The 113,042-nt window shown below is 68.5% G+C and carries 110 protein-coding genes, 4 tRNA genes and 4 pseudogenes (2 of these 118 cut by a window edge); 67 read left to right on the top strand and 51 right to left on the bottom strand.

Annotation, left to right across the window (positions count from 1 at the left end; translation table 11 throughout):
• Positions 1-812 carry the 5' portion of a bifunctional copper resistance protein CopD/cytochrome c oxidase assembly protein gene (locus IEY60_RS25075; protein WP_229740151.1) on the bottom strand. Its footprint begins 1,165 nt before the window's first position, so the window shows 812 of its 1,977 coding nt (coding positions 1-812); its start codon is at positions 810-812; the stop codon falls past the left edge of the window.
• Positions 813-1,037: 225 nt separating this feature from the next.
• Here IEY60_RS25075 and IEY60_RS25070 point away from each other — a divergent pair.
• Positions 1,038-1,111 (top strand) — tRNA-Arg (locus tag IEY60_RS25070).
• A gap of 94 nt (positions 1,112-1,205) precedes the next feature.
• Here the strand turns inward: IEY60_RS25070 and IEY60_RS25065 are convergent.
• Complete coding sequence (locus IEY60_RS25065; protein WP_189032923.1) at positions 1,206-1,385, bottom strand: hypothetical protein; 180 nt, start codon at positions 1,383-1,385, stop codon at positions 1,206-1,208.
• A 246-nt stretch (positions 1,386-1,631) separates the two neighbouring features.
• On the opposite strand from IEY60_RS25065, the gene IEY60_RS25060 reads away from it, so the two are divergent.
• The 4 genes from IEY60_RS25060 (at position 1,632) to IEY60_RS25045 (ending at position 5,760) form a co-directional block, all read left to right on the top strand.
• Positions 1,632-3,002 carry an ATP-binding protein gene (locus tag IEY60_RS25060; RefSeq protein WP_189032921.1) on the top strand — a complete coding sequence of 457 codons (1,371 nt, stop codon included), beginning with the start codon at positions 1,632-1,634 and terminating at the stop codon, positions 3,000-3,002.
• 61 nt (positions 3,003-3,063) lie between these two features.
• The gene (locus tag IEY60_RS25055) at positions 3,064-3,939 is read left to right on the top strand and encodes an ABC transporter permease (RefSeq protein WP_229740102.1); all 876 of its coding nucleotides are present in this window, start codon (positions 3,064-3,066) and stop codon (positions 3,937-3,939) included.
• Positions 3,932-4,765 carry an ABC transporter permease gene (locus IEY60_RS25050; protein WP_189032919.1) on the top strand — a complete coding sequence of 278 codons (834 nt, stop codon included), beginning with the start codon at positions 3,932-3,934 and terminating at the stop codon, positions 4,763-4,765. Before IEY60_RS25055 ends, IEY60_RS25050 begins: the two co-directional genes overlap by 8 nt.
• A 2-nt stretch (positions 4,766-4,767) precedes the next feature.
• A complete protein-coding gene (locus tag IEY60_RS25045) occupies positions 4,768-5,760 on the top strand; it encodes an ABC transporter ATP-binding protein (protein ID WP_189032917.1) in 993 nt (330 codons plus the stop codon).
• A gap of 1 nt (position 5,761) precedes the next feature.
• On the opposite strand, the gene IEY60_RS25040 is transcribed toward IEY60_RS25045, so the two are convergent.
• Positions 5,762-6,082, bottom strand: a complete 321-nt coding sequence (locus tag IEY60_RS25040; RefSeq protein WP_189032915.1) for a hypothetical protein — start codon at positions 6,080-6,082, stop codon at positions 5,762-5,764.
• A 356-nt stretch (positions 6,083-6,438) separates the two neighbouring features.
• Between IEY60_RS25040 and IEY60_RS25035 the strand changes: the two genes are divergently transcribed.
• Positions 6,439-6,969: a DUF4254 domain-containing protein gene (locus IEY60_RS25035; protein WP_229740101.1), complete on the top strand. Its 531-nt coding sequence runs from the start codon at positions 6,439-6,441 to the stop codon at positions 6,967-6,969.
• 3 nt (positions 6,970-6,972) lie between these two features.
• Here IEY60_RS25035 and IEY60_RS35950 read toward each other — a convergent pair whose 3' ends face one another.
• The 3 genes from IEY60_RS35950 to IEY60_RS25020 are packed head-to-tail and all read right to left on the bottom strand — an operon-like array spanning position 6,973 to position 9,562.
• Positions 6,973-7,287: a hypothetical protein gene (locus tag IEY60_RS35950; protein ID WP_229740100.1), complete on the bottom strand. Its 315-nt coding sequence runs from the start codon at positions 7,285-7,287 to the stop codon at positions 6,973-6,975.
• Positions 7,288-8,436: a fatty acid desaturase family protein gene (locus tag IEY60_RS25025; protein ID WP_189032913.1), complete on the bottom strand. Its 1,149-nt coding sequence runs from the start codon at positions 8,434-8,436 to the stop codon at positions 7,288-7,290.
• Between the two features lie 34 nt (positions 8,437-8,470).
• Positions 8,471-9,562, bottom strand: a complete 1,092-nt coding sequence (locus IEY60_RS25020) for a ferredoxin reductase (RefSeq protein ID WP_189032910.1) — start codon at positions 9,560-9,562, stop codon at positions 8,471-8,473.
• Positions 9,563-9,705: 143 nt separating this feature from the next.
• Here IEY60_RS25020 and IEY60_RS25015 point away from each other — a divergent pair, with 143 nt between their 5' ends.
• On the top strand, positions 9,706-10,353 hold the full coding sequence (locus IEY60_RS25015; RefSeq protein WP_189032908.1) for a TetR family transcriptional regulator: 648 nt from the start codon (positions 9,706-9,708) through the stop codon (positions 10,351-10,353).
• A gap of 125 nt (positions 10,354-10,478) precedes the next feature.
• On the opposite strand, the gene IEY60_RS25010 is transcribed toward IEY60_RS25015, so the two are convergent.
• Entirely contained in the window at positions 10,479-11,807 is a 1,329-nt protein-coding gene (locus tag IEY60_RS25010) for an MFS transporter (protein ID WP_189032906.1), read from the bottom strand.
• Between the two features lie 115 nt (positions 11,808-11,922).
• Here IEY60_RS25010 and IEY60_RS25005 point away from each other — a divergent pair, with 115 nt between their 5' ends.
• Together IEY60_RS25005 and IEY60_RS25000 are read left to right on the top strand one after the other, a co-directional pair.
• Complete coding sequence (locus tag IEY60_RS25005) at positions 11,923-12,477, top strand: PadR family transcriptional regulator (protein WP_189032904.1); 555 nt, start codon at positions 11,923-11,925, stop codon at positions 12,475-12,477.
• A complete protein-coding gene (locus tag IEY60_RS25000; RefSeq protein WP_189032902.1) occupies positions 12,474-14,504 on the top strand; it encodes an NADPH-dependent 2,4-dienoyl-CoA reductase in 2,031 nt (676 codons plus the stop codon). Before IEY60_RS25005 ends, IEY60_RS25000 begins: the two co-directional genes overlap by 4 nt.
• A 96-nt stretch (positions 14,505-14,600) precedes the next feature.
• On the opposite strand, the gene IEY60_RS24995 is transcribed toward IEY60_RS25000, so the two are convergent.
• Together IEY60_RS24995 and IEY60_RS24990 are read right to left on the bottom strand one after the other, a co-directional pair.
• Positions 14,601-15,728: a phosphotransferase enzyme family protein gene (locus tag IEY60_RS24995; protein ID WP_189032899.1), complete on the bottom strand. Its 1,128-nt coding sequence runs from the start codon at positions 15,726-15,728 to the stop codon at positions 14,601-14,603.
• Positions 15,721-15,960 (bottom strand): hypothetical protein, encoded by a 240-nt coding sequence (locus tag IEY60_RS24990; RefSeq protein WP_189032897.1) that lies wholly within the window; start codon positions 15,958-15,960, stop codon positions 15,721-15,723. The genes IEY60_RS24995 and IEY60_RS24990 overlap by 8 nt, the downstream gene beginning before the upstream one ends.
• A 128-nt stretch (positions 15,961-16,088) precedes the next feature.
• On the opposite strand from IEY60_RS24990, the gene cmrA reads away from it, so the two are divergent.
• The 3 genes from cmrA (at position 16,089) to IEY60_RS24975 (ending at position 18,801) form a co-directional block, all read left to right on the top strand.
• A complete protein-coding gene (cmrA, locus tag IEY60_RS24985; protein WP_189032895.1) occupies positions 16,089-16,892 on the top strand; it encodes a mycolate reductase in 804 nt (267 codons plus the stop codon).
• A gap of 153 nt (positions 16,893-17,045) precedes the next feature.
• Entirely contained in the window at positions 17,046-18,335 is a 1,290-nt protein-coding gene (locus IEY60_RS24980) for a diaminopimelate decarboxylase family protein (protein WP_189032893.1), read from the top strand.
• A gap of 175 nt (positions 18,336-18,510) precedes the next feature.
• Positions 18,511-18,801, top strand: a complete 291-nt coding sequence (locus IEY60_RS24975) for a hypothetical protein (protein ID WP_189032891.1) — start codon at positions 18,511-18,513, stop codon at positions 18,799-18,801.
• A gap of 11 nt (positions 18,802-18,812) precedes the next feature.
• Here IEY60_RS24975 and IEY60_RS24970 read toward each other — a convergent pair whose 3' ends face one another.
• Entirely contained in the window at positions 18,813-20,471 is a 1,659-nt protein-coding gene (locus IEY60_RS24970) for a helicase HerA-like domain-containing protein (protein WP_189032888.1), read from the bottom strand.
• Between the two features lie 101 nt (positions 20,472-20,572).
• Here IEY60_RS24970 and orn point away from each other — a divergent pair, with 101 nt between their 5' ends.
• The 3 genes from orn (at position 20,573) to IEY60_RS24955 (ending at position 22,108) form a co-directional block, all read left to right on the top strand.
• Positions 20,573-21,211, top strand: coding sequence for an oligoribonuclease (gene orn, locus IEY60_RS24965; protein ID WP_189032886.1), 639 nt, complete (start codon positions 20,573-20,575; stop codon positions 21,209-21,211).
• Between the two features lie 55 nt (positions 21,212-21,266).
• Positions 21,267-21,339: transfer RNA gene (locus IEY60_RS24960), tRNA-His, on the top strand.
• 127 nt (positions 21,340-21,466) lie between these two features.
• Positions 21,467-22,108 (top strand): FAD-binding oxidoreductase, encoded by a 642-nt coding sequence (locus IEY60_RS24955; protein WP_229740098.1) that lies wholly within the window; start codon positions 21,467-21,469, stop codon positions 22,106-22,108.
• 206 nt (positions 22,109-22,314) lie between these two features.
• On the opposite strand, the gene IEY60_RS24950 is transcribed toward IEY60_RS24955, so the two are convergent.
• On the bottom strand, positions 22,315-22,839 hold the full coding sequence (locus tag IEY60_RS24950; protein ID WP_189032884.1) for a CGNR zinc finger domain-containing protein: 525 nt from the start codon (positions 22,837-22,839) through the stop codon (positions 22,315-22,317).
• A 25-nt stretch (positions 22,840-22,864) separates the two neighbouring features.
• On the opposite strand from IEY60_RS24950, the gene IEY60_RS24945 reads away from it, so the two are divergent.
• Together IEY60_RS24945 and IEY60_RS24940 are read left to right on the top strand one after the other, a co-directional pair.
• Positions 22,865-23,041 (top strand): hypothetical protein, encoded by a 177-nt coding sequence (locus IEY60_RS24945; RefSeq protein WP_189032882.1) that lies wholly within the window; start codon positions 22,865-22,867, stop codon positions 23,039-23,041.
• A gap of 109 nt (positions 23,042-23,150) precedes the next feature.
• On the top strand, positions 23,151-23,504 hold the full coding sequence (locus tag IEY60_RS24940) for a hypothetical protein (RefSeq protein WP_189032880.1): 354 nt from the start codon (positions 23,151-23,153) through the stop codon (positions 23,502-23,504).
• A 73-nt stretch (positions 23,505-23,577) separates the two neighbouring features.
• Here the strand turns inward: IEY60_RS24940 and IEY60_RS24935 are convergent, their stop codons facing one another.
• On the bottom strand, positions 23,578-24,786 hold the full coding sequence (locus tag IEY60_RS24935) for a L,D-transpeptidase (RefSeq protein WP_189032878.1): 1,209 nt from the start codon (positions 24,784-24,786) through the stop codon (positions 23,578-23,580).
• A gap of 354 nt (positions 24,787-25,140) precedes the next feature.
• On the opposite strand from IEY60_RS24935, the gene IEY60_RS24930 reads away from it, so the two are divergent.
• The 3 genes from IEY60_RS24930 to IEY60_RS24920 all read left to right on the top strand — a co-directional run bounded on the left by IEY60_RS24930 (position 25,141) and on the right by IEY60_RS24920 (position 26,883).
• Positions 25,141-25,213, top strand: a tRNA-Lys gene (locus IEY60_RS24930).
• A gap of 615 nt (positions 25,214-25,828) precedes the next feature.
• Positions 25,829-26,464 (top strand): transglycosylase SLT domain-containing protein, encoded by a 636-nt coding sequence (locus IEY60_RS24925; RefSeq protein ID WP_189032876.1) that lies wholly within the window; start codon positions 25,829-25,831, stop codon positions 26,462-26,464.
• 74 nt (positions 26,465-26,538) lie between these two features.
• Entirely contained in the window at positions 26,539-26,883 is a 345-nt protein-coding gene (locus tag IEY60_RS24920) for a hypothetical protein (RefSeq protein ID WP_189032874.1), read from the top strand.
• A 21-nt stretch (positions 26,884-26,904) separates the two neighbouring features.
• Here IEY60_RS24920 and IEY60_RS24915 read toward each other — a convergent pair whose 3' ends face one another.
• Entirely contained in the window at positions 26,905-27,525 is a 621-nt protein-coding gene (locus tag IEY60_RS24915) for a LysE/ArgO family amino acid transporter (RefSeq protein ID WP_229740097.1), read from the bottom strand.
• A gap of 72 nt (positions 27,526-27,597) precedes the next feature.
• On the opposite strand from IEY60_RS24915, the gene IEY60_RS24910 reads away from it, so the two are divergent.
• Complete coding sequence (locus IEY60_RS24910) at positions 27,598-28,491, top strand: LysR family transcriptional regulator ArgP (RefSeq protein WP_189032872.1); 894 nt, start codon at positions 27,598-27,600, stop codon at positions 28,489-28,491.
• 30 nt (positions 28,492-28,521) lie between these two features.
• Here the strand turns inward: IEY60_RS24910 and IEY60_RS24905 are convergent, their stop codons facing one another.
• A complete protein-coding gene (locus tag IEY60_RS24905) occupies positions 28,522-29,502 on the bottom strand; it encodes a GlxA family transcriptional regulator (protein ID WP_189032870.1) in 981 nt (326 codons plus the stop codon).
• A gap of 51 nt (positions 29,503-29,553) precedes the next feature.
• Between IEY60_RS24905 and IEY60_RS24900 the strand changes: the two genes are divergently transcribed.
• Positions 29,554-29,949 (top strand): cupin domain-containing protein, encoded by a 396-nt coding sequence (locus tag IEY60_RS24900; RefSeq protein WP_189032868.1) that lies wholly within the window; start codon positions 29,554-29,556, stop codon positions 29,947-29,949.
• 45 nt (positions 29,950-29,994) lie between these two features.
• On the opposite strand, the gene IEY60_RS24895 is transcribed toward IEY60_RS24900, so the two are convergent.
• Complete coding sequence (locus IEY60_RS24895; RefSeq protein ID WP_229740096.1) at positions 29,995-30,588, bottom strand: hypothetical protein; 594 nt, start codon at positions 30,586-30,588, stop codon at positions 29,995-29,997.
• Between the two features lie 249 nt (positions 30,589-30,837).
• On the bottom strand, positions 30,838-31,302 hold the full coding sequence (locus IEY60_RS24890; RefSeq protein ID WP_229740095.1) for a MarR family winged helix-turn-helix transcriptional regulator: 465 nt from the start codon (positions 31,300-31,302) through the stop codon (positions 30,838-30,840).
• 73 nt (positions 31,303-31,375) lie between these two features.
• On the opposite strand from IEY60_RS24890, the gene IEY60_RS24885 reads away from it, so the two are divergent.
• Together IEY60_RS24885 and IEY60_RS24880 are read left to right on the top strand one after the other, a co-directional pair.
• A complete protein-coding gene (locus IEY60_RS24885) occupies positions 31,376-32,353 on the top strand; it encodes a pirin family protein (protein ID WP_189032862.1) in 978 nt (325 codons plus the stop codon).
• A 135-nt stretch (positions 32,354-32,488) separates the two neighbouring features.
• A complete protein-coding gene (locus tag IEY60_RS24880) occupies positions 32,489-32,785 on the top strand; it encodes an excalibur calcium-binding domain-containing protein (RefSeq protein WP_189032860.1) in 297 nt (98 codons plus the stop codon).
• Between the two features lie 70 nt (positions 32,786-32,855).
• On the opposite strand, the gene IEY60_RS24875 is transcribed toward IEY60_RS24880, so the two are convergent.
• On the bottom strand, positions 32,856-33,089 hold the full coding sequence (locus tag IEY60_RS24875; RefSeq protein WP_373291758.1) for a DUF3618 domain-containing protein: 234 nt from the start codon (positions 33,087-33,089) through the stop codon (positions 32,856-32,858).
• A gap of 71 nt (positions 33,090-33,160) precedes the next feature.
• On the opposite strand from IEY60_RS24875, the gene bcp reads away from it, so the two are divergent.
• Positions 33,161-33,634 (top strand): thioredoxin-dependent thiol peroxidase, encoded by a 474-nt coding sequence (gene bcp / locus IEY60_RS24870; RefSeq protein ID WP_189032858.1) that lies wholly within the window; start codon positions 33,161-33,163, stop codon positions 33,632-33,634.
• Between the two features lie 4 nt (positions 33,635-33,638).
• Here the strand turns inward: bcp and IEY60_RS24865 are convergent, their stop codons facing one another.
• Positions 33,639-34,361 (bottom strand): TetR/AcrR family transcriptional regulator, encoded by a 723-nt coding sequence (locus tag IEY60_RS24865; protein ID WP_189032856.1) that lies wholly within the window; start codon positions 34,359-34,361, stop codon positions 33,639-33,641.
• Positions 34,362-34,477: 116 nt separating this feature from the next.
• On the opposite strand from IEY60_RS24865, the gene IEY60_RS24860 reads away from it, so the two are divergent.
• The gene (locus tag IEY60_RS24860) at positions 34,478-35,434 is read left to right on the top strand and encodes an ATP-binding cassette domain-containing protein (protein ID WP_189032854.1); all 957 of its coding nucleotides are present in this window, start codon (positions 34,478-34,480) and stop codon (positions 35,432-35,434) included.
• Between the two features lie 24 nt (positions 35,435-35,458).
• Positions 35,459-36,247, top strand: a complete 789-nt coding sequence (locus tag IEY60_RS24855; protein ID WP_189032852.1) for an ABC transporter permease — start codon at positions 35,459-35,461, stop codon at positions 36,245-36,247.
• Between the two features lie 74 nt (positions 36,248-36,321).
• Here IEY60_RS24855 and IEY60_RS24850 read toward each other — a convergent pair whose 3' ends face one another.
• Positions 36,322-37,557 (bottom strand): hypothetical protein, encoded by a 1,236-nt coding sequence (locus IEY60_RS24850; RefSeq protein ID WP_189032850.1) that lies wholly within the window; start codon positions 37,555-37,557, stop codon positions 36,322-36,324.
• 286 nt (positions 37,558-37,843) lie between these two features.
• On the opposite strand from IEY60_RS24850, the gene IEY60_RS24845 reads away from it, so the two are divergent.
• Positions 37,844-38,461 carry a TetR/AcrR family transcriptional regulator gene (locus IEY60_RS24845; RefSeq protein WP_229740149.1) on the top strand — a complete coding sequence of 206 codons (618 nt, stop codon included), beginning with the start codon at positions 37,844-37,846 and terminating at the stop codon, positions 38,459-38,461.
• Positions 38,462-38,474: 13 nt separating this feature from the next.
• Here IEY60_RS24845 and acpS read toward each other — a convergent pair whose 3' ends face one another.
• Positions 38,475-38,912 carry a holo-ACP synthase AcpS gene (acpS, locus tag IEY60_RS24840; protein WP_189032848.1) on the bottom strand — a complete coding sequence of 146 codons (438 nt, stop codon included), beginning with the start codon at positions 38,910-38,912 and terminating at the stop codon, positions 38,475-38,477.
• A gap of 11 nt (positions 38,913-38,923) precedes the next feature.
• Positions 38,924-48,259, bottom strand: a complete 9,336-nt coding sequence (locus IEY60_RS24835) for a type I polyketide synthase (RefSeq protein WP_189032846.1) — start codon at positions 48,257-48,259, stop codon at positions 38,924-38,926.
• Positions 48,260-48,631: 372 nt separating this feature from the next.
• Here IEY60_RS24835 and IEY60_RS24830 point away from each other — a divergent pair.
• From IEY60_RS24830 to IEY60_RS24820, 3 genes are all read left to right on the top strand, one after another.
• Positions 48,632-48,713, top strand: a tRNA-Leu gene (locus tag IEY60_RS24830).
• 172 nt (positions 48,714-48,885) lie between these two features.
• A complete protein-coding gene (locus IEY60_RS24825) occupies positions 48,886-49,317 on the top strand; it encodes an AbrB/MazE/SpoVT family DNA-binding domain-containing protein (RefSeq protein WP_189032844.1) in 432 nt (143 codons plus the stop codon).
• 71 nt (positions 49,318-49,388) lie between these two features.
• On the top strand, positions 49,389-50,150 hold the full coding sequence (locus tag IEY60_RS24820; protein WP_189032842.1) for a tyrosine-type recombinase/integrase: 762 nt from the start codon (positions 49,389-49,391) through the stop codon (positions 50,148-50,150).
• A 132-nt stretch (positions 50,151-50,282) separates the two neighbouring features.
• Here the strand turns inward: IEY60_RS24820 and IEY60_RS24815 are convergent, their stop codons facing one another.
• The 4 genes from IEY60_RS24815 to IEY60_RS24800 all read right to left on the bottom strand — a co-directional run bounded on the left by IEY60_RS24815 (position 50,283) and on the right by IEY60_RS24800 (position 54,295).
• Complete coding sequence (locus tag IEY60_RS24815) at positions 50,283-50,693, bottom strand: DUF4189 domain-containing protein (RefSeq protein ID WP_189032839.1); 411 nt, start codon at positions 50,691-50,693, stop codon at positions 50,283-50,285.
• A 128-nt stretch (positions 50,694-50,821) separates the two neighbouring features.
• Positions 50,822-51,352 carry a class IV adenylate cyclase gene (locus IEY60_RS24810; RefSeq protein ID WP_189032837.1) on the bottom strand — a complete coding sequence of 177 codons (531 nt, stop codon included), beginning with the start codon at positions 51,350-51,352 and terminating at the stop codon, positions 50,822-50,824.
• Between the two features lie 363 nt (positions 51,353-51,715).
• Positions 51,716-52,960, bottom strand: coding sequence for an MFS transporter (locus IEY60_RS24805; protein WP_189032827.1), 1,245 nt, complete (start codon positions 52,958-52,960; stop codon positions 51,716-51,718).
• Between the two features lie 6 nt (positions 52,961-52,966).
• Positions 52,967-54,295: an FAD-dependent oxidoreductase gene (locus tag IEY60_RS24800; protein WP_189032825.1), complete on the bottom strand. Its 1,329-nt coding sequence runs from the start codon at positions 54,293-54,295 to the stop codon at positions 52,967-52,969.
• Positions 54,296-54,396: 101 nt separating this feature from the next.
• Here IEY60_RS24800 and IEY60_RS24795 point away from each other — a divergent pair, with 101 nt between their 5' ends.
• The 5 genes from IEY60_RS24795 (at position 54,397) to IEY60_RS24775 (ending at position 57,593) form a co-directional block, all read left to right on the top strand.
• Positions 54,397-55,308, top strand: coding sequence for a helix-turn-helix domain-containing GNAT family N-acetyltransferase (locus IEY60_RS24795; RefSeq protein ID WP_189032823.1), 912 nt, complete (start codon positions 54,397-54,399; stop codon positions 55,306-55,308).
• 68 nt (positions 55,309-55,376) lie between these two features.
• Positions 55,377-55,754 (top strand): ArsR/SmtB family transcription factor, encoded by a 378-nt coding sequence (locus IEY60_RS24790; RefSeq protein ID WP_189032821.1) that lies wholly within the window; start codon positions 55,377-55,379, stop codon positions 55,752-55,754.
• A complete protein-coding gene (locus IEY60_RS24785) occupies positions 55,751-56,479 on the top strand; it encodes an aquaporin (RefSeq protein ID WP_189032819.1) in 729 nt (242 codons plus the stop codon). The genes IEY60_RS24790 and IEY60_RS24785 overlap by 4 nt, the downstream gene beginning before the upstream one ends.
• Positions 56,480-56,505: 26 nt before the next feature.
• The gene (locus tag IEY60_RS24780) at positions 56,506-57,177 is read left to right on the top strand and encodes an arsenate reductase ArsC (RefSeq protein WP_189032817.1); all 672 of its coding nucleotides are present in this window, start codon (positions 56,506-56,508) and stop codon (positions 57,175-57,177) included.
• Positions 57,178-57,188: 11 nt separating this feature from the next.
• The gene (locus tag IEY60_RS24775; protein WP_189032815.1) at positions 57,189-57,593 is read left to right on the top strand and encodes an arsenate reductase ArsC; all 405 of its coding nucleotides are present in this window, start codon (positions 57,189-57,191) and stop codon (positions 57,591-57,593) included.
• Between the two features lie 313 nt (positions 57,594-57,906).
• Here IEY60_RS24775 and IEY60_RS24770 read toward each other — a convergent pair.
• From IEY60_RS24770 to IEY60_RS24755, 3 genes and pseudogenes are all read right to left on the bottom strand, one after another.
• Positions 57,907-58,431: pseudogene (locus tag IEY60_RS24770) on the bottom strand (ImmA/IrrE family metallo-endopeptidase).
• A gap of 303 nt (positions 58,432-58,734) precedes the next feature.
• A complete protein-coding gene (locus IEY60_RS24760; RefSeq protein WP_189032801.1) occupies positions 58,735-59,271 on the bottom strand; it encodes a hypothetical protein in 537 nt (178 codons plus the stop codon).
• Positions 59,272-59,469: 198 nt separating this feature from the next.
• Positions 59,470-60,612, bottom strand: a complete 1,143-nt coding sequence (locus IEY60_RS24755) for an epoxide hydrolase family protein (protein ID WP_189032799.1) — start codon at positions 60,610-60,612, stop codon at positions 59,470-59,472.
• A 63-nt stretch (positions 60,613-60,675) separates the two neighbouring features.
• On the opposite strand from IEY60_RS24755, the gene IEY60_RS24750 reads away from it, so the two are divergent.
• Positions 60,676-61,638: a helix-turn-helix transcriptional regulator gene (locus IEY60_RS24750; protein WP_189033266.1), complete on the top strand. Its 963-nt coding sequence runs from the start codon at positions 60,676-60,678 to the stop codon at positions 61,636-61,638.
• Positions 61,639-62,058: 420 nt separating this feature from the next.
• On the opposite strand, the gene IEY60_RS24745 is transcribed toward IEY60_RS24750, so the two are convergent.
• Both IEY60_RS24745 and IEY60_RS24740 read right to left on the bottom strand, forming a co-directional pair.
• A complete protein-coding gene (locus tag IEY60_RS24745; protein WP_189032797.1) occupies positions 62,059-64,440 on the bottom strand; it encodes a glycoside hydrolase family 3 protein in 2,382 nt (793 codons plus the stop codon).
• The gene (locus IEY60_RS24740; RefSeq protein ID WP_189032795.1) at positions 64,437-65,288 is read right to left on the bottom strand and encodes an alpha/beta fold hydrolase; all 852 of its coding nucleotides are present in this window, start codon (positions 65,286-65,288) and stop codon (positions 64,437-64,439) included. Before IEY60_RS24740 ends, IEY60_RS24745 begins: the two co-directional genes overlap by 4 nt.
• 134 nt (positions 65,289-65,422) lie before the next feature.
• Between IEY60_RS24740 and IEY60_RS24735 the strand changes: the two genes are divergently transcribed.
• A complete protein-coding gene (locus IEY60_RS24735; RefSeq protein WP_189032793.1) occupies positions 65,423-66,025 on the top strand; it encodes a TetR/AcrR family transcriptional regulator in 603 nt (200 codons plus the stop codon).
• A 76-nt stretch (positions 66,026-66,101) separates the two neighbouring features.
• Here IEY60_RS24735 and IEY60_RS24730 read toward each other — a convergent pair whose 3' ends face one another.
• The 7 genes from IEY60_RS24730 to IEY60_RS24700 all read right to left on the bottom strand — a co-directional run bounded on the left by IEY60_RS24730 (position 66,102) and on the right by IEY60_RS24700 (position 73,917).
• A complete protein-coding gene (locus IEY60_RS24730) occupies positions 66,102-66,938 on the bottom strand; it encodes an SMP-30/gluconolactonase/LRE family protein (RefSeq protein WP_189032791.1) in 837 nt (278 codons plus the stop codon).
• A complete protein-coding gene (locus IEY60_RS24725) occupies positions 66,935-69,184 on the bottom strand; it encodes an acyl-CoA dehydrogenase family protein (RefSeq protein WP_189032789.1) in 2,250 nt (749 codons plus the stop codon). The genes IEY60_RS24730 and IEY60_RS24725 overlap by 4 nt, the downstream gene beginning before the upstream one ends.
• A gap of 30 nt (positions 69,185-69,214) precedes the next feature.
• Positions 69,215-70,027 (bottom strand): enoyl-CoA hydratase/isomerase family protein, encoded by an 813-nt coding sequence (locus IEY60_RS24720; RefSeq protein ID WP_189032787.1) that lies wholly within the window; start codon positions 70,025-70,027, stop codon positions 69,215-69,217.
• Positions 70,024-71,037 (bottom strand): TIGR03617 family F420-dependent LLM class oxidoreductase, encoded by a 1,014-nt coding sequence (locus IEY60_RS24715; RefSeq protein ID WP_189032785.1) that lies wholly within the window; start codon positions 71,035-71,037, stop codon positions 70,024-70,026. Before IEY60_RS24715 ends, IEY60_RS24720 begins: the two co-directional genes overlap by 4 nt.
• A 97-nt stretch (positions 71,038-71,134) precedes the next feature.
• Positions 71,135-71,719 carry a TetR/AcrR family transcriptional regulator gene (locus IEY60_RS24710; protein WP_229740092.1) on the bottom strand — a complete coding sequence of 195 codons (585 nt, stop codon included), beginning with the start codon at positions 71,717-71,719 and terminating at the stop codon, positions 71,135-71,137.
• Positions 71,720-71,773: 54 nt separating this feature from the next.
• Positions 71,774-72,802, bottom strand: coding sequence for a phosphotransferase family protein (locus IEY60_RS24705; protein WP_229740091.1), 1,029 nt, complete (start codon positions 72,800-72,802; stop codon positions 71,774-71,776).
• A complete protein-coding gene (locus IEY60_RS24700) occupies positions 72,802-73,917 on the bottom strand; it encodes an Rv3169 family protein (protein ID WP_189032780.1) in 1,116 nt (371 codons plus the stop codon). Before IEY60_RS24700 ends, IEY60_RS24705 begins: the two co-directional genes overlap by 1 nt.
• A gap of 125 nt (positions 73,918-74,042) precedes the next feature.
• Between IEY60_RS24700 and IEY60_RS24695 the strand changes: the two genes are divergently transcribed.
• From IEY60_RS24695 to IEY60_RS24685, 3 genes are read left to right on the top strand one after another with little or no spacing between them, the layout of a single operon-like run.
• The gene (locus IEY60_RS24695; RefSeq protein WP_189032778.1) at positions 74,043-74,651 is read left to right on the top strand and encodes a TetR/AcrR family transcriptional regulator; all 609 of its coding nucleotides are present in this window, start codon (positions 74,043-74,045) and stop codon (positions 74,649-74,651) included.
• Positions 74,648-76,198 (top strand): LVIVD repeat-containing protein, encoded by a 1,551-nt coding sequence (locus IEY60_RS24690; protein ID WP_189032776.1) that lies wholly within the window; start codon positions 74,648-74,650, stop codon positions 76,196-76,198. Before IEY60_RS24695 ends, IEY60_RS24690 begins: the two co-directional genes overlap by 4 nt.
• Positions 76,195-76,812 carry a DUF305 domain-containing protein gene (locus IEY60_RS24685; RefSeq protein WP_189032774.1) on the top strand — a complete coding sequence of 206 codons (618 nt, stop codon included), beginning with the start codon at positions 76,195-76,197 and terminating at the stop codon, positions 76,810-76,812. Before IEY60_RS24690 ends, IEY60_RS24685 begins: the two co-directional genes overlap by 4 nt.
• A 72-nt stretch (positions 76,813-76,884) precedes the next feature.
• Here IEY60_RS24685 and IEY60_RS24680 read toward each other — a convergent pair whose 3' ends face one another.
• The gene (locus IEY60_RS24680; RefSeq protein WP_189032772.1) at positions 76,885-78,129 is read right to left on the bottom strand and encodes a helix-turn-helix domain-containing protein; all 1,245 of its coding nucleotides are present in this window, start codon (positions 78,127-78,129) and stop codon (positions 76,885-76,887) included.
• Positions 78,130-78,354: 225 nt separating this feature from the next.
• On the opposite strand from IEY60_RS24680, the gene IEY60_RS24675 reads away from it, so the two are divergent.
• The 5 genes from IEY60_RS24675 to IEY60_RS24655 all read left to right on the top strand — a co-directional run bounded on the left by IEY60_RS24675 (position 78,355) and on the right by IEY60_RS24655 (position 84,530).
• Positions 78,355-79,368 (top strand): poly(ethylene terephthalate) hydrolase family protein, encoded by a 1,014-nt coding sequence (locus IEY60_RS24675; protein WP_189032769.1) that lies wholly within the window; start codon positions 78,355-78,357, stop codon positions 79,366-79,368.
• A 21-nt stretch (positions 79,369-79,389) separates the two neighbouring features.
• Positions 79,390-81,774 carry a beta-glucosidase family protein gene (locus IEY60_RS24670; RefSeq protein WP_189032767.1) on the top strand — a complete coding sequence of 795 codons (2,385 nt, stop codon included), beginning with the start codon at positions 79,390-79,392 and terminating at the stop codon, positions 81,772-81,774.
• A gap of 42 nt (positions 81,775-81,816) precedes the next feature.
• Positions 81,817-83,427, top strand: a complete 1,611-nt coding sequence (locus IEY60_RS24665) for an MFS transporter (RefSeq protein WP_189032765.1) — start codon at positions 81,817-81,819, stop codon at positions 83,425-83,427.
• Positions 83,428-83,787: 360 nt separating this feature from the next.
• Positions 83,788-84,396, top strand: a complete 609-nt coding sequence (locus tag IEY60_RS24660; protein WP_229740090.1) for a lipase family protein — start codon at positions 83,788-83,790, stop codon at positions 84,394-84,396.
• The gene (locus tag IEY60_RS24655) at positions 84,393-84,530 is read left to right on the top strand and encodes a hypothetical protein (protein WP_189032763.1); all 138 of its coding nucleotides are present in this window, start codon (positions 84,393-84,395) and stop codon (positions 84,528-84,530) included. Before IEY60_RS24660 ends, IEY60_RS24655 begins: the two co-directional genes overlap by 4 nt.
• A gap of 1 nt (position 84,531) precedes the next feature.
• Here IEY60_RS24655 and IEY60_RS24650 read toward each other — a convergent pair whose 3' ends face one another.
• Together IEY60_RS24650 and IEY60_RS24645 are read right to left on the bottom strand one after the other, a co-directional pair.
• Positions 84,532-86,688, bottom strand: coding sequence for an elongation factor G-like protein EF-G2 (locus IEY60_RS24650; RefSeq protein ID WP_189032762.1), 2,157 nt, complete (start codon positions 86,686-86,688; stop codon positions 84,532-84,534).
• A gap of 195 nt (positions 86,689-86,883) precedes the next feature.
• Complete coding sequence (locus tag IEY60_RS24645) at positions 86,884-87,636, bottom strand: siderophore-interacting protein (protein ID WP_189032760.1); 753 nt, start codon at positions 87,634-87,636, stop codon at positions 86,884-86,886.
• Between the two features lie 88 nt (positions 87,637-87,724).
• On the opposite strand from IEY60_RS24645, the gene IEY60_RS24640 reads away from it, so the two are divergent.
• The 3 genes from IEY60_RS24640 to IEY60_RS24630 all read left to right on the top strand — a co-directional run bounded on the left by IEY60_RS24640 (position 87,725) and on the right by IEY60_RS24630 (position 89,401).
• Positions 87,725-88,060 (top strand): TfoX/Sxy family protein, encoded by a 336-nt coding sequence (locus IEY60_RS24640; protein ID WP_189032758.1) that lies wholly within the window; start codon positions 87,725-87,727, stop codon positions 88,058-88,060.
• A gap of 188 nt (positions 88,061-88,248) precedes the next feature.
• Positions 88,249-88,830 (top strand): MarR family winged helix-turn-helix transcriptional regulator, encoded by a 582-nt coding sequence (locus IEY60_RS24635; RefSeq protein ID WP_189032756.1) that lies wholly within the window; start codon positions 88,249-88,251, stop codon positions 88,828-88,830.
• Between the two features lie 166 nt (positions 88,831-88,996).
• A complete protein-coding gene (locus IEY60_RS24630) occupies positions 88,997-89,401 on the top strand; it encodes a hypothetical protein (RefSeq protein ID WP_189032754.1) in 405 nt (134 codons plus the stop codon).
• A 206-nt stretch (positions 89,402-89,607) separates the two neighbouring features.
• Here IEY60_RS24630 and IEY60_RS24625 read toward each other — a convergent pair whose 3' ends face one another.
• Positions 89,608-90,546, bottom strand: a complete 939-nt coding sequence (locus IEY60_RS24625; protein WP_189032752.1) for an SDR family oxidoreductase — start codon at positions 90,544-90,546, stop codon at positions 89,608-89,610.
• 141 nt (positions 90,547-90,687) lie between these two features.
• Between IEY60_RS24625 and IEY60_RS24620 the strand changes: the two genes are divergently transcribed.
• Together IEY60_RS24620 and IEY60_RS35945 are read left to right on the top strand one after the other, a co-directional pair.
• Positions 90,688-91,527 (top strand): helix-turn-helix transcriptional regulator, encoded by an 840-nt coding sequence (locus IEY60_RS24620; protein WP_189032750.1) that lies wholly within the window; start codon positions 90,688-90,690, stop codon positions 91,525-91,527.
• 123 nt (positions 91,528-91,650) lie between these two features.
• A pseudogene (locus IEY60_RS35945) lies at positions 91,651-92,769 on the top strand (serine hydrolase domain-containing protein).
• Positions 92,770-92,782: 13 nt separating this feature from the next.
• On the opposite strand, the gene IEY60_RS24605 reads toward IEY60_RS35945, so the two are convergent.
• The 4 genes from IEY60_RS24605 to IEY60_RS24590 form a co-directional block, all read right to left on the bottom strand.
• Positions 92,783-93,841: a fused (3R)-hydroxyacyl-ACP dehydratase subunits HadA/HadB gene (locus IEY60_RS24605; protein WP_189032744.1), complete on the bottom strand. Its 1,059-nt coding sequence runs from the start codon at positions 93,839-93,841 to the stop codon at positions 92,783-92,785.
• 84 nt (positions 93,842-93,925) lie between these two features.
• Complete coding sequence (locus tag IEY60_RS24600) at positions 93,926-94,765, bottom strand: DUF1206 domain-containing protein (RefSeq protein WP_189032742.1); 840 nt, start codon at positions 94,763-94,765, stop codon at positions 93,926-93,928.
• Positions 94,766-94,788: 23 nt separating this feature from the next.
• Positions 94,789-94,962 carry a CsbD family protein gene (locus tag IEY60_RS24595; RefSeq protein WP_189032740.1) on the bottom strand — a complete coding sequence of 58 codons (174 nt, stop codon included), beginning with the start codon at positions 94,960-94,962 and terminating at the stop codon, positions 94,789-94,791.
• A gap of 77 nt (positions 94,963-95,039) precedes the next feature.
• Positions 95,040-96,059, bottom strand: a complete 1,020-nt coding sequence (locus IEY60_RS24590) for a crotonase/enoyl-CoA hydratase family protein (protein WP_189032738.1) — start codon at positions 96,057-96,059, stop codon at positions 95,040-95,042.
• A 121-nt stretch (positions 96,060-96,180) separates the two neighbouring features.
• Between IEY60_RS24590 and IEY60_RS24585 the strand changes: the two genes are divergently transcribed.
• The 4 genes from IEY60_RS24585 (at position 96,181) to IEY60_RS24570 (ending at position 99,113) form a co-directional block, all read left to right on the top strand.
• Positions 96,181-96,789, top strand: coding sequence for a TetR/AcrR family transcriptional regulator (locus tag IEY60_RS24585; RefSeq protein WP_189032736.1), 609 nt, complete (start codon positions 96,181-96,183; stop codon positions 96,787-96,789).
• A gap of 33 nt (positions 96,790-96,822) precedes the next feature.
• A complete protein-coding gene (locus IEY60_RS24580; protein WP_189032734.1) occupies positions 96,823-97,392 on the top strand; it encodes a TetR/AcrR family transcriptional regulator in 570 nt (189 codons plus the stop codon).
• A 73-nt stretch (positions 97,393-97,465) separates the two neighbouring features.
• Positions 97,466-98,488: a medium chain dehydrogenase/reductase family protein gene (locus IEY60_RS24575; RefSeq protein WP_189032732.1), complete on the top strand. Its 1,023-nt coding sequence runs from the start codon at positions 97,466-97,468 to the stop codon at positions 98,486-98,488.
• Positions 98,489-98,516: 28 nt separating this feature from the next.
• On the top strand, positions 98,517-99,113 hold the full coding sequence (locus tag IEY60_RS24570) for an ABC transporter permease (protein ID WP_189032729.1): 597 nt from the start codon (positions 98,517-98,519) through the stop codon (positions 99,111-99,113).
• Between the two features lie 46 nt (positions 99,114-99,159).
• Here IEY60_RS24570 and IEY60_RS24565 read toward each other — a convergent pair whose 3' ends face one another.
• Positions 99,160-99,318, bottom strand: coding sequence for a hypothetical protein (locus IEY60_RS24565; RefSeq protein WP_189032727.1), 159 nt, complete (start codon positions 99,316-99,318; stop codon positions 99,160-99,162).
• A gap of 57 nt (positions 99,319-99,375) precedes the next feature.
• Positions 99,376-100,287 (bottom strand): DUF5994 family protein, encoded by a 912-nt coding sequence (locus IEY60_RS24560; protein ID WP_189032725.1) that lies wholly within the window; start codon positions 100,285-100,287, stop codon positions 99,376-99,378.
• A 143-nt stretch (positions 100,288-100,430) separates the two neighbouring features.
• On the opposite strand from IEY60_RS24560, the gene IEY60_RS24555 reads away from it, so the two are divergent.
• The 7 genes and pseudogenes from IEY60_RS24555 (at position 100,431) to IEY60_RS24530 (ending at position 105,114) form a co-directional block, all read left to right on the top strand.
• Positions 100,431-101,123, top strand: coding sequence for a TetR/AcrR family transcriptional regulator C-terminal domain-containing protein (locus IEY60_RS24555; protein ID WP_189032723.1), 693 nt, complete (start codon positions 100,431-100,433; stop codon positions 101,121-101,123).
• Positions 101,124-101,238: 115 nt separating this feature from the next.
• On the top strand, positions 101,239-102,441 hold the full coding sequence (locus tag IEY60_RS24550) for a fatty acid desaturase family protein (protein ID WP_189032721.1): 1,203 nt from the start codon (positions 101,239-101,241) through the stop codon (positions 102,439-102,441).
• 27 nt (positions 102,442-102,468) lie between these two features.
• Positions 102,469-103,320, top strand: a complete 852-nt coding sequence (locus IEY60_RS24545) for an SDR family NAD(P)-dependent oxidoreductase (RefSeq protein ID WP_189032719.1) — start codon at positions 102,469-102,471, stop codon at positions 103,318-103,320.
• Between the two features lie 250 nt (positions 103,321-103,570).
• Positions 103,571-103,663, top strand: a pseudogene (locus IEY60_RS36410) (aquaporin family protein); the annotation flags it as partial.
• A 192-nt stretch (positions 103,664-103,855) separates the two neighbouring features.
• Entirely contained in the window at positions 103,856-104,158 is a 303-nt protein-coding gene (locus tag IEY60_RS36405; RefSeq protein WP_308426133.1) for an aquaporin, read from the top strand.
• Positions 104,159-104,171: 13 nt separating this feature from the next.
• Positions 104,172-104,390, top strand: a pseudogene (locus IEY60_RS24535) (arsenate reductase/protein-tyrosine-phosphatase family protein); the annotation flags it as partial.
• A 55-nt stretch (positions 104,391-104,445) separates the two neighbouring features.
• Positions 104,446-105,114, top strand: coding sequence for a PAS and ANTAR domain-containing protein (locus IEY60_RS24530; RefSeq protein ID WP_229740089.1), 669 nt, complete (start codon positions 104,446-104,448; stop codon positions 105,112-105,114).
• Positions 105,115-105,141: 27 nt separating this feature from the next.
• Here IEY60_RS24530 and IEY60_RS24525 read toward each other — a convergent pair whose 3' ends face one another.
• Positions 105,142-105,315: a CsbD family protein gene (locus tag IEY60_RS24525; RefSeq protein WP_189032715.1), complete on the bottom strand. Its 174-nt coding sequence runs from the start codon at positions 105,313-105,315 to the stop codon at positions 105,142-105,144.
• Between the two features lie 102 nt (positions 105,316-105,417).
• Complete coding sequence (locus tag IEY60_RS24520) at positions 105,418-106,881, bottom strand: aminotransferase class I/II-fold pyridoxal phosphate-dependent enzyme (protein ID WP_189032713.1); 1,464 nt, start codon at positions 106,879-106,881, stop codon at positions 105,418-105,420.
• 109 nt (positions 106,882-106,990) lie between these two features.
• Here IEY60_RS24520 and IEY60_RS24515 point away from each other — a divergent pair, with 109 nt between their 5' ends.
• Positions 106,991-107,497, top strand: coding sequence for a DUF6328 family protein (locus IEY60_RS24515; protein WP_189032711.1), 507 nt, complete (start codon positions 106,991-106,993; stop codon positions 107,495-107,497).
• Between the two features lie 6 nt (positions 107,498-107,503).
• On the opposite strand, the gene IEY60_RS24510 is transcribed toward IEY60_RS24515, so the two are convergent.
• Positions 107,504-109,639 carry a catalase gene (locus IEY60_RS24510; protein ID WP_189032709.1) on the bottom strand — a complete coding sequence of 712 codons (2,136 nt, stop codon included), beginning with the start codon at positions 109,637-109,639 and terminating at the stop codon, positions 107,504-107,506.
• A gap of 316 nt (positions 109,640-109,955) precedes the next feature.
• Between IEY60_RS24510 and IEY60_RS24505 the strand changes: the two genes are divergently transcribed.
• The 4 genes from IEY60_RS24505 (at position 109,956) to IEY60_RS24490 (ending at position 112,345) form a co-directional block, all read left to right on the top strand.
• Complete coding sequence (locus IEY60_RS24505) at positions 109,956-110,393, top strand: anti-sigma factor (RefSeq protein ID WP_189032707.1); 438 nt, start codon at positions 109,956-109,958, stop codon at positions 110,391-110,393.
• Positions 110,394-110,486: 93 nt separating this feature from the next.
• Entirely contained in the window at positions 110,487-111,323 is an 837-nt protein-coding gene (locus IEY60_RS24500; RefSeq protein WP_189032705.1) for an RNA polymerase sigma factor SigF, read from the top strand.
• A 72-nt stretch (positions 111,324-111,395) separates the two neighbouring features.
• Positions 111,396-111,812: an STAS domain-containing protein gene (locus tag IEY60_RS24495; protein WP_189032703.1), complete on the top strand. Its 417-nt coding sequence runs from the start codon at positions 111,396-111,398 to the stop codon at positions 111,810-111,812.
• A 95-nt stretch (positions 111,813-111,907) separates the two neighbouring features.
• Entirely contained in the window at positions 111,908-112,345 is a 438-nt protein-coding gene (locus IEY60_RS24490) for an ATP-binding protein (protein WP_189032701.1), read from the top strand.
• Here the strand turns inward: IEY60_RS24490 and IEY60_RS24485 are convergent.
• Positions 112,311-113,042, bottom strand: partial view of an iron-containing redox enzyme family protein gene (locus IEY60_RS24485; protein ID WP_189032699.1) — the 3' portion only. 288 nt of this gene lie beyond the right edge of the window; only the last 732 of its 1,020 coding nucleotides appear in the window; the start codon falls outside the window, past its right edge; the stop codon is at positions 112,311-112,313. The two genes, IEY60_RS24490 and IEY60_RS24485, sit on opposite strands and share 35 nt — an antisense overlap.

Here is a 113,042-nt window from a genome sequence, read left to right as displayed (position 1 = left end):
GCCTTGGCGAGCACCAGCTTGCCGTAGGTGGTGCTGAACAGGTCCGACGCGGGCAGCCGCACCCAGGCGTTGATCACGCCGCTGAGGCCGATGACGACGAAGGAAATGGTCGCGGCGAGCGAGAACCGCCGCGCTGCCACATCGATACCGGGACCGCCACGCAGGGCGTAGGCCAGCACCGCGACCAGGCCACCGACCCACACCGACGCCGACACCATGTGCAGGATCAACGAATTGGTCGCCACATCGTGGGCGCCACCCGAGGACGAATGCCCGGTCAGCGCCAGCGGCATCATGGTGATCAGCGAGCCGGCCAGCAGCAGCGGCGTCCAGCCCCAGCGCAGCGCCAACCGGCAGCCGATGGCGACGATCAGCGCCAACAGCGTCGTCGTCCGCCACGCGCCCGCCACCTCGACCTGCGCGATCACCGGCCACAGCTTCTCCGGCCGCCAGATGTCACCGGCCGGCTGACCGGTCGTGTCCGACACCGTCAGCGGTACCAGCAGCGCCGCGCACGCGGCCCAGACCAGCGCGGCGCCCGAGGCCCGGCGCACCGCGCGGTAGCCGCCCGCCTCGAGCAGTCCGCTGTCGCGCGGGGGCAGCAGGAACGCGGCGAACAGCAGCGAGCCGACGGTCACCGCGGCGGCCAGATCGGCCACCGCACGCAGCGCGGGCAAGCCATATGTTGTCAACGGCCCCGGATCGGGTATACCCAGCAGACTCAAGGCTTGCGCCGCAGACAACCCGACCACGACGGCCGCTACGAAGGCGGCCATCGCACCCGCGACGACACTCAGCACCCGGAAGGACATGGCGTTCCCTGTCGGCGCCGCCCGACCCGCTTCCACCGGTGGCGCGCCGACCTCGGCGGGTCCAGCGAAGGGGTCCTGCGATAACGACATGACAACGAGGGTAGTTCGGCGTGCCCGGAGCCGCCCCGATGGGGCGTCGCTCCCGACCCCGGATCTCGATCTGGTCGGTCGCTATACTTTTCGCGCTGGACACCGGGGCCGAGTTCGGCCAAGGTGGATGCCACTGCCTCCGTAGCTCAGTTGGATAGAGCAAGGGCCTTCTAATCCCTAGGTCGCAGGTTCGATTCCTGCCGGGGGCGCACATCGGCCCTGACCTGCGTCAATGTCAGGTCAGGGCCGTTCTGGTCTCGCCGCCCCGGTTTGCCGGGGCGACGTGTCTGCGTATTCGCTACCTCAGCGCGAGTAGTCCCGGAACGTCATGATGCCGCCGACCAGGACGATCATCACTGTGAGGATGTAGACCGTGACGCGGAACCAGGTCGGCCCGTAGTAGCTGACCGCCATCGACGCACCGAGCGCCGCGAGAATCAGTACCACCCCGTAGAAGGGTGTGCGTTGCTCCCTGTCAACCATTCCACCAGTGTCCGCCGTCGGTGCCACGGGTGGCAATGCCCGGCGACCGGGGGTGCGATGCCGTCGACACGCCCGGGTACGGGTACCCTTCCCCCTCATGTGGATCATTCTCGCCATTTCCGTGGTCAGCTCCGTGATCATTGCGATCCTGTTCGCCACCGGATTCCCGGAGCACTGACGACATTCCGGTAGCTGCCGCATAGCTATCAGGCCCCCGATACCGGGGTCAGGTGAGAAGATCACCGGGTGCCGACCAATAGCCAGCCCAGTGCGCGGTCCGACGACGGCCGCTCGTTCGTTGTCGCCGATGCCACCGGCAGTGCGCTCGTCGCCGGTTCACTGGCCGTGATCGTCGCGGCCGATCGCCGTCAGCTCGTCCTCGTCGAGGAACGCTCGGAGACCTCACCGGTCCGTCTGCGCGGCCGGATGATCGGCGAACTGGTCGACAACGGCATCGACGTGCGCGTCGGCTACCCGTTCACCGACGGCGCCGTCGAGCTGGTCGACGCGGAAACCGTCCGCACGCTGCACGAGACGACCGGCGCCCTGCTCGACGTCGGGGTGAACCTCACGCCGCCCGGCGGACCGGCCCGGCTGCTGCCCAAGCGGTTCAATCGGCACACCTTCTGGTGTGGCCAGAGCGGTTCCGGCAAGACCTACGCACTCGGTGTCGTGCTCGAGCAGGTGATCGCGCACACCGCGCTGCCCGTGGTGATCTTCGACCCCAATTCCGATTTCGTCCGGCTCGGCGAGATCGCCTCCGACGCGAGCGGCCCCACCGCCGACGCATTGCGGGCCCGCGACATCCGGGTGCTGCGCCCGCACTCCGGGCAGCCGTTGCGGGCCAGGTTCACCACACTGCCGCTGTCCTCCAAAGCCGCGATCCTGCAGATCGATCCGATCGCCGACCGGGAGGAGTTCAACGAGCTGCTCCATCTCGCCGACCAGCTCGCCGCCGCCGAACTCGACGACGCCCTGCGCGACCTGCGCGGCTCGGAGTCCGCGGCGCAGCGGCGCCTCGCCATGCGGATCGAGAACCTGGGTCTGGCCGACTGGGAGGTGTGGGCGCGCCAGGATCGGGCGGTGACCGAGGTCGTCGACGAGCGACCCGATGCCACCGTCCTCGACCTGGGTGGATTCTCCACGGCCGCACAGCAACTCGTCGTCGCGCTGGCCCTGCTCGACGACCTGTGGGCGCGGCGCGAGGAACGGCGTCCCGTCCTGCTCGTCATCGACGAGGCACACAACCTGGCCTCGCCGCGGCTGGAATCGCCGATCGCCGTCGCGGTGCGCGAACGGCTGATCCAGATCGCCGCCGAGGGCCGCAAATTCGGCCTCTGGCTGCTGCTTTCGACGCAGCGGCCGTCGAAGGTGCACCCCGGCATCATCTCCCAGTGCGACAACCTCACCCTGATGAAGATGACCTCGCCCGTCGACCTGGCCGAACTCGGCACCTATTTCGGCTACGCGCCGTCGGCGCTGCTCGACCGCTCCCCCTGGTTCCGTCAGGGCGAGGCCCTGTTCGCCGGTGGTTTCGTTCCCGCGCCCGCCCTGGTGAAGGTGAAGACGCGGATCACCCCGGAGGGCGGCAGCGACGTCGGGGTGCCGCTGCGCTGAGCAGTCGCGATAGTGCCGTTTTCGTCCGGATCACGGTGGGGCGGCCTAGAGTTGACTGATTGTGCGGGGCGATGCGGAGGGGGACGGCCGACTAGCCATCGCGGTGGGCCGCTGGTCGTTCCGCCGTCGCAGGCCGAGCGCTGTCGGGGTGTACTGGAAGCTGGCGCGGGCCGGGTTCAAACGGCAGGCGCAGTACAAGCTGGCGATGTTCGCCGGGCTGTTCACCAACTGTGTGTTCGGTTTCGTCCGCGCGGCGGTGATGGTGGCCGCGGTCCGCGCGGCGGGCGATTTCGGCGGCTACGACGAGGGAACCATCGGCGCCTACGTGTGGCTCTCGCAGGCGCTGCTCGGCGCGACGCAGTTCATGGGTCCGCCGATCGACCTGGTCGAGCGGATCAAGTCCGGTGACGTCGCCATCGATTTCCTGCGCCCGGTCGACGTCCAGCTCGGCTATCTGGCCACCGACATGGGCAGGGCCGCCTGCACTTTCCTGCCGCGCGGCGTGCCGAGCATCGTCATCGGCGCCGCGACCTTCGGCCTGTCGATGCCGACGACGCCGGTGGCCTACCTACTCGGCCTGATCAGCGTGCTGCTTGCGGTGGCGCTGTCGTTCCTGTGCCTGTTCGCGGTGGCGCTGATCGGGTTCTGGGTGGTGGAGATACGCGGAATCCGGGTGCTGTACCAGATCGTCGGCACCTTCCTCGCAGGTCTTTTCGTCCCGGTGCACATGTTTCCCGACTGGCTGCGGACCATTGCCATGGCAACCCCGTTTCCCTCCATCCTGCAAGCCCCGATCGATACGCTGTCGGGGCGGGTAGCCGGCGTGGAGGCCTTGATAACCGTTGCGGCACAGGGCTTCTGGGTTCTGGTGATCGGGCTGCTCGGCAGAGTGCTGCTGCGAGCGGGACAACGCAGGCTGGAGGTACAGGGTGGCTGAACCGGATTCCGCGCGCATCGTGTCCGGGACCTGGTTCACCCCCTATCTCGCAGTATTGCGTTCGCGTGTGAAAGCACAGCAGGTGTACCGGCTCTCGTTCGCCACCGAGGTGTTCAGCGCCTTCCTCATCGGTCTGGTCGAGTTCGCCGAGGTGTGGGTGATCTTCCACAATGTCGGCACGCTCGGCGGCCTCGACACCAATGCCGCGCTGTTGCTGTTCGGGTTGTCCAACACCTCGTTCGCGCTGGCCCAGGTGCTGGTGGGGCACCTGGACTCGCTGCCGGCGATGATCAGAATGGGCACACTCGACGCCTACCATCTGCGCCCGCAACCGCTGCTGCTTCAGCTGATCACCAGCGACATCTCGTTGCGCAGGCTCGCACGCGCCGCCGTCGCGGTGATCGTGCTCGCCGTGGGGTTGTGGCGCAACGAAATCGACTGGGGCATCGCCCCGGTTACCTTGATCGTGATCACCCTGCTGAGTGGAATCGCGCTGTTCTGTGGCCTTTTCGTATGCGCGGCCGGACTACAGTTCTTTCTGATCGACGGTGCCGAGCTCACCAACAGCTTCACCTACGGCGGTTCGTTCGCCGCGATGCAGCCTGCCTCGGTGTTCCCCGCGCCGCTGAAGCTGTTGTTCGGGTTCGCGATTCCCGTCGCGTTCACCGCCTACGTGCCGACGATAGCGCTGCTCGGTCTCCCGGGACCGCCGCTGTTGCCCGCGTGGTCGGCCTGGTTGACACCGGTCGCGGCGGCGTGGGTGTGGTTGCTGGCGTTCGCAGCGTGGCGGATAGGTACGAGGCACTATCAGGGAGGAGGGGGATAACGATGGACGAGAACAACGCGTCCGAACCGATCATCGACATCGACGACCTCACCCGGCAGTTCACGGTCTACCGCAAGAACGGCAGCCGCTGGCGCAGACACCGGGACACGATCACCGCCGTCGACCGGATGAGCTTCCGGATCGAACGCGGCTCCGCGGTCGGCTATATCGGCGCCAACGGCGCGGGCAAGTCGACGACGATCAAGATGCTCACCGGCATCCTGGTACCGACCACCGGCTCCGTCCGCACCTGCGGCCTCGAGCCGGTGCGCCAGCGCAAGGAACTGGCCTCGCGGATCGGCGTCGTGTTCGGGCAGCGCTCCCAGCTGTGGTGGGATCTGCCCCTGCACGAGTCGTTTTCGATCCTGGCGGCGATCCACCGCCTCGATCCCGACATCGCCGACAAGCGCACGCACGAGCTGGTCGAACAGCTCGAGATGGCCGATACCCTCGACACCCCGGTGCGCCAGCTCTCGCTCGGCCAGCGCATGCGCGCCGAAGTGGCTGCCGCGCTGCTGCATTCGCCGGAACTGGTGATTCTGGACGAACCGACGATCGGCCTGGACGTGCTGTCCAAGCAGCGGCTGCGCGAATTCCTGCGGGCCGAGCGGATCGAACGCGGGACGACGCTGCTGCTCACGACCCACGACATGGGCGATATCGAGCGGCTCTGCGATCGGGTCCTCGTCGTCGATCACGGCAGGCTGGTGTACGACGGTTCACTGGCCGGTCTCGGCGCCACCGTCGGCGCCCGCCGGGTGCTCGTGGTGGATCTGGCCGCGCCGACACCGGATCTCGACGATCTGCCGTGCGGCGCGCAACTGCTGTCCAGCGAGGCGGGCGGCATGCGGCAGCGGCTGGCCTTCGACGCCGAGCACACCACGGCGGCGGCGCTGCTGGCGTCGGTGTCGGATCGGGCGCAGGTGCGCGATCTGTCGATCGAGGAGCCCGGCATCGAGGACGTGGTGCGCCGGATCTACGAGTCGGCGCGCTGATTCAGCTCGGCGCGTTCGGGTTTCCGGAGTAGAGGCTGATCTCGCCGCTCTCGCCGAGGAAGGCGTTGACCAGCATGATCCGCTGCGCTTGCAGGTCGGAGTCCCCCGGCGCGCTGGTGGTGATCGAGATCTGCGGGATGGCGGCCCAGTTCACCACGTAACGCTCGGGCGGGCCGTCGTCGTCGGACAGCCGCGCGATCCGGAACACCGAGACGGCGCGGCGCTCCATGAGGTCGCCGACGACGTCGGCGATTCGCTGCGGGTCTTCCAGGGCGAACAGGAACCCGAAGGTCAGCTCGGGTGAGGACACATAGGCGGGCACATTTGTCGAGGTTAGTGCATGTGGCGGTGGGCACGGCGAGGCGGCGGTGGTTCGATTGCCGGAAATGCGCCGATGGGTAACACGGAGGACGTCTCGTGGTGACCCCGTTGTAACGGTCGATAACAATTTCCGCCGACCCCGGAATTTGTACACCATACTATTGCGCGGTCGCGCCGAATCGCGCTTTCCTGAGAGGGTCCCGATTTTTCCCCGGGCCGTCTTCCTCACCGCAGCGTCGCGGATATTCGTCGACGCCCGGGCGGGGCTACGCCGGTGCCGGGGAGTGCACCTCCCCCGAATCCTCCCCGGCTCTGGCGTATCCAAGCACGAATTCAGCGTATTCAGGGGCGTGCACCATGCCGATCGATCCCGGCCATCGTGTGGATGCCGCGCAACTCCCGCCACCCTCGGCGCTGTTGCGGGCTTTTCTGGAAACCAATGATCCCGACCCGCTGCGGCACGGGGTGCTCGACGCGGCAGGCAGGCTGGCCCGCTGCCACGAGCGCAGACGCTCGGCGATCGCGGCGGCGCGCGCACCGGAGGCGCCGAGCAGCCGGGTCGCGGCCTGCGGCAGGCTCATCGACGACATCGATCACGATCGCGCCGCCCTCATCACCCGCATCGACGACTGGGTCGCCGCCAATGTGGCGCACCGGGAAGGGGCTTCGCTGCACACCGAGACCCTGGGCGCGGTGATCGACCGGATGGCAGCGAAATGGATCGCCGCCCAGCAGGCGCTGGGCGGCGATCCGATCGAGCCGACGACACCGCGGCAGTGGGAGGCCCGGATCCATCTGCACTGGTCCCGGCTGGCCGAATTGACCGACGGCTACCGGGATCTGATCACCGATGTCACCGAACACCGCAGGCGGTTGCCGGTGTGGTGACGCTCAGTTCTTGTCGGTGACCTCGGCCTCGACGAACACCGTGTCGACACCGGCGTCCTCGCCGAGCGGCACGTCCTCGACCTCTGCCTCGACGAACGCGCCGGCGGGACGCTCGTCGTCGAGCTGCTGCTCGGCATCACGGCGGGCGGCCGCGGCAGCCTCGTTCATCTCGATCGCGTCGGTGACGAACTCACCGATCTCGCGCGCGACCTCGGCCACCACTCCGGTGATCAATGTCGCGATATTGCCGACATGCCGGGCACCGGAGGACGTCAATTCCTGGACAAGATCTTTGTTGCTTTCGAATTTCCCGATCATTTACACGCCCACTTCGGTTGCCTTCCGATTACGCACAACGATAACACCGGGCGTCGGCGTCCTCTTGACGAAGCGATCCGGCACCGCCAGCAGGAAGATCTTGGCCCAGACCGAGCCGATCTGCTTGGAGAAACGGCCGGTGTTGTAGGGCAGGCCGTACTTCTCGGCCAGCGCCTTCACCTCGGCCGCCATTTCCGGGTACCGGTTGGCCGGGATGTCCGGGAACAGGTGGTGCTCGATCTGGTGCGACAGGTTGCCCGACATGATGTGGAACAGCTTGGAGCCCTTGATGTTGGCCGAGCCGAGCATCTGCCGGACGTACCACTCACCGCGGGTCTCGACCTCGGTCTCCTCCTTGGTGAACGTCTGCACACCAGCCGGGAAGTGGCCGCAGAAGATGATCGAGAAGGTCCACAGGTTGCGCACCAGGTTCGCGGCGGCGTTGCCCGCCAGGGTGTGCAGGAACAGCGGGCCGGTCAGCGCGGGGAAGACGACGTAGTCCTTGAGGACCTGCTTGCCCGCCTTCTTGCCCTGCCCCTTGAGCAGCGGCTTGAGGTCGGACCACTTGCGCTTGCCCTTGATGATGTTGTCGGCCTCGAGGTCGTGCACCATCACACCCCACTCGAACAGCACCATCAGCAGGAAGGCGTAGATCGGGTTGCCCAGGTAGTAGGGGTTCCACTTCTGGCCCTCGTCGATGCGCAGGATGCCGTAACCGATGTCGCGGTCCATGTCGTGGACGTTGGTGTAGGTGTGGTGCATGTAGTTGTGCGAGTGCTTCCACTGGTCGGCCGGGCAGACCGTGTCCCAGTCGAATTCGCGGGAGTTGATGCCGCGCTCACGCATCCAGTCGTACTGACCGTGCATGACGTTGTGGCCGATCTCCATGTTGTCGAGGATCTTCGACACACCGAGCGCCGCCACGCCCGCCAGCCAGAACGGCGGCAGGAAGCCCAGGTACATCAGGCCGCGGCCGGCGATCTCGAAGCCGCGCTGGGTCTTGATGATCTTGTAGATGTAGTCGCGGTCGCGTTCGCCCAGATCGGCTTCGACGCGGGCGCGCAGCGCGTCGAGCGCCTGGCCGAGCTCTTCGACCTGCTCCGGGCTCAGGATGACCGGGCCGTCTTTGCCTTCGGTGAGGATCGTCATGGCTGTATCTCCCCTTGGTTGGTTGATCGGTTGTCTAGAGGGCGATGTCGACGTCGCCGACGGCCGTGTTCACGCAGATCTGGATCTGCTTGTCGGGGTCGGCATCGAGTTCGCCGGTGCGCAGATTGCGGGTGCAGCCGGAGACCTTGGTCGCGGTGCAGGAGAAGCAGATCCCCATGCGGCAGCCGTATTCCGGGGTCAGGCCCGCCGATTCGGCCTGTTCGAGCAGCGATGCTCCGGTGTTGTCGGCGGCGACGTCGCTGCCGGAGAAGGTGATGGTGCCGGTGGCCTCGGCCGGATCGGCCGGGACGGTGGTGAGGGTGAACTCCTCGCTGTGCACCCGATCCGCGAGGCCCTCGGCCTCGAAGATGGTCTGCACGGCCCGCATCAGCGGCGGCGGCCCGCAGACGAAGGTCTGCGCTTCGGCGAACCACGGGGCGACCCGCTCGAGCTCGTCGTAGTCGAAGAACCCACTGCCGGTGGAGGTTTCGCCGTTCACCACGGTGCCCGGCTCGACCGGGTACCGGTACTCCACCCGGAAGTTGGGGCGGCGGTTGGCGATCGCGCTCAGCTCGGCCCGGTGCGGCACCATCTCGGGCTGACGCGCGTAGTGCAGGAAGGTGACTTCACCGGTGAAGCCCTCCGCATCGAGGGTACGCAACATCGACAGCACCGGGGTGATGCCGCTGCCACCGCTGACCAGCAGCACCCGGTCCGGGCGCTGCTCAGGTAGCGCGAACACACCCGCGGCGGGCGCCAGGTCGACGACCATGCCCGGCTTGGCGTTGTCGTGCAGGTAGTTCGACACCAGGCCGCCCGGGTGCGCCTTTACCGTCAGCTGGATGAACCGGTCGCCCCGGCTCTCCGGATCGATCGGCGAGTAGCAGCGGGTGTGCCGGACGCCGTTGATCGAGACGCCGATCTGCACGTACTGGCCTGCGGTGTGGCCACGCCACTGCCGGGACGCGCGCAGGGTCAGCGTCACCGAGCCGGGCACCGCATGCGAGACATGGGTGACCTCGGCGCGCAGCTCCCGCGCGGTGAGCGCGGGGCTGACCAGCTCCAGGTACCGGTCCAGCGGATGCGGCGTCGTCAACGTCTGCACCAGGTCGATCAGTCCCACCATGCGTCTTACCCCTCTGCGGAAGTCCTTCGGCATGCGATTCACATTTCAGTGCACGCCTGTACACTCACCAGTGTGCCGGATGGACCCATCCCGCTGTCAACCGGCAAAGATGTGAGGCGGGCAACATATCCAGGGAAGCGACTATGGTGAACGGATGTATGCTCACCGATGTGACTGAGCAGGCAGGAACCCGCAACGAGCGCAAGGCGCACACCCGTGCGGCCCTCCTCGAAGGCACCCTGACGCTGGCCGCCGACCGCGGATTCGCGGCACTGAGCCTGCGGGAGATCGCCCGCTCGGCCGGCATCGTGCCCACGGCGTTCTATCGCCATTTCGCCTCGCTCGACGATCTCGGCGCCACGCTGGTCGACGAGGGCGTGACGGCACTGCGGCTGGCATTGCGCGAGGTCAGGCGCAAGCCGGACGCGCATCTGGCCGATACCGTGCGGTTCGTGTTCGAGCAGGTACGGGCCAAGCGCGCGCTGTTCGGTTTCCTCATCCGCGAACGCCACGGCGGGCCCGCCCCGCTGCGCCAGGCGATCGCGATGGAGATGCAGCTGATCGTGCGCGAGATCGTGGCCGATCTGTCCCGGCTGCGCGCGCTGGACAACTGGAGCACGACCGAGCTCGAGATCGCGGCCGACCTACTGGTCACCACGGTCACCGACGGCATCGCCGCCTACGTCGCCGCCTCGCCGCGCGAGGAGGCCGCGGTGGTCGCGCGCACGGTCATGCAGATGCGCCTGATCGCCTTGGGCATCGGCGGCTGGATTCCCAAAGCCGCTGACTGAGGGGTATTTCCGCTGCTGTCGCCACATGCGGTCCATGGTGTAACACACCGCACGTCCGGCACAGGGGGTATTTCAGAGTACGGGCGTACACACAATGGGCGGCGCGGATACCTGGTGAAGTACCACTAAGCCGCGACGGCCGCGGGCGCGCGCACCGGCAGCAGCACGAGCAACCCCGCGAGCAGGACGACGAGCAACCCGGCGATCCCGGCCCGGTCGCTGTGGAAGATCGAGACGAACACCCCGAACAGAGCGGGCGCGAGGAACGACACCGCCCGTCCGGTCGTGGTGTACAGCCCGAACATCTGCCCCTCGCGTCCCGGCGGCGCCAGACGCGCCAGGAACGAACGCGCCGAGGCCTGCGCGGGCCCGACGAACACGGTGAGCGCGAGGCCGAAGATCCAGAACATCACCGTGCCGGACACCACGAGCAGCACCAGCCCGCACAGGATCATCCCGACCAGCGAGGCCACGATCACCCGCTTGGGCCCGAGCCGGTCGTCGAAGCGCCCCGCCGTGATCGCCGCCGCACCGGCCACGACATTGGCGGCGATGCCGAACAGCAGCACATCGGCGTCGGCGAAGCCGTACACCTGCACCGCGAGGACAGCGCCGAAGGTGAACACCCCGGCCAGCCCGTCGCGGAACACCGCGCTGGCCAGCAGGAACCACACCGTGTGCCGGTCCTGCGCCCACAGTTCCTTCACATCACGCCACAGCACGCGATAGGAACCGAGGAGACCAGCCCGCGCCGCGCCGGGATCGGCCGCTATGCGCGGCAGTTCGGGCACCGCGAACAGCACCGGCAGCGCGAACGCGGTGAACCAGACCGCGGCGAGCACGATCGCCAGCCGGACATTGAGACCCTGATCGGTGGGTATCCCGAGCACACCGCGGGTATCGCCGTCACCGGCCAGGAAGCCCACGTAGCAGATCAGCAGCAGCACGATGCCGCCGAAATAGCCCATCGCCCAGCCGAATCCGGAGACCCGACCCACCGTGGCCGGTGTCGACACCTGCCGCATCATGGCGTTGTAGGGCACCCCGGCCAGCTCGAACACCGCCGAGGCGAAGGCCAGCAGGGCGAGCCCGAGCCACAGGTCGTGGTAGTCGTCGTGGACGAAGAACATCAGCGACATCGCGCCGACGGTGAGCGCCGTCAAGGTCGCCAGCGCCCGTTTCCGTGAGCCGACGGCGTCGAAGTACTGCCCGCAGACCGGCGCCGTCAGCGCGACGACCAAGCCCGCGGCGGCAAGCGCCCAGCCCAGCCAGGCGCTGGCCGGAGTATCGCCCGGCAGATCGTCGCCGACCTTGTCGGTGAGATACACCGAGAACACGAAGGTCAGGGTGACGGCCTGGAACGCCGACGACCCCCAGTCCCACAGCCCCCACGCCAGCACCTGCCCGCGCCCGGCCGCCTCGCCGACGGTCTCGGACGCGTTCACCTCGGTCATGACCGAAGCGTAGAGGGGATCGCGACTCCCGGCAGGACACATCGGCGTTTCGGCACGCCACCCTTTCATATGAACCTGGTTGCATAGTACCGAGCGTTCCGGATACCCTCGTCCCATGGCACTGGAGCACGCGCTGCTGGTCTCGCTCAGCGAGCGGGCCGGTTCGGGCTATGAACTCGCTCGCCGATTCGACAAGTCGATCGGCTACTTCTGGAGTGCCACCCACCAGCAGATCTACCGGGTACTCAAGCGTATGGAGGATTCCGGCTGGGTGACCGTGGAATCGGTCGCTCAGCAGGGAAAGCCCGACAAGAAGGTGTACTCGGTCGCGCCGGCGGGCCATACCGAACTGGCCCGCTGGATCGCCGAACCCACCGAGTCCAGCCCGTCCCACGACGAGCTCGGCGTGAAGATCCGTGGCGCCGCGTACGGCGACATCGACGCCGTGTGCGCCGAGGTGGCCCGCCACCGCGCCCAGCACGCGCAGCGACTCGACGAGTACCTGCTCAGCGAAAAGAAATTCTTCCCGGCACCGGACCAGCTCTCCGGCGCCGCTCTGCACCAGTATCTGGTGCTGCGCGCGGGCATCCGCGCGGAGTCCGGCTACGTCGAATGGTGCGACGAAGTACTGCAGGCCCTGCGACCGCGAAAAGGTGACAACCGCCCATGACGTCCTACCCCCACCTGTTCGAGCCACTCGACCTCGGCCACACCACCCTGCGCAACCGGGTGGTCATGGGCTCCATGCACACCGGTCTGGAGGACCGTGCCTGGGACACCAACAAGCTGGCGGCCTACTTCGCCGAGCGCGCCCGCGGCGGTGTCGGCCTGATCATCACCGGTGGTTACGCCCCCAACCGCACCGGCTGGCTGCTGCCGTTCGGCGGCAAGCTGACCACCAAGACCGAGGCCTATCGTCACCGCAGGATCACCAAGGCGGTGCACGCCGAGGGCGGCAAGATCGCCATCCAGATCCTGCACGCCGGTCGCTATTCCTATATGCCGACCAGTGTTTCGGCCTCGGCGATCAAGTCGGCGATCAACCCGTTCAAGCCGCGCGCGCTGTCGAGCAAGGGCGTCGAGAACACCATCGACGACTACGCCCGCTGTGCCGAGCTGGCCAAGTTCGCCGGCTACGACGGCTGCGAGATCATGGGCGGTGAGGGCTATTTCATCAACCAGTTCCTCGCGCCGCGGGTGAACAAGCGCACCGACAAGTGGGGTGGCACGCCGGAGAACCGGCGCAGGCTGCCCGTCGAGATCGCCAAGCGCATCCGCGCCAAGGTCGGCCCCGACTTCATCATCGTGTTCCGGCTGTCGATGGCCGAACTCGTGGAGAAGGGCCAGACCTTCGAGGAGATCATCGCCCTGGCCCAGGAGTTGGAGGCCGCGGGCGTCGACATCCTCAATACCGACATCGGCTGGCACGAGGCGCGGGTGCCCACCATCGTCACCTCGGTGCCGCGCGCGGCGTTCGTCGAGTTCACCGCCAAGATCGCCCGCAAGGTGAACATCCCGGTCTGCGCGTCGAACCGGATCAACATGCCCGAGATCGCCGAGGAGATCCTCACCCGCGGCGACGCGGCGCTGATCTCGCTGGCCCGCCCGCTGCTGGCCGACCCGGAATGGGCCAACAAGGCCAAGGGTGACCGTACCGACGAGATCAACACCTGCATCGCCTGCAACCAGGCCTGCCTCGATCACGCCTTCGGCAACAAGAAGGTGTCGTGCCTGGTCAACCCGCGGGCGGGTAGCGAGACCACGCTGCAGCTGCTGCCGACGCGGCGCGCCAAGCGCTTCGCGGTGGTCGGCGCCGGTCCGGCCGGGCTCTCGGCCGCGGTCAGCCTCGCCGAGCGCGGCCATCACGTCGACCTGTTCGAGGCCGACGACAAGATCGGCGGCCAGTTCGACATCGCCCGCCGCATCCCCGGCAAGGAGGAGTTCGACGAGTCGATCCGCTACTTCCGCCGCAAGATCGAGCTCACCGGTGTCACCCTGCACCTCGAAAAGCGGGTCGGCGCGGAGGAATTGATCGCGGGCAAGTACGACTCGGTGGTGCTGGCGACCGGTGTGCGCCCGCGCATCCCCAACATTCCCGGCATCGACCACCCGATGGTGCTGTCCTACGCCGAGCTGGTGAAGGAGGAGAAGCCGGTCGGCAAGAAGGTCGCGGTGATCGGCGCCGGCGGTATCGGCTATGACGTGAGCGAATACCTCACCGTCGAGGGCCATCCCACCCTCAAGCTCGACGAGTGGAAGGAAGAGTGGGGTGTGGACTCCGAGGACGAGCAGGCCCGCGGCCAGCTCAAGGAACCCAAGCCCTCCCCCGCCGCCCGCGACGTCGTCCTGCTGCAGCGCAAGTCGACCCCGTTCGGCAAGGACCTCGGCAAGACCTCCGGCTGGGTGCATCGCGCCGCGATCAAGGCCAAGGGCGTCGAGCAGGTCGGCGGCGTGAACTACGAGCGCATCGACGACGCGGGCCTGCACATCAGCTTCGGTGAGAAGCGCGAGAAGCCGCGCGTCATCGAGGTCGACAATGTGATCGTCTGCGCGGGCCAGGAATCGGTGCGCGAACTCGAGGAGCCGCTGCGCGCGGCGGGCGTCGACCTGCACCTCATCGGCGGCGCCGACCTGGCCGCCGAACTCGACGCGAAGCGGGCCATCGACCAGGGCACCCGCCTGGCCGCGCGCCTGTAATCCCCGAACCCGGTCGTCCGACGCGACGGACGGCCGTCGCACCGCCCCGTACACCGAACTCGCATCCGGTGTACGGGGCGGTGTTCTGTTCCGGGGCTATTCGGCGGCCACATCGCGAACGAGGGCGCGCAGCTCCTGTCCGGCCGGTGTCCGGAACCAGGACAGGTGGCCGAGAAGCCAATCCTGGTAGGCGATCTCGGCGTTGCGCGGCTCGGCGGCGATGGTCAGGAAGTAGTCGATCTCGGAGAGCTCGTAGCCGATGTGCACGAGTGGGAGCAGGTCGGCGAGCAGGGTTTGTTCGGCGTCGGAGAGCGGGCGCACCGATCGGTACCCCTGGATCAGGGCGCGCACCTGATCCTCGTGGACGTGCGCCGGTCCGCCGTCACGGAGCGAAACCCAGTCCACCACCGCGCGTTCGACGGCGGTGGCCAGGTCGAAGACGGCGGTCGTGCGGTCGGCGAGACCGAAGTCGAACACCGAGGTGACCTCGTCGGCCTCCCACAGCAGGTTGGTCGGGTGCCAGTCACCGTGCGTCCACAGCGGGGCGACATCGGTGAGATCGGCTCGCAGGTCGGGGATGTCGGCGCGCCAGTCACGGTCGGCGAGGAACCGGGCGACGGCGGGGCGGCGAGCGATGTGCCATGCGAAGGCGCTCACGGCATCATTGCCGTGCATGCTCGCCACCAGTGGACGCGCGGGTCGTGCCGGTGCGTCGAAACCCGCTGCGGCCAGGTGCAATCGGGCCAGCATCGCTCCGGCCGCGGTGGCGTCACCCGCGTCGCGGTACGGCGTCCAGGAGAAGTCGGCGCGATACCGGTCCTCCCCCACGCCGGTCCGCTGAACTTCGTAGACGAAGTCATCACCGTCAGCCGACGCCGATATCCGCTGCGCCGGACGCGGCGCCCAACTCCCCACGGCTGCAAGCACTTCGGGCACCGGAATACCCCGGCTGCGCAGATGCGCCATGAATCGGTGTTCCTCGGCCAGAGCAGCCTGGTCACGCAGTCGCAGCGGAAGTCGCTTCACAACAACCTGCGCACCGTCGCTCAACCGCACGCCTACCGTCGACGACAGTGGTCGCACACTGTGCCATTCGATCTCGGCGGGTCCAGGTCCACCCCAGGTGGCGTCGACGGCGCGCGCGATCTCGTCCTCGGTCAGCGACGGCCACGTCGGCGCGGCCGTCGGCTCATCGCCCATCCCGAACACCTGGTGATCAGTCATCGCCGCCGACCGACGACCACCCGACTCCGGTCGCGGCGCCTGTTACGAGGAAGGAGAACAGCGAGGCCGGGGTCCACCGGGTGAGGTGAACGCCGAGCGCGTCCCGCATGCCGATCCCGAGATCGGTCCAGCAGACGGCCTGGGCGGCGAAGCCGAAGGTGCGCGGTGGCTCGGTGGTGGGCGGCAGCGGCGCCTCCCGGCCGGCCCGGCTGATCGGTGCGTCCGTCGTCATAACAGTTGTCAGCCTATGGGCCCGGCGACCGGATCACGCGACCCCGCGGACGTCCGGCCCTGCTCGCGTCGCGCAGGCCGGGCGACGTGGCCACCGCCCGGTCGGCGCCGATCCCCTAAGCTCCCCGTGTGAGCTTGCCCTCCCCCACTGCAGACAATCGTGCCGTCGTCACCGGCGCGTCCTCCGGCATCGGCACCGCGCTGGCCGCCGAACTGGCCGGGCGCGGTTACTCGCTGATCCTGGTCGCCCGGCGCGGTGAGGTCCTCACCGAACTGGCCCAGCGGCTGACGCTCGCGCACGGCATCACCGCCGAGGTGCGCGCGGTCGACCTCGCCGATCGGACGCAGCGGGCCGGCCTCGTCGACGAACTCGCGGTGCGCGATATCGCGATCCTGTGCAACAACGCGGGCATCGCCACCTTCGGCCCGGTGGCCGAGCTGGACTTCGCCTACGAGCGGGCGCAGATGGAACTCAACGCCACCGCCGTGCACGACCTGACCCTGGCCGTGCTGCCGGGCATGATCGAGCGCAAGGCGGGCGGCATCCTGATCAGCGGCTCGGCCGCGGGCAACATGCCGATCCCGAACAACGCCACCTACGCGGCGTCGAAGGCGTTCGCCAACACCTTCTCCGAGTCGCTGCGTGGCGAGCTCAAGGGCAGCGGCGTCAATGTCACCCTGCTGGCGCCCGGTCCGGTGCGCACCGAAACTCCCGCGCCCGAGGACGAGTCGATCGTCGACAAGATGGTCCCCGATTTCCTCTGGGTCTCCTCGGAGTACACCGCCAAGGTCTCCATCGACGCGCTGGCGCGCAACAAGATGCGCATCGTGCCCGGCCTGATCAGCAAGGGCATGAGCGTCGCGGGCAACTACGGTCCGCGCGCGATGACCGCCCCGATCGCGGGCGCGTTCTACAAGAAGCTGGGCAACTGACACCCGCCTGACGGGTTGCCACGTCAGCAACCCGTCAGGAACGTCGCCCAGGTGGTCAAAGACCCGTAAACAGCCAGTTCAGCGGCCCGCGAGCGGCGTAGTCCTGGAATCGGCCCCGCCGTCGGAGCGCGGGGGCGTCCCCAGGAGACCACCGTGACGTTGCTCGACATCTTCCCGTCGTTGCGCGCGACCACCGTGCCGCGGCTCGACCCCGCGGTCTGGCCCGCCGACACCCACTACGACCCCGACGGCCGGATCACCCTCGGCGCGGTGGCACTGGCCGATCTCGCCGACCAGTTCGGAACTCCGGTCCACGTGGTCGACGAGGCCGAGGTGCGTGAGCGCTGCCGCGCCTACCGCAAGTACTTCCCCGACGCCGAGATCGTCTACGCGGGCACCGCGTTGATGGTCGGCGCGGTGGCGCGCTGGGTCGCCGAGGAGGGCCTGTCGGTGCAGGTCGGGTCAGCGGGCGAACTGTCGGTGGCGCTGGCCGCCGGCATCGATCCGCGCCGGATCGTGTTGCACGGCAACGGCAAGACCTTCGACGAACTGCAGACCGCGGTGGGCTGTGGCGTCGGCCGGATCGTGGTCGGCTCACTCACCGAGATCACCCTGCTGGCCGCGCTGGCGACCACACCGCAGCAGGTGCTGTTGCGTGTCGCGCCCGGCATCGAGGTGCCCGGCGGCCCCCAGTTCGGTTTCCCGCTCGGCGGCGATTCGTTCGAGACCGCCGTCGCCAGGATCGCCACGCGGCCCAACCTGCAGCTCATCGGACTGCACTGCCATCTCGGCGCGCAGATCCACAATCCCGACCACTACGGCGAGGCGATCCGCCGGATGATCGGCGAGATGGCCTGGATCGACAACGAATACGGCCTGCTGCTCACCCATCTCGACATCGGCGGCGGGCACGCGGTGGCCTACCGCAGCGGTGACGCCGAGCTCAACCTGCCCGAACTCGCCGACATCCTCGACGACGCACTGGACGCCGGCTGCGCGCGGCACCGCTTCCCCCGCCCCGCGCTCACCATGGAACCCGGTCGGGCGATCGTCGCCAGGGCCGGTGTCACCTTGTATCGGGTGCTGGCCGTCACCGAGACCTCCGACGGCGGGACCCAGGTGATCGTCGACGGCGATGGCGGCGGGAACGGTAGCGCGGTCGTGGTCAACAGGCACCCGACCGGCGCGCAGCCGACCGCGTCCATCGCGGGCAGGCACAGCGAATCCGGGCAGCTCATCGCCACGGGCGTGCGCCTGCCGGCCGATCTGCGGCCGGGCGAAGTGCTCGCCGTGCCGTGCACCGGCGCCTACCACCACGGGCCGGCCTCGACTTACAGCACCGTCGGCAGGCCGCCGATCGTCGCCGTCGCCGACGGCCGCGCCACGCAGTTGCTGCGCCGGGAAACGACCGCCGATCTGCTGATGCGCGAATTCGCCGAATAAGCCGGGATTACTGCCGCCACCGGTCTGGTGGCGGCACCGTCGCGCGCCTACTATCAGATGAGTCGGGGAAAATCAACCAACTCGACACGACGCGCCGAGTCCGAGGACGAGCGCGCCGGAAAAGGCAGCCATGAAGATCTACAGAACCCGAGAGGTCGGTCTACGCCGACTACTCATGAGTATGGCAGTGGCCGGCGCGGCCGTCACCTTCCCGCTGACCATGGCGACCCCAGCACTCGCCCTGCCCGCCGCCGTCCCAGACCTGGTACAGACCGACCGCGGACGGTGCGACGACTGGAACCGCGGCTACGGCTACGACCGCTGCGACCGCAAGCACCGCTGTGACTACAACTGCGACCACAGGCGCTGTGACAACGACTGGTACGGCCGCGGCCATGACCGCTGTGACCGCGGCCACGGCGGCTACAACAACTGGTTCCCCTGGGGCTGGTTCGGCAGCAGCTGAGCCGAACTCCGCTAACGCCGCCGGGTCCCGAAGATGCTTCGACTGATCTCTCGACCGGCGGCGCTGGCCGCTGACCGCAGGAAGCTCTTCACCGCCGGATTCTTCATGATCCGCTCGGCCGCCGAGTCCTCCTCCTGTTGTGCCTCCGAGCGACCCGGCGCCTGCGGCGTCTCGGGCGCCGGATTCGCGGCGGCCACCCTGGCCAGCAACATCTCGTAGGCCGACTCCCGATCGATGCTCTGCCCGTACTTACCCTGCAGGGCACTCGACAGCGCCGTGGATTTGATCCGGTCGTCACCGATCGTGTCCATCAGCGAGCGCGGCGGCGCGATCTTGGTCCAGGCGACCGGCGTCGGCGCGCCCTTCTCCGAGAGCACGGTGACGATCGCCTCACCGGTCCCCAGCGAGGTCAGCGCCTCCTCCAGGTCGTAGACGGTCGACTTCGGATAGGTCCGCACCGTCTTCGCCAGCGCCTTCTGATCGTCGGGGGTGAAGGCGCGCAGCGCGTGCTGGATCCGGGCGCCGAGCTGGGACAGCACCGGATTCGGGATGTCGGTGGGCAACTGGGTGCAGAAGAACACGCCGACACCCTTGGACCGGATCAGCTTCACCGTCTGCTCGACCTGCTGCAGGAACGCCTTGGACGCGTCGGCGAACAGCAGGTGCGCCTCGTCGAAGATGAAGATCAGCTTCGGCTTGTCGACGTCACCGACCTCGGGCAGCGTCTGGAACAGATCCGCGAGCACCCACATCAGGAAGGTGGAGAACAGCACCGGCCGCGCCGCCTGCTGGCCGAGCTCGAACAGCGTGATCACGCCCTGCCCACCCGCGGTGCGCAGCAGGTCGGCCGGGTCGAGTTCGGGTTCGCCGAAGAACGTGTCGCCACCCTCGGCCTCCAAATTCACCAGGGCGCGCAGGATCACGCCCGCCGTCTGCGCCGAGACACCGCCGATGCCCTTGAGGTCTTCCTTGCCCTCGGGGCTGGTGAGGTGGGTGATCACCGCGCGCAGATCCTTCAGATCCAGCAGCGCGAGGCCACGCTGATCGGCCCAGTGGAAGATGAGCCCGAGGGTGGATTCCTGGGTGTCGTTGAGGCCGAGCACCTTGCTGAGCAGGATCGGGCCGAACGAGGTGATCGTCGCCCGGATCGGCACGCCGATGCCGCCGGTGCCGAGCGAGACGAACTCGGTGGGGAAACCGCTCGGCGCCCAGTCGCTCGCGCCGGTCTCGGCGGCCCGGTCGCGGACCTTCTCGTTGTCCTCACCCGGTTCGCTCAGCCCCGACAGGTCGCCCTTCACGTCGGCCATCACCACGGGAACGCCTGCGCGGGAAAGCTGTTCGGCGATGCCCTGCAGCGTCTTGGTCTTGCCGGTGCCGGTGGCGCCCGCGACGAGTCCGTGTCGGTTCATCATCCGCAGTGGAATGCGCACGCGTGCCGCGGGATCCGCCGCACCGTCGACCATCACCGTGCCGAGCTCGAGCGCCGGTCCGTCGAACGCGTAACCCGCCGCGATCTCGCCGGCCTCGCCGGACGTGGTAGCTGATCCGGTGCCCGCGGCGGCGGCTTCCTTCTCGGCGGCCTCCGCTGCCGCTGCCGCTTCGGCGGCGACCCGCGCGGCTTCCTCGGCCGCCTTGCGTGCCGCTGCCGCCTTCTCCTGGGGGGTGGTCATTCGCGCGTCCTCCGTCTGGTCATGACTGCCGTACGCAAGAAATGCTCGAAACGTCTGCGGGGAATTCCAAGCAAACTGTATCGCCCGTTAGGGTGGCTCAGGTGTCCGACAAACTCTTGGTCTGGATGGATTGCGAGATGACGGGGCTCCGTCTCGACAGCGACAAGCTGATCGAGATCGCCGCGCTCGTGACCGACAGCGACCTGAACATCCTCGGTGACGGTGTCGACATCGTCATCCACGCCGACGACGCCGCCCTCGCCTGCATGCCACCGGTCGTCGCCGACATGCATGCGAAATCCGGTCTCACCGAAGAGGTTCGGCGTTCCACCGTGACCATCGAGCAGGCCCAGGCCGAGGTGCTCGACTACATCCGCCAGTACGCGCCCACCGCGCGCACGGTGCCGCTGTGCGGTAACTCGATCGCCACCGACCGCGGCTTCATCGCCCGCGACATGCCCGAACTCGACGAGCACCTGCACTACCGGATGGTCGATGTGAGTTCGATCAAGGAGCTGTGCCGCCGCTGGTACCCCCGGATCTACTTCGGCCAGCCGGAAAAGGGCCTCGCGCACCGCGCCCTGGCCGACATCAAGGAATCCATCCGCGAGCTCGAGTACTACCGCCGCACCGCGTTCGTGCCGCTGCCCGGACCCTCCACCACGGAGATCGCGGCGGTCGCCGAAGCCGTCACCGAGGCCATCGATGTCACCGGATCAAGCCCCCGACCAGCGGATTAGGGCTTGGGGGCTGAGACAAGCTAGTATTTACCGCGCCGGTGAATAACCGGTGATGGTGACTGTAGTTCAGTTGGTAGAGCACCAGGTTGTGATCCTGGCTGTCGCGGGTTCGAGTCCCGTCAGTCACCCCGAACAGAAGGGCCGGTCCGCGAGGACCGGCCCTTCTGCGTTTCACCGGGACTGGCGGGGATGTCACAGTCCCCGGTCCTCTGTCGTCGACTCGGTAGACACACCGAGAGAAACGAGGATTCGGCCATGGGTATCGACGAACTGCGCGGTGCCGTCCGCGGGACGGTGTTCCTGCCGGGCGACGAGGGCTTCGACCAGGCGGCCCGACCGTGGAACGTGGCGGTGACGCAATCGGTCGCCGCCGTCGTGCAGGTCGCCGACGCCGACGACATCGCGGGCGTCGTGCGCTACGCCCGCCGCGCCGGCCGCACCGTGGTGACCCAGCCGACCGGCCACGGCGCGACCGGCGACATCGAGAACGCGATCCTCGTCCGCACCGGCAAGCTCGACAGCATCGCGATCGACCCCGACCGGCGGCTGGCGCGCGTCGGTTCCGGCGCGCAGTGGGGACGGGTGCAATCCGCGGCCGCCGCGCACGGCCTGTCCGGGCTGGCGGGCAGCAACCCCGTCGTCGGTGTGACGGGATACACCCTGGGCGGCGGGTTCGGCTGGCTGGCCCGCGCGCACGGCTGGGCGGCGAACGCGGTCCGCGCGATCGACCTCGTCGACGCCGCGGGCGAACGGACGCACCCGTGGCCCCGCTGCTCAACATCCAGATCCGCGGGCTCGGAGGCGCACTGGCCCAGAGCGGCCCGGACGACGGCGCGCGCGGCAAGGTCACCGAGCCCTACGCCCTCTATCTGCTCGGCCTCGGCCTGCCGCACCTGATCGACGACGTCACCGCCGGATTCGCCACGATCCTGGACGGACTCGGCCCGCACATCACCGGCACCAAGCCCTACACCTTCCTCGCGCCCGGCGAATCGGCGAGCGCGGCCTTCGACGAGGCGACGCTGACCCGGCTTCGCGAGCTCAAGCGGGTCCGCGATCCGCACAACGTCCTGCGCGCCAACTTCCCTGTGCTGGAGTGACAGTCACCCGGCGACGCGGCCGGCCCGGTGCCTGCGCACCGCCGACCGGTTCGCGCACGCCGGGCTGCAGAAACGCTGCCTGCCGTTGCGCGAGGTGTCGGCGTACACTCGCGCGCACCCCTCGGCCGCGCACTCACCGAGCCGGTCCATTCCCAGTCCGGTGAGGTGCAGTGCGGTGCCGACGGCTATCAGCGCGGCGACCTGGCGATCGGTCGGCACCCCGGGATCGCGGAAATGCAGGTGCCAGCCGTCGCCCGCGTGGTCGGTCAGGCGGGGCGCCGACGCGTACTCGGCCAGCAGCACGTTGAGCATCGCCGCGCGTTCGGTCCGATCCGCACACGCCACCACCCGCCGCCAGCGCGCCAGAAACGCCGTCACCGACGCCAGATCGTCGTCCGTCGGCGCTTGGGATAGGACCAGCCCCGCCGCCGCACAGCGCCGCCCCAGCTCCGCGGCACTTCCACACGGTTCGTTGAGCAGGTCTACGCCGAGCTGCACCGGCTCCCGCCCGTAATGGTTGTAGTGCACAATGCCATTACATCAGACTCGAAGCATGAACAGCCACACCACGCACACCTGGCGGATCGAGTCCTGCCACCGGACCAGCGAGGGCCTCATCGCCTATCAACGGTGCCGCTGCGGGGCTCGACGAGTCGTCGGCGGCGACCCCGGCGTCAGCATCTCGGCCGAACTCCACGGCGCCGACCGCGGGCTCGCCGCCACGGCGTAGCTCGCAGGTGGCCGGTGCCATGACGAACGTCACGTTTGACCGCTACACTCTGGACCACTGCCCAGATGTGGGGCATATCTCGTCAGCGTTCGACCGGAAAGACCCCTTGATGAAGCGTTCCACCGTCGTCGCCGCCTTCGCGGCCGCCACCGCGCTCGGCCCGATCGCGGGGACCGCGGCGGCCGAGTCACCCGGCCTGCCCCTGTCCCCGTATGTCGCCGCCGCGCCGACGGCCACCGGCGATTTCGGCCTGCCCACCGAGCAGCCCGAGTCCGGCTCGGCACAGAGCGGCTCCACCACCGGCGTCGAGACCACCGGCTCCTCCGGCACCGGCTCGGCCGGCCTGCCCAACCTGGACCGGCTGCTCTTCGGCGGCCGCATCCTGTGCGGCGCGCTCGGCAGCGCGCTGGCCGTCGCGGGCGAGGCGATGATGGACTGCAGCGACCTGCCGACCCCCGCCTGAACTACCCGTACACAACAAAGGGCCACCGGAAATTTCCGGTGGCCCTTTGCTTTTCGCGTCGACCAGGCGCGGATCAGGCGACGTCGGCGTTGCCCGCCTTCCATTCCGGCCACGGAATGTTCCAGTCGCCCAGACCGTCGACACCGGACAGGGTGCCGCCGACGGTGTTCTTGATGATCGTGATGTCACCACGCTTGGCGTTCTCGTACACCCAGCGCGCGTTCGCGGGGCTCAGGTTCAGGCAGCCATGGCTGGCATTGGAGTAGCCCTGCTGCCCGATCGACCACGGCGCCGAGTGGAAGAAGATGCCGCTGTAAGAGATTCGCGTCGCGTAGTCGACCGGCGTGCGGTAGCCGTCCGGCGAGTTCACCGAGACGCCGTAGGTCGAGGAGTCCATGATGATCTTCTCGTGCCGGTCGCTGACGATGTAGATGCCGTTGTCGGTGGGCGTGCTGTCCTTGCCCATCGAGGTCGGCATGGTCATGATCACCTGGCCGTTGCGCTCCACCGTCACCTGGTGGGTGTTGTCGTCGGCGGTGAAGATCTGCGCGTCACCGATGGTGAAGTACGAGTGGATGTTGTCCTGGCCGTAGAGCCCCTTGCCGAGGTCCTTGCCGTAGACGTTCACATCGATGGTCACCTTGGTGCCCGGCGCCCAGAAATGCTCTGGCCGCCACCGCACTTCGCGATTGTTCACCCAGTAGAAGGCGCCCTCCACCGCGGGTTCGGTGGTGATCTTGATGGCGTCCTGCGCGGCCCGCCGATCGGGGATGTTCTCGTCGAACTGGATGGCCACCGGCTGGCCGATGCCGACGACTTCGCCCTCGCCGGGAAGCAGGTAGGGCTTGGTCTGGCTGTTCGGCGAGCTCGTGGTGAAGCTCAGGGTCGTCGAGTTCACCCCGCCGAGACCGATCGCCGACGCGGTCAGGTTGTAGGTCTTGCCGTAGCCGAGCACCTCGGTGGTCGCCCAGGAGCGACCGTCGCCCGCCAGCTGCCCGGAGACCGGACGGCCTTCCTTGTTCGTGAGCGTGACCTCGGTGAACTTGCCGTCCTCGACCTGGAAGGCCAGCGGCATGCCGGGCGAGACGCCGACCTGACCGTCCTTGATCGTCGAGACCAGCTTCGGCTTGATCAGCTCGGTGATCGGGTTGCGGTCGATCGCGACCTCGACCCCAGCTCCCTCCGCCGCCGAGCACGCCGACGCCCCCAGCGCGAACACCGCGAGCAGTGCCACCGGAACGATCGTCCGCAGCGACCGATGTCGCCCCCGCGTCTTACCCATGTCAACCCCGTTTCCGTACCGACGCAATAACGTGTGTGCGCCGCAGATCCCATCGACGCCTATCGCTCGTGCCATCCGCGTCGACGGGGGCGGTCGAGATCGTCGTCCCGCCATTCTGCCAGCCCGCCCGGTCGTGACCAACGGGATAGACCCCGCGACACGACCAAGTCACAATCGTTAGATACGTGCCGGGGCCCGGATCGTTAACACTTCGAAGAGGTCCGCATTGTCGCTGGTCAGGGCCCGATTTCACTTTCCGGCCCCAAGCCTGTTAATGTTTGTTCCGCACCGGAGAGCGGGGCGAACGGAGAAGCCGAGAGGTTCTCTCCTAGAGTCGCGATCCGAGCAAACCAAGCGCCATTAGCTCAATTGGCAGAGCAGCTGACTCTTAATCAGCGGGTTCGGGGTTCGAGTCCCTGATGGCGCACAGCAGACCGCATCCCGGCAGTTACCGAAACTGCCGGGATGCGGTCTTTTCTGCGTCCGGCCCCCGGGTTCGACAACGGTCACGAAGCCGTTATCGAATCGACCTGGACATCGGCGTGCAACGCCACAGCAGTCCCGATCCGGACACGCTGGAGCTGCGCAAATGATCGTGAAACCTGATTTGGGCAAACTTTTTCTGTGACGCGTGGCACATCCGTAACAGCAGCAAACCCCCTGCATACATAACGATTCCGCAACTGCCCGGTGGAGCAACCAAGATCGTCAGCGTTTGCCGTTCAGGTTTCGTTCACCTTGCGTTAACCCATCGTGACCATTCTGCAATCAGGTCACAAACAGACCTGCGGTTTGGTTAGCCCGGGAGTATCCAACTTCCTTCAGCCCCGAACAGCGCGTGGTCTCCCCGCAGCCAGCTGTGGAGCACCGTGCGGCGCGCGGACTGCCATCGAGCGTCCGACCCCGACAGCGTCGCACATTCCCATACAGGACAGAAACAACACATCGCCTGACCGGCGTGCGCCGCTGCGCGCGCTGCGCGATCCACCGCGCCCCCACCAGGGCCTGCGTCGCCAGACAGAGATGAAGGAACAGAAAAGCAATGCTCAACAAAGACAAGCTCAGCACCGTTATCGGCCGTCGTTCGCGCCGTGAGGCGTTCACCGTGGCGGTCGCCGCGGTCGGTCTGGTCGCCGTAGCCGCGTCCTCCGCCGTCTCCTTCGCCGACGACAGCGTGCCCGAGCGTGCAGCCATGGTCGTCGAGCAGGCGGAGAGCATCCCCGCCGTCGGCGCCGCCCCCGCCATCGAGGCGATCCCGGCTCCGGCCCCCGCGCCGGAGGCCGCTCCCGCCCCCGCGCCTGCTCCCGAGGCCGCCCCGGCCCCGATGCCCGAGCCCGCCCCTGCCCCGCCGGTGTACGCGGACAACCTGGACGGCTGGATCCGTCAGGCCCTCGACATCATGGCCGCCAAGGGCATCCCCGGCACCTACGAGGGCATCCACCGCAACATCATGCGCGAGTCGACCGGTAACCCCCAGGCGATCAACCTGTGGGACTCCAACGCCGCGATGGGCATCCCCTCCAAGGGCCTGCTCCAGGTGATCGACCCGACCTTCGCCGCGTACCACGTCGAGGGCACCCCGTTCGACGTCTGGAACCCGGTTTCCAACATCGTCGCGGCCTGCAACTACGCCGCGCACCGCTACGGCTCGATGGACAACGTCAACAGCGCCTACTGAGCCACCTGACGGGTGAACGCCCGCGCCCCGGTCATCGCCGACCGGAGCGCGGGCGTTCGTCGTAGGATTGTCCTGTGCCAGACAGCGCCGATCAGGCACCCGATCACGCGCATTCCGACGCGGCCACCGCGAGCCGCGCCACCAAGGCCCGCCGCCTGGCAGGCTACGCGTGGTCCCGCGATATCCGCGGTGCCGAACTCCTCGACCTGCCGGCGTCCACCCTGCGCAAACTCGCCAGGGCCGCCGACACCAATCCACCCAGCACCGGCGAGACCTGGCAGGTGGTCGCGGACCTCCTCGACCAGAAGGACGCGTGGGCGGCCCGCAACCCCGACCACGCGGCCGCGGTGCGCACGCACGCGGACGAGAAGCTGCTCTGGGTGAAACCACCCTTCAAACCGTGGGCAGCCGAGTCCTGAGCCTGCGCGGAGCGGGCACGGTCAGGAGACGACGAGGCCGATCGCCAGCGCGAACATGATCGCCGCGATCAGCGAATCGAGAACGCGCCACGCGGCAGGACGCTCGAACAGCGGTCCCAGGCGACGCGCGCCGTAACCCAGCGCCAGGAACCAGACGACGCTGGCGACCATCGCGCCGGCGGCCAGGAACCAGCGATCCGGACTCGCGTAGGTGCTCGCGAAGGAACCGAGCAGCACGACCGTGTCCAGGTACACGTGCGGATTGAGCCAGGTCAGGGCCAGGCAGGTCAGTACCGACGCGCCGACGGCCACCGAGGCGCCCGCGGCGTCGGCGATCAGCGCCGACGAACTCATCGCCCGCCGCACCGCGAGCACCGCGTATCCGAGCAGGAAGGCCGCGCCCGCGTACCGGGCGACGGTCACGATGGCAGGCATCGCCTCGACGACCGTCCCGAAGCCCGCAACCCCTGCCGCGATCAGCACGATGTCGGAGAGGGCGCACACGGCGATCACCGGCAGCACGTGCTGCCCGCGCACGCCTTGACGCAGCACGAAGGCGTTCTGCGCGCCGATCGCCACGATGAGCGAGAGCCCGAAGCCCAATCCGGAGAGGGCGGCCAGTGCCGCGGAAGATGCCGTCACGTCTTTCGACGTTAAGAGACCATCAATTTTCAGGCCAGCTAATGATTCTTCATTACCATTAGAATTGCTTATGTGGAGCTACAGCTGGACCAATTGCGGGCGCTAGACGCCGTGCTCACCGAAGGCACCTTCGAGGCGGCCGCGCGGCGGTTGAACGTCACCCCGTCGGCGATCAGCCAGCGGATCAAGGCGCTGGAGGAATCGGCCGGACTCATTCTGGTGCAGCGCTCGAAACCCGTGCGCGCCACGGAATCCGGGCTCGCCGTGCTGCGGTTGGCGCGCCAGGTCGAGTTGCTCACCGGCGACACGGCCCGCGAACTCGGCGGCGCCGGTCGCGCTGTCGGCCCCGCCAGGATCCCGATCGCCGTCAACGCCGATTCGCTGGAGACCTGGGTGATGCCCGCGCTCGCACGGGCACGTGGCGATAGCTATTTCGAACTGCATCGCGAGGACGAGGAACACACCACCCAGCTACTCCGCGACGGCACGGTGATGGCCGCGATCACCTCGACCGCGACCCCGGTGCAGGGCTGCAAGGTCGAACCGCTCGGCGCCATGCGGTACCAGCCACTCGCGACGCCGGATTTCGTGCAGTACTGGTTTCCCGACGGCTCGCGACCGGGTTCGTACGCGAACGTGCCGATGATCCAGTTCGACCGCAAGGACGATCTGCAGTTCCGGCACGTCCGTCTCCAGTCGTCCCGGCCGATCGATCCGCCGACCCATTTCGTGCCGTCCTCCAATGCCTTCGGCGACGCGGTGCGGCTCGGGATGGGCTGGGGCATGCTGCCCGATCTACAGACCGAAAAGGACAGGGCCGCGGGAACTCTCGTCAACCTCAACGGGCGGGCCCACATCGACGTGCCGCTGTACTGGCAGCAGTGGAAGCTCGACTCGCCCGCACTGAGCGCCGCGGCGCAAGCCATCGCGGCCGCTGCGGCGACCAAGCTGATCCAGCCGTCGTAGGCGCGGATCGGCCAGGGTCGGTCACGGCGATCATGCGGGTCGGGTACGGAACTGTCTGCGGTAGGCGGTCGGGGTGAGGCCGGTCGCGGCAGCGAGGTGGGTGCGCAGGTTCACCGCGGTGCCGAGGCCGCTCGCGCTCGCGACCTGCTCCACCGAAAGCTCGCTTGCCTCGAGAAGGCTACGGGCGTAGTCCAGGCGACGGGCGGTGAGCCAGGCCAGCGGGGTGCAGCCGAGTTCGGCACGGAAACGCCGATGCAGGGTCGCCACGCTCACACAGCCGACGGCCGCGATATCCGCGACCGTAATAGGTTCGGTCGCATGATGTTCGGCCCACTCCACCGTCGCCGCCAGTGACGGACCGGGATCGCGGGGCACCGGGCGCTCGATGAACTGGCGCTGTCCGCCCCTGCGGTGCGCGGCGAAGACGAGACGGCGCGCGACCGCGGTGGCGATCTGCGTACCGTGGTCGCGGCCGACCAGGTGCAGGGCCAGGTCGAGCGCCGCCGCGCTGCCCGCGGAAGTGAGAACGTCGCCGTCGTCGATGAACAGCACGGCATCGTCGACCTCGGTGTCGGGGAACCTGCGCCGGAATTCGGCCGCCCACTGCCAGTGCAGGGTGACGGTGCGACCGGTGAGCACCCCGGCTTCGGCGAGCGTGAACGCCCCGCTGCACATGCCGACCAGCCGCGCTCCGCGCGCATGCGCCCGTGCGATCGCCCCGAGCACGGCCGGATGGCGTGCTGTCTCGGTGTCCGGGCGATTGGGCACGATCACGGTGTCGGCGGAGTCGAGCAGGGTGAGGTCGGCCAGGCCGGTCATTGTGAAGAAGTTCTGCCGCATCGGCACCTCGCGCCGGTGAGCGCAGAGCCGGAAGTCGTAGAGCAGCCCGCCGACCTCGGGCCGGTCGATGCCGAACACCTCGGTCATGCAGGCCAGCTCGAACGGGTTCGATCCCTCGTCGACGAGCGCCGCGACCCGGTGCAGGCCCGGCTGCGAGAAATCTTTCGACATGTGTCATTCATCGCACTGGTCGGGCACCGAACGCAACCGCGACCATGAGGCATGACCGATCGACCGAGGAATATCGACGCCGCGCTCGCCACCTTCGACACGCTCTGGAGCCCCCGGATTCTCACGCGCGTCAACGACTGGGACGTGCGACTGGCCAAGGTGCGCGGCGAGCATCTGTGGCACGCGCACCACGACACCGACGAGTTCTTCCTCGTCCTCGACGGCACACTCGACATCGACCTGCGCGAGCGGGATAGCCCGCCACGACGAATCACCCTGCACCGCAACGACACCTACGTCGTGCCGCGCGGTGTCGACCACCGCCCGTCCTCTGCCGACGGCGCGACGCTGCTGTTGTTCGAACCGTCCGGAACCTTGACCACGGGCGACTACGCGGGTGAGGTCCCCGACCACATCACCGCGACAACAGGCACCGCACTCGCCTGAATCGGCGCGCACGAGGCCGTCCGCAACTGCCGCGGGGTCGTCAGCTCAGTCCGCGCTCGCGGCGAAATACGCGGTGCGCACGGCGACTTGCGGTGGTGGTGGGAAGTCCGGGTTACCCGAGCCGAGCGGGCCGACGGCCACCTGCCAGGTGCTCGACGAGGTGTCGATCGCGGTGCCGGCGTTCGACGGTTGCAGGACCACGTCGTTGCCACCGGTGCAGGAGTACGCGCCGACCAGTCCGTCGGAGCGGCCACCCCACGCACCGCCGACACGGATGCGGCAGTGGCGGCCGTCGGCCAGTTCCAGCGCCCAGGGTTCGGGGGAGTCGGTGCGGCCGACGGGGGTGAGGGGCGGAGTCACCGTATAGCGACGCAGGGTGCGCTGCCAGGGGTCGTTCGCGCACAGGAGGGTGGTGTTGCCAGGCGGGGCCCAGCAGACATCGGCCGAATCGGCGGAGGCGCCGCAGCCGGAGTAGATGCCCGGGGTGTTCGCCGAACGGCTGGGCTCGGCGTACTTGCAGTCCAACGCGCCGAACGGGTCGGGGGTGGTGACGGTGAACCCGTCGCTGGGCTGACCTGCGGCGTTCACGGCGACGACCGAGATGATGGTGGTCGCCGGCCCGGGCGACGGAGTCGACACGGTAGCCGGTCCTGCCGAGGTGGACGTGACGGGAACCGCGGGCGCCCCCGATTGTCCGCTCGCCTCGGCATGCGTCGCCGTCACAGACGACGTCGGCGAGTCCTCGGACGGCGCGGACGAGCACCCGACGAGCACAACCACACCCACCGCGGCTACGACACCGGCACACCTTGCTCGAACGTTCATGGCCACCCCTCGGTTCGACGAGTTCCGCCCCTCGACTGTGCATCGGCCCGATGCGCGAAACCGTTAGCCCGGCAGCGATGTTCGATCGTCGCTCATCGCGATCACCTTCTCCGACAGCGACCGCAGAGCCATGCTCTCCCGCTGGGTCAGCCGGTCGACGAACAGGTCACGCACCAGCTCGACATGCTCGGGCGCGGCCCGGCCGAGGACCGCGCGGCCCTCCTCGGTCAGCGAGACGACGATCCCGCGGGCGTCGTCCTCGGCGGGTCTGCGGTCGACGAGTCCGCGCGCCGCCATCCGGGCGAGCTGCTTGGAGAGCCGGGATTTGTCCCAGCACACCTCGCCCACGAGTTCCTTGGCCCGCATGCACCCGTGCGGCGTCGCCGACAGCGGCACCATCAGCTCGTAGTCGGCCATCGACAGACCGTGCTCGGCCAGGCCCGCCGCGATCGCCGCGTCCAGACGCTGGCGCATGCGGATATAGGCCTGCCAGGTCTGCTGCTCTTCCTCGGACAACCATCGGGTCACGGGAATGATCCTAGAACCCATTTGGTTGACATGGAAACAAAGCGACCGCAGAGCCATCCAGGAGGCGCATCCCATGCCCGCAATCACCGTCGACGACATCATGGTGCTGCCCCGGCTGCCCCGCCCCGATGTCACCGAGACCCAGCGACCGGTCCGCCAGATCGTCACCGCGTCACGCCAGCAGGAAGGCGCGGGCTTCGAGGTGACCCGGCCGTTCCCGAGCGTCGACCTGCGCTCGGCCGACCCCTTCATCCTGCTCGACCAGATGGGTCCCGTCGCCTACGAGCCGTACGAGGCCAAGGGCGCGCCCTGGCATCCACACCGCGGCTTCGAGACCGTCACCTACATGCTCGACGGCACCATGGTCCACCACGACTCGCAAGGTGGCGGTGGCGTCATCAGCGAGGGCGACACACAGTGGATGACCGCAGGCTCCGGCATGCTGCACGACGAACTGCCCGAGGAGAAGCTCGTCATCTCCGGCGGCACCTTCCACGGCATCCAGCTGTGGGTCAACCTGCCGCGGGCGAACAAGTTCGCCACCCCGCGCTACCAGGACCTGCGCGCCGGTGAGCTGACCCTGGTCAGCTCACACGACGGCGGTGCGCTCGTCCGCGTCATCGCCGGTGAGCTCGCCGGTTTCGCCGGACCCGGCTCCACCTACACCCCGATCGCCTACGCCCACGCCTCGCTCGTACCCGGTGCGCAGCTGGAAACTCCGTGGCCCAAGGACTACACCGCCATGGCCTACGTGCTGTCGGGCAGCGGCACCGCCGGCGTCGATCGCAGGCCGATCGGCACCGGGCAGCTGGCGGTCTTCGGCAAGGGCGACGCGATCACGCTGACCGCCGACACCACCCAGCACAGCACCACCGGCGATCTCGAAGTCCTGCTGCTCGGCGGAATCCCGTTGCGCGAACCGGTGATCCAGTACGGGCCGTTCGTCATGAACACCCGCGAGGAAATCATCGAGGCCATGGAGGATTTCCAGGCGGGCCGGATGGGCACCGTCCCGGCCGAACACCGCACCGGCCGGCGCCTGGGCGAATAACCGACCGCCGGTCGCGGGGATCTGGTAGGGCTCGCGCGGTTGACAACCGGACGCCCCGTCACAAAGGTGGACGGGGCCGCCCGACCACCAAGTGTCCGGGCCCACAACCGAACCGCGCCAGACATAGAGGAATCAATGAACGTTCGCCGGCTTACCGTCAGCCTCGCCGTCGCAGGGCTGTCCCTGCTAGCCGCCCCCGCCGCCCACGCCGATATGGCGACCGGGTCCTCGGGCACCGGCTCTTCCAGCTTCGACTCCATCCTCAACGCGACCGGCTCGGCCAACCTGGTCCAGACCGGTTCGGCGGGCGGTGCCTTCCGCAGCTGCGACGAGGCCATCGCCGCGGGCCGCGCCCCTCTGTTCCGTGGCGAGGCGGGCTACTCCCCGCACCTCGACCCCGACGGTGACGGCTTCGCCTGCCCCACGGTCTGAGGTAGTACCGAAAAAAGAACACCCGATGTGGCCGCAGCCGCATCGGGTGTTCTTTTTGTGTCGCCGGAATTCAGCGACGGAAGATCTTCACCAGGACCAGGCCCGCCACCAGGGCGCCCGCACCGATCAGTGTGTATTTGACCTTCGGCTCGTTCAACTTGGCGACCACGATCGCCTTGGTGTCGTCCGCGATCCGCTGCGGATCGGCGCGCACCGCCAGTTCGTCGAGCGTCGTCGCCAACCGGGCGCGCGCGATTTCGATCTCGCGCTCGATCCGGTCGGTGTCGTCCTTGGCCACCGTCACCTCCAGTATGTGTCTGCTCGCCGACGAGTCTATCCATGCCTTCGCCGGACCCGGTCGGTTACCGTGCGGTGGTGACCGACAACCATCGCCTCTCCCCCGGAGACACCGCACCCGATTTCACGCTGCCCGACGCCGACGGCAAAGATGTGTCGCTGTCGGACTACCGCGGACGCAAGGTGATCGTCTACTTCTACCCGGCCGCGAGTACCCCCGGCTGCACCAAGCAGGCCTGCGATTTCCGCGACAATCTGGCCGAACTCGGCGGCGCTGGCCTCGACGTCATCGGCATCTCGCCGGACAAGCCCGCCAAGCTGGCCAAGTTCCGCGACGCCGAGGGCCTGAACTTCCCGCTGCTGTCGGACCCCGAGCGCGACGTGCTCAAGGAGTGGGGCGCGTTCGGCGAGAAGATGATGTACGGCAAGACCGTCACCGGCGTGATCCGCTCGACCTTCCTGGTCGACGAGCAGGGCAAGATCGAACTGGCCCAGTACAACGTCCGCGCCACCGGCCACGTCGCCAAGCTGCGCCGCGACCTTTCGGTGTAGCAAGTCAGTCGAAGGTGCGGATGAAGACCTCGTAGCCGTCCAGCAGCCGCGCCAGACCGAACTCGAAATCGGCTTTGTCCCAGTCGATCTCGTCGTCGTAGAAGGCGGAGGCGGACAGCGCGGCCGACACCGAGGGAAAGCGCTGCGGGTCGAGCACCCTGGCCATCACCGAGGCGAAGTCGCCGTCCTCCTCCGTCTGCAGGTCCCGCACGGCCCGGCGCTTGCCCATCACGAACATCGACAGGTTCATCACGAGCTGGAGCTTGATCGGCTCGGGGACCGCCGTCTCGCCCAGTAGCCGCAGACCGGCGTCGAGCCAGGCCATGTTGTTGGGCCCCATCGGCGGCCGGTTCAGCGGGATGTCCACCCACCACGGGTGGCGGCCGATCCGCTCGAATTCCGCGCTCGCCCACTGTTCGAGACCGGGCCGCCACGGGGTGTCCGCCGCGATCGCGGGCGGCTCGCCGACCACCCGATCCATCAGCAGGTCGATCAGCGTGTTCTTGCTGTCGACATAGCGATACAGCGACATGGCGGTGAAGCCGAGTTGCTTGGCGACCCGGTTCATCGACAGTGCCGCGTACCCCTCCGCGTCGGCCACCGCGACGGCCGCGTCCAGGATCTGATCGAGGGTGAGTCCGCGCCGTGGGCCGCGCGCGCCGGGCTGCTCGAGCCCCCACATCAGCTCGACCGATTTCGGTAACGCCGTGTCGCCGGACGTCGTCATCTGCTCCCTGCCTCCTCCGCTCGCCTCGACTCTAGCGGTGCCGCCTCTTGCGTCCATGAACTGCTTACTCTATAAACTATGTTTATCTCATAAACAGTTTTTCGATCGGAGAACTCATGACGCTCGAACCATCGCCGGCGCTCTCGGTCCACCGGCTGCGCAAGGCCTTCGGCGCGCGGGTCGTGCTCGACGACCTCGACCTCGAGGTCGCACCCGGCACGGTCTTCGCCCTGCTCGGACCGAACGGCGCGGGCAAGACCACGCTGGTCCGCATCCTGGCCACTCTCGTCCGGCCCGATCACGGCGACGTGCGTGTCTTCGGGCACGACGCCGTCCGCGAGGCCGACACCGTGCGCGGACTGATCGGCGTCACCGGGCAGTACGCGGCCGTCGACGGCGTCCTCACCGGCGCCGAGAACCTGCGGCTCACCGGCAGGCTGCTGCACCTGGGCACCGCCGAGACCCGGCGCCGCGGCGCCGACCTGCTCGACCGCTTCGCGCTCACCGATGCCGCCGACCGGCCGGTCTCCGCCTATTCCGGCGGCATGCGCCGCAGACTCGACCTCGCCATGAGCCTGATGGGCAGGCCGCGCCTGGTCTTCCTGGACGAGCCGACCACCGGCCTCGACCCGCGCAGCCGCCGCGACCTCTGGGCCGCGACCCGCGAGCTCGCGGCCGAGGGCACCACCGTCTTCCTCACCACGCAGTACCTCGAGGAGGCCGACCAGCTGGCCGACCGGATCGCCGTGCTCGACGGCGGGCACATCGTCGCCGACGGCACGCCGGAGGAACTCAAACGCCTCGTCCCCGGTGGCCACATCCGGTTCCGTTTCGCCGACCAGCGCCTGCTCACGGCCGCCGCGCACGCCGTCGGCGAGCACGGGCACCGCGACCCGGAGCAGCTGACCCTGCAGGTGCCCTCGGACGGCAGCGCGGTCGAGATCAAGCGGCTGCTCGACCGTTTCGCCGAGCTCGACATCGCCATCGACCAGCTCAGCGTGCACACCCCCGACCTCGACGACGTCTTCTTCGCCCTGACCGGCCGGGTCCACCGGGCCGTGTCGGCCGCCTGAACCCCCACCGAAACGAGACCGACCATGACCACCCAGTCCCCCACCCCGTGGGCCCTGCGCACCGCCCAGGACTCGATCACCATGCTGGACCGCAATATCCGGCACACCGTGCGCAGTCCCGACACGATGATCATGACCATCGCGCTGCCGGTGATGATCCTGCTGATGTTCGTCTACGTCTTCGGCGGCGCGATGGACGCGGGACCAGGGCCCTACATCGACTACGTGGTGCCCGGAATCATCCTGCTGTGCGCGGGTTTCGGCGCCTCGACCACCGCGGTCGCCCTGTCGACCGACCTGGCCGAGGGCATCATCGACCGGTTCCGCACCATGGCCATCGCCCGGTCAGCGGTGCTCACCGGGCATGTCGCCGAGAGTGTGCTGCGCAATCTGCTCACCTCCGCCGTCGTGATCGGGGTGGCGGTGGTGCTCGGCTTCCGGCCGACCACCGATCCGCTGCGCTGGCTGGGCGTCCTCGGGGTGCTCGCGATGTTCGTCTTCGCGCTGTCCTGGCTCGCCGCGGCCCTCGGCCTGCTCGCCCGAAACCCGGAGGCGGCCAACGGCTTCACCTTCTTCTTCATGTTCCTGCCGTACGTGAGCAGCGCGTTCGTGCCGACCGAGACGATGCCGACCTGGTTGCACGCCTTCGCCGAACACCAGCCGGTGACCCCGGTGATCGAGACGATGCGCGGCCTGCTCATGGGCACGCCGATCGGGGACAGCGCGCTGCTCGCCGTGCTGTGGTGCGCCGGCATCGCCGTCGCCGGCTATCTCGCCGCCGGTGTGTTGTTCCGACGCCGAACCACCGCCTGACGACGGAAACGAGCGAGGGGCCGCGCGGTGTATCGCGCGGCCCCTCGCGGGAGCTGACTCGGTCGGCCGTTGCGTCAGTCGGCCGATTCCGTACGCGGGCCGTCCGGCACCGGCGCCTGGGCGGGCTGCATCCCCATCGGGATTCCCGTGCCAGGCAGGGTCGGCGCCGCGGCGGGAGTCTGCGGGACGAGCGGGGCCGCGGGTTCCAGTGGCAGCGGATCATCCTGCGGCGCATCGCCGTACAGCTGGGTGGGGTAACCCAGCGGGAACTGGCTCGGGTCGATCAGCTGCGGGTTCGGCGACACCGTCTCGTAGGGCGAAGTGTCCCCCGGCTCCGTCGCCGGGCTCACCTCCAGCCCGCTGCCGGAGCCGATACCCCCGGCCGAGCCGGTCTCCGCCGGACCGGTGTCGGCGGTCTCGTGCATCTGGGGTCCCCGCGGCCCGATCGAACCGGCCGGGCTCGCACCCGGCTCCGAGGACACCGCGGTGTTGTCGACCCCCTGCGTCCTGTCGTTCATCACCGCGTAGGCACCGCCCGCGACCAGACCACCTGCCAGCAGGCTCACGGCCGCGGCGACCATGGCCATGCCCCGATTGGAATGCGCCGCGACCGCGACCGGCACGTCGGTGGCGTCACCGAGCGCGACCAACGCGGCACCGGCGGCCGGGGCGAACGGCGCCAGCCGGCACGGCAGCACCGGCACCCCGAATCCGGCGGCCGCCTCGCGCACCGCGGGTGCGTCGGCCGACGAGCCGACGAGCACCACCGCGCCCGGTCGCACCGAGGCCGCCTCGAACTGATCCCACGCCGTCGACACCCCCGTGCGCAGCGCGTCCGGGGTGGGCGCGCCGGTCTGCGCGTAGGCGGCGAGTACCCGGTGCCTGCCGGGATCGAGCAGTGTCATCGCCTGGTAGCCGGGCACCGCCTCGTAGACCAGCAGGTTGTCGAACTCGTCGAGCCAGGTCATCGCGCCCGCGACGAACAGGTGCGCCGACTTGGCCGAGACCAGCGAGGCGGTGTGCCAGGGCGTGGCCGCGAGCCGGGTGACGATCGCGCGCCGCTCGGCCGAATCGCGGTAACTCACTGCCACCCCGGCGATCTCGTGCTCGTCGTCTAGTTCGGCGGCCATCGTGTCCAGTGCCACCTGCACCGCCGCGGCGATCTCCGCCTTGCTGTCCCCGCCCGCACGCACGGTGCGCCGCAGCAGCATCCGGTCGGTGAGCGTGTCGCCCGCTTCCGCGAGCGCCACCGCGTGCACGGCGCCTCGCTCGGTGCTGACGCCGAGAGTGATCACAGATCCTGCAGCCACAAGTCTTGCCTTCCCACGGGGGCAGATAACTTCGCGGTAGGTCGGTTGCGGTGAGAGATCACCGCGAATAAGCCTGCGGATGCACGCACGCTCATCTGATGATTCGTCACCAGCCCGGACCTGGATGGGAGGAATTTCGCCCAGTTGTTGACACGCTGTCGGTAGACGCGTGTCGCGGATGTGTGTATACCGCTAGCCTGGATGGGTGGAAGTACACGCGCAGGCCCGGTCCAAGCAGAGCCGTCCGGACCCTGCGCTGGAGTTGCAGGACGACCCGCAGGAGCTGATGCCGCGCAAGCGGCCGACCCAGGAGCGCAGCAAGCGCAAGTTCGACGCCCTGTTGCAGTCGTCGCGGGAACTGCTCGTCGAGGTCGGCTTCGAATCGTTCACCTGTGAAGAGGTCGCGCAGCGCGCCGAGGTGCCGATCGGCACGCTCTACCAGTTCTTCGCCAACAAGTACGTGATCGTCTGCGAGCTCAATCGGCAAGACCTGGTTGCGGTCTCCCGTGAGCTGGCCGACTTCCACGGCGAGATCCCCTCGCTGGACTGGTTGCGGCACATGAACCAGTTCGTCGATCACCTGGCGAATCTGTGGACCACCGATCCCTCGCGCCGCGAGGTGTGGCTGGCCATGCAGTCGACCCCGTCCACCCGGGCGACGGGCGCCCTGCACGAGAAGGAATTCGCCGAGGTGGTCTCGCAGATGCTGCGGCCACTGACCCCGCGCACCCCGCGCGCCCGGCGCACGATGATGGCCGAGGTGCTCGTGCACGTCGTGTACTCGATGCTGAACTTCTCGGTGCAGGACGAGCAGTCCAATGCCGACGCCGTCGCCGAGCTGAAGCGACTGATGGTCGCGTATCTCCTGGTCGCGGAAAAAGAATCGCGGACCGCCCAGGACTGACGGTCCGCGATTTCTAGCGGGTTGTTTCCCGACCCTCGATGAGGTCGGCCAGTTCGCCCGGGTCCTCCAGCACCACCATCGCCGCGGCGGTGTCGCCGTCGTGGGTCAGGGACAGGTGGACTCGCGCGCGGGGCAGGAACTCCGCGGCCAGGCCGTGCAGTTTGATGCTCGGCCTGCCCCACGCGTCGTTGACGACTTCGATCAGCGGATACGGGTTGTCCCCGATCTGCGGGCTGCGCGCGAAGCGAGACGATGCCCAAGCCTTGAGCACCGCCTCCTTCGCGGCCCAGCGTGCGGCGAAGCTGCGGGCCGGGTCCGTCTGTTTGCTCTGGCAGTAGCGGCGTTCACCAGCGGTGAAGCTCTCCCTGAGCATCGTCGTCCCCGACCGTTGCAGCTGCTCGGCGAACTCGGAGATGGTCACCAAGTCCAAACCGATACCGAGAATCGTCACGAACCGGCAGCCTACGACGCTTCGGTCGACTGCGGGGCAGAACCGAGCTGTCCTGCGCCGCAACCCCATCCGTTCGCGCGGTACAGACCCTCGCTGTCGAGCCTGGCCTCCGGCGAGAGCAGCATGTCGGCCTCGAGCTGACGGATCTGCTTGGCCGGGGTGCCCTCGGCGCCCAGGCGACGATCCGCCGGCTTCTCGTACAGTGCCGCGCCGCCGCACATGGCCTCGGCGAAGCGCTGCCTGCCCGCGAGCTGACGCGCCTGCGCCCGCTCCTGGTACTCGGCCCGCGCCGCCGGCTCGATCGCGGCCAGGAACGCCTGCGGATGAACCACCGCGAGCAGACCGGACACGTGGCCGAAGCCGAGAGAGGTCACCAGACCCGCCTTGAGCGCGAACTTGTCCCCGAAGCGCAGCGGTTCGCGCGCCCACACCAGGTGCGGGTAGGCAGCCATCTTCTCGTCGACGCAGTCCAGGCTCCGGTTCGGCGGCACCACACCGGTTTCCAGCACCTGGCACAGGCCGATGAGCTGGAAGGCCGCCGCGCCGCCCTTGGCGTGGCCGGTGAGGCTCTTCTGCGAGACCACGAACATGGGAGCGCCGTTGGTGCGGCCCAGCGCGCCTGCGAGCCGCTCGTGCAGCTCCGACTCGTTGGGGTCGTTGGCGGCGGTGGACGTGTCGTGCTTGGAGATCACCGTGATGTCGTCGGGTGTGACGCCGAGCTTGCGCAGTTCGGCGGCCAGGCGCGAGCCGCTACCACCGCGGCCCGCACCCAGCGCGCCGAGACCCGGCGCGGGGATGGAGGTGTGCACGCCGTCGGCGAAGGACTGCGCGAAGGCGAGCACACCGAGCACCGGCAGCCCCATCTCCACGGCCACGTCACCCCGGGCGAGCAGCACGGTGCCACCACCCTGCGATTCCACGAAGCCGCCGCGACGGCGGTCGTTGGCGCGGGAGAAGTAGCGATCGCTGATGCCCTTGGCGCGCATGGCCGCCGAGTCCGCGGTGGCCGACATGTCACCGAAGCCGACGATGCCTTCGATGCCCAGATCGTCGAAACCACCGGCGACCACGACCTCGGCCTTGCCGAGCCGGATCTTGTCGACGGCTTCCTCCACCGACACCGCCGCCGTGGCGCACGCCGCGACCGGGTGCACCATGGCGCCGTAGCTGCCGACGTAGGACTGCACGACGTGCGCCAGCGCGACGTTGGGCAGCGCCTCCTGGAGGATGTCGTTCGGGCGCGGCTCGCCGAGCAGGTTGTCGACGTAGAGCGAGCGCATCGAGGACATGCCGCCCATGCCGGTGCCCTGGGTGTTGGCCACCAGGCTCGGGTGCACCCAGCTCATCAGCTCGTCGGGGCTGAAGCCGGCGCCGACGAACGCGTCGACGGTGCAGACGATGTTCCACAGCGCGACCCGGTCGATCGAGGCGGCCATATCCGCGGAGACACCCCAGATCGTGGGGTCCCAGCCGGTCGGGATCTGACCACCGACCACCCGCGAGAGCTTCGCCTTGCGCGGCACCCGGATCTCGGTGCCGGCCTGACGGGTGACGGTCCAGTCGCTCGAGTCGGCGACCGGGCTGATCACCGTGTGCTCGGGATCGGCGGTGTGGAAGGCACGCGCCTCGGCCTCGCCCGCGACGGTGAAGGTCAGGTCCTGGTCGAGGAACACCGAGGTGAGCAGCGGCGCCGCGTTGTCGAGCATCGCGCCGTCGTCCTCGTAGCGGCGCACACCGCAGCGCTCGACGACGGTGTCGTGGTAGCGCTCGGCCAGCTCGGACTCCGGCACGAAGTCACCGGATTCGGTGTCGTACCAGCCCGGCTTCGGGTCGTTCTCCCAGCGGATCAGACCGGTGGTCCAGGCCAGCTCGAGCACGCCGGCGGCGGAGAGCTTGTCCTCGACCTCCATCTCGAAGCGGGTGCGCGAGGAGCCGTACGGGCCGAGTTCGGCGGCACCGACGATGACGACCATGTCGCTGAGGTCGGCGGTCACCGCACCCCACTCCGGCACCGGCAGAGCCGAACTCAGGGTCGGCGGCGCGGGCAGCGCGGCGATGGTCGCGGCGGTGGCCGCTTCCTCCTCGCTCGCGGCCGCGGCCTCCTGGGCCTGCTTGGCCAGCGCGGGCAGGTCGAGCTTGGCGCGCGCCAGACCACCGGTGAGGTCGATCTGCTGCGGACCGGTCTCGGTCACCTGACGGGCCCGCGAGGTGCACCACTTGAGCAGCTCGTCGGCCATCTCGGTGGTCGACCAGGTGTGCACGCCGGCCTTCTCCACGGCCTCGACCATCGGGTCGTTGTGGCCCATCAGCCCGGTGCCGCGCACCCAGCCGATCAGCGCGTGCACCATGGTGACGCGCGCGGACCACGACTTCTCGGCCCGCCAGCGGGTGACCACCGCGTCGAGCGCGGCCTTGGACTCGCCGTAGGCACCGTCGCCGCCGAAGAGGCCGCGGTTGGGCGAACCCGGAAGCACCACATGCAGTTTCGCGTCGACGTCGTGATCGGCGCCGAGGGCGGACAGGCCGCCGATCAGCCGCTCGACCGACCAGAGCAGGACCCGCATCTCCATCTCGGCGCGGGCGCCCGCGTCGGCGAGATCACCGGCGACGCGCGGTGCCGCGAACGGCAGCAGCAGCGTCGGGGTCATGGCGTCCTTGACCTTGATCTTGGCGCCACCCGCGTTGTCGACCTGCTCGGTGCCGACCCACTCGATCAGCGCGTCGAGATCCTGGTAGGAGGCCATGTTCGCCGGGACGACCCACAGCGCCGCGCCGTGGCGGGCGTTGTCGCGGTACAGCGAACGGTAGAAGCGCAGCCGCTCGTCGTTCAGGCGAGAGGTGGTGACCACGACGGTGGCGCCACCGGAGAGCAGCTTGCCGGTGACCGCGGCGGCGATGGAACCCTTGCTGGCGCCGGTGATCACGGCGACGTCGTCGGACCACAGACCGGCATCGGTGGTGTCGAGCGCGGCCTCGGCGATCTGGGCGTACACGCCGGCCAGCACCGAGCGGGCCTCGTGCATCGCCCGCTGCCGCCACCAGTTCGCCTGCGCGGCAACGGCTTCGCCCGCACCGACGTAGCCGGAGATCGACTGCTCGGCGGTGGCCGCGTCGTCGCCGAGCCACATTTTGGCCAGGTCCTCGCGGGCGGTGGCCCAGCGGTCGTCGATCAGGACGGCCTTGCGGGCGTCGAACGCCGGGGCGACCAGTCGCGGCCAGTCCGTGCCGAGTTCGGCCGAGACCAGGTCGACGAGCGTGTCCTCGGTGGCCTCGGGCGCGCTGACCTGCTCGCTGAGGCCGAGCTGCTCGAGAATGACCCTGGCCGCGGTGGCGAGCACGCCGTCCCGGCCGGTGATCTGCTCGGTGAACTCGCCCAGCGCCGCCGCGTCGACGGTGCCGCCGGACGCGCCACCCGCCGAGGGCAGCGAGACCGCGACACCACGTCGCGCCGCCACCGACTGCACGGCGGCGTCGATGGCCGCGTCGACCGAGGCGGCGTCGGTGAGCGCACCGCCGACGAGTCCGCCGAGGTCGCCGCCGCGCACGCTGGCGCCTTCGCGGGTGCCGAGGGAAACCTCGGCGGTGACGTGGCTGGCCCAGCCGTCACCCAGTTCCCAGACCTTCTTGACCCGGTCGGCGATGGCGGCGGGCCGCTTGCCGGAGGGTCCGAAGACCTTGCGCAGGTGGTCGCCGATGGCATCGGTGAGCACGGTGCCGAACGGCTTGTAGGTGCGGGCCAGGCGCTCGACGGTGGCGGACAGCGCGCCCATGTCGGCGTCGGCCGCGCCGTCGATGGCGCCGAGCGAGAGCTCGGAACCGAGGTCGACCAGCAGCTGGTTGCGGCGCGACGACACGCCGTCGCAGAGGCCTTCGATCGTGTCGACCGGGCCGATCTGGTCCAGCCGCAGCTTGGTCCACAGCGCGATGAGCACGCGGGTGGCGTCGGCGGCGGAGAAGGAGATGTCGTCGGGACGCGGGCCACCGGTGGCGACCGGCGCCGCGGCGACCGGTGCGGCCGCGGCGGGAGCGGCCGCAGGCGCCTCGGCCGGGGTCTCCTCGATGTCGTCGACCGGGGCGGGATCGGTGTCGGTGGCGTAGACGACCGCGGCATCGCGCTCGACATTGACCACCTCGACCGTCGCCCCGCCGAACGCGGGCAGCTTCAGTGTCTGCGAGGCCAGGTTGGCCACCGTCGGAGTGGCGCCGAGGCCGATCTCGACGAACCGCTCCACGCCGAGGCCGCCGTGCGCGGGGTCGGTGAACAGCAGGTCCTGGGTCTCGATCCAGCGCACCGGGCTGGCGAACTGCCAGGCCAGCAGCTCGATCAGCACCACGCGGCACAGTTCGGCCTCGCGCGCGGCCCAGCTGTCGAAGTCGGCCAGCACCGCGGCCAGCGGCTCGGACGGCACGAGTTCGGCGATCTCGGTGAGGAATTCACGCTTCAGCGAGAACGGACGCGGCACCAGGTTCGGGATGTAGCGACCGACCAGAACCTCCGGGTGCACCTCGGTCGGCAGCAGCTGCTCGAGCTTCTGCCGGAACTCCGGGACACCGTCGCGCAGCACCGAGGAGTGGAACGGCACGTCGATGCCGGGCACCAGGATGAACGCGCGCTTGCCACCGAATTCCTCGCGGCGCCGGTCGATCTCGGTCTCGAGCGCCTCGAGCCCGGCGACCGTGCCCGCGATGGCGTACTGCGAACCACGCAGGTTCAGGTTGACGACCTCGAGGAACTCCCCGGTGGCCTCACCGATGCCGTTGACGAAGTCGATGACCTCGGCATCCGGCAGCCCGATCTGCGACGGGCGGATGGCGGCCATCCGGTAGTCGCTGCGGCCCTGCGCGTCGCGCGGGACCAGCTCGTGCATGGCCGAGCCACGCTGGAACACCACCTCGAGCACGGCCTCCAGCGGCAGCACCCCGGCGACGGCGGCCAGGGCGTTGTACTCACCGACCGAGTGACCGGCCAGCATCGCGCCCTCGACGAAGGCGCCGGCCTCGCGCAGCTCGGCGACCTGGGCGACGCCGAGTGTCGCCATGGCGACCTGGGTGAACTGGGTCAGGTGCAGCACGCCGTCCGGGTGGCGGTGTTCGACACCGCGCGCCTTGAGGTAGGTCGGGTTGTCGCGCACCACCGCCAGGATCGAGAAACCGAGGGCTTCGCGGGTGTGCGCGTCGGCACGCTCCCACACCTGCTTGGCCGCCTTCGAGCGGGTCAGCGCGTCCAGACCCATCCCCTTGCGCTGGATGCCCTGGCCCGGGAAGGCGTAGACGGTCTTCGGGGCGGCGGTGCGCCCGGTCGCGGTCATGACCAGGTCACCGTCGACACGGCAGGAGACCTCGACGATCTCGCTGCCCGCGTCCACCGCGATCCGCTCCACCCGCACGTCCACGGTCGCGCCGGGGCGCACCATGCCGAGGAACCTGGTGGTCCATGCCGTGAGAGTGCGTGCGGGAACGGAGCTTTCGGGATCCACCGCGACCACGGCGTGCTGGGCGGCGGCCGAGAGCCACATGCCGTGCACGATCGGGCTGCCGAGACCGGCCAGCTTGGCCGCGGCGTCGGAGGTGTGGATCGGGTTGTGGTCGCCGGAGACCGCGGCGAAGGCGTGCATGGCGCGCGGGGCGGCCATGGTGACGTCGCGGCGTCGGCGGCGCGGGGTGTCGGTGGCGTCGGCGGAGACCGCACCGGCCGCGCGCGGCGGATCGGTGAGCTCGCCCGCGCCGTTGCGGCCGCGGATGGCGAATCGCTCGACCAGCCGGGCCAGCGGCGCCGCCTCGAGTCCCTGATCGAGGATCAGGCCGACGGTGACGGCCACCTCGACGACACGACCCATATCGGTGTCGACGACCGCGCCGCTCTCGGCCCGCACCACGAGAATGCCGGTCTCCGAGGGCAGTTCGTCGAGCAGCTCGATCTGGTGATCCAGGTGGACCAGGTCGAGCATGCCCTCGATCACCGAACCACCGTTGCCGGTGCGGGCCGTGCCGAGCACCGCGAACACCGCGGGCCAGCAGGCGCCGACGAGCACGTCGGGGGCGGTGCGGCCGAGGGTGCTCAGCGTGGCGGGCAGACCCGAACCGGTGACACCGGCGTGGTCGGCGACCAGGTCCGGCATCCAGGCCAGGTTGAGGTGTGCCACACCGGCTTTCACCTCGGGCAGCGACTGCCCGGCGGCCACGCCGAGCAGCGCCGACATGGCGGTCTCGGCATCGGCTTCGGTGATCACCGGCGCGCCGCCGGAGTAGATGCTCACCGGCACGGTGATGCGGATCTTCACCGCGTCCCGGCCGAGCAGCGGCACGGCCAGCTCGACGTAGCCGAAATCGGCTTCGGGGCCGGAGATCTCGGTCAGCGTCGCGCCGGTGCCCTGATGCACCGCGCTCCCCTGCTCCACGACCCACTCGCTGACGGCACCGAGGCGGTGCACGGGGTTGACGGTGGTGCGGCCGGCCCACTGCACGTCGGGGGCGGCGAGCACGGTGTCGATCGGGCCGGCAACGACACCTGCGACGCGGCGCGCGTCGACCGGCGCGGGCACGACGCCCGCCCGGACCAGGCTGTAGGCGGTGTCCTGCTCGAAGCGGTCGAGCAGCTCGCCCACCGGCTCGTCGACCCGGGTGATACCGGCGACCGCGACGGTGCCGGGGATGACACACACCTGGTCGGCCGAGTACCGCGGATCATGGGCCTGCCACAGCGAATCCGAGCGCCACCAGCGACGCACGTCGGCGTCGACAACGGGCACGAAGTTCACCGGCTTGCCCGGCGTCTTGCACAGCGAGACGAAGAACGGCACGTCGGCCGGGTGCAGCACGGTCTCGGCGACGCTGGGGTACTGCTTCTTCAGCGCGCACAGCGCCTCCACCGGGTGCTCGAACGCCTCGTCGTCGGCGAACAGCGTCTCGATCTCGCCGCTGTCGGCGGGATGCAGCCGGGCTTCGGTGCGCCGCATCATCTCCGCGAACCGGTCACGCCAGCTGATGTCGAGCCAGTCCGAGCGGGTGGCGTCGCGGATCGCGTCGCCGATGTCGCTGCCGCAGTCGAACGAGATCGGAACCTCACTCGAAACGGCCAGCGAGACATAGCGTTCCAGCCACTGCTGGTAGGTCATGGTGGCGACGTCGCCGAAGTAGGGCTTGGCGGTGGCGTCGAGCGCCGCGATGATCTCCTCGCGACGGGCGGCCACGGCCTCGGCGTCACCGGCGACCTCGTCGAGCAGGCGACCGGTGCGCGAGGCGGCGTTGTCGATCTCGTGGATGTCGGCGCCCAGCTGGCTGCGGCCCGAGGCCATGCCACCGCTGGCGGTGCCCGCACCGACCCAGTCGGGGGTGCCGGGGGTGTCGACGAGCAGCTGCTTGACCTCGGGGGCGGTGGTCGCCTCGAGGGTCGCCATGGCGGCGGTGCCGACGAGCACGCCGTCCAGCGGCATCGCCGGGTAGCCGTGGTTGGTGGCCCAGGTGCCGGTCAGGTAGTCGGTGGCCCGCTCGGGGGTGCCGATGCCGCCGCCGACGCAGACCACCACATTGGCGCGGTTGCGCAGCTCGGCGTAGGTGGCAAGCAGCAGGTCGTCCAGGTCTTCCCAGGAGTGGTGCCCGCCGGCCTTGCCGCCCTCGATGTGCATGATCACCGGGTAGTCCGGCACGGCGTCGGCGATGCGCAGCACGGCGCGGATCTGGGCGACGGTGCCCGGTTTGAACGCGACATGGCTGATGCCGGCCTCGGTCAGCTCCTCGATCAGCGCGACGGCCTCGTCCAGCTCGGGAATGCCCGCGGTGACGATCACGCCGTCCAGCGGCGCACCCGCCGCGCGCGCCTTCTGCACCAGGCGCTTGCCGCCCAGCTGCAGCTTCCACAGGTAGGGGTCGAGGAACAGCGAATTGAACTGCACCGCGCGACCCGGCTGCAGCAGCTGACGCAGCTCGGTCATCCGGTCGGCGAAGATCTGCTCGGTGACCTGACCGCCACCGGCCAGCTCGGCCCAGTGGCCCGCGTTGGCCGCGGCCGCAACGATTTTCGCGTCGACGGTGGTCGGGGTCATGCCGGCCAGCAGGATCGGCGAGCGGCCGGTGAGCTTGGTGAACGCGGTCTCCACGACGATGCGCCCGTTGGGCAGCCGCACCGGCTTGGGCGCGAACGCCGACCACGGGGTGGCCGCCTCGGGAGCCGCGCCCGGGGTGAGCAGGCTGCGCTGGCCGGGGCGGGTGGCGGCGGCGACCACGCCGACGCCGGTGCCCTTGAGCGAACCGCCGGTGACCCGCGAGAGCAGGTCGCCGGGGCCGAGATCCAGGATCCACTCCACGCCCGCCTCGACGACGGCGTCGACGGTGGCGACCCAGTCGATCGAGTCGACCAGGATCTGCCGGGTCAGGGTGGCGGCGAGCTCGGCGTCGAGGTCGCACTGGCGGGCCCAGCCCGCGACCAGGTCGACGGTCTCGGCCAGAGCCGGGTGGTGGAAGGCGATGTCGACGGCGACGTCCTCGAACACCGGCGCGAACACCGCACCGCCGCGAATCTTGCTCTCCCGCTCGCGAGTCTGCTCGTCGTGCAGCTGCGCGCACTTGGTCCGCACCCGGTCGAGCTGGGCGGGAGCGCCGGACAGCACGACCCGCCTGCGTCCGTTGCGGATCGACACCAAGGCGGCGAGCGCGGGATCGACGCCTTCGGCGACCTCGGCGACGATCGCCTGCAGCTGCTCGGGATCGACATTGGACACCGCGACCATCGGCGAGCGCTCGCCCACCGGCATCAGCCCGCGCCTGCGCGCGACGAGCCCGGCAGCGGCGCCGACGAGCTGGGCAATGGCCAGCAGCTCCGCGTCGCGCGCGCCGCCGGCCTCGACAGCGGCGGCGGCGAACAGGCCCTGCGAATGCCCGATGATCGCGACCGGCGGGTGCTCGGCCGGGTCGAGACCCTGCAGACGCAGGGCCCTGGTGGCCGCGAGCTGGGCAAGCAGCACGCCGGGCATCGAGACGGCGGCCGAGCGGAGTACCGAGTCCGCCGGCACCGACGAGGGCTCCTCCGGCTCGTCCAGCTCACTCTCGAGCATCCAGCCCATCGGGTCGAAGCCACCGGGACGCACCACCAGCAACTGTGCCGCAACCGGCTCGATCAGCGCCGCGGCCTCGTGCACCAGTGCGGTCAGCTCGGGTTCGAGCGCGCTGTCGCGACCGATCTCCTCGAGCTCGCTCAGCCACTGCGCACCCTGCCCACCGAACGCCAACGCATACCCGGCCCCGTTGCGCAGCTGCTCCACCAGTGCCGCGCGGACACCCGATGCCTGGCCACGACCACCAGCTTTCGCGGTCGACCCCATGCCCATCTCGGTGCTCTCGTTGATCGTCAAGACGCTCGACTTCCTTCTCCTGGCGCTCCGCCCACCGACGGCACGCACACGTATCCGGCAGCCCCTTGGGCCTGTTGAGAGCCACGATCGCACAAAATCATGAGGAAAGCCTCACGTTTCTCTCCCGCACGACAGCTACCGCCGAGTATTTCTGCACGTCCGTACCAGAACTATCTGAAACATGACCCCGCCTCATGTTTGAACGCGCAGGTGGGACCTGTTACTTCGCTTCGCAAACATGAGTGGCTCTCACATTGGTGGTTACCAAATCGTTATAATCCCAGGTCGTGTTACCGACGAGTACGACATGCCGCCCCAACGCTTCGCGTAGCCGGATTTGCCCGGTAGAGTTTGGACGGTCGTACACATCCAGCGCGAGTGGCGAAATTGGCAGACGCGCCAGATTTAGGTTCTGGTGTCCACGGACGTAGGGGTTCAAGTCCCCTCTCGCGCACAGATTTGTGGCATACGTGCCACTTTCGGGGCTCCAGCGTGTTCGAGTGCACTCGCACACGAAGGAGAACCACCTTGCACGTCCCTGAGCTGCATGAGCGCAGAACTCAGGTGGCAGCTGTGCCACTTTTCAGCCTGTTCGGCACCCCCGGCGCAGGGTGCGGTGAACGCCGGTGATCGAGCCGATCATCCCGCCGCAGACCCCTCTTCAGGAACGCATCCACGCCCCGCTGCCGATGCGTTTCATCCCCCGCACAACCGACCCTGAGATCATCTACGGCTTCGCTGTCGTGGGTGATGCGGGCCGTGTCACCGACCGCGCGGTGCTCACTGCGCTGGGCTGGCTACCGGGCACCCGGCTAACAGTGTCGTGTCCGGAGGACCGACTGATTCTCGTGCGCGAGGCGACCGATGGCTCTGTCCAGGTGACTCGTGCCGGGTTCTTCCGCGTTCCGGTCCATAAACGTCGCCGGGTCGGTTTGCTCGAAGGCGACCGGGTGCTGCTGGTGGCGCACTTCGGGAAGAAGCGCCTTGTGATCCATCCCCCGGCCGTGCTCGACGGGCTGACCAGTCAGAGCCGACGAATCCTGGTGGAATCGCTGTAACTATCCAAAGCGCTGCTCAGACTGAGGTCACCGCAGATACCTTGGCTGCGGCCCGATTGCTATTGGCCCAGATGGGCATCACCGGCGCCGACCTCGTCGACACCGCACCAGCAGCCCCGACGTTCGCCGAGGTGATCCCGCGCGTCCGGGCACGTCTGTCGGCGGGTACCGCGCGTACCTATGGAACCCATTTCGATCTGCTCGAATCGCGTTGGCCGGACCGGTCTTTGACCGAGCCCACCCGTCACGAGCTCGAAGAACTCGACGCCCTGATCCTGCGGTTCCACCTCGAGACCGCATGCCGTCGGGGCGGTGCGCTGGCGTTGCGACCACAGGATCTCGATCGCGACCAGTGCTTGGTGTTCCTGCGGGAGAAGGGTGGCTCGGATCGTTGGCAGCCGGTGTCGCCAACTCTGATGCGGCACCTGAACGACCATGCCACCGATCGCGGGGCGCCTTTCAGTGGCCAGTTGCTGCGCTACCGTCACGGTCGACCGATCACCACACGCCGATACGACTACATATGGGGGCGGATCAGCGAGTCACTGCCCTGGGTGGCCACGCAAGGTGTTACCGCCCACTGGCTGCGTCACACCACGTTGACCTGGGTCGAACGAACTTTCAGCTATGCCGTTGCCCGTGCTTTCGCCGGACACCGTGGCAAGAGTTCCGGCACTACCGACACATACGTCAAATCTCACCTGCAGGAAGTCGCCGCCGCACTGGCGGTCCTCACCGGTGAGCCGCACCCTCTCGCGCGCGGCGTCGGGCACCCGGCAGCAACGCCGACCCGCGATCTCCGACTCACTGAATTCGACCTTCCGACAGCGTGATAGCGCTGAGGGCGGTCCGGCTGGTTGCTCAACCGACCGCCCTCGGCTTCACTCGCTCAGGTGCGCATCGACGGCGTGAGCTAAGGAGGGGTGTCAGCCCGACATTTTACCGAGGACCGTGCGGGAACTAGATCAAGGCCGGGTGCAGGCGTGGTCGCGATTGAACGAGCCGGCGCTTCCGGTGCCGGTGGGGAGGTTGCGGGTGGCGTCTGCGTGTGCCTCCCCTGGGGTCGACCCTTTACCGAAGCCCACGATCGGGAACCCTGCGACGATCGCGAGCGGACTCGTCACGACTGCACCGCAGCCGTTCGCGAACGTCACCATCATCCGGCAGTCGATGATGCCTTGACCCTTGCACGCTCGGTCGGCGGCTTGAATGGCGTCAGCTTCCGTCGGGTGGTTGACCGAAAACGCGTAGACATTGCCCCACACGCTGAGGGAAACGGCGCCCCAGTTGACCGGGTCGGCGGCGGCGGGCGGTGCCGCGAGGACGGCAGCGGCGCTCACCGAGAGCGCGGCGACCGCAAAGGACTTGTTGAACATGTGGTGTGTGCTTCCTCTGCGCGCCGACTAGGGTGCGGCGATCGCATGGAAGATACCGCAGCGCATGGTCGCGAGGTCGCCCCAAAAGTCTTGGGGTCACGGCAAACAGCGGGAGGCGGGAGCAGTCGCTAGAAGCGCAGTTCTCGTATCGTGTTGAGGTCGATTCCGTGGCGTGCGTAGATCTTGATCGTGTTCTCGCCGGTGAGGTCTGCTTCGGTATAGCCGAGCAGTTCGGCGACACGGATCACGTCAGCTTTGGTGGCGGCCTCGATCTCGAGATACGGCGGGATCCGGGGCCAGGTGTCGAGTTCGAGTTCTGCGCCGTCGAGGGTGTAGCTGGTCCGCTTGGTTTCCTGGTACGACTTCGCAGAGAATCCCATCATCTCGAGCAGGGAGTTGGTAGCGGCGAAGTCATCGACACTCACCTCCACCTCGTGCGTGCCGTCGATGGCGTCGCCGATGATCTCTTTGACGGCGAGTGTGGTTCGATTTCCGTTGTCGCGCAGCCTGATCCACTTGCCGTCAGCCCCGGGGGTGATGTCGTAGACGTAGCGGCGCATGAATCGCTCGCCGAGCTTGTGGCCGCCCTTGTCCAGGATGTGACGCTCGATGGTGTCGGGGTCGATGTCGAGGATCTTCGCTTCGTGCTCGATGGGCACGGGGACTCCTTCTGAGTTGTCGATGGCGCGAGGCTATCCGACTCGGCGGGTCGTGAGCCGGGTGTATCGCATCCCGTCCCACGTGGCGTTCGAAGCTCCGACGGGACCGGCACTCAGCACACAGGTTCTTGGGACACGGCCAATTGAGCCAGCCTTGTCATCGACAGGCTCCTAGGAGCAGAGGCGGTCCGGCGGCGCCGCAGCCGCGCAACTCGACCACAGCAGTCCGTTTGTCGCCACTCGGCTCACGGCACGCTTAGTAGCCCTGAATGCTCTCGACATGGTGTGCACGATCACCCCTCGATTCTCGCGAAAAGGTCATCTGCACACCGCAGTTCACCGGAAAGCTGTCCGAGAATCGCATCATTTGTTGGGCACCGACGAATCGACGGGTTCGGGAGTGCGTGGGATCGTCGCGATGGCGATGACCGCCGCGACGGCCGCGATGACGGCGAGGACGAGGTAGGTCCGGGCCCAGGTGCCGGTCCAGCTCATCAGCGCCGTGCCGGCGAACGGTGCTGCCGCCATCACGACGACCACAGGTGCTGACATCAGGCCGTTGAGTCGGCCGTAGTGGGTTGCGCCCCATCGGTCGGTGATCGCGGTCGCTTGCACCAGAGTCATGATCCCGCGAATCAGACCCGCGCCGATCGACACCGCGATCAGAGCGAATACCGTGGTGACCCAGCCCAGCAGAGCGGTCGCGATGGCGGTGGTGGCGAACGCGCCGACAATGCGCGCGGCCGGGGTGGTGCGTGTCATCAGGGGGATGTAGCCGAGGCGGCCCAGGACTTGCCCGGCGCCGCCGAGTCCAAGGGTGAGTGCGGCCAGCGATGGGGAGAATCCGCGTTCGATGAGCAGGGGGACGAGGTTGAACACCCCGGCGAACGCCGCGAACGCGCCCAGGCTGAGCGCGATCACCAAGGCCAGGAACGCGGGGCTGCGGGCGATTGCCTGATGGTCGTCGTCGTGCGGGGTGATCGGCGGCGGTGCGGATGGCCACGGACCTCTGAGGCCGAACAGATGCCCGGGCACCGTGACAACCGCCAGCACGAGGGTGAGGACGAGATAGGTTGCGCGCCAATCGGTGCGCTGTACCAGGACGGCGGTCAGCGGTGCGAACACGGTGCTGGCCAGACCGGCGGCCAGCGTCAGGATCATCAGAGCTTTGACGTGGTCGGCGCCGAACCAGCGGGTCAGTGCCGCGAACGCGGGCGGGTACAGCACCGCGCCCATCGCGACCCCGGCGACGAGCCAACCCAAAAAGAACACCACCGGATTCGGGGCGAGTGCCACCACGATCAGAGCAGGGATCGCGAGGACTGATCCCGCGGTCATGACGGTGCGTGGGCCGATGCGGTCGAGGATGCGTCCGACCGGAATACCGGTGAGGGCGGCGGCGAGCTGGCCCAGGGAGAACGCCGCGGTGAGCATCGGCAGCGACCATCCGGTGTCGGCCGAGATCGAGACCGACAGGACGGGGAAGGCGTAGTAGAGGATGCCCCAGCTGGTGATCTCGGTGAGGCACAACGTGATCAGCACGCGCCGCCGCAGACCGGCACCGGCCGAAGCCGGTCCGGTCTGCGTGGCCGTCACGGTGGACAACATAGGTGGTCAGCGCTGGATCGACGGGACAGTCAGCGTGAGTACCGCAGGAGCGGGTGCGCAGCAGCCGCCGGAGCTTGCGCCCTCGGGGTCGTCGAAGACACCCGCACCGCCACAGACACCGGTCTCGGGCAGGGTCAGCTCGACCCGGGCGGCGGACTCATGGTCACCGGCGAGTTCGGCCGCGACGGAACGGACCTGCTCGTAGCCGGTCATCGCCAGGAACGTCGGCGCGCGACCGTAGCTCTTCATCCCGACCAGGTACACCCCGGATTCGGGGTGGGTCAGTTCGGCGACGCCGTGCGGGTAGACGGTGCCACAGGAGTGCACGTTCGGGTCGATCAGCGGCGCGAGCCGGACCGGGGCCTGCAGGACGGAGTCGAGTTCCAGACGGGCCTCGGACAGCCAGGACAGGTCGGGGCGGAACCCGGTCAAGGCGATGACATTGTCGACGCCATCAATACTGCGCCCGTCGTCGGCGACGAGAGTCGTTCGCCCTTCGGCATCGGTGTCGACTGCGGCGGTACGGAATCCGGTCACCACGTCGAGCAGTCCGTCCTCGACGGCCTTCTTCGCGCGCAGGCCGAGGGCACCGCGGGCGGGCAGTTCGTCGGCCTCGCCGCCACCGAAGGTGGCATCGGTCCGGCCGCGGCGCAGTACCCAGGTCAGGCGGGTGCCGGGCTCGTTCGCCAGCTGCGACAGCGCCACGATCGCAGTCAGGGCCGAGTGCCCGCTCCCGGCGATCACGGTGTGGGCGCCACGGTAGCGCGCCCGCTCGGAGTCGGAATCGACGTCGGGCACCCGATAGGAGATGGCGCTGCTGTCACGTTCACCGATGGCAGGAAGCCCTTCCCCGCCAAGGGGATTCGGTGTGGTCCAGGTGCCGGAGGCGTCGATGACCGCGCGGGCGAGGATCCGGTCCTCGGATCCGTCGGCGCGGCGCAGGTGCACCGACAGCGGTTCGGTGTCGCGGCCGGAGTCCACGACCCGGTCGCGGCCGCGGCGCGCTGCGCCGACGACCTCGGTGTCGTAGCGGACCGCGTCGCCCAGGACGTCGGCCAGCGGCTCGAGGTAGTCGCGGGCCCAGTCCTGACCGGTCGGGTAGTCCCCGTCGGCCGGGGCCACCCAGCCGGTGCCGTCGAGGAGGCGACGACCCGCTGGCGCGATGAGCTCGGCCCATCGGGAGAACAAGCGCACGTGATTCCACTGCGCGACTGCGGCACCGGCTCGGGGACCGCGTTCGAACACCACCACGTCCAGGCCACGTTCCCGCAGCTCAGCTGCTGCGGCAAGCCCGACGGGACCGGCTCCTACGACGACGACAGGCAGATCGGTCATCACAAGGCTCCATTCATCGACATGCATCTATGTATTGGCTCGAACTGTATCGGCCACCATCGATGAATGCAACCATCGATTGTCATCTATATAATCGGCGCATGACGTCTCTGGACATGCCCACGGTCCGCGACTCCGCCGCGCCCCGCGTCGACGCCCTGTCGATCGACGACGCGACCACCTATGCCGAATGGTTCTCCTGCCTGGCCGAACCCACCCGGGTCCGACTGCTGCACCTCGTCGCTACTCGGCCGACCGGGATCACCGTCGGCGAGCTGACCGAGGCGCTGGGCATCACCCAGCCGACCGTGTCGCATCACGTGCGCAAGCTGGCCGATGTCGGCTTCGTCGGGGTCCACAAGAGCGGCACCTCCACCGTCGTCACCGTCAACCCGGCCTGCTGCACCGGACTCCCCCATGCCGCCGACGCCGTCATGGGTGTGCTGACCCCGCGCCCGTGCTGCCCGTCGGACCTGCCCGCCGACGTCTCCGTGCGCGCGATGACCGACGACGATTGGGATGCTGTGTGCCGCATCTACGGCGAGGGCATCGCCACCGGCAACGCCACTTTCGCCACCGAGGTGCCTGCCCGCGAATACCTCGACGCCACCTGGCTGTCCACCCACCGGTGGGTCGCCGAGATCGACGGCGAGGTCGTCGGCTGGGCCGCGCTCGCCCCTGCGTCGAGCCGCGACTGCTACGCGGGTGTCGCCGAGAACTCCGTCTACGTCGCCGAGGTCGCCCGCGGGCGCGGTGTCGGGAAATCGTTGTTGCACCGCCAGGTGATCGCCGCGGATGCCGACGGCCTGTGGATGGTGCAGACCTCGATCTTCCCGGAAAACCGCGCCAGCATCGCCCTGCACCATTCCGCGGGATTCCGCACGGTCGGGGTGCGGGAGCGGATCGCGGTCCTCGACGGCGTCTGGCGTGACACCGTGCTGCTCGAACGTCGCGCCGCCACCGACAGCCCCGGCACCGCGGCGGATTCCTGCGGCCCCGCAGACTGCCGATAGCGTCGGCGGTCGTCGCGTTCACCCGTTGTTCGCTTGCCTCGTGATTCGATGACCGTCAATATCGATGCGTGTCGAAACCACCCGTATCCTGCCAGCCGCAGGCATCACCCTCCTGTGAGGTCATCGCGCTGACGCGTGAACCGCTCTCCGCCGAATCCGCCATCGAACTGGCCGCCGCGTTCAAGGCATTGTCGGACCCGGTGCGGTTGCGGCTGCTGAGCCTGGTCGCCAGCCACAGCGGCGGCGAAGCCTGTGTGTGCGACCTGTCCGCGGGATTCGACTTGAGCCAGCCCACCATCTCCCACCACCTCAAAGTGCTGCGTGAGGCGGGTCTGCTGTCGAGCGAACGTCGGGGGTCCTGGGTGTATTACCGGATCGAGTCGCAGGCATTGGCGCCGCTGTCGCGTCTGCTCGATATCCCTGCGATCCAAGCGGGTGCCCGGTGACCGACCACGCTCGCCGGTTGCTGGCCGAATTCGTCGGCACCGCCGCCCTCGTCGCGGTCGTGGTCGGTTCCGGCATCGCCGCTCAGCAGCTCACCGACGATGCCGCCCTGCAGTTGCTCGCCAACTCCACCGCGACCGTGTTCGGCCTCGGCGTCCTGATCCTGGTGTTCGGTCCCGTCTCCGGCGCGCACTTCAATCCTGTTGTCTCGGCCGCTGATTGGCTGGCCGGACGCCGGTATGGCACCGGGCTCACCGCCACTGATGTCCTGACCTACGCCATCGCTCAGATCGCGGGTGCGATCACCGGTGCGGTTCTTGCCAATGTCATGTTCGACCTGAGCGCCTGGCAGATCTCCACCCACGACCGCATCACCACCGGCCACCTCGTCGGTGAAGTCGTCGCCACCGCCGGACTGATCGCGGTGATCTTCGCCCTGGCCCGCAGCGGTCGCGCCGCGATGTCGGCCGCTGCTGTCGCCTCCTATATCGGCGCGGCGTACTGGTTCACCAGTTCCACCAGTTTCGCCAACCCCGCCGTCACCATCGGCCGGATCTTCTCCGACACCTTCGCCGGTATCGCACCGGGATCCGCACCGGGGTTCATCCTCGCCCAGATCATCGGTGCCGCACTGGGTTTGGCGTTGATCGTCATGCTGTATCCGCGCTCGGTAGCCGAGGCCGCCGACAACGCGGTCGTCCCCCATCCGTCCACCACCGATCACTGACCCACCCCCCCCCACTGGGAGCACCTATGTCCGACAGCCCCGCCGCGCCCGCCGACCACCTGCGCTCGACCCTGACCATCGACCAGCGCCACGCGCTCACCACCGCGGCGACCCGGCTACACGAGGCTTTCGCCGAGACCTACGGACGCGAGACCATCGAACATTTCCTCACCACCAGCTACGACGAGTTCGCCTCCCGCGCCACCGTGGTCAACTATCTGCCGCTGCTGGCCGAGCGCTTCGCCCGCCAGCGCCTGCTCGCCCTGGCCAAGGTCGAGGGCAAACTCAACACCGACAAGCCGGTCGCGTTGTTCCTGTGCACCCACAACGCGGGGCGCTCCCAGATGGCGCTGGGCTGGTTCACCCACCTCGCCGGCGACCAGGCGATCGCCTGGTCGGGCGGATCGGAGCCGGATACCCACATCAACCAGTTCGCGGTCGAAGCGATGAACGAGATCGGCATCGACATCACCGGCGAGTTCCCCAAGCCCTGGACCGAGGAGATCCTGCGCGCCGCCGACGTCATCGTCACCATGGGCTGCGGCGACGCCTGTCCCATCTACCCGGGCCGTCGCTACGAGAACTGGGAACTGACCGACCCCGACCGTCAGTCCCTCGAGGTCGTGCGCGGCATCCGCGACGAGATCGGCAACCGCGTCCGCGACCTACTCACCTCCCTCGACATCACCACCCACTGAAAGGACACCCCGTGTCGACCAAGCCCAGCGTGCTGTTCGTCTGCGTCCACAACGCCGGACGATCCCAGATGGCACAAGGCTTCCTGACCCACCTCGCCGGCGACGCCATCGAAGTGCGTTCCGCGGGAAGCGCTCCCGGCGACGCCCTCAACCCGGCTGCGGTCGAGGCGATGGCCGAAGTCGGCATCGACATCACCAGCCAGGCACCCAAGATCCTCACCCCGGACGCGGTCGAGACCTCGACGGTGGTGATCACGATGGGTTGTGGTGACGCGTGCCCATACTTCCCGGGCGTGGACTACCGCGACTGGAAGTTGGAGGATCCGGCGGGCAAGGGTGTCGAGGCCGTTCGTCCGATCCGTGACGAAATCCGTACGCGCATCGAGAAGCTCGTCGCCGAACTGATCCCGGCGTAGTGAAGGACGTCGTGGTCCCGAGGCTCAATTCCGCTTCCTCGGGGCCGCGGTGCGTTCAACTCCTGACCTGCAAGGGACACGCTTGTCACGGGTCGTAGCTGTGCAACCATCACCGATCGCGAACGTCGATGGCTGCGCAACCAGTCCGACGTGACGCACGGCGATTCCACGCATTCGAGTGCTCGGCGCGACACCGTGCCCCGATCGTCACACTGCAGCTACCACCGCCCCGCGACAGAACCAAATCACCTTTTACATCGAGCCGATCATGACCTCTTCGCCGGTAACCATCCGAAGTTGGAGGTTGTCGCGGCTATTTCACGATCGAAAGCCTGGGCCGGGAATCGGCATCGTCACCGAGGGCATCTGCCACGTGACGCTCGGTCCAGCACAGCTCGTTGGCCAGGTCTGTTCGACTGAATCCGTGACGGTCGGCCACATCGGCTGCGTCGCGCAGTAGCGTCGGAATCTCACCTGGGTACGAGGTCAGCGGCTCAACCCGGCGAAAATCGGCCGTTCCGTGAAGACGCTGATGCGCTCGACGAATCGATGTTTCGGTAACGAAATTGAGTTCACCCATACGGTAGATCAGCGACTCGATCGACACGCCCCATTGACGGCCGAGCTCATCCAGGGCAGCCAGCCGCATCGTTCTAGGCAGCAACGGCTCGATTTCAGCACGTGGGGTCAAAAGTTCGGCCGCGAACTGGTCGGCCTCGCGTTCCTGTTACCGGTCTCCCGGCAACGGATTCGCATGCAGCAGAAGGTGGCCGAGTTCGTGGGCGCAGGTGAACCGGAAGGTGTAGACCGATCGAACCTTCTCGGGCGTGATGACCACTCGTCAGTCATCGGTATCAGACACACGACAACGCCGCGCGATTCCATCAGCGCACCGAGATGAGGTACCGGGCCCCGTTGAATCCCCCAGTAGCTTCGCTCAGGCAGCGCGCGGTGCATAGCGGTGCATACATGATGGCGGTTGCAGGGTCGCGAAGAAGCCGTAGACGCCGAGCGCGATGACGTCAGACGCGCTCGGACCTGTTTCCCCACAAATGGCGAGACTCCCGGTGCGACTGCGTTTTTCACCGCAGCAGCACCGGGAGTCTCCGAGCCGGGGGCAGTCACCTGCCGACCCACCCTCTCAGGGCAGGACCTGCGGAATGACCTCGGGGTTCACGTGGCCCACGAAGCCACCGATGATGGCACCGACGACCGCATGGGGGAGTGCGCCGAGGATGAGGCAGAGCGGGTAGCCCACGCCCAACACGATCACGGACGGGATGCAGTTGACCAGGGTGGCGAGCGCACCGAGACCGGCACCAGCGAGGGCACCGTTGACCACCGGGTCGGAGTTCTCGGCCTTCGGATCGGTCGCGACGTCCTGCAGTTGCGTCTCGATCACATCCGAAACCACGGGAGCGGCCACCTCCGAGACAGGACCTTCGTCTGAAAGCTCGGCGTTCTGCGAAATCACTGCGCCCGCCGGGGTGGCGGATCCGAACGAAAACTCGGCGATGGCGGTCTCGTAGCTGTCACCCTGGACGGCCATCGCGGCGGCCGGCTGAGCCTGTTGGTCGGCGGAGGCATCCGCCGACGCGACACCACTACCAGCGAAGGTGACCGCCACAACCACTGGCAGTGCACCGAGAAGAATATTGCGAGTTGAGCGGCTGAACATTAAGTACTCCCTCTCGACCTTGTGCCCCCCCGACCCGGACCAACCGAACATCGATCGGGCTATTAGTAATAGCCATCTCGCCTTAAAGGCAACTTTTGTGATCTATATCACATTGACAGCACGGACCCATCCGTTTCGACCCACAGATTCCCGGCTCCGGGCCGGTCCAGGGCTCCGCCCGCAGGCCCTGACGCTGGGTCAGGAAATGCCGCGGAAGAAAGTGCGGATATCGTCCGCGAGCAGCTCGGTCTCCTCCATTGCGGGGAAGTGGCCACCCTCGGTGAACTCGCTCCAGTGGCCGATCGCCTTCCACGGGTCCAGCGCGCGGCGGATGAGCGGGTGGGTGTCGAACACGGCCCAGCCGGACGGCACGTCGGAGGCCATGACAAAGTCGAGTTCGGAGTGCTCGCCCTCGTAGTAGAACTGCGCGCTCGACGCGCCGCTGCGGGTGAACCAGTACAGGCTGATGTTCGTGAGGAGCTGGTCGCGGTCGACCGACTCGTCCGGCGTCCGGGAGTCGCCACCGGCCCTGGTCTTGAACTTCTCGGCGATCCACGCGAGCTGACCGACGGGCGAGTCGGTGAGCGCCACGCCGATCGTGTCGGGACGGTGGTTCTGCATCTCGAGATACCCGCGATCGGCAGCATCCTCGGTGCGCAGTGCCGCGAGCTGGGCGATCTCGTCATCGGACAGACCGTCGGGGAGTGGGAACTTGTCGCCGACCAACCCGAGATATCGAGGGTCGGCGCCGATATGCGTGCCGATGACGCGCTCCGGGTAGCGCGCCGCGAGGAGGCCGGTGATGCCCGAGCCGATGTCGGTGCCGTGGGCCGCGAACCTCTCGTAACCCAGACGCGTCATGATCTCGGCAAAGGCCTCCGCTGTCCGCGCCAGCTCCCAGCCGGTCTCCGACAGTGGGGTGGAGAACCCGAAGCCGGGCGGTGACGGGATGACCACATGGAACTCGACGGTCAGCAGCGGGATGAGTCGCTGGTACTCGACGAACGAACCCGGCCAGCCGTGGTTCAGGATCAGCGGGGTGGCCTGCGGGTTCGCCGATCGCGCGTGGACGAGGTGGAACGTCTGGCCGTCGACGACCGTCGTGAACTGTTCGTGCTCATTGAGTTTCGCCTCCTGCGCACGCCAGTCGAACCCGTCGCGCCAGTACTCGGCGAGCTCCTTCAGATACACCAGCGGGATGCCCCGGCTGAAGTCGGTGCGATCGTCTCGGCCCGGCACGGGGACCGGCCAGCGCGTATGTGTCAGCCGGTTGCGAAGGTCGTCGACCTCGGCCTGCGGGATGTCGATGCGGAAGGGTGTGAGTGCGTTGTTGTCGTTCATGACGCCCACCTTCCCGGGTAATGCGGCAGGTTAGCTTCCGCAATTGCGGGAATGATCGAGAACATGTTGGAGACCTCGGCCCGCCTGCTCGAACTGCTGTCGTTGCTCCAGCTCAAGCGGGACTGGACGAGCTCCGAGCTCGCAGGCCGACTCGATGTGAGCACCAGGACTGTGCGCGCCGACATCGGCAAACTGCGATCGCTCGGCTATCCCGTGGACGCGCGCCCCGGCGTCGCGGGCGGGTACCGGCTGGCCGCCGGGACGGCGATGCCCCCACTCCTGCTCGACGACGACGAGGCCGTCGCCGTCGCGGTCGGACTTGGCGCGGTCGCGACCCAGAGGCTCGGAGTCGAAGAGACATCGCTGACCGCGCTCGCGAAGCTGGAGCAAGTGCTGCCCTCGCGCCTGCGTCGGCGTGTCGAGGCGGTACGCGAGGCGACGAGCACCGTTCCGGGAGCTGAGCCGCCGCTCGAGCTCTCGGTTCTCGGCGCCGTCGCCGCCGCGATCCGCGGCCACGAACGGCTCCGGTTCGAATACACGAAGCACGGGGGCAGTGCAGGGGCCCGCCACACCGAACCGCAACGGCTGGTGAGCTGGGGCCCGCTGTGGTACCTGCTCGCGTGGGATCTCGACCGCGATGCCTGGCGGGTCTTTCGTGTCGACCGCATGGTCGCGCAGGCACCGACGGGTGCGCGGTTCCAGCCGCGCGTGATCCCGGAGGACAAGGTCGTCGAGTATGTCGTCGGACGGATCAGCAAGGCGGCCTGGACGTACCGCGCCCGGGTACTAGTGCATGCTCCCGCCGCCGAGGTCGCCGCGAAGATCCCCTTCCCGGTCGATATCGAGGTTGTCGACGAGTCCACGTGCCGTGTCGAGCTGGGTTCCCACGACCCGGACCGGCTCGCGCTGTGGTTGACACAGCTCGACGTCGACATCGAGGTGATCGACGGAGACGAGCTCGCGGTGGCGTTCGATCGCCTCGCGACGAGGTTCCGCCGCGCGGCCGGTGGCGCATCCACGACGTGAATCTCGGCCGTCGGTCTTTCGACACTGGCCACCGGTCCCAAATCGGCCGTGCAGAGAAGCCGGCAGCAATGATCGCCGAGATGAGCACCAGCCCCGTCGTCACTCGGGGATGAGTTCGGAGCAGGCTACCGGTGCCCGCAGCGAAGCCGTCGAGCACGGCGAAGGCGAGCATGCGCACCCGCGACCGGGTTGAACACGGTCGCGAAGACCGCGGAGATACCGGCGACCAGCCCGAAGTCGGCGACCTTGTTCGATGTGCTCGATCTGCAAGGGCAACAGCACACCGCCGCCGCCGCCGCAATACAGCGCGTACATCGCGGCATTGCCGACGAACACAAGAGGGTCCCGCCGCTCCTCGTCATCCCGGGATGTTCGCGGCCGGGATGACGAGGAGAGCTCGCCGGGTGAACGAGGGGTGTATCAGCTGATTTCCGCCGTGAGTGGGAGTACGGATACCGAGGTGCCGACGTGCAGGGTGAACGCGCCAGGTTCGACCGCCCACCCCTGGTCCGTCCAGTGTTCGAAGGAGCGCTGCGGCAATTCGATGGTGGCGGTGACGGTTTCGCCCGCCTCGGCCTCGACCACGACGAAGCCCGAGAGCCAGCGCACCGGGCGGTCGATGGCACTGCCCTGGCGGGACAGGTACGCCTGCACCACCTGGCGGCCCGAACGCTCGCCGATATTGCGGACGGTGACGGTGGCGGTGTGGCCGCTCACTGTCAGGTCCAGGAGCTCCCAGCTGGTGTAGCCGAGTCCGTGGCCGAACGGATACGCCGGGGCAATACCAAATTTCAGCCAGGCGCGGTAACCGATGTGAATGCCCTCGGTGTACGGCAGGGCGTTGTCGGCGGCGGGCTTGGTATCCAGTACCGGCACGTCGGCCATGATCTTGGGCCAGGTGGTGGGCAGGCGGCCACCGGGTTCGGTCGCGCCCGTGAGTACATCGGCGAGCGCATCGCCGAATTCCTGCCCCGGGAACCAGGCCAGCAGCACCGCGGCTACCTCGTCACGCCACGGCATCTCGACCGGCGAACCGGCATTCACCACCACGATGGTGCGCGGGTTGACCGCGGCCACCGCCGACACCAGTTCGTCCTGGCGGCCGGGCAGGAACAGATCCGTGCGGTCGTAACCCTCGGATTCGATCGCCTCGGTGGTGCCGACCACGACCACGGCGACCTCGGAGGTACGCGCCAATTCCACTGCGGCGGCGAACTCTTCGTCGGCGGAGCGGCGCGGGCGGCCGATGCCGAAGCTGAGGCCCATGGCGGGCAGGCCCTTGTCGAGGGCGGGAACCAGTTCGATGAGCACATCGACCTCTTCGCCCTCGGCGAGAGTGCGGGTGACCCAGCGCTGCGGCGGATTCAGCAACATCTCGACCGGATCGCCGCCCTCTGGGAAGACGGTCTCGCTGAGCACGGTCTCACCGTCGAGCTCCAGGCGCAGTGTGCCGACGCCCGCAAAGCCGATTCGCCACTCCCCCGCCTCATCGGCGCGCAGGCGACCACGGATCTCGAAGGACTTGGCCTGCAGGGCGAAGGGCGTGCCGAAGAGCATGAGAGTGCCCGCGGTGCGGTGCTCGGAAACCAGGACCGTCTCGCCGTCGAGGAAACGCAGGTTCACGCCCGCAGTGCCGGTCTCCGGATCGGTGACGATATCCAGCGGCACCGCGATCATGTTCTCGTTGAGGTGAACGCCCGGCGTGTACACCACCGGCAGCACCTCGCGCAGACCCTGCAGCGGCGAACTCGTATGCGACGGAACAACAGTCGAGCTACCGCCGCCACCGAGGCGCGGCTGGGCGGCGGCCGCGCCCAGCAGGGCGACCTGGGCGGGCTTGCCCAGCGGCAGCACACCGTCATTGGCGGCCAGCACCATCGCCTTGGCGGCGGCGTCACGCACCAACCGGCGCGCGGCCTCCTCGGTGAAAGCTGGTGGCTGCTGCGGAGTTCCGTTGAGCGCGCCCACGCGCTGCGCGAATCGCAGTATGCGCCGAACCTTGTCGTCGATGGCGGCCTCGGGCACCGCGCCCGCGCGCACGGCCTCGACCAGCGGCGCGGACCAGAGTTCCCACGGGCCGGGCATGGCCACGTCGGTGCCCTTGGCGGCACCCTCGGTGGAGCGCACGGCGGTCCAGTCCGAGACCACCACGCCGTCGAAGCCCCATTCACCCTTCAAAGGCTCATCCAGCAGCGGGCTTTCGGTCATGGTGACGCCATTGAGCGAGTTGTAGGCGTTCATGATCATCCACGCGCCCGCCTCCACCGACCGTTCGAACGGGTACAGGTACAGCTCGCGCAGGGTGCGATCATCGACGATCGCGTCGGCGGTGAAGCGCTCGGTCTCGGAGTCGTTGGCCACGTAATGCTTCGGGCACGCGCTGACGCCGTGATCCTGCACGCCGGCCACATAGGCCACAGCCATCTCACCGGTGAGCATCGGATCCTCGGAGAAGCATTCGAAATGCCGCCCGCCGAGCGGGCTTCGGTGCAGATTGATGGTCGGGCCGAGCACCGCGTACACATTCTTGCGGCGCGCTTCGGCGACGATGAGCCCGCCGATCTCGGCCAGCAGATCGCGATCCCAGGTGGCGGCCAGCGCCGAGCCGGACGGCAGGCTGATCGAGGGGTCGCGCTCGTCCCAGGTCTCCCCGCGCACACCGGAGGGGCCGTCGGAAACGGGCATCTCGGCCAGGCCGATACTCTCGTCGCCCGCGAAGCGGAAGACATTGGATCCGGAGATGAGCCGGATCTTGGCCTCCAGGTCCAGCTTGTCCAGGAGGTCTTCGATGTCGTCGGTCATGCCGGTTCCGTCCAGAAGTTCACCAGATCGGCCGCTACCTGCGCGGGGACATCCTCGTTCGGCACATGTCCGACACCCGGGTACACCGCGGTCCTGGCCCGCAACTGTCGAGCGAAATTCTCATGGACCTCGGGGTCCCACAGGTCGTTCGTGTCGCCGTAGGCGACGAGCAGCGGCACTCCGGCATCGCGCAGCGCGGCGGGATCGGCCAGCGGCGGGGTCCCCATACACTTCAGAATGCCGAGGATGTTCGCCTTCTTGGTCTGCACGAGGCGGTTGTGCAGGAACTCGGCACGCTCCGGCGATGGCGTCTGGCCCGCGGCCGCCATGGCATCGCTCATCTGCTGCCACAGGAATTCCTGACCAGCGGTTTCCACCACCTGCGCCACCACCTGCGGCGGCGGGAATTTGATGTCCTCGACCGAGGAAGGGCCCGAAGCCAGCAGCGTGAGGCTGCGGAATCGTGCGGGCGTCTCGACCACGGCGACACGGGAGACATAGCCACCGAAGGAGTGCCCGACCAGGTGCACTGGCGCGTCCGGCGACACCTGATCGACGACATCGTGCAGGTCACCGCCGAAATCGGCCATGGCGTAGCCGGAGATATCGTCGGGCCCCTCGGACTGCCACTGGCCGCGCTGGTCGTAGGCGACCGCGCGATACCCGGCTGCCGCGAGCAGCGGGAGCATGAATTCGAAATCATCCTTGGAGCCGGTGAAGCCCGGAACCAGCACCACGGTGCCGAGGTTCGGCGTACCGGGGGGCGGGGTGACCTCCCATCCGGCGAGCGCACCCGCGCCACCCCGCAGCGTGATCGATTCGATCGGCGCCTCAGTGCTCCGAGTCATCGGCGGTCCTTCCATCCCACGTCCCTGTATGGCGGACACGAGTGTGCCAGGTTCCCGAGTGGTCACTCGGTAACGTGATCTATTCGTTACCTTCCGGTTTGCGGGTCCCGCCGTTCGGACTACTGTCGCTCCTCATGACGCCGCATCCCCAACGCCGGAGACGGGGCGACGACCGCCGCGAACAGATCATCGACCAGGCGCTCCACAGCTTCGCCGCGAACGGCTATCACAACTCATCGATCGCCGAGATCGCCACGCGCTGCGGACTCTCCCAGACCGGCCTGCTGCACTACTTCCCGAACAAGGCGGCCCTACTCGCCGCGGTCCTGGACTACCGTGATCGCCTCGACTACGACCGCCTCGGCATGAATCGGCAACTGCGCGGCAAAGACGCCCTGCAACAACTGGTCCGCCTGGTCGAGCACAACATGCACGTCCCCGGCCTGGTCCAGCTCTTCACCGTCGTCACCAGCGAAGCAGTCACCAGCGACCACCCCGCCCGCGCCTGGGTGGTCAATCGCTACCGAATCCTGGAAACCTATCTGGCCGAGGCCCTCGCCGGCGGCATCACCGACGGAACCTTCCGCCCTGACATAGACGCCCCCGCCGTCGCCCGCCAGATCTCAGCCATGATGGACGGCCTGCAACTGCAATGGCTCCTCGACCCCGAGCGCGTCGACATGGCAAACCTCTTCCGCACCTACATCGACGACCTGACCATCCAACTCTCGGCCTGATCCTGTTGCCCCACAGCGTGATCCACTACCGAGAGGGCGCGGTCCGGGTGCGGCCGGCCGGAAGCGGTTCCGGGCGTCACTCGGGGGTGAGTCGGAGCAAGCTGCCGGTGCCCGCGGCGGTGACGAACAGCGCTGGGCCGGGGGCGAGGCAGACATTGGTCGGCATGCTGCGTGGCGGGAGGGGGTGCTGGGTCAGGGGGATGCCCTCGGGGGTGAGGACGTCGATGCGGTCGCCGGTGGTGGTGGCGATCCACAGGCGGCCCATGGGGTCGATGGCGAGTCCGTCCGGGTGCGCAGTCGGGAGGGTGGCGAGGATTCGGCCGGGTCCGAGGGCACCGGCGACGAGGGGGTAGGCGGTGACGTGGGCGTGCGCTGTTTCGGTGACGTACAGGGTGTGGCGGCCGGGGCTGAAGCCGATGCCGTTGACGAAGATCGGGCCTTGCGCCATCAGCTCGGGTCGGCCGGTATCGATGTCGATGGCCCAGACCTGGCCGGGTGAGGTGGTCTCCGGGTGCCGGAAGTCGGCGTCGGCGCGGGAATCGGTGACCCACAGTCGGCCGTCGGGTCCGAAGACCAGATCGTTCGGTGATTCCAGGCCACGGAACGCGTAGTCGATATGGCCGTCGCGGATGACCTGGATGCCCGGTGCGGCGGTGCTGCGGGCGGCGAAGCGACCGCCGTTCTGCGCGACGTACAGTGCGCCGTCGGCGCCGACGGCGAGGCCGTTGGGGCCGCCGCCGGTGCGGTGCTCGGCGGCGACGGTGCCGTCGGGGTCCAGGATCAGGACACTGCCCCGGCTCATCGAGACCAGCGCGATCCGGCCGTCCGGGAGGACGGCCGGGCCTTCGACGAATCCGAGTCCGTCGGCCACGACCTCGACGCGCAGCGGGCCGTCGCCGAATCGTCCTGTCATCGGGGCAGACTCAGCACGCGACGGGCGATGATGTCGAGCTGGATCTCGATCGTGCCGCCGCCGAAGAGGATGGCGGGCAGACCGAGGAAGTCGAAGGTGTAGGGCTGTTCGGGGTGGCCGACGGCGGCGCGGGGGCCCAGGACCGAGACCAGCGCGCGAGAGGCGTCGCGCTGGGCGATGGCATGCCAGACCTTGCGGACGCTGTTACCGGAGCTGTTGCCGACGGGGGTGCCGTTCATCCTGGTCACGGCATTGCGCAGATTGAGCGCGGCGACCGAGAGCTCGAGCGCGGCGTTGCGGCCGAGCACGCGCACCGCGTCGTCGCGGGTGCCCGCGTGATCGCCGGATTCCAGGAGGCGGCGCACCAGGGCGCTGGAGCCGTGGCCGAAGGTGGCCGAGCCCATGGCGAGTCGTTCGTTGGACAGGGTGGTGACCGCGATCCGCCAACCGTCACCGGGGTTCGCGACCACCTGACTGTCGGGCACGAAGACCTCGTCGAGGAAGACCTCGTTGAATTCCCAGATTCCGGTGACCTGCCGCAGCGGGCGGACGTCGACACCGTCGGCATCCATCGGAATCAGGAAGTACGTCAGGCCGGCGTGTTTGGGCACGGTGGCATCGGTGCGGGCCAGGCAGACGGCCCAGTCCGCTTCCACGGCTTGGGAATTCCATACCTTCTGCCCGGTGATCACCCACCCGCCGTCCACCTTGCGTGCGGCGGTGGACAGCCCGGCCAGGTCGGAGCCCGCGCCGGGCTCGGAGAACAGCTGACACCAGATGATCTTGCCGAGCAGGGTGTCGGTGACGAACCGCGCGCGCTGCTCGTCGTCACCGTGTTCGATCAGGGTGGGCAGCACCCAGCCGCCGATGCCGAGTTCGGGCTGGGTCAGGTCGCGGCGCGCGAATTCCTCGGCGATCACGGCCTGTTCGGCCGGACCGGCGCCGAGTCCGTACGGCGGTGGGTAGTGCGGGGCGACCAAGCCGTCGGCGGCCAGCCGAGCCCGCCGAGACGCACCTCGCGCGGGAGCCCAACCCGCCGTGGGGATTTCGTCGTCGGGCAGCGCGAGAACCTCGTCCAGCACGGCGCCGACGGTGGCGCGCAACGCCGGCAACGTCTCGGCGGTGACGAACGCGAAGTCACGATCGGCGCGCAAGCACCGCTCCCCCAGCTCGCGGGCCGCCGCGTCCTCGCCGCCGACCCCGGCGGCCAGTGCGATCGCGCGTCGCCAGTACAGGTGGGCGTCGTGTTCCCAGGTGAATCCGATGCCACCGAGCATGCTGACGCAGTCCACCGCCTGATCGATGGCGGCGGGCAGCGCGGTCAGCGCGGCGCTCGCCGCGGCGAGGAATCGCTGCTCGGCCGGTTGGCTCTCGGCGCGGGCCGCGTCCCAGGTCACCGCGCTCGCCACCTCGGCCCGGACCAGCATGAGTGCCGTCTTGTGCTGGACCGCTTGGAAACTGCCGATCGGACGGCCGAATTGGTTGCGGACACGGATGTAGTCGACGGTGGTGTCCAGGCACCAGCGGCAGATTCCGGTCGCTTCCGCCGCGGCCAGCGTGGTCGTCCACAACTGTGCGGGTGCGGCGTCGATGCCGTCGAGCACCCGCGCCGGATCCACCCGATAGGCGTCGAAAGCGGCGCGCCCGACCGATCGGGTCAGGTCGACGGCTTCGGCGATGGTCAGCCGAACCGCGGGAACCTCACTGCCGGGAACGGAAGGATCGGCAGGGTCGAACCAGAACCACAGGCTCACTTCTGGATCGCCGTCGATGGCGGCGCGCACCACCACTCGCTGGGCGCCGGGCAGCCCGAGTGCCGGCTCGGAAGTCCCAGACACGACCCAGCCGTCGCCGTCGCGGGTGGCCAGCAGGTCAGGGCCGGTGGCAACCGATCCGGTCATGCCCGCGCCGAAGGCTGTCAGTAGTGCCTGGGCGTCTGTTGCCGCCATGGCGAGTGCGCTCGCGGTCACTGTCGGCAGGTACGGGCCGGGAAACAGGGCTGTGCTCAGTTGCTCGACGGCGACCGCGAGTGTGGCCAGTCCGCATTCGTCGCCGCCGTAGGCCGCGGGCAGGTGCAGCGCGTGTAGGCCCTGCTCGCACAGTGCCGTCCACACCTCGGTGGGCATAGTCCCGGCTGCGTAGTCGGACAGGTGCTCGCGCGTCTGCGAGAGCGGGGCGATCTTGCGCGCGAACGCGGCGACCGATTCCGCCAGTGCCTGCTGGTCTGCGTCTACGGCTAGGGACATCTGGAACTCCTTTCGAGTGCGACCGGAAGGTCACGACCGCGGCAGGTCCTGCCACTCGCTCGACAGCCGGGCCGACCACACCGGTGTGCGGTGGTCGAGCCGGGCGCGCATTCCCTCCGTGGCATCGGGGCTACCCATCACCCGCAGGTGCAGATCGGTTTCGAGGTCGGCGACGCGGGTGGGGTCGTAGCCGTGGATCGCGGTGTCCCACAGCAGTCTCTTGCTCAATGCCGCCGACATCGGTGCGACATTGGTGGCCATGTCGGTGGCCATCGCGAGGGCGGCGGGGAGTACGTCGGCGGCGGGCAGGCTGCGGGCCGCGAGGCCGAGCCGGACCGCCTCAGCGCCGTCGAAAGTGCGGCCCGACAACAGGATGTCGGCCGCGACCGAAAGTCCCGCCACCTTGGCCACGGTCCAGTGCGCCATCGCGTCGGGCACGACGCCGAGGCGCACCTGCGGAATGGCGTAGCGGGCGTCGTCGGCGACCAGGCGGACATCGGCCTGCATCGCCAGGGTCAGCCCGATGCCGACCGCGTGCCCGTTCACCGCGGCGATCACCGGTTTTCGCAGGGCGAAGGCAGGCGGGTCGACCGGGGACGCGGAAAAGGCCGTGCGGTCGGGCTGGTCGAAGGTCGTCGCGCCGCCACCCAGATCCGCTCCGGCGCAGAAGGCCGGGGCGGTGCCGGTCAGGACGATGACCCGGACCGTGTCGTCGGCATCCAGAGCGCGGTAGGCCCTGCCGAGGGCACGACCCATCGCGGCGGTGAAAGCATTACGGCGCTGCGGCCGGTTCAAGGTCACCACCGCGACACCGTCGGCGATGTCGATCTCCACCTCGCTCATGCGACCTGCAATTCGGTGACCAGGTCCCGGATGTGCGCGTCGGCGACGGGGTAACCCGGGAAATAGCAGCAGATCCGCTCGGCGACCGCACCGAATCTCGCCACGATCTCGGCGGCGCACTCCTCGGGCGTGCCATAGACGGCAAGGGTCCGCAGCATCCGGTGATCGATCAGCTCGGTCATGGCGGTGACCTCGCCGCGCTTGGACAGCGCGTTCAGTGCGGGCTGGAGCTCACCCCAGCCCTCGACATCGAGGACCGGCCGGTAGGCGGGCGTCGACCCGTAGAAGGCGAGCAGCCGACGAACACCGACGGCGGCGGCCTCGAGTTCGCCTGCGGTCCGGCCCATCGCGACGATCACCTGCGGATAGATCGCCAGGTCCGCGGCATCGCGGCCCGCACGTGTGAGACCTTCCTCGATCGCGGGCAGGGTGCGCTCGGCGAAATGGCGGGAACTGTTGAACGGCATGACCAGCAGCCCGTCGGCCACCTCGGCGGCGGTTCTGGTCATGATCGGGCCGAGCGCGCCGAGGCAGATCTCCGGCACCCCATAGGGATTGGGGCCGGGATCGAAGGTAGGCGGCATCAGGGTGTGCCGGGTGAATTCGCCCTCGAAGCGCAACGGGGTGCCATGCTGCCAGGAGCCGAGGATGGCCTTGACCGCCAGGACGACCTCGCGCATCCGCGCCGCGGGCCGCGACCACTCGCCGCCGTACCGCTTGTCGATGTGCGCGCGGGTCTGCGACCCCAGGCCGAGCCGGAACCGGCCGCGACTGAGCAGCTGCAGGTCGTAGGCGGTGTGCGCCAGGTGCATCGGGCTGCGCGGGAGGGCGATGGCGACATTGGTCATCAGGTCGACGGGTTCGGCACCGGTCGCCGCCAGGGTCAGCGGGAGGAAGACATCGTGGGGGCCTTCGAACGTGAACAGACCGTCGGCGCCGCACGCGATCAATTCGGCTGCCCGCGAGACGGCTTCGTCGGGACGACCGTTGAGCTGGAGATCGACCTTCATCGATCCGCCGTGAACTGCGGAAGCACTGCGATCATAATTACATAGTAGCATGTAACGTTATCGAACCGGTGCCGTGAGTCACACTTCCTCACGGGGGTCAGCCCGCGGTCACGAGCGCGTACAGCGCGTCGGCCATCCTCGACACGAACCGCTCAGCCTCTTCGCCGCCCCGCGAGAGCGCGTGGAATGTCGTTGTCCCCGCGAGTATTTCGAAGACCAGTTCAGCATCGGCGCCGGGTGCGATCCGGCCGTCGTCGACCGCTCCCGCGAGCAACTCGGCGAACGCCTTGCGCACCGGCGCCCCGATCGCCAGCAACCGCCGCCGCGCCTCCTCGGTCTGCGAATCCGCCAGCAGGCCGGGCACTCCGGCGCGCGCGGCGGGACTGTCCGCGCGCGCGAGGAAGATGCGCACCCAGGTCGCCAGGTCGGCGCGCAGGTCGCCGGTCGGCTCGGGCGGCGCGTACGCGCCCGGACCGTGAATGGCCTCCTCCAGCAAAGCTTGCCGAGTCGGCCAGCGCCGGTAGATCGCCGGCGAGTTCACCCCGGCGCGCTTGGCGATCGCCACGACCGTGGTCTGCGGGTAGCCCACCTCGGCCAGCAACTGCCGGGCCGCGATGAGCACGGCGAGGTCTTTGTCGGCGTCACGCGGCCGACCGGGGCGCGGCGAGGTCTCCGAAGTCACCATTACATACTAAACTGTAACGTTATTCGGAGCCGCCGCGACCCGTGACCACACCTAATCCTCGGCCAGCAACTGCTCGATCCGCTGAGCGCAGAACGCGGTCACATCGATCTCCGGCGGCAGCTGTAGCCGGTGCGCCATCCGCAGCAGCGGGATGCTGAGCAGGACGGCCGCCAGAATCTCGTTGTAGCGCAGGTTGCGCACCTTCATCCCACTGCGCTCCTCGTACCGCGCGATGGTCTCCTCCCGGGTCGGCGTGCCCGGAAGTCGTTCGGTGTCCTGGAATTCCGAACACGCCCAGTCCAGGAACAGCATCCAGGCGAGGTCGGCTTCGTGGTCGCCGATGTAGGCGATCTCCCAGTCGAGCACGCCGGTGACCCGGAATTCGGTGTCGTAGAGGATGTTCGACATGCGGGCGTCGCCCCAGCACAGCGTCACGTGCTCGGGTTCGTACAGATTGGCGCGCAGCCAGTCCACGGCCCGGCGCAGCGCGGGCGGCTGGGTGGTGGACGCCCAGCCGAGCGCGGCGTCGACATAGCCGATCATCTGCTCGAGCGGCGCGGTCCCGAATTGCGGAAACGACAGGAAGTCCAGATTCAGGGCGCGCCAGTCGAGCTGGTGGATATCGGCGATGGTGTCGACGCAGCCCCACCACATCGTCGCCCGATCGGCGGGCTCGGCGTCGAAGTACAGCCCGGCCGAATGATAGGACGGCAGGTCACCGGGGGCGCTGCCCTCGATCCGGTCCATCACGAAGTATGGACTGCCGAGGGCGTCGGTGCCACGATCCAGCCAGCGGACGACGGGAACCGGCAGGCCGGTATCGGCGAGCCGACGCATGACCAGCACCTGTCGCAGCAGGTCGTAGTCGGGAAACAACGCCACCTCGGGCGGGCGGCGCAGCACCAGCGACACCGGCTCGGCGTCGTCGCGTTCGAGGTCGAACAGGAAGGTCTCGGTCGCCAGCCCGCGCGGGCTGGCCGACCAGTTCGACACCCGGGCGGAGTCCGCGCCGGGAAATCCGTCGCGCAGCACGGGGACGACGGCGGTGGGCAGATCTGCTGCCGTGGGTCGAGCGGTCATCAGTAGCCCTCGTATCCGTAACGGGCGTTGCGACCCATGAACACCATCTCCACCAGGCCGTAGCCGACTTTGCCGTCGCTGCTCTCGACCTTGCAGAACGTCTCGGTGAGCATGCTGACCTGCCGCAGTTCCTCGGTGTCGTCGAGATCGACGGTGAAGCCGTCGCTGTAGGACTCGCCCTTCCAGATGCCAGAGGCATAGCCGCGGTACATGTCGTAGCCGGCCAGACCGGGCCAGAAGTCGTGCAGCGCGGTCACCGTGAAGGTGCGGACGCTGCCGTCGGCGGCGTTCGTGGTGAACGCGCCCTCGGTGACGATCCGGAAGTCGTCACGGAACTTCAGGTCGTGGGTCACGCTGACGATCGGCACGGTCGGCGCCTGTGCCTCGATGGGCTGCTGGATGGAGCCTTCGAAGTGCCAGCGCTGCCCGTCGGCGGTCTCGCGCTGGGCGAAGTGCACCAGCTCGTCGTCGAACTGGAAGATGCCCATGAAGTACAGGACGCCGTCCGGAATCTCCGAGGGCTGCAGGCCGGCGCCCTCGCCGAGGCTGCCGCCGCCACCGCCGTGCCTGGTGCCCCACGAGTGGTCGCGACCGAACCACCAGGTGCTCGGATCGATCTCGATGCGTTCGCCGTCGACCTCGAGCCAGCCGGAGATCTCACCGTTCTGGTAGTAGCGTCGCGCGTCCTCGCGGACCCGGCCGCGGGTGCGGAAGAAGGCGGGTTCCTGCTCGTAGGCGGGGAACTGGCCGGCGAAGTTCAGTTCGAGGCGCAGCCCGTGAGCGTTGTCGCCGAGGCTCGCGCGCACGCCGCGCAGCGGCTCGGTGATCTCGTAGCGGTAGGGGCCGACCTGCCAGGCACCCAGGTCGTCGTACTTGCCGCTGATCTCCCGCGACAGGCGCGCCACGTGCGCCTTGCCGTCGATGGTGACCATCGCGTAGGCGTCCATGACATTGCGGTTGGGATAGCGCGCCATGCCGGTCATGACGCTGACCCTGCCGGTGGTGTCGAAGCCGTAGAGCACGATGCGCTCGGTCCAGCGCAGATCGCTCTGGACGACGTGGTCGAACGTGGTCGGCAATTGGTGGCAGAGCAGTTCGTCCTGAGGAGTCAGCATGGCGTTTCCTTCGCGAGTAAGGGTGGAACAGGTTTCAAGTTAGCCCAATTCGAATACACCATGACGCGTTTTTAAAAAGATCCGATCTCGGCTAGGCTCTGCCGACATCGAAGGAGGAGTGATCGGTGACCGAACAGAGCGAGGTCCGGCAGGGTCCCGGCCGTCCACGTGACCCGCAGCTGGACGAACAGGTGCTGCGCGCCACCCAGGAACTGCTGGTGGAACAGGGTTTTCAGGCCACGACGATCCAGGGCGTCGCGCGCCGGGCAGGCGTGGTCGCCACCTCGATCTACCGGCGGTGGCCCAACAAGATCCACCTCGTCGAGGACGCGATCTTCGCGCTCGACACCGGCGTGGTCCCGCAGCCCACCGGTGACATCGGCGCGGATCTGCTCGCGTGGACCCGGCTGTTCTTCGCCGCCGCCACCCACCCCGCGGCCCGCTCCGGCATCCCCGGCCTGCTCTCGGCGTACCACGACGACGAGCAGAGCTATCGGCGGCTGCGCGAACGCGGCGAGGGCCTGGCGCGGGTCGCGCTGCGCGCCACCATCGACGCGGCGATCGAGTCCGGCCAGGTCTCCCCCACCTGCGATCCCGACCTGCTCTTCGAATTCCTGCGCGGCGCAACGCTGCTGCGCGCCCTCACCCGCGGCGACGAGGACGGCGAACACTTCTGCCGCCAGACCGCCGCGGCCTTGGTCACCCTGGCCGTCCACCACGAAAGTACGAGATGAGAACTCCCTATCGCCGCCTGCTCGCCGCCGCCGCGGCCGTGCTGCTGGTTCCCGCTGCGATCGGCATCGCACAGCCCGACTCATCGGGGATCGTCCTGGAGAATCGCGAGATCGCCGATACCGCCGTCGCCCGCGCGAGCTGCGCGGGCGACGCGCTCCCGGAACCCGGCCTGCAGGGCGACGTGCCCGCTGCCGACCGCGACAGCGGCCGCAGCACACAGGGCTACCGATGCAACATCAGCCGCATCGGCGGCTACGCGGGTCGCGGCGCCGGGATCACCTCGACGCAGTTCGACCACTGCGTCTACCTGGGCAGCTTCTTCCCCGGCAACCTGCTCGGTCCCGCGCAGGGCGTGCAGGTGATCGACGTCGCCGATCCGGCGAACCCGGTGCTCACCGCCACGCTCACCGAGCCGGCCATGCTGGCGGGGACCTGGGAGAGCCTCAAGGTCAATGCTGCGCGAAAGCTGCTGGTCGGCACCGGCGTTCCCGCGTTCACCGGCGCCGGGCTGATCTCGGTCTACGACATCTCCGACTGCGCGCACCCGCGCCTGCTCAACCCGGGCCCCGGCACCGACCTGAGCCTGCCGGTGCAGATCACGGCGCACGAAGGCGGCTTCTCCCCCGACGGCCGCACCTATTGGGCATCGGGCGTCATCCCCGGCATCGTCAGCGCCGTCGATCTGACCGATCCGGCCGACCCCCGCGTGATCTGGCAGGGCATGCCGGGCCAGTCCATGCACGGCATGGGCCTGCGCGCCGACGGCAACCGTCTGTATCTGGCGAACAATATGGGCGGACTGACCATCCTGGACACCTCCGCGGTGCAGCGACGTGATCCCGACCCGCAGGTACCGATCATCGCCCAGCTGACCTGGACCGACGGCTGGGCGACCCAGCAGAACGTCCCCGTCACCTACAACGGCGTGCCGTACCTGTTCAGCGCCGACGAGGCGGGCTCCGGCGGTGTCAAACTCATCGACATCTCCGACGACACCCACCCGCGCGTGGTGAACACGATCAAGCTGGAGATCAATCTGGCGCAGCACCGCGACAGCGCGATGGCCTCCAGCATGGGCGGCTCACTGTTCGCCTACGACGCCCACTACTGCTCCGCCGATCGTCCGGTGAATCCCACCGCGCTCGCGTGCGGCTGGATCTCCTCCGGTATCCGGGTGTTCGATGTGCGCGATCCGTTCCAGGTGCGCGAGATCGCCTACTACAACCCGCCCGCGCGCACCGGCCAGAACAGCGAGCTGTGGAACTCCCCGCACGCCCTCGCCTCGATCATCGGTATCCCGCTGCTCAGCGCGCCCTCGGTCATGCAGGCCGTCGAGTCGGGCGCCTTCGATCCCGAGCAGGCGACCAGCTCGCGCACCGGCGACGTGGCCTTCGGCGACCTCTCCACCGACTGGTGCTTCTCCGCTCCCGAATGGCGTGGCAATCAGCTGTGGGCCACCTGCGCCGACAACGGCCTGCTCACCCTGGAGTTGTCGCCCGAGGTGTACACCCCGCCCGCCGACCAGCACTCGACGGTCGGCTCATGAGTCGACGGGTGCTGCTGGGCGCCGCGGCCGCCGTGTCGATCCTGCTCCTGCTGGTGCTCGGCGCGGCCCTGCGACCGGCCGTGGTGCCCGAGACCGCTACGGCCGCACCGGCATTGACGCCCACCGAGATCGGCTTCGTGCAGGACATGATCGGCCACCATCAGCAGGCGCTGATGATGGTCGATCGGCTCGCCGCCGACGTCGACCCCACTGTGCGGCAACTGGCCGACCAGATCGCCGATGCCCAGCGCCTGGAGATCGGCATGATGCTCGGCTGGCTCCGGTTGGCCGGGACGACCCCGACCAACCCGCACCCGATGTCATGGATGCCTACCGGTCATCAGCACACCGCGTCGGCGACGATGCCCGGCATGGCCACCCGGGCCGACCTCGACGCCCTCGCCCTGGCTCACGGCGGTGAAGCGGAAACGATGTTCCTGCGCCTGATGTATCGCCACCACCAGGGCGGCGTCGCCATGGCCCAGACATTCGACGAGCTGTCCACCGGCGGCCCGGTCGAACAGGCGGCCCGCGACATGATCAGCACACAGAGTCAGGAGTCCGGGCTGATCGGTCTGCTGCTCAGCCGGCGCGGCGCCGCAGCCACCGGCTGAGTCAGCCGAGCTCGGGGATGCGCGGGGACGGTGGCGCGCAGCGCCGGTCCGGCCGCGGCCGAGCACCCGCGCTCACGGATGCCTGACCATGTCGCGGATCGCGCCGCGGACTTCGCCCACCGCCGGGACCGCAGCGAACTCGACCGACTCATGCCAGAAGTCGGACAGCCGGGCGGCGGTGCGGCCGGTCGGGTTGCCGTCGAGCGACAACGCCAGCCCGACCTGCTCGACCGCGTGTTCGGGCTCGCCGAGCATCAACTGCAGGCGAGCCGAGGAGATCGCGGCCATCGCCGGTGTCAGGAATTCCCGCGGCAACGGTGGATGGACCTCGCCGAAGGCGATCCGGGCCAGGTCGGGCCGGGTGGCGATGAGCTGCCGGTAGCTGTGCCCGAGTAGCCGCGACTGCCGGCCCGGCCCCGGCCAGTCCCGGCGCGGGCCGAGGAGCATGCCGATGGTGGCCGCGGTGAGGCTGCGGTCGGCGGGGCGATCAGCGGCCGCGGTCTCCGCGGCTTCGCCACGGCATTCCGCGGCGACGACGATCGCGCGCTGGAACGCGGCCTGTTCACCAAGAATGCCGTGCGCGTACGCCTCCAGTTCGGCCAGCGCCAGCCGCAGCGGCGGCGTCGCCGTGCGGCGCGCCAGATACTGGGCGAGCTGGGCGACCTCCAGCGCCTCCGCCGGGCTGCCACTGTCGAGGAGCTGCCAGGTCGACTCGGTGAGGATCGCGGCCGTCAGCACCGTGTCACCCGCTGCGTGGGCCAGCCGCGCGGCGGCGACCGAATACCGGCGAGCCGCGGTGATGTCCTCCACGTCCCAGCTCATGGCGGCGGCGATATCGGCCAGTTCCGCACCGACCCGCAGGGCACGGCCGTGCCGGGTGGCATCCGAGAACTGCTGTAATCGGGGCAGATTCGCGGTCAGCCACGCCGTGACCGCGTGGCGCGGCGCCTGCCCGTCGCCCCACTGTCTGCCCCGCGCCCAGGTCACGAGCTGCTCGGCGGCCGCCAGTTCGGTCGTGGCGAAGGTGGGGTGATCGCCACGCACGTGCGTGCGGTGCGGCAACAGCAGCGACGACAGCTGGGTGGGCAGATCGTCGAGTTCGTCGACCGATTCGACGGCAAGCTGGTCGTGCAGTTGATCCAGCGACGTGTCCAGCGCCGACTCGTAGGCGGCCACGTGCTCGGCACGCACCGCCCGGGCCCCGGTCTCGAGCTGACCGAGATACGGCTTGGAATAGTTCGTGCGCGCGGCCATGCCCTGAAGGCTGATTCCCGCGGCCGTTCGCGCGACACGCAGCGCCGAGCCGACCTCACTCATGACTCCACCTCGCTGGCGCTCGGCTCCGTCACGAGCGAGGGCTCAGCTGTGCTTGCGGTTCGCTCGCTGCGCTCGCTCATGCGAGGTCCGCGACAGTGCGGGCCGACTCGTTCATCATTTCGAGCTTACGTCGCCGATTTCCCCCCGCGCGGGGTGTCTGCAAACAGTCTGCAAGACGGCGCGGCCCGCCTTGTCCAGCCGTTGGTCTCCCTATCGTCCGACATCGTGAGCAACAAAACTGTCTTGTCCGGTCGGCGCCCGCGCACCGGCGCGCGGGCCGCGCTGATCTCTCTCGCACTGCTCGTCGCCGCGGCGACCGGGGTGACACCGGCAGCGGCGGCGCCGTCCTATCAGCCCGCCGCCCCGCTGGAGGCCACCTATTACGCGCCCGGCCCTTGGGCAGTGGCCGAGCGAACCGGCATCGACTGCTGCACGTCGACCGGCGACAGCTACGAGATCTGGTACCCGGCCGATCTGGGCGCAGGCGGTGTCGTGCGTCCGGTGATCACCTGGGGCAACGGCACCCTGGCCCACCCGCGTGAATACGCGTATCTGCTCGCGCATCTCGCGTCGTGGGGATTCGTGGTGATCGCCGCCGACCGCACCGACACCGGCACCGGCGTGCAGATCCTCGACGCGGTGCGGTACCTGGCTCAGCAGAACAGCGACCCGGACAGCGTCTTCCACGGCAAGGTCGACACCACCACCGCGGGGGCTGTGGGGCATTCACAAGGCGGCCTCGGTGCGATCAACGCGCTCGCGCGCGGCGGCGGTGCCGTCGACACCGCGGTGACCCTCGAGATGCCGTGGTCGGCGGCCTGCGCGTCGCTGCCGACCGTCGACGGCCAGAGCGCCTGCATCGATCCCACCGCGGTGACCTCGGGCTCGGTGCTGCTGGTCAACGGTTCGGCAGACGGTGCCTCACCCTCGACGCAGCAACTCCCGCCGCAGCTGATCGGCATGCAATCGATGCAGGCGTACTACGACGCACTACCCGCAGAGCTGCCCAAGGCTCGCGCCGCGGTGGTGGGCGCCCAGCACAACGACGTCCAAGGCCAGCCGAACTGCACCAACTACAGCTGCACCGAGGGCGTCTACCGCTACCTCGGCTACGTCACCGCCTGGTTCATGGACCGGCTGCGCGGCGATCCCGATGCCCGCGCCGTGTTCCTCGCCGACACCGGCGAACTCCTGCACAACCCCCACTGGTCCGATCAAGCCAGCACCATCACCCGCTGACCTAGGAAAGGCTGCCTCTTCATGGAAGACCACATCGAGGAACTGCTCGCCAAGCTGGATCTGGACGGCAAGCTCCGGCTGATCTCCGGCGCGAGCCTGTTCCGGATGGCCGGTGACCCCGCGCTCGGACTCGCCGAGATGCCGGTCTCCGACGGACCCTCCGGTGTGCGCGGCGAGAACTGGGACGAACGCGACCCGTCGGTGAGCCTGCCCTCGGGCACCGCGATCGCCGCGACCTGGGACCCCGCCCTGCTCACCGAGATCGGCGCCCTCATCGCCGCCGAAGCCCGCCGCAAAGACGTCTACGCCGTGCTCGGCCCGACGATGAACCTGCACCGCTCCCCGCTGGGCGGCCGACATTTCGAATGCTTCTCCGAGGACCCGCTGCTCACCGCCGAGATGGCCGACGCCTACGTGCGGGCAGTGCAGGCGCACGGGGTCAGCGCGTGCCCGAAGCACTACGTGGCCAACGATTCCGAGACCGATCGCTTCACCGTCGACGTCCGCGTCGACGACCGGGCACTGCGTGAGCTCTACCTCTACCCGTTCGAACGCACCGTCGAGGCGGGCGCGTGGATGATCATGGACGCCTACAACGCCGTCAACGGCACCACCATGACCGAGAACTCCCTGCTCGACGAACCGCTCAAGGGCACATGGGGATTCGACGGGGTGGTGGTCTCGGACTGGACGGCCGTGCGCACCACCGAGAGCGCGGCGCAAGGTACCGACCTGTGCATGCCCGGCCCGCCGTACCTGTGGGGTGAACCGCTGGCCGCCGCCGTGCGCGCAGGCGAGATCGCCGAGTCGGCCGTCGACGACAAGGTGCGCCGCATCCTGCGGTTCGCCGAGCGGGTTGGCGCCCTGGACGGAACACCCCAGCCCACACCGATTTTCAGCGACGAGCAAGCCCAGGATCTGGTCCGCCGGGTCGCGGCGCAGGCCATGGTCCTGGTGCGCAACGACGGCGCACTGCCGTTGGCGCCGGAGACGACCGTCGCCCTGCTCGGCCCGTCGGCGGGCGAACCCCGCTTCCTCGGCGGTGGCAGCGCGACCGTGATCCCCGGCCACACCACCACCCCGGTGGAGGGGCTGACCGGGCGCCTACCGCTGACGTACACCGCGGGTGTTCACCTGTCCGAGGACCTGATTCCGGCCCCGCTGGTGATCATGACCGATCCGGAGACCGGCGAGCCGGGACTGTCCGCGCGGTACCTGAAGGACGACACCGTGCTCGGCACCCAGCACCGCACCACCAGCCGTCTCGTGCTGCTCGGCGAACCGCTGGCCGCGCAGTCGAACACGGTCGAGATGTGCACCCGCCTGCGGGCCGACATGGCCGGTGACTGGCAGATCGGTTTCGGCGGTGTCGGCCGCATCCGGCTCGACATCGACGGCGAGACCGTGCTGGACGAGAACGTGACGCTGGATTCCGGCGATCCGGCGGCGGCGCTGCTCAACCCGCCCCAACGTCACGTGACCCGTACGCTCGCGGTCGGCGACGAGGTCGAGGTGCGGCTCGTGACGAGCATCGAGGAGGCGATGCCCGGCCTCGGCATCATTCTCGGCGCCACCCTCGGCATCCGGCGTCCCCAGCGCGACGACGAGGAGGAATTCGCGGCCGCCGTCGAACTGGCACGCGCGGCCGAGGTGGCGGTGGTCGTGGTCGGCACCACCGAGCAGATCGAGAGCGAGGGCGTCGACCGCACCTCCCTGCGGCTGCCCGGCCGTCAGGACGAGCTCGTCGCCGCCGTCGCCGCGGTGAATCCGCGCACCGTTGTCGTCGTGAATTCCGGTGCGCCGGTGGAGATGCCGTGGCGTGACGCCGTCGCCGCGGTGCTGCTGGCCTGGTTCCCCGGCCAGGAGTTCGGCGCGGCACTGGCCGACGTGCTCACCGGCACCGCCGAACCCGGCGGCCGGCTGCCGACCACCTGGCCCAAGACCATGGCCGACGTCCCGGTCCTGAACACCACGCCGGTCGACGGTGTTCTCGACTACACCGAGGGCATCCACCTCGGCTACCGCGCGTGGCTGCGGGCGGGCACCGAACCCGCCTACCCGTTCGGCCACGGCCTCGGCTATACGACGTGGTCGACCGACGATCTCGTTATCGAGGGACGCACCGTCTCGATCACGGTCACCAACACCGGCGATCGCGAAGGCAAACAGGTCGTTCAGGTCTACCTCTCGCGCCCGGACAGTGCCGTGGATCGACCGGTCCGCTGGCTGGCCGGCTTCACCGCAGTCACCCTGGCTCCCGGCGATTCGCGGACCGTCGCGATCCCCTTGCCCGAGCGCGCCTTCCAGCATTGGGGACCCACCGGCTGGGAGAGCGAGCCGGGCGAGTTCATCGTGCGGGTAGGTACCTCGGTCGCCGATCTTCCCCACACCGCCTACATCTACTGACCCAACTGCTCGACCATCTCGACCGAACAACGGAGCGTGGCCATGTCCACCAGTACCTCTCAACTCGACAAAGACGACTACAACGACACCGGGCGGCTGGACGGCGCCTCGCGCGCCAGGGTTTTCACGGTGTTGGCCGTGATCGTCCTGTTCTCCGAGATCGCCCCGATGCAGTACACGATCGTCGCGGCGGCACTACAGAAGATCGCGCCGAGCTTCCCCGGTGTCGGGGCCGACATCAACTGGGCCATCATCGTTTTCGGGTTGATCGGAGCGGCCGCGTCTCCGTTGATCGGCAAGATGAGCGATGTGTGGGGCAAGAAGCGGATGTTCCTCATCTGCGGCGCCCTGTTCGTGATCGGCTGTGTGCTCGACGCGACCACCTCGAACTGGGCCGTCTTCCTGTTCGGCCGCTGCTTGCAGGCCACCGCCATCGCCACCGCGGTGATCGCCTACGGCCTCATCCGGGACCTCATGCCGCGCAAGATGATTCCGCTCGCACTCGGTCTCACGGCGACGGGCTTCGGTGTCGCCTCCATCGCGGGCCCGATCCTGGGCGGCTACCTGGTCGACAACCACAGCTGGCGCGCCATCTTCTGGGTACTCGCCGCGTTCACCCTGGCGATGCTGCCGCTGGTGTGGTTCATCGTGCCCGAGTCCAAGCTGCGGGTCCCCGAGCGGATCGACGTCGTCGGCGCCGCGTTGCTGTCCGGCGGCGCCGCGCTCACCCTGATCTACGTCGACAAGGGCCACGACTGGGGGTGGGCGAAGCCGACCACGCTGGCGTGGCTGATCGCGGGCATCTCGCTGCTGGTGCTGTTCGTCGTCGTCGAAAAGCGTGTGTCGACACCGATCATGGACATGGAGCTGCTCTTCCACCCGCGCGTCGCGCTGGTCCTGGCCGGTGCGCTCCTGGCGTCGCTGCAGATCGGCATCGTCTCCTACGCCATCGCCTACATGGCCCAGACCCCACCGGAGTCGACGGTCGTCGCCGGTGTCGAGCAGGGCACGCTGGCCAAGATCCAGGAGCTGACGGGTCAGGCGCTGCCGCCCGAGGCGGTGCAGGTCGCCCTCGATCCCGGCTACACCTATGGCAGCGGGTATTCCCTGCTCGAGTTCGCGATCCGGATCGCGCTGATCGGTTCGGTGATCACGATGATCTTCGGCGCGGTGGCGGGCCTGCTCGCCAAGCGGATCGGTGCCCGTCTGCCGCTGGTCGTCGCCCTGTTCATCTTCGCCGGTGCCGGCATCGCGTTCGCGCTGCTGCCGCTGACCACCACCACCTTCCTGATCGTGAACTCGATCTTCAGCATCGGCTTCGGGATGTACTACGCCTGCATGCCGATCCTGCTGGTCGAGGCGGTCCCGCAGGAGCAGCAGGGCATCAGCCTCGGGATGCTCGGCGTCATGCAGTCCATGGGTGTGGCGATCGGTCTCGCCGTCGTCACCGCGTTCCTGCACAACAACGGCATGAGCGCACTGGTGAGCGTCGGCGGGCAACCCCAGCCGGCAACCCCCCTGCCCGACCTGTTCGGTGATCACGGCTACCGCCTGGGCTTCTGGGTCTGCGCGGCCGCGTCGGTGCTGGCCCTCTCGCTCGCGCTGGTGATGAAGCATGGCCGCACCCCGGCCACCGGCGGCACCGCGCATTGACACCGAGAACTACGTTCCGCTTACCACGGTCGGCTCGGGACCGGTGCACTGTCGCCGGGTGCCAGGTTCCATCGAAGGCACTACGCTCACGGACAAGAACTAGAACAGGTTCTCGGGGTGGGAGTGTGCGATGCTGGCAGTGCAGATCGCGACATTACGGGCGACGGTGGTCGGTGCGATTCTCGCACTGGTGACGGCGTGCGCCGGTTGGGCTACGGCAGTGCCACTGCCGGAGCGGGATTCGTTCTACACCGAGCCTGCCGGTCTCGCGGACCTGGCCAACGGGACAGTGCTCGCGTCGCGGGCGATCGAACCGGAATCGTTCCTGCAGCCACTGCCCGCCGAGGGCCGGACTCCGATTTGTTCGGCGCCGACGGGTATGTCCACGGCGTGCTGGACGGTATCCGCGCCGCCAGAGCGTTCGCGCCCGCGGCTGTCGACCCCGCGGCGCCGATCGGCATGTGGGGTTACTCCGGCGGGGCGCAGGCCACCGCTATCGCCGCGCAAGCGCACAGCACCTACGCCCCGGAGCTGCCATTGACCGGTGTGGCGCTGGGCGGGATCGTCGCGGACCTGGAGGCCACCATGTCCGGCTTCAGCGGTGGAATCGCGGGCGGGGGCACCGTGGTGGGCCTGGTGGGGTTGAACCGGTCCTATCCGGACGCCGATGTGGCTCGATACCTCAACGAATCCGGCCGCGCGATGTTGGCCGCGAGCCGAACCGATTGCCTGCTCGACGCCGCGCTCGCGTATCCCCTTCTCGATGCGGCGGCGCTGGAAGCCTGGCCTGGATCGATCACGAACAACCCCGAGTTGAGCGAGGTGGTGCGGAGGGCCAGTCCCCTGTTCCGCCCAGGCGCACCCGGCGTGCCGGTCCTGGTCTACCACGCAGTCGCCGACGAAACGGGAAGTCCGCACCAGCTCGGATCCGGAAGCCGCCGGAGAACTTCGACACGGTGTTCGAGATGACCCTCACCTATTTCCGCGGCCTGGCGTTGACGACGATCGCGAGCACCAAACACCGCAACCAGCTCCTGGACAGCTGGCGTGCGTCGATGCGCGCCGCGTCCCGCCGCACTGAATCCGGTGCGCCGGCCCGGTGATTCAGGCCGACGCCTCAGCGCTTTCCTTGCGTGTCCGTGCGGCGACGGCGGCCGGCATCGGCTCGTGCCGCAGATACGCGCGGGCGAACGATCCCGATCCGTGGGTCAGCGATCGCAGGTCGATGACATACCTGCACAGTTCGAGTTCGGGTACCTCGGCGCGGATATGGGTGCAGCCGGTCTCGGCCGGTTCGGTGCCGAGAATGCGGCCGCGCCGGGTGGACAGGTCGCCGAGGACGGCGCCCAGCTGGTCGTCGGGGACCGTGACCCGCACCGCGGCAACGGGTTCGAGCAGCAGGGTCCCGGACGTGTCCGCCGCGTCGCGAAGGGCGAGGGCGCCCGCGGTCTGGAAGGCGGCGTCGGAGGAGTCCACCGAGTGCGCTTTTCCGTCCACCAGGGTCACCCGCACATCCACCAGCGGATATCCGGGAGTGACCCCGCGTGCGGCCTGCGCCCTCGCCCCCTTCTCCACCGATCCGATGAACTGCCGCGGCACCACCCCACCGACCACGCGGTCGACGAACTCGAATCCCGCCCCCTCCGGCAGCGGTTCCACCCGGATGTGGCACACCGCGTACTGCCCGTGCCCGCCGGACTGCTTCACCAGCCTGCCGTGGCCCTCGGCCGCCGCGGCGAGCGTCTCCCGCAGCGCCACCCGATACGGTTCCACGTCCACCCGCACCCCGAACCGCCCGCGCAACCGTTCCAGCGCGAGATCCCGGTGAGCTTCCCCCAGACACCACAGCACCAGCTGATGGGTGTGTTCGTTGTTTTCCAGCCGCAGGGTCGGATCCTCGGCGACGAGCCGGGTCAGGCTCTGTGAGAGCTTGTCCTCATCGGCCCTGCCCTGCGCCCGAATAGCCACGGGCAGTAGCGGTTCGGGCAGCTGCCACGGCTCGATCAGCAGGGGCTTCTTGGTGTCGGACAGAGTGTCGCCGGTTTCCGCGTGGCCGAGTTTGCTCACGAACGCGATATCGCCCGCGACAGCCTCGGTCAGTGTCTGCTGTTGCTTCCCCAACGGCGCGGTGACCCCGCCGACCCGGTCGTCGGCATCGTGCTCGGGTCCGCAGACGTGGACGGTGTCCTCGCTGTGCAGCGTGCCGGAGAACACCCGCACCAGCGATATCCGTCCCACATACGGGTCGGACGAGGTCCGGATGACCTCCGCGGCGAGGTCGGCCGCCGGATCGCAGCGCAGTGCGGTGGGCGCGGCGCCGTCGCCGCGCGACACGGCCGACAGCGGGTGTTCGATCGGTGTCGGGAACCCGGCCGTGACCAGTTCCAGCAGTTCGAGCGTGCCGAGGCCCTGCTCCCCTTCCTCGGCTGCCGGTGCCGCGAACAGCACCGGATGGAAGCTTCCGCGCGCCACGGCTCGTTCCAGGTCGTCGACCAGGGTGTCGAGTTCGACGGGTTCGCCGTCGAGGTACCGGTCCATCAGCGTTTCGTCTTCGCTCTCGGCGATGATCGCCTCGATCAACCGATCGCGGGCCGGGTCGATCTCCGCGAGCTGTTCCGCGGAGGGTTCGGTGCGCACCCGTTTCCCGCTGCGGTAGTCGGCGACCCGTCGCTCGAGCAGTTCCAGCAGTCCGATCGCGGGCCGGTGCCCGTCGGGGCTCTTCTGCCCGTAGACCGGCAGGTGCAGAGGCAGCACGGTATCGCGCGCTCCGTCGGTCAGCAGCGCCTGACAGGTCTGCACCAGTTCCGCGTACTCCGCCCGCGCCGTGTCCAGATGGGTCATCACGATCGCCCGCGGCATCCCCACCCGCGCGCACTCGGCCCACAGTTCCCGCGTCGCCCCCGCCACACCCTCCACTCCGTCGGCCGCCGACACCAGGAAAAGCGCCGCGTCCGCCGCCCGCAAGCCGGCCCGCAGTTCGCCGACGAAATCCGGGCATCCCGGCGTATCGATCAGATTGATCTTCACCCCGCCCCACATCACCGGGACCACCGACACCTGCACAGATCGGTGCTGTCGCCGTTCGACCTCGTCGTAGTCCGACAGCGATGTCCCGTCCTCCACCCGGCCGGCCCGGTTCACCGTCCCGGTCGCCAAGGCCAGCGCCTCCACCAGCGTCGTCTTCCCCGCACCGCTGCTGCCAACCAACGCCACGTTCCGGATGCTCTCCGGTCGCTGCGCCCCGTTCGTCCGGTCCACCATGTCGCACGCTCCCTCGGGTTAGGGACCCGGCCCCTTCGAGCTTCCCACCGCAGGTAGGGGCACGTCCACGGTTTCCGGCCGATCGATGCTGCGACCCGGCACGGGAGGTCGACCGTCTAGGCACCAGCCGGCAGATCCCGGTCCGCCTCCCGCCCCGCCTTCGCGGCTACACCGTCGCTTGGGCGCCGATCCCGCTCAGCTGGAAGTGGGCGCGGACTCGCGGGTGGCCAGATCGGCCTTCCATTCCCGGAAGCCCTCTTCGGTCCGGCCCCGCCGCCAGTAACCGGAGATCGATGCGGCCCACTCGGCGGGAACTTCCCGTTCTCTGCGGATGTAGCGGCGCAGATCGTGCATGACGGCGTGTGCTTCACCGTGGATGAATACCTGCACCTGGCCCTCCCGCCAGACCGCGGCGCGCACAGCCTCGGCCAGCGCTTCGCCCGGCGCACGGTCGCCTCGGTGCAACCAGGTCAGCTCGACCCCGTCGGGCTTGGTGACAGGGAGCTCGTCCTCGGGCCCGGTCACCTCGACGAAGGCGATACCCGCGGCCGTCGCCGGCATCGACTCGAGAGCGGCGGCGATGGCGGGCAGCGCGGAATCGTCACCCGCGAGCAGATGCCAGTCCGCCTCGGCGCGTGGGGCATAGGCACCGCCTGGGCCGTAGACATCGATGGTGGCGCCCGGGGCCGCCTGCGCCGCCCACGGTCCGGCGATGCCTTCGTCGCCGTGATACACGAAATCGATCGCGACCTGATCGCTGGACCGGTCGACCGAGCGCAGGGTGTAGGTGCGCAGCACCTCGGCGCCGTCGCTCGGGAAGATGAGTTTGACGTACGAGTCGGTGGACGCGCCGACCGCCAGGCCGGAAGCGAGGAAGTGCACGCGCACCATGTGCGGGGACAGACGTTCGGTGCGCAGCACCGTCAGGGTGGTACGGGGGCGAGCCAAGGAAACCTCCAATAGTTAGCGTTACCTAACAAACGTACCGCGGTTCGGGGTGGACTGGCGGACCATGGCCTGGCGCATACTGGCGCTCATGGCTTACGACACGGAGCTTGCGGAGCGGGTCAGGGAGCTGGTGTATCCGCGGGGCGACATCGACGAGAAGAAGATGTTCGGCGGACTCGCCTTTCTGGTCGGCGGCAATATGGCTGTCGCGGTGAGCGGTAAAGGCGGTCTGCTCGTGCGGGTCGAGCCTGCCGAGAGCGAGACCTTGGTCGACGGGGCGGCGGTCGCGCCGATGACGATGGGTGGCCGCGAAATGACCGGCTGGCTGCGCGTCGCACCGGACCTCGTCGCCGACGACGCGGTCCTGCGCGAGTGGGTCGAACGCGGCGTGACGTTCGCCGCAGCCCTGCCCCGCAAGCGCTGATCAGCGGGAGTTGCAGGAGTCGGCACGCGGGCACTGAGCGCCAGGATGCGCAGTTCCGCTCCGGCGGTGGTCATTTCGGTCGCGGTCATCAGCGTGACGCCGGAGGCGACGGCGACGGCCGCGACCAGGACCGCCCTCGGCGTGCGAAGGCCGAGCAGTGGGAGAGCCAGGGCGGCAACGATCAAGGGTTGCAGCGCACCGATTGTCGCGGCCGGCCCTCCGGGCAGCCGGTACGCGGCGACGAACAGGAGCGGGAAGAACGCGCCGATATTGAGCATGGACGACACGATCGACTTCCACCACCAGGCCCCGGTCGGCAGTGTGCGAGCGAATGCCACCAGCAGCAGCCCGGCGGGCAGTGCGCGGGCCGCCGCGGCCAGCAGCGGCCGGTCGGATGGCAGCAGCAAAGTCGTTGCGGCATAGACCGTTCCGAACGCGACGGGAGCGAGCGCGGTGCGCATCACGTCGAGATGAATCAGTCAAACAACATCGATGTCAAGTCTTTCGACATCGGGACAAGGAGGCGGCTGGATGGACACGAACGACGCGACGGCAACGACCGCCGTTCGGTGCGAGTGCGCTTGACTCCGCAGGGAATAGAACTGATCGAGCGGGTTTTCCGGCTTCACCTGGCCAACGAGGCACAACTGCTGGCGGCCTATGACCCCGAGGACTGCGACCGGTTCGTCGGCGAATTGCGGTGCCTACTCGAACATTTCGGGGACCGACTCGACCGCACCGTAGCCACCAGCGGACCAGAACCGTCGTAGCCGGGCCAACGCCGTGTCCGTGCCGCAAGCCCTGGTGCCGCTGTCAGTGGAGACGTCAGGTGTGTGTCAGGTCGGTGTCAGGCGGCCCGACCACAGTGTGTACATCGAACAAAACAACCGGCACCGACACAGTCAATGCCACAACCGATTTCGAGGAGTACACACCATGTCCATCACCATCACCCTGACCGACCAGGACAAGGCCACCCTGCGCACCGCCGCCTACGGCGCCGTCTCGCTGATCGCCGCCGCCGGCGCGCCGCACAGGGGGATCTCGCACGGCTCCATCGCCCTGACCTCGGCGACCGGCCTGGTCGGCCACGTGCTCGCCGCCAAGTCCAAGGACATCCACCTGCCCGGCAAGTCCGTCGCCGCACTCGCCGACCAGGTGCTGCCGAGCCTGACTGCCGCCATGAGCATGCTCGCCGAGCAGGACCCGGCCGAGGCAGGCAACTTCCGCGACACCGTCTTGGTCGCCGTCGAAGCCGCCACCCAGGCCGACAAAGGTCAGCCCACCCCGGCTGTGGCGGCGATGGCCCGCAAGATCGCCGCCGCCCTCGACGCCGCCTGACGGCTGCGGGGTTGGAGCCGCACGCGGGTTCCGTCCCGAGTCCCGGTGCCGAGGCGTCACCTCGACACCGGGACTCCTCGGTTCTCCGCCAGAGTTCTTTTCGGCCACGCGCGCCGGCTGATCGATCAGCGGAACAGGTCGGCGTTCGCAGCCGCCCAGACGGCTATCAGCGCCAGGATTTCGCAGCTAGCAAGATCGTCAACCGGTCATTGCGAAATTCGGATGTCGGTGAGGTCTTCGGAGATCTGCCAGATGTGTTGGGCGTCTTCGTGATTGCGAAGGCGGCGGTAGAGCTTTTGCTCGGTGGGTGGGCCGCCGAGGTGGCCGGGTCCGCTGGGGCCGTAGAAGCGTTCGGTGGCGGCGTCGGGTGAGGTGGCGGCGTAGAGGGCGGGGAGTTTCGCCGATTCGACGGTGCCGAGAAGGATGCCGCGGGCTGACAGCCATCGGATGAGTTTTACTCCTGCCGTGTCCTCGGTGCGTCCGACCTCGGGCCGGGCGGCCAGCAGGTTCGTCGGTGCCACGCCGGGGTGGGCGAGATTGCTGGTGATGCCCCAGCCGTGTGCTCGGCTGCGTCTGGCGAGTTCGAGTCCGAACAGACCGAAGGCGATCTTGGACTGGCTGTAGGCGCGCATGCCGTTGTAGGAGCGTTCCCAGTTCAGGTCGTCCCAGTTGATCCGGTTCCGGTTGGCCGCGACGCTGATCTGTGAGGTGACCCGGGCACCGCCGGCGCGGAGCAGGGGCATGAGGTGGCCGACCAGGGCGAAGTGGCCGAGATAGTTGGTGCCGAACTGCAATTCGAAGCCGTCGGCGGTGACCTGGCGATCCGGTGGGGTCATCACGCCTGCGTTGTTGATCAGCAGATGGATCGGGCGATCCTCCGCCAGCAGGGTCTTGCCGAGCGCCGCGACGGAAGCCAAGGAGGACAGGTCGAGTTCACGAAGCGACACCTCAGCCTCGGGGCTCACCGCCCGGATCTTGGTGAGCGCTGCCTCGCCCTTGCGCTGATTGCGAACCGGGAGGACGACCTCGGCGCCCGCGGCCGCCAGGCGCGAGGCGATCCCGACCCCCATGCCGTCGCTGGCTCCGGTGACCACAGCGCGTGTGCCGGTGAGGTCGGGAACGGTGATGTCGGGCCGACGTGGCATGTCGCTACTCCTGTGCGTCCGGGTTGTTGTCTGATGTCCACGATCGCTGGATCGAGGGGCGGCATCCAGGGACTGACGATCCGTGGATACCACCAGGCCCGGACGGTAGAACCGAAACCAGTCGCGGAAGGGAGCACTCCGATGATCGATCGTGCGGGGCTGGCCGAATTCGTCAGGCAGCGCCGGGAGTCGTTGCAGCCCGAGGATGTCGGGCTGCCACGCGGTCAGCGGCGCCGGACGAGCGGATTGCGGCGCGAGGAGGTCGCCGTCCTGTGTCACATGTCGACCGACTACTACGCGCGACTGGAGCAGGAACGCGGTCCGCAGCCGTCGGAACAGATGATCGCCTCGATCGCACAGGGCCTGCACCTGTCCCTCGACGAACGCGACCACCTGTTCCGCCTCGCGGGCCACACCCCGCCCGCGCGCGGCTCGGACAGTGAGCACATCAGCCCCGGCATGCTGCGCATCCTCGACCGGCTCCGGGACACCCCTGCCGAGATCGTCACCGAACTCGGCGAGACACTGCGGCAGACACCGCTCGGGATCGCCCTGACCGGCGACACCACCCGCCACACCGGCCCCGCCCGCAGCATCGGTTACCGCTGGTTCACCGATCCCGCCGAACGCGAGCGGTACGCGCCGGAGGATCACCCGTTCCTGTCACGGATGTTCGTCTCCGGGCTCCGCGAAGTCGCCACGCGCCGCGGTCCCGATTCCCGCGCCGCGCACTACGCGGACCTCCTGCTCGCCGAGTGTGAGGAGTTCCGGACCCTGTGGCACACCCACGAAGTCGGGGTGCACCCCCGGGACGTGAAGCGTTTCCGCCACCCGGAGGTCGGCGCCATGGAGCTGCACTGCCAGACCCTGCTCGACCCCGAGCAGTCACATCTGCTGCTGGTCTACACCGCGACACCCGGCAGCGAGAGCTACGAGAAGCTGCAGTTGCTCTCCGTCGTCAGCACCGAGATGCTCCGCTGACCGGATCCTGAGCGAAGTGGTCGACCACTCCCGACGAGGCGCTAGCGTCAGGAGTGACGTCAGGAGAGAACTGTGTTCGTTCGGGAGCAACGACGGCGCCCTACGGCTCGTCATCGTCTGTTGATGTGCGGCGCTGCGGCTTTGGTGTTCTGTGTTCCGGCTTGCGCGCCGTCGGCCGGCGATAGTTCGGCCGATCTCCAGCGCGGCCTGGATGCGATTACGGCGCTCGGCGTCAGCGGAGCGCAGGCCGGCGCGGTGGACAGCACGGGCCGGAGCACGGTCGTCGTCAGCGGCGTGGCCGAGGTCGGGACGAATCGGCCGGTGCCGGGTAACGGGTACTTCCGGATTGCCAGTGCCACCAAACCCATCGTCGCCACGGTGGTCCTTCAACTCGTCGGCGAAGGGAAGTTGTCCCTCGAAGACAGCGTGGAGAAGCATCTGCCCGGGGTCGTCAAGGGCACCGGAGCGGGGCACGAGATCGACGGCCGGAAGATCACGATCCGCCAGCTGCTCCAGAACACCAGCGGGCTACTGGACGACTATCCCGGCTTCGATTCGAAAGAACAGTATCTGCAACACCGATTCGACTCATACTCCCGGGACGGGTTGATCGAGCGAGCCATGGCGATGGCTCCCGCTTTCGAACCCGGTGCGGGGTGGGCTTATTCGAATACGAACTTCCTTCTCGCGGAGGCCGTCATCGAGAAAATCACCGGCAACAGCTGGCAAGCCGAGATCGACCATCGGATCTTCCGGCCATTGGACATGCGGCATTCGGTGTAGCCGGGCCGGAGCACCACCCTGCCCGACCCGCATGCCCGCGCCTACTCGGTGTTCGCCGGCAGCGGCGAATTCGTCGACACCACCGAAATCCTGGACGGCGCCGAGAATATGATCTCCACCACCGCCGACATGAACACCTTCTACCGAGCATTGCTCGGCGGCAGACTGCTGCGGCCCGCCGAGCTGGAGCAGATGAAGACGACCGTCGCGATCGATGAGAAGGTCGAAATTCTCTGGCCTGGTGGTCGATACGGTCTTGGCCTGGTGAAGCGCCCGCTCACCTGCGGCGGCGAATACTGGGGCCACGGTGGCGGCGATGCCGGATTCATCACCAGCGACGGAGTGACCCCTGACGGGAAGCGCAGCATCGTCATCTCACAGACCACGGCCCTGCCCGAGAAGATGATCGAGCAGGAAGCAAGAGCAGCCGAACTGGTCGGTGACGCGCTCTGCGACTGAGGACCACGGTCGTTCAGGCCGCGGGCAGGCGGACCGTGGCCGTCGCGCGGCCGAAGATCCTGCGTCCCTCGCATTTGGCGGTGATGGCCACGACGGCTGTCCGGCTGTGCGGATCAATGGACTTCACCGTCCCCGAGAATTCGATGGTCGCGCCCGCGCTGGTGACGTAGACCGGGCTGGTGAACCGGACCGCGCATTCGATGACGGCGCCGGGGTCACCGAGCCACGAGGTGAGGTATCCCGCTCCGAGGCCGACCGTCAGCATGCCGTGGGCAACCGGGGCTTCCAGGTTCACCGCGTGTGCCGCTTCGTGGTGCCAGTGGATGGGGTTCGGGTCGCCGGCCACGCCGGCGTAGTTGACCAGGTCGCCGGGGGTGAGTGAAATCAGTCGCGGTGGGACTTGATCGCCCACCGCGACGGACTCGAAGGCAAGCGCATGACTCCCCGCGCCCGGCTCGACTCGCGGCAGGGTCTCCGGGCGCGGTCCATCGGGCGCTCGCAGTGCCAGGTCGGTATGCGAACGCATATCCCGAAAGCCCTGCATCACCAGTTTGTCGCCGAACGGAGTCGCGCTCGCGGTGGCCGCGGATCGACCGACGAAACTTGTCCGCGAGATGATCGAGGTATTGCCGTGCTGGTCGGTGATCACTGTCTTGAACTCGAAGAGTTCGCCGCCGAAGGCTTGGCGAAACGACTCGAGACCGACGTCGAAGGACAAGACGTCACCGGAACGAATCGGCTTGTAGTAGTTGATGACCTGATCGGTTTGCATGATCTGGCTCAGGTCGTAGCCACCGGCGACCGCGTCGAACATCGCGAGCTGAGCCCGGAAGGCCGGGATCGAGAAGAACGTCAGCGGCGCGATCAGCCCACCGTAGCCGTACTCCACGCCCGCGGATTCCGACCAGTGCACCGGGTGGGTGTCCTGGACGGCGCGCGCGAACTCACGGATCTTCTCCCGCCCCACCACATAGACGTCCTCGGCGCGATAGCTGCACCCCACCATGCTCGATAACCGCTCCGCGGAATTCGCGGCCGGTGCATCCACGGCCTTTCCGCTGGTCGACCCCATGGGCAGAAAGACTAGTAGCCGTGTGTCTTTCGATCGCGGCACTCGGGTTCGGAGTGTCGACCACCGCGACGACGGCCGAGACGGCTACATCTTGGTGTAGCGCGCCATGGCGAAACTGTAGAAGCCATAGGTGATGATCCCCAGGCCCGCTGCGATCAGCAGAGCCGCTCCGTAGGGTTGTGCTCCGAGGGTTTTGAACGCACCGTCGAGGCCGGCGGCTTGCCCGGGTTCGGAGCGGCTGACCGCGAGGATCACAAGCAGTCCGATGGCGGCGACGGCCAGCCCTTTCGCGATGTAGCCGACCGTGCCCAGCCGTCGGACCAGGTCGCTGGTGGGCCCTTTCAGGTCGTCGAGGAAGCTCTGGGTCGCACCCTTGTAGACGTGATAGCCGCCGATCGCGATGATGATCAGCCCGGCGGCGACCAGGGCGATCGTGCCCGCGCTGGATTGCATCATGCGCGCGGTGATCCCCATGCTCTGCTCGCTGCTCGACTTGCCGGCGCCCCGGGCGAATCCGAACGCGGAGAGCGCGAAAGCGAGATAGACGACGGCCAGGGAGAATGCCTTGACCCGGTTGAATGCCTCGGATCTCTTGCTGTCGGCTTCGGGTTCGGACGAGCTGCCCAGCGCCGCTTCGGCGAACCGCCACAGCGCCATCAGCGAGAACGCGACGACGCCCACCCAGAGCACGAAGACACCACCGGGCTTGGCGGCCAGCTCCGTCATGGCCCCCGATTGATCGGCGGTTCCCCCGGGGCCGCCGAGTGCGATCCGGATGGCGATATAGCCGATGATCAGGTGCACGAGGCCGCTCATGACGAAACCGGCGCGGGCGAATCGTTCGAAGACACTGTTCTGAGCCACCCGGGCGACGTCCGTGGACGATGTGCCGGAGGACGGTCGGGAGGCAGCGTTGTCAGGCATGATGGTCGCCCTCGTGCCGGAATCTAGCGCTTGAAGGCGTCTTTGATCTTGGCGGCGGACAGTTTCAGGTTGCCCTTGGCTTGATCTGCCCTGCCCTCGACCTCGAGGGTCCGGTTGCGCGTGGTTCGACCGAACGCCTTCTTGATCCTGCCCTTGGTGGCCTCGGCGGAATACGCGATCTTCTTGCTGATACTCATGGCAGTGCCACTCTTTCTCAGGCTGTGTTACACCAAGTGTTCGCCGCGATTCCACCGGAGTCAACGGCGCGGTGGAGTCAGCGCTCGAACTGGGCGCGTTTGTGGTCGCCGTACGGGTCGTCGCGTTCGCGGACCGCTTCGCGGAATCCGGCTGTGGCGGCGCGCGTTTGGAAGGCGTAGCCCTCGCGGGTGTGGCGGGAGATGCCGTCGAAGACGGTGCTGACCATCGCCGAGTTGGCGACGCCCTGGGTGTTGAGGGCGGAGTTGAGCGCGAGCTTGGCCATCATGAGCTGGTTGACCGGCATGCGGGCGATGCGTTCGACCAGGGCTTCGGTGCGCTCGTCGAGTTCCTCGGCGGGCCAGGATTCGACCGCGAGACCCCATTCGGCGGCTTGCTTGCCGCTGATGCAGTCGCCGGTGAACAGCAGGCGTTTGGCGCGCTGATCGCCGAGGCGGTGCGCCCACATGCCCGCGGCGGGGATACCCCAGACGCGGGTGGGCGGGTAGCCGATCTTGGTGTCGTCGGCGCAGATGATCTGGTCGGCGTGCAGCGCGATGTCGGTGCCGCCCGCGATCGCGAAGCCGTGCAGCTTCGCGACGGTCGGCTTGTTCGCGTGCATGAGGCTGGCGAATCCCTTGGTGAACCGGCTCATCATGGCGAAGTCGATCATCGGGTCCCAGGTGCCCTGCGGATTGTGGTTGACGGCGTTGACCACCGGATCGAGCACGGTGCCGGTGACCTCGTCCGGTCCGTCCGCGCCCGCGAAGCCCTGCTCGGCGAACATGTCGAGGTCGTAGCCGCCGCAGAACCCTTTGCCGCGCCCGGACACCACGATGACGTGCACGCGCGGGTCCAGGTCGGCCCGCTCCACCGCGTGCGCCAGATCCCGCGGGGTGTGCGGGGTGATCGCGTTGCCCTTGTCCGGCCGGTTGAACGTGATCCTGGCGATCCGCCCGTCCCGCTCGTAGGTGAGCGTGGAGTACTCCCGCTCGAAGTCCGGATCAGGACGATGCCGCCACGGCGAATCGGGCCCTTCGGTCCAGTTCTCGTACCAGGGTGCGGGCTGTTCGCCGGAGTTCGTGCTGCTGTTCGACACGGTGGGGTCCTTCTGGATGCGAAGTGCCTGGAGGGAGAATCTGTCGAAAGCATGGCGGGTCGGAGCACTCACAGTCAATAGTGACTGTGAAATTCTCGGCCGACGACGAGAAGGGCCCGACTTGGCGACGCGCGAAGAACAGAAGCAGGCCACCCGAGCCCGCATCCTCGACGCGGCGACCGACCTGCTGGTGCGGCGCGGCTACTCCGCGCTGACCACCGTCGCCGTCCAGGAAGCGGCCGGACTCAGCCGCGGCGCGCTGCTGCACCACTTCCCGACCATCGCCGAGCTGTCGAAAGCCCTGGTGCAGAACCTGGTCCAGCGCAACGAACAGGCGGCGCTGGCCGCGGCCGCGCGGTTCGACGCGGACGCCGACCCGGTCGACCGGGCGCTGGCGGCCCTCTACGAGTCGATGACGCGCCCCGCGGCCCAAGCCGAACTGGAGCTGTGGGCCGCCGCCCGCACCGACCAGGACCTGGCAGCCGCACTCCAGCACGCGGAACGCGCCGCGGGCCGCGACCTCGTCCGCGTCGTCGACGAACTGTTCGGACCCGAGGTGGTGGCCCATCCGCGCTATCCGGTGATCCGCGATCTCACAATCACCGTCCTGCGCGGCACCGTGGCGGGCCGGGTCCTGCACACCTCCGAGAAATCGGCCCGTGCCACCCTGCGCGAGTGGGCCGCCATCGTCCGGACACTGCTCGTCGACCAGGATCCCCTGCACCCTTGACGCTCCAGAAAGAGTGAGTGTACAGTCACTCACATGAGCAAGAGCGGAGTCACCCTCTCCCGATCGGACCTGCGGCGCGACGCCGTGGTCGATGCCGCGATCATCGAGTTCGCCAGGACCGGCTATCACGGCACGCCGATCAGCACGGTGGCGGCGACAGCTCAGATCTCGCCCGCGTACGTGTTCAAGCTGTTCCCCGGCAAGGTCGCACTGTTCGTCGCGGCGCTCGAGCGGTGCTTCGACCGGATCGTGGCGGCGATGTCGGCGGGCGCGGCGCGGTCGAACGCCGAGAGTCCCGAGCAGATCCTCTACGACATGGGCGGGGCCTACGCCGAGCTCATCGGCGACAAGAGCCTGCTGATGCTGCAGGTCCACGCGCAATCCGTGGCTGACGTGCCGGAAATCGGCGCGGCGATGCGGGACGGGCTGGCCAGGGTGACCGACCTCGCCAAACAGCGCTCGGGCGCCGCGGACGAGTACGTCCAGCGATTCATCGCCTTCGGGCAGCTCTGCCACCTGATCACCACCCTCGGCCTGGACGGCGACGACAGTCCCTGGGCCCAGATCGTCACCGCGGGTATCCGCCACCCTCGAGCCCACTGACCCCTGACCGCCCCCTCGCGGGGCATTTTTTCGACCCATCAAGTGATTGACCAGTCACACACTAGGAGTTCTCATGTCCACCACCGCCACCGAAATCGTCCTGCCCGGCCGGGTCGAACCCGACGGCCTGCTGGTCACCCGGCGCGATCTGCCCGAGCCCTGCGCGGGGCAAGCACTCGTCCGGGTCGAGGCGAGCGGTGTCTCCTTCGCCGAGCAGCAGATGCGGCGCGGCAAGTACTACGACCAGCCCGCCTTTCCCTTCGTGCCCGGCTACGACCTGGTCGGCACCGTCACCGCGGTCGGGACCGCTGTCGACCCGGGCCTGATCGGCACACGGGTCGCCGCGTTGACCAAGATCGGCGGCTGGGCCAGCCATGTCGTGCTCGACGCGGCCGACCTGGTGACGGTGCCCGCGTCGCTCGATGCCGCCGAGGCGGAAACCTTTGTCGTCAACGGGATCACGGCCTGGCAAATGCTCTTCCGTACCGCGAAGGTGCGGGCGGGGCAGACCGTGCTGGTGCACGGCGCCAACGGCGGGGTCGGCTCTACGCTGGTCCAGCTGGCCCGCGCCAACGGAATTCATGTCATCGGGACCGCGTCGGCGCGCAATGCCGAGGCCGTGCGGGCGCTCGGTGCGAGCTGGGTCGACTATCGCGGCGATGTGCCGGAGCAGGTCCGGGCACTCGCTCCCGATGGCGTGGATGCCGTGTTCGATCACGTCGGCGGCTCCGGCATCACCGACTCGTTCGCACTGCTCGCGCCGCACGGCACGCTGGTCTCCTACGGCACCGCGGCCACCAAGAACGACGCGGGCAATTCGCGACTGCCGGTGCTGAAGCTGCTCGGCCGGATCCTGCTGTGGAACGCGTTGCCCAACAAGCGCAGTGCGTACTTCTTCAATCTGTGGGCGGGCAAGCGCAACCGGGCAGCCTTCCGCGCCCGTATCACCGCTGACCTGGGCCAGGTCTTCGATCTCGCCGCGCGGGGTGACCTGCGCGCTCAGGTCGCCGCCCACGTCCCGCTGGCCGAAGCCGCCCGCGCCATGGAACTCGCCGAGTCGAGCACCGTCGTCGGCAAAGTCGTCATCGTCCCCTGAATCCCCACCACCGCACAGGAGAACCGTTATGTCCCAGCATGTTTCCACCACCGAGACCCGTCCGTCCGCGCTGCGCGTCCTGCTCGACAACCGTCCGTCGTACCTGAGTTTCGGGATGGCGTGGCTGCTCGGTCACGGCGCGTATGCCCTGTCCCACGGCGACGATCCCGTCCTGCGACTGCCTGCCGCGGTGCCGAGCGTGCTGCTGATCGCCGGGCTGGCGATCGCGATGGTCGTCACCAGCATCGTGACGATGAGGGCCCAGCGCGGTGTCACCGGCAAGGACGCGGTGGTCGGTAATCTGCTCGCCGTGTCCTGGCTGATCGGTTTCGGCGCGCTGTTGTTCGTCATCACCGCGCTGAGTTCCGCACTGGCCCAAGACGATCTGAAGATGCTGCTGTGGCCCACCGGCTCCGGCCTCATCGTCGGCCTGCTCTACCTCGCGGGCGGCGCCGCCTACCGCGACGTCCTGCAATACGCTCTCGGCGCCTGGCTGGCCCTCACCTCCTCGGCCGCCCTGTTCCTCGACGGCGCGAGCCCCTACTGGGTCCTGGCCATCGCGGGCGGCGGCAGCTACCTGGTCGCCGCGGCACTCGAACCCCGCCGCCGCGCCGTCGCCGCCTGAACAAGACGCCCCGCCCGGCGATACCGGGCGGGGCGTCGGTTCTTGTTCAGGCGGGTCGCAGGCGTGGCCGGGCCCGGCTGACGGCGCGTTGGGGCCGGTTCGGGGAACCGCCGGCCATGATGTCGGCCCACCAGGACTGCAGGGGGCTCGGGTCGGGCCAGCGGACGAACGGTGTTTCCGAGTCGAGGCCGGGTTCTTCGGTCATGACGGAGATCCCTCGATTGTGCCGCGACGGCGGCGGCTGAGCACGCATGACGCGAGGTCAGCCGACGTCGGGCGGATGGTGACCGACCCGGCCTGCGGCGTGCAGGAGCTGGGCGTTGGCGACGTCGGCCGGGGTGTCGGCGGCGATCACCAGCAGGGTGAGGTGGACGCCGTCGACGCCGACGAGGTGCATGGTGTCGGGGAGCTGGTCCACGTCTGGGACCTGCAGGTCGACGTCGTCGGGGTGGTCGATGCGGCGCTGGTTGCGGCTGGTCGCGTTCCAGTCGAAGCTGATGCGCGCGGTCCGGCCGAGGCGGGGCGTGAGCGCGCTGATCAGGTCGTGGAGTTCGGCGGTGAGATTCGCCGTCCGCGGCCACCAGGCGCCGTCGAACAGTTCGGCGTGACTTTCGTGGGCGCGCAACAGAAGTCGCGGGGTACGGGTCGGGATGCCGAACGGCTGCCGGTCCTGATCGGGCGCGCCCATGGCCCGGTGGTTGGTAATGTTGCGCGGACGCTCCGGCGCTTCCGGGGGCGCTTCGGGTTCGGCGGCATCGGATGCGGCGGCCATCAGGGCCTCGTGGGCGACGTGCTCGTCGGTGTCGGCGGGGATCACCTGCAGCACGAGCATGCTCGCGTCGCGGCCGAACACATACATCGTGTTCCACAGTTCGAAGTGGTAGGAGTCGAGCCGGACCGTCTCCCCCGCGATCGTGGTCCGCGCAGGCGCCTGCGCCCAGCACGACGGGTCGTAGACGACGCGCCAGACCGGGCCGAGCCGCACACTCAGCACCGCGAGCAGATCGGGCAGTTCGGCGGCCAGGTCGTCCGACCGTGGCCACCACGCGCCGTCGATGTATCGGTCGCCCGAGGAGCGTGACCGCATCCGCAGCCGCGGGGTGTAGAGCGGCGGGACCTGATGACGGGCAGGCGCGGCGGCGGGGCCGGGTCGATGGTCTTCGCGGATGCGCATGATGTTCGGTCCTTTCGTCCGGGATCCGAGGAATCGGTATCAGCTCCGGGGACCTGTACTACTCAAGTAGACGCCGATATCCCACCCTTGTCAACGTTGTAGGTCTACACTGGCAACCACAACCAACAGACGGAGGTGCCGCCATGGCCGCGGATTCGACTGATGGCGCCCGCCGTCCCGTCGGTGCGGTGACCAGGGCGTCCGTCCTGTCCGCCGCGCTCATGATCGTCGACCGCGACGGCGTCGACGGGTTGTCGATGCGCAGGCTCGCCGAGGCCGTCGGGCGCGACCCGATGGTGATCTACCGGCATCTGCCGAACAAGGCGGCCGTGCTCGACGGCGTGGCCGAGATGGTGTTCGACCAGCTGGTGGTCGACGCGGAGGACCCCGACTGGGCGACCCAGCTGCGCGCGGTGGCCCGCTCGTTCCGCGCGGTGGCGCTCGCGCACCCGAATGTCGTCCCGCTGCTGGTGACCCGGCCGCTGTCCACTCCGCTCGGCATGCGCCCGGTCGCGGTGGTCCGCCCGCTCGAGCACATCCTGCAGCTGCTCACCCGGGCCGGTTTCACCGGCGCCGACGCGCTGCACATCTACCGCGCCCTGTTCGGTTTCCTCTACGGACACGTGCTCAACGAGCTCCAGGAAGTGGTGGAACGGCCGGAGGAATCCGACGAGGTCCTGCGCCTTGGCCTGCACCGCTTGCCGATCACCGAGTTCCCGCTGGTGCGCGAACTCGCCCCGACGCTGGCCGCCTACGACGGCGCCGCCGAACTCGAACGCGGCCTCGACATCCTGCTCACCGGCCTCACCGCGACACTCCCGGACCCGGCCCTCTGACCCCCTCACGCCCGACCGCGCCGCACGACGGGTTACGTCTATGTCGTTTGTCTACGTTGTAGACGACCGCTGTAGAAGTCCGTAGAATCAATGCTACGACCAGGCGAGGAGCCTCATGGCCATTACCGAAGTCGCAGTCTACGCGCACCTGAGCAAAGCCGATGTCGAGGCGCTCGGCGAGGAACTCGATGCGATCCGTCGCGACATCGAGGAGCGGCGCGGCACCCCCGACGCCGACTACATCCGGCGCACGATCGCGTTCCAGAGAATTCTCGACGCGAGCGCGCGGTTGCTGCTGGCCTGCACCGGGTCGCGGCTGGGCTGGCTGGCGGGCACCTCGGCGCTGGCCACGGCCAAGAGTATCGAGAACATGGAGATCGGGCACAACGTGTCGCACGGCCAATGGGATTGGATGAACGATCCCGAAATCCATTCCCGCACGTGGGAATGGGATATGGCCGGGGTTTCCGCGCAGTGGCGGTATTCGCACAACTACCGCCATCACATGTTCACGAACGTGGTCGGCATGGACGACGACGTCGGATTCGGCGTCCTGCGCGTCACCAGGGATCAGCAGTGGCGCCCGCGCCTGCTCCTGCAACCGCTCCAGAACCTGTTCCTGGCAGCCACTTTCGAGTGGGGCATCGCCCTGCACGGGCTGTACTCCGAGCGCGACCGCGCGCCGACCGACGCCGAGAAGGCCACGCACACCCGGGCCCTGGTCCGCAAGATCGGCAGGCAGGCGGCCAAGGACTACCTGTTCTTCCCGATCCTCAGCGGACGGCGCTGGCGGCGCACCCTCACCGCCGACATCACCGCCAACGCGCTGCGCAACCTCTGGGCCTACGTCGTCATCTTCTGCGGTCACTTCCCCGACGGCGCCGAGAAATTCACCCCCGCCGCGATCGAGCACGAGACCCGCGGCGAGTGGTATCTGCGCCAGATGCTCGGCACCGCCAACTTCGACGCGGGGCCGGTGATGGCCTTCCTCAGCGGCCATCTCTCGCATCAGATCGAACATCATCTGTTCCCCGACCTGCCCTGCAACCGCTACGCCGAGATCGCGGTGCGGGTGCGTGCGCTGTGCGACAAGTACGACCTGCCCTACACCACCGGCCCGCTGCCCCGGCAGTACCTGCTGAGCCTGCGCACCATCAACAAACTCGCCTTCCCCGACTCGTTCCTCGTGGCGACCAGCGACGACGCCCCCGAAACGGCCTCCGAACGCAAGTTCGCCGCCACGGCGCCCACCGAACCGGGACCGATCCGGCGCGGACTGCGCACCGCCCTGCGCCGCGGCGCAGTGGTGGACTCGTGACGGAACAGCGGAATACAATTCCGCTGTATGGCGACCACCAGCGCGTCGGGGAAGATCGCAGTGGTGACCGGCGGTGCTTCCGGCATCGGAGCCGCGCTTGCCGGCGCGCTGATCGATGCGGGCGCCGAAGTATGGCTCGCCGATCGCCAGGGGGAGGCCGCCGAGGAGCTGGCCCACCGTTTGCGCAGCCGCGGCGGAAAGGCGCATGCGCTCGAAGTCGATGTGCGCAGCTACCCGTCGGTCCAGCAAGCCGTCGACGAGACGGTGCGCCGGTCGGGGCGGATCGACTTCCTGTTCAACAACGCGGGTATCGGGGTCGGCGGTGAGATCGACTCCTACTCACTGGATGACTGGAACGACGTCATCGACGTCAACCTGCGCGGCGTCGTGCACGGAATCCAGGCTGTCTATCCGGTCATGATCGAACAGCGCTCGGGACACATCGTGAATACCGCCTCGATCGCCGGGCTCATCACGACCGCGGGCCAGGGCAGCTATTGCGCCACCAAGCATGCTGTCGTCGCCCTGTCGATGACGTTGCGCACCGAAGCACAGCGGCACGGCGTGCAGGTGTCGGTGCTGTGCCCCGGTGTGATCCGGACCCCGATTCTGACCGGCGGCAAGTTCGGCCGGATCAACATGAACGGCGTCAGCGAGGAGAAGATCCTCGGCTATTGGGAGCGGTTTCGGCCGCTGGCGCCGGAGAAGCTCGCCGAACGCGCACTGCATGGGGTGTTTCGCGGAGAGGCGATCATCGTGGTGCCCAGGTGGGGGAAGATGCTCTGGTACCTGGAGCGGATCTCACCCGCGCTCGGGAGGCAATTCGCGAAAGGCATGGTGACGCGCATCAGGCGCGATTTAGCGCCCGACGTCTCCTGACCGCACCGCCCGGGAACGGGTTCACCCGTTGTTTGCTCGCCAACGGGTTCGATATCCATCAATATCGATGAGTGTCGAATCCACCCCTGCCGCTGTCGTCGGTGAATGCATCGCCGTGCGAGGTCGCTCCGCTCGCCCGTGAACCGCTGTCCGCCGAGTCGGCCGCCGAACTGGCGGGTGTGTTCAAGGCGCTGTCGGATCCGGCGCGGTTGCGGCTGCTGAGCCTTTGCTGGCCAACTCGATCGCGACCGTGTTCGGGCTCGGTGTGCTGATCCTGGTCTTCGGGCCCGTCTCCGGCGCGCACTTCAATCCCGTGGTCTCCCTTGCCGATTGGCTACTCGGGCGACGGCACGGCACCGGCCTCGACCTCGTCGGGGTCGCCTTCTACGTGCTCGCTCAGGTCTCCCGGGGCGATCTGCGGCGCCGTCCTGGCCAACATCATGTTCGACCTGGGCGCCTGGCAGATCTCCACCAACGACCGGATCACCAACGGCCACCTGGTCGGCGAGGTCGTCGCCACCGCGGGCTGATCGCGGTGATCTTCGCCCTCGCCCGCAGCGGTCGCGCCGCCCTGTCCGCCTCCGCGGTCGCGGCCTACATCGGCGCCGCCTACTGGTTCACCAGTTCCACCGGCTTCGCCAACCCGGCCGTCACCATCGGCCGGATCTTCTCCGACACCTTCGCCGGCATCGCGCCGGGGTCGGCGCCCGGCTTCATCGCCGCCCAGATCCTCGGTGCGGCACTGGGACTCGCGTTGATCGTCGCACTGTATCGACGCTCGGCGGCCGACGCTGCCGACAATGCCGTCGTCCCGCGCGCCGCGAGCTCGCATCACTGAAAGGGCACCAACCGTGTCGACCAAGCCCAGCGTGCTGTTCGTCTGCGTGCACAACGCCGGACGTTCCCAGATGGCACAAGGCTTTCTGGCCCACCTCGCCGGTGACGCCGTCGAAGTGCGCTCGGCGGGCAGCGCCCCCGGCGATGCCCTCAATCCCGCCGCCGTCGCGGCCATGGCCGAGGTCGGCATCGACATCACCGGCCAGTCGCCGAAGATCCTCACCCCCGACTCCGCCGTCTGACGCACGATTCGTGTACAGCGGGTACCGGGCAGGGCAAGATAGTGCGGTGCGCGACGAGTCCAGACCGATTCCCGACGTTCCCGGGTCGAATCGAACAGGACGCTTCCGGTTCTGGCTGGCCGAGCAGCGCTGGGAGTGGTCCGACGAGGTCGCGGCGCTGCACGGATACGCCCCCGGCACGGTGACACCGACGACGGAATTGCTGCTGGAGCACAAGCACCCCGACGACCGCGCCGAGGTCGCCGACACGCTCGCCCAGGTCGTGAGCACCGGACTGCCGTTCAGCAGCCACCATCGCCTCGTCGATACCACCGGCGCCGTCCGCCACGTGCTGGTCGTCGGCGATCAGATGCGCGATGACTCCGGCGCGGTGATCGGTACCGAGGGCTTCTACATCGATGTCACCGACACCGTCGACGAGGAACGCCGCGACACCATCGAGGAGGCGGTGCCGGAGATCGTCGCGGCCCGCGCGCTGATCGAGCAGGCCAAGGGCGCGTTGATGACGGTGTACGGCATCTCGGCCGACCAGGCCTTCCGGGTGCTGCGCTGGCGCTCGCAGGTGACCAACACCAAACTGCGCGATCTCTCCGAGGCGCTGATGCCCGCGGTGACCGAGCTCGGCGGCGCGGACACGCCCACCCGCGCTCGCTTCGATCATCTGCTGCTCACCGTCCACGAGCGGGACGGCACAGCCGCGGGCCACCGGCCGTAAGACCGATGGCCCGCTCGAGTCGGCTGGTCAGTCGCGGAAGGCGTCCTTGACCTTCTCCCCCGCGCCCTTCAGGTTCCCCTTCACCTGGTCGCCGCGTCCTTCGTTCTCCAGCTCACGGTCGTCGGTGGCCTTTCCTGTGGCCTCCTTGGCCTTGCCTGCCAGCTCCTCGGCCTTGTTCTTCGCCTTGTCCGCGATACCCATGTGGCATTCCTTTCAGACAGATCTCTCGGCCACCTCGGGTGACCGGTGGGCCGTCTTGGGGACCCACAGACCGCCTACCCGGGCCTGCGGGACGCAAACAGGTCAGCTCCCGGTAACGACCCGAATCGCGTGCAATCGGGGATCGCTCGCGTCGGGCACATTCATGCCCGCGACGACGCCGGTGCGCAGGTAGTCCACGACGGCCGCGCAGATGCGCTCGCCCGGCACGATCGCGGGGATACCGGGCGGATACGGGGTGAGTTGTTCGGCGGCGATCCGGCCTGCCGCCTCCTCCGCGGGCACCAGCTCCGTCGGGGCGAAGAACGCGTCGCGGGGCAGCATCACCGGTTCCAGTTCCAGGTCTTCGGGTGTCGGCAGCGCGATCTCGTGCGGCGCCGGCTCGCCGAGGCCGGCGCGCCACAGGGCGAGGCCGTCGACGAGCGCGTCGATCGACTGGGCATCGTCGGCGGACGACACCGTCGCCAGCACCCGCCGGTGGTCGCTGAGTCCCAGGTCGATGCGGCGGTTGGCGCGCAGCCAGTCCGCGGCGTCGTACCCGGTCGCGCCGGTGGCGGAGACGTCGACCAGGACCTGCAGCAGATCCAGGTCGTGGGAAGTCTCGACGCCGAGCAGGTCGTCGTGCATGACGTCGAATCCGGAGATCTCGGCGAGCTCGGAGCGTACCCGCCGGGCCAGCGACAGCGCGTTACCGAGCAGGTCGTGGCCGAATTCGACCATCTGCCTTCGCCAGCCGTCGAGGGCGGCGTAGATCAGGACGTTGGGGCTGGTGGTCATCAGCAGGTCGGCGCAGCGGCTGAGCCGGGCGGAGTCGACCAGGCCGCCCTGCACATGGAACACCGAACCCTGTTCGAAACCCATGCCCATCTTGTGCACGCTCACCACGCAGACATCGGCGCCCACGTCCATCGCCCAGGTGGGCAGGTCGGGGTGGAAGGGCAGGTGCGCGCCCCAGGCTTCGTCGACGATCAGCGGTTTACCGCGGGCATGGCACACCTCGGCGATCCCGCGCAGGTCGGCGCAGGTGCCGTAGGGGCTCGGGCTGACGATCAACGCGCCCGCGGCGTCGGGATGGTCGTGCCAGGCCTGTTCGACCTGGGCGGGTGACGGCGGATGCGAGAAATGCCGTTCGGTGTCCCAGCGCGGAGCGATCCAGTGCGGTTGCACCCCGGAGAAGATCAACCCGGCGACGATCGATTTGTGGCTGTCCCTGGCCACCAGCAGGCCGCCGTCGTCGCCGCCTGCGACGGCCATCATCGCCGCCTTCACCGACAGCGAGCTGCCGCAGGTGGAGAAGAACGCGGAGTCCGCGCCGACCGCGTCGGCCATGAGGTCCTCGGCTTCGGCCAGCAGTCCTGCCCTGGAGAGCCGGTCGTCGAGGCCGCCCGAGGCGAGAATGTCACTGGCGAACGCGTCGGCGCCGAGCGCGGCGAGCACCCGGGCGTCGACTCCGCGACCCTGCCGATGAGCGGGCGGGGTGAATCCGTATCGGCCCGAGCCGCGATAGTCGGCGACCGCGGCGACGAGCGGAGCTGTGCTGTGGTCCATGTAGCGGTAGTAGCCGTTCGGCAGTGCTTCAATCGGGTGCCTGACCTGCCGCTGCCCGTTTCGCGACGACGCCTCGGGGCATGCCCTGGATAGGGCGAAAGGAACGGCGATGAGCGGGTCACGCGACGACGCGGAGTGGGACAGGCGAGCTCGCGGCGAGACCGAGATCCAGCGGCTGGATCGGAACTGGGCCGATCTGCTGCAGGAACTGCGCGTCGTGCAGACCGGCGTGCAACTGCTCACCGGTTTCCTGCTGACCCTGCCGTTCCAGGCCAGATTCACCATCTTGGACATGTCGATGCGGGTGGTCTACCTGGTGACCGTCGTCGCGTCGGTCGGGGCGACCGTGCTGCTGGTCGCCCCGGTCGCCACGCACCGGCTGCTGTTCCGCAGGCATCAGCTGGCCGACCTCGTCGCGGCAGGCCACCGCTACGCGTTCGCCGGGATGATCCTGCTCGGGGTCGCGCTGATCGGGGTCATCGTGCTGATATTCGACACCGTGGCAGGCATGGGCGCCGCGATTGCCGCGGGGATCAGTTTCGCCGTGTTCTTCACGGGGGTCTGGCTGTTCGGCCCGCTGTATCAACGGCGGCGCGAGCCGGACAGCAGCCCCTGAGCTCGATCAGGACTCCGACTCGAGCCGGGCCCAGGCGCGGTGTTCACCCAGGTCGGTGAGCAACGCGCTGGTGGCCGTGACCGCGTCGGCGACGGTGATTCCCGGTGCCTCGGTGTCGATGCTGTTGCGCTGGAGCGCCTCCGCCGCCGTTCCGACGGCCGCGATCGCCTTGCCGTGCCGCCACATCTCCTCGATCAGCAGGTCCACCCGTGGATCCGCCGGGGCGCCCAGCAGCAGGGCGCCGTCGAATTCGATCGATCGCATGGTGGCGAATGTTCGCGCCACCGGCACACCGTCGACGGCACCGCCGCGCGCCGCGACGACGAACGGGGTCACCTTGGCCTGTTCGAGCGCGGCGGTGACCTCCTCGACGGCGCCGGCGGTGGCGGTGTCGTCCACCAGCACGGCCACCTTGCGGCCGTCGACCGGGAAGCTGCCCTTGCGCTGGGACAGCGCGGGGCTCGGATCGAGTTCCACGCGGTCGGCGTTCGGGGCGGGCGGGTCGAGTCCGAGTTGTCCGCCGACGTAGTCGGCCAGCGCGTCGTCGACGTTGACCAGCATCTGCAGGGCACGTCGCTGCACCGTCTCGGACGTGCACTTGCCGAGTTCGAACGAGAACGCGTCGGCCAGCCGCTGCTGCTCGCCCTTGGTGAGGCTGCGATAGAACATGCGCGGCTGGGAGAAGTGGTCGGCGAACGACACCGCCTCCGGACTGTTCGCCGTGGTCCGCAGTTTGGCGGTCGGTGGCGGGATGGGTGTCGGCGATTCGACGTAGGCCTGATCGGCCAGGCTGGCGGCATAGGGGCAGCCGCCGCCCAGCGAATTCGGTTTGTACGGGGCGATGCCAGGGTGCACGGCCGTCTGATGCATGCCGTCCCGGAACAGGTCGTTGACGTCGGCGTGCGGCGTATTGATCGGCAGCTGCGCGAAGTTCGGGCCGCCGAGCCTGCTGAGCTGGGTGTCGAGATAGGAGAACAGCCTGCCCTGCAGCAGTGGATCGTCGGTGACCTCGATGCCGGGCACCAGATGACTCGGGCAGAACGCGACCTGCTCGGTCTCGGCGAAGAAGTTCACCGGATTAGCGGTCAGGCGCAGCGTGCCGATGATCTGCACCGGCGCGAGCTCCTCCGGCACGATCTTGGTGGGATCGAGCAGATCGATGCCCTCGAAGAGATGATCGGGAGTGTCCGGGAACACCTGCACGCCGAGATCCCATTCCGGCGTGGCGCCCGCCGCGATCGCCTCGGCCAGATCCCGGCGATGGAAATCCGGATCGAAACCCGCGGTGAGCTGGGTTTCCTCCCACAGCAGCGAATGCACGCCGAGCCGGGGCTTCCAATGGAATTTCACCAGGCTGGTGGTGCCGTCGGCCGCGACCAGCCGGAAGGTGTGGATGCCGAAGCCTTCCATCATCCGGAACGAGCGCGGCAGCGCCCGGTCGGACATGTTCCAGAAGGTGTGCGCGGTGGCCTCGGTGTGCAGGGAGACGAAATCCCAGAACGTGTCGTGCGCGGACTGCGCCTGCGGAATCTCGCGATCCGGCTGCGGTTTACCCGCGTGGATCACGTCGGGGAACTTGATCGCCTCCTGGATGAAGAACACCGGGATGTTGTTGCCTACCAGGTCGTAGACGCCTTCGTCGGTGTAGAACTTCACCGCGAAACCGCGGGTGTCGCGCACGGTGTCGGCCGAACCCCGGGAGCCGAGCACCGTGGAGAACCGGACGAACACCGGCGTCCGCGCGTCGGCGGCGAGGAACGCGGCGCGGGTCAGCTCGGCGGCGGCGCCGTTGGCGACGAACACGCCGTGGGCGCCCGCACCGCGCGCGTGCACGACCCGCTCGGGGATGCGTTCGTGATCGAAGTGGGTGATCTTCTCGCGCAGGTGGATGTCCTGCAGCAGCACCGGTCCGCGCGGACCGGCCTTGAGTGCGTGATCGGTATCGGCGGTGGGCAAACCCTGGGCAGTGGTCAGCGCGCCGCCCTGCTGGGCGCGGATGCTCGCATCGCCCGCGATCGGTGCGCCGGTCGGCCCGCGCAATGCGGGGCCCTCCTGATCTGGTTCGGGTCCGGCCTGCTCGCACGGGGTGCCCGCGTCCTCGTCGGGCGGAGCGGGCGGCTGCTGGTGTTCAGGAAAACCCATATCGCCTCCAGTCGAGTGGATACCGTCTCTGTCGGACTACCGCGCTATCCGCCGGGCAAACAGCGGTTGGAGATCTGCGGGTGGGGTATGCGCCGCCTATGGAAATTCTCGTGATCGTGGCTCTGATAGCCGTCGTCGCGGTGGTCCTGGCGCTGCGGAAGAGGTCCGGGAAGCCGCCGGACCAGGCCGAATCGACCGGCAACGACCCGAAATGAGCCTACGGTAGGCGGCCGGGAATCACTGGGCGGCCGAGCGAATGGCGTGGCGCGGCCCGGGTACCCTCCGACCAGTTGGTCGATGGTGGATGGGAGGCGGCGTGCGAGCAGACGATCGCGACACCGCGCCCCGGTCCAAGACCGTCGGGTTCCAGGTTCCGGCCGAACTCGACCAGCTGACCATGGTGCACTCGCTGGCCGAGACCGTGCTGCTGGTGCGCGGGTTCGCCCTCGACGAGGTCACCGACCTGATCCTGGCGCTGGATGAGGTGGCGACCGCGCTGATGCTGGTCGCGGCCGCGGACACCCAGCTCGACTGCGTGTTCACCACCGGCGACGGCACCCTGGGCGCCCGCGTCGCGGCGGTGATCCGCACGCCGTCCGCGCTCGACGAGGAGTCCTTCGGCTGGCATGTCGTCGCGACCCTGACCGACGCGCTGCGCATCGAATACGGCGACTTCGATCCGGTCGGCGACGGCTACCCGGCAACCGTCGAATTCGGCTGGATCCGGCGGGTGCACGGACCCGCCGCAACCTGAGCCGAAACAGGCTTCGCTCCGAATAAGACATAGCGGTGGCACCGATGGGTACCCCATGGACATCCGCAACCGTCCGGAAGCGAGGCATCGGCGATGACATCGGAAGCAATGACAGCCGACAACACGACCACCCGGCGATCCCACTCGCGCGGCGACAGCTACGACAACATCGAGCCCTGGTTCGAGAAGCTGCGCGCGTTGCCACCAGGAGACGAGAACTACGACGCCCTCCGCGAGGAGGTGATCCGGCTGTGCCTGCCGCTGGCCGACCACATCGCGCGTAAGTTCGCGGGCCGCGGGGAACAGTTCGACGATCTCGACCAGACCGCGAGGGTGGGGCTCGTCCTCGCCGTCGACCGCTATGACGTGAGCCGGGGATCGTCGTTCCTGTCCTTCGCGATCCCCACGATCATGGGCGAGGTGCGCAGGCACTTCCGTGACCACACCTGGGCCGTGCGCGTCCCGCGCAGGCTCAAGGAGATCCAGCTCAGGGTCGGGCCGGCCACCGAGGAACTGTCCCAGCAGCTGGGCAGGCTGCCCAACGCCCGCGAGCTCGCCGACGCGCTCGAAGTGGATCTGGCCGAGATCACCAGGGCCCTGGTCGCCGCCAACGGCTACCAGACCAACTCCATCGACGAATTCACCCACGACGACCGGGACAACGCCAGCCAGGCGATCACCGACACCCTCGGCGTGGAAGAACCCTGCTACCAGCTCACCGAGGACGCGATGACGGTGCGCCCGCTGATCGCCGCACTGCCGGACGAAGAGCGGCGGGTGCTGGTCATGCGGTTCTACGAGTCCAAGACCCAGAGCCAGATCGCCGAGCAGCTCGGCGTCTCCCAGATGCAGGTTTCGCGGATCCTGTCCCGGACCCTCGGCCTCCTGCGTGAGCAGGCGCTCGCCGAGCAGGCGGCGCCGGTGCAGTGACACCGGCGGCGCCGCGTGCCAGAATTGTCCTAGGTTGAGACCTCCAGCCGACCCTGTCGCTCAGGAGGTTCTATGGCTGTCGTTCTGGATCGCCGGTTGTCGAGCCGGCTGCGGTGGTATCGCGGGCCATCGGCCCCCGCCGCAGCCGAGCTGCATCTGCGCGACCCCGGACGACCCGGCTGCTGGGTACTGCACGCCGGCACCGAGCTCGACGCGGCGCGGATGCCGCCGTTCTTCTCACTGCTGGACCGCGCGGTGCATTCGAGCGCCCGCGTCGTCGTGGTGGATCTGCGCGAAACCGAGTTCCTGAGCATCCGGGTCGCCGCCATGCTCGGCAAGGCCAAGTGCGAGGCCTGGGCAGCGCAGGTCGATCTGCGCCTGCTCACCGGCAGTCGCGAAGTGGAGCGGGCGCTCGATCTGGTCGGCGTCCGGCCGCTGTTCCGGTACTACGAATCCCTCGACGAGGCATCGGAGCCCGAGCAGCACTGAGGGGCCGATCGGTCCCCGCGGTGTTTCGGTCCGGCAAATCCTGGGTAGGCGCATGGTGAACCACTCCGGTGCAGTCAGCTCGGGAGGAGGCCACCGTGGATTCGAGCGACCGGATCATTGCGCAGTCGAGACACGCGACGTCGATCCACATCACGATCGACGCCGATCTCGAGCAGCTCGTCATGCTGCGGGCGGTGGCCGAAACCATAGCCCTGATCACCGGTTTCGGCATCGAGGAAGTCGATGACATCCGCGTCGCGCTCGACGAGGCGGCGACCTGTCTGATTGTGGGTGCCGTCGCCTCGTCCCAGATCCACTGCGACGTCATCGCCGACGAGTTCCGGATCCGGGTCTCGGTGGACGCGGTCTGCGGTGACACCGACCCGATCGACGAGACGGCAGTCGGCTGGCATGTGCTGCATTCGATCACCGATCACCTGGTCGCCGACCATGATCCGTTCGACCAGACCAGGGGCGGTTATCCGGTGGCCATCACCTTCAGCCGGGTGCGGCGGCTGTTCGCGGATCGGTGATCGCCTGCCGCAGCGAACTGCGGTCGGCGCGCCAGCATTCGAGGACGTGCTCGGCGAAACGGTCTTCGAGCAGGCTCGTCGCCTGGATGCCGAAGACGAGCCCCGCTGCCATTTCCGGTTCGGCACGGAGCAATTCGGCGATGACATAGCGGCGCATGACCTGTTCGTGGACGGCGTCGGCGACGACGTGTTCGGTGTAGAAGTGCACACAGGCGGGATGCGGCAGCAGCGTGTGCGCGAGGTCGGCGAGTCGGCGTGAGGCCGGGGACGAGGTGATCTCGGTGGCGGCGAAGTGCCCGACCAGGGCGCCGCGCAGGCCACGATGCAGACCGAACAGCGACATCATGTCCACCAGGGCCAGCATCGGTGCGGGTACCGCGTCGAGGTAGTGCAGGTAGCCGGGATTCAGCCCGGCGCCTGCCAGCAGGTCGGCGAACAACTGGGCGTGCACGCGATCGCCGCGGCCGCCGCCGAACTCGTCGAATTCCACCGCGACCAGCGCGGCCTTGGCCTGCCCGCGCAGGCGCGGGATCACCCAGGCGTACGGATCGGCCTCGATGTGGTGGTAGATCGAGCGGTGCACGAAGTATTCGCGCAGCTGATCGGGGGTGCCCTGGTCGGCGAGGAAGCCCGCGACGCCGTCGGTGCCGGAGGTGGGTTCGAGCAGGCGGTCGAGTTCGCCGTCGATGTCGTCGCC

The organism is Nocardia rhizosphaerihabitans, from assembly GCF_014646295.1.
Taxonomy (GTDB): Bacteria; Actinomycetota; Actinomycetes; order Mycobacteriales; family Mycobacteriaceae; genus Nocardia; species Nocardia rhizosphaerihabitans.
This window is presented reverse-complemented; position numbering and strand designations above follow the sequence as displayed.

Coding starts and splice junctions, on each gene's coding strand:
- IEY60_RS25020 (WP_189032910.1), bottom strand. CDS start 9,562: ATGGTGGGACTGATCGACCTGGTGCAGACGTTGACGACGCCGCATCCG.
- IEY60_RS24945 (WP_189032882.1), top strand. CDS start 22,865: ATGAACAGCCACACCACGCACACCTGGCGGATCGAGTCCTGCCACCGG.
- IEY60_RS24650 (WP_189032762.1), bottom strand. CDS start 86,688: ATGGTGGACCGGACGAACGGGGCGCAGCGACCGGAGAGCATCCGGAAC.
- IEY60_RS24625 (WP_189032752.1), bottom strand. CDS start 90,546: ATGCCACGTCGGCCCGACATCACCGTTCCCGACCTCACCGGCACACGC.
- IEY60_RS24510 (WP_189032709.1), bottom strand. CDS start 109,639: ATGGGTTTTCCTGAACACCAGCAGCCGCCCGCTCCGCCCGACGAGGAC.
- IEY60_RS24860 (WP_189032854.1), top strand. CDS start 34,478: ATGACGCTCGAACCATCGCCGGCGCTCTCGGTCCACCGGCTGCGCAAG.
- IEY60_RS24725 (WP_189032789.1), bottom strand. CDS start 69,184: ATGTCCCTAGCCGTAGACGCAGACCAGCAGGCACTGGCGGAATCGGTC.
- IEY60_RS25035 (WP_229740101.1), top strand. CDS start 6,439: ATGCCGATCGATCCCGGCCATCGTGTGGATGCCGCGCAACTCCCGCCA.
- IEY60_RS24935 (WP_189032878.1), bottom strand. CDS start 24,786: ATGGGTAAGACGCGGGGGCGACATCGGTCGCTGCGGACGATCGTTCCG.
- IEY60_RS24515 (WP_189032711.1), top strand. CDS start 106,991: ATGAGCGGGTCACGCGACGACGCGGAGTGGGACAGGCGAGCTCGCGGC.
- IEY60_RS24575 (WP_189032732.1), top strand. CDS start 97,466: ATGTCCACCACCGCCACCGAAATCGTCCTGCCCGGCCGGGTCGAACCC.
- IEY60_RS24700 (WP_189032780.1), bottom strand. CDS start 73,917: ATGCTGACTCCTCAGGACGAACTGCTCTGCCACCAATTGCCGACCACG.
- IEY60_RS24845 (WP_229740149.1), top strand. CDS start 37,844: ATGCCGCGCAAGCGGCCGACCCAGGAGCGCAGCAAGCGCAAGTTCGAC.
- IEY60_RS24715 (WP_189032785.1), bottom strand. CDS start 71,037: ATGAAGGTCGATCTCCAGCTCAACGGTCGTCCCGACGAAGCCGTCTCG.
- IEY60_RS24685 (WP_189032774.1), top strand. CDS start 76,195: ATGAGTCGACGGGTGCTGCTGGGCGCCGCGGCCGCCGTGTCGATCCTG.
- IEY60_RS24595 (WP_189032740.1), bottom strand. CDS start 94,962: ATGAGTATCAGCAAGAAGATCGCGTATTCCGCCGAGGCCACCAAGGGC.
- IEY60_RS24520 (WP_189032713.1), bottom strand. CDS start 106,881: ATGGACCACAGCACAGCTCCGCTCGTCGCCGCGGTCGCCGACTATCGC.
- IEY60_RS24525 (WP_189032715.1), bottom strand. CDS start 105,315: ATGGGTATCGCGGACAAGGCGAAGAACAAGGCCGAGGAGCTGGCAGGC.
- IEY60_RS24795 (WP_189032823.1), top strand. CDS start 54,397: ATGACGTCTCTGGACATGCCCACGGTCCGCGACTCCGCCGCGCCCCGC.
- IEY60_RS24995 (WP_189032899.1), bottom strand. CDS start 15,728: ATGACTGATCACCAGGTGTTCGGGATGGGCGATGAGCCGACGGCCGCG.
- IEY60_RS25000 (WP_189032902.1), top strand. CDS start 12,474: ATGACGTCCTACCCCCACCTGTTCGAGCCACTCGACCTCGGCCACACC.
- IEY60_RS25005 (WP_189032904.1), top strand. CDS start 11,923: ATGGCACTGGAGCACGCGCTGCTGGTCTCGCTCAGCGAGCGGGCCGGT.
- IEY60_RS24630 (WP_189032754.1), top strand. CDS start 88,997: ATGTCCATCACCATCACCCTGACCGACCAGGACAAGGCCACCCTGCGC.
- IEY60_RS24905 (WP_189032870.1), bottom strand. CDS start 29,502: ATGTCGAAAGATTTCTCGCAGCCGGGCCTGCACCGGGTCGCGGCGCTC.
- IEY60_RS24970 (WP_189032888.1), bottom strand. CDS start 20,471: ATGACCACCCCCCAGGAGAAGGCGGCAGCGGCACGCAAGGCGGCCGAG.
- IEY60_RS24670 (WP_189032767.1), top strand. CDS start 79,390: ATGGAAGACCACATCGAGGAACTGCTCGCCAAGCTGGATCTGGACGGC.
- IEY60_RS24925 (WP_189032876.1), top strand. CDS start 25,829: ATGCTCAACAAAGACAAGCTCAGCACCGTTATCGGCCGTCGTTCGCGC.
- IEY60_RS24705 (WP_229740091.1), bottom strand. CDS start 72,802: ATGACCGCTCGACCCACGGCAGCAGATCTGCCCACCGCCGTCGTCCCC.
- IEY60_RS24655 (WP_189032763.1), top strand. CDS start 84,393: ATGACCCTCACCTATTTCCGCGGCCTGGCGTTGACGACGATCGCGAGC.
- IEY60_RS24755 (WP_189032799.1), bottom strand. CDS start 60,612: ATGAACGACAACAACGCACTCACACCCTTCCGCATCGACATCCCGCAG.
- IEY60_RS24735 (WP_189032793.1), top strand. CDS start 65,423: ATGACGCCGCATCCCCAACGCCGGAGACGGGGCGACGACCGCCGCGAA.
- IEY60_RS24805 (WP_189032827.1), bottom strand. CDS start 52,960: ATGTTGTCCACCGTGACGGCCACGCAGACCGGACCGGCTTCGGCCGGT.
- IEY60_RS25010 (WP_189032906.1), bottom strand. CDS start 11,807: ATGACCGAGGTGAACGCGTCCGAGACCGTCGGCGAGGCGGCCGGGCGC.
- IEY60_RS24720 (WP_189032787.1), bottom strand. CDS start 70,027: ATGAGCGAGGTGGAGATCGACATCGCCGACGGTGTCGCGGTGGTGACC.
- IEY60_RS25015 (WP_189032908.1), top strand. CDS start 9,706: ATGGTGAACGGATGTATGCTCACCGATGTGACTGAGCAGGCAGGAACC.
- IEY60_RS24815 (WP_189032839.1), bottom strand. CDS start 50,693: ATGTTCAACAAGTCCTTTGCGGTCGCCGCGCTCTCGGTGAGCGCCGCT.
- IEY60_RS25045 (WP_189032917.1), top strand. CDS start 4,768: ATGGACGAGAACAACGCGTCCGAACCGATCATCGACATCGACGACCTC.
- IEY60_RS24900 (WP_189032868.1), top strand. CDS start 29,554: ATGACCGATCGACCGAGGAATATCGACGCCGCGCTCGCCACCTTCGAC.
- IEY60_RS24955 (WP_229740098.1), top strand. CDS start 21,467: ATGGGTATCGACGAACTGCGCGGTGCCGTCCGCGGGACGGTGTTCCTG.
- IEY60_RS25025 (WP_189032913.1), bottom strand. CDS start 8,436: ATGACGATCCTCACCGAAGGCAAAGACGGCCCGGTCATCCTGAGCCCG.
- IEY60_RS24605 (WP_189032744.1), bottom strand. CDS start 93,841: ATGGGGTCGACCAGCGGAAAGGCCGTGGATGCACCGGCCGCGAATTCC.
- IEY60_RS24740 (WP_189032795.1), bottom strand. CDS start 65,288: ATGACTCGGAGCACTGAGGCGCCGATCGAATCGATCACGCTGCGGGGT.
- IEY60_RS24580 (WP_189032734.1), top strand. CDS start 96,823: ATGAGCAAGAGCGGAGTCACCCTCTCCCGATCGGACCTGCGGCGCGAC.
- IEY60_RS24545 (WP_189032719.1), top strand. CDS start 102,469: ATGGCGACCACCAGCGCGTCGGGGAAGATCGCAGTGGTGACCGGCGGT.
- IEY60_RS24640 (WP_189032758.1), top strand. CDS start 87,725: ATGGCTTACGACACGGAGCTTGCGGAGCGGGTCAGGGAGCTGGTGTAT.
- IEY60_RS24730 (WP_189032791.1), bottom strand. CDS start 66,938: ATGACAGGACGATTCGGCGACGGCCCGCTGCGCGTCGAGGTCGTGGCC.
- IEY60_RS35950 (WP_229740100.1), bottom strand. CDS start 7,287: ATGATCGGGAAATTCGAAAGCAACAAAGATCTTGTCCAGGAATTGACG.
- IEY60_RS24620 (WP_189032750.1), top strand. CDS start 90,688: ATGATCGATCGTGCGGGGCTGGCCGAATTCGTCAGGCAGCGCCGGGAG.
- IEY60_RS24750 (WP_189033266.1), top strand. CDS start 60,676: ATGTTGGAGACCTCGGCCCGCCTGCTCGAACTGCTGTCGTTGCTCCAG.
- IEY60_RS24800 (WP_189032825.1), bottom strand. CDS start 54,295: ATGACCGATCTGCCTGTCGTCGTCGTAGGAGCCGGTCCCGTCGGGCTT.
- IEY60_RS24570 (WP_189032729.1), top strand. CDS start 98,517: ATGTCCCAGCATGTTTCCACCACCGAGACCCGTCCGTCCGCGCTGCGC.
- IEY60_RS24855 (WP_189032852.1), top strand. CDS start 35,459: ATGACCACCCAGTCCCCCACCCCGTGGGCCCTGCGCACCGCCCAGGAC.
- IEY60_RS24990 (WP_189032897.1), bottom strand. CDS start 15,960: ATGACGACGGACGCACCGATCAGCCGGGCCGGCCGGGAGGCGCCGCTG.
- IEY60_RS24565 (WP_189032727.1), bottom strand. CDS start 99,318: ATGACCGAAGAACCCGGCCTCGACTCGGAAACACCGTTCGTCCGCTGG.
- IEY60_RS24975 (WP_189032891.1), top strand. CDS start 18,511: ATGAGTATGGCAGTGGCCGGCGCGGCCGTCACCTTCCCGCTGACCATG.
- IEY60_RS24865 (WP_189032856.1), bottom strand. CDS start 34,361: ATGACGACGTCCGGCGACACGGCGTTACCGAAATCGGTCGAGCTGATG.
- IEY60_RS24760 (WP_189032801.1), bottom strand. CDS start 59,271: ATGTTCAGCCGCTCAACTCGCAATATTCTTCTCGGTGCACTGCCAGTG.
- IEY60_RS24940 (WP_189032880.1), top strand. CDS start 23,151: ATGAAGCGTTCCACCGTCGTCGCCGCCTTCGCGGCCGCCACCGCGCTC.
- IEY60_RS24550 (WP_189032721.1), top strand. CDS start 101,239: ATGGCCATTACCGAAGTCGCAGTCTACGCGCACCTGAGCAAAGCCGAT.
- IEY60_RS24555 (WP_189032723.1), top strand. CDS start 100,431: ATGGCCGCGGATTCGACTGATGGCGCCCGCCGTCCCGTCGGTGCGGTG.
- IEY60_RS24680 (WP_189032772.1), bottom strand. CDS start 78,129: ATGAGTGAGGTCGGCTCGGCGCTGCGTGTCGCGCGAACGGCCGCGGGA.
- IEY60_RS24600 (WP_189032742.1), bottom strand. CDS start 94,765: ATGCCTGACAACGCTGCCTCCCGACCGTCCTCCGGCACATCGTCCACG.
- IEY60_RS25065 (WP_189032923.1), bottom strand. CDS start 1,385: ATGGTTGACAGGGAGCAACGCACACCCTTCTACGGGGTGGTACTGATT.
- IEY60_RS24690 (WP_189032776.1), top strand. CDS start 74,648: ATGAGAACTCCCTATCGCCGCCTGCTCGCCGCCGCCGCGGCCGTGCTG.
- IEY60_RS24780 (WP_189032817.1), top strand. CDS start 56,506: ATGTCCGACAGCCCCGCCGCGCCCGCCGACCACCTGCGCTCGACCCTG.
- IEY60_RS24880 (WP_189032860.1), top strand. CDS start 32,489: ATGAACGTTCGCCGGCTTACCGTCAGCCTCGCCGTCGCAGGGCTGTCC.
- IEY60_RS24560 (WP_189032725.1), bottom strand. CDS start 100,287: ATGCGCATCCGCGAAGACCATCGACCCGGCCCCGCCGCCGCGCCTGCC.
- IEY60_RS24885 (WP_189032862.1), top strand. CDS start 31,376: ATGCCCGCAATCACCGTCGACGACATCATGGTGCTGCCCCGGCTGCCC.
- IEY60_RS24820 (WP_189032842.1), top strand. CDS start 49,389: ATGGGCATCACCGGCGCCGACCTCGTCGACACCGCACCAGCAGCCCCG.
- IEY60_RS24665 (WP_189032765.1), top strand. CDS start 81,817: ATGTCCACCAGTACCTCTCAACTCGACAAAGACGACTACAACGACACC.
- IEY60_RS24745 (WP_189032797.1), bottom strand. CDS start 64,440: ATGACCGACGACATCGAAGACCTCCTGGACAAGCTGGACCTGGAGGCC.
- IEY60_RS24500 (WP_189032705.1), top strand. CDS start 110,487: ATGACATCGGAAGCAATGACAGCCGACAACACGACCACCCGGCGATCC.
- IEY60_RS24495 (WP_189032703.1), top strand. CDS start 111,396: ATGGCTGTCGTTCTGGATCGCCGGTTGTCGAGCCGGCTGCGGTGGTAT.